This window comes from Pseudomonas sp. URIL14HWK12:I6, assembly GCF_000514195.1.
Taxonomy (GTDB): domain Bacteria; phylum Pseudomonadota; class Gammaproteobacteria; order Pseudomonadales; family Pseudomonadaceae; genus Aquipseudomonas; species Aquipseudomonas putida_A.
In genome coordinates this window covers 1-115,343 of record NZ_AZVL01000006.1, presented here as the reverse complement: position 1 = coordinate 115,343, position 115,343 = coordinate 1, and the positions used below count along the sequence as shown (strand labels likewise).

Genomic DNA, 115,343 nt, shown 5'->3' with positions numbered 1-115,343 from the left:
TGCCGCATTCGGCGATTTCCACGAAGTAGCGCAGTTGACGGGTTGAAAGCATAAGGTATGCCTTTTCGAGATGGGTGAGTGGCTTTGAACATATTAGTCGCAAGGCTTGGTGCTGGCTAAAGTCATCACAGGCTTATAAAGGAAGTAGACCGATGAGCGTGGCGGGGTTGTTGAGCGAGTGGACGTGGGGCGCGGGCGGCTGGGTGGTGATCGGACTGGGAATCGCACTGGCCTATATCGTGTTCGGGATTGCCGGGTTCGGTACCGCACTGGTCGCGGGGCCGATTCTGATTCTGTTCATGCCGCTGTCGAAAATCGTGCCGCTGCTGGTGCTGCTGGATTTTGTCGCGGCGTTCGGCAATCTGCTGCCCTCGCGCCGGGATGTGGCGAAACCCGAATTGTTGCGGCTGCTGCCGTGCATGGCGGTGGGGTGCACGTTGGGGGTGATTTTCCTGCTCAACCTCAAATCCGACCTGTTGCTGCTGTTGATGGGGTTATTCATCAGCACTTATGCGGTTTACAGCCTGTGGGTGAAAACCCGGCCGACGCAGTTGTCTGCCGCATGGGCGCTACCGATGGGCACGGTAGGCGGGCTGTTTGGCGCGCTGTTTGGCAGTGGCGGCTTTCTATATGCGATCTATCTCAACAGCCGCCTGCCCAAGGACGCGGCGCGGGCTACGCAAAGTGCGCTGATCAGTTGTAGCACGGTGGTGCGTTTGAGTCTGTTCGCCATCGCCGGGGTGTATGCCGAGCTACCCTTGTTGATGTTGGCGCTGTGTCTGTTGCCGGCCATGGTGCTGGGCCTGTGGATCGGGCGGCGTTTGACCATGAAGTTGTCGCGCGAGGCGTTTGTGCGATTGGTGACCTGGCTGGTGCTGGCGAGCGGGATTGCGTTGATCGGACGCTACATTATTAGTATGGCGTGAGCACTTGACCGGATTTCGTCAGGGATTAAGCTGCCGGCCTTTAGGGCCCCTTCGCGGGCAAGCCCGCTCCCACATTGGAATGCATATCCCTGTGGGAGCGGGCTTGCTCGCGAAGGCGTCAGAAGCCATACCGCAGGACTTTCCATGAATTCGCAAAGCATCATCGTCCCGAAAATCTCCACCCTGCCGGTCCACGAACCCCGGGCGCGGGCGATCGTGCGCTGGCTGGTGCGCAAGAACATCATCGAAGAACAGCTGACCACTTGCGGCCGCACCGGCAATCGCATGGCCCATGCGATTGCCGACGGCGCGCGTGCGGTGGTGCTGCACCCCGAAGCGCTGCCCTTCGGTGAGCCGATCAACGGCCTGGAGATCATCGTCAAGCGCTGCATCTACACGCCGGCCAAGGGCTTTCTCGAAGAAGCCGGGTGCGCCGAGTGCCGCCGCGAAGTTGGCGAAGCGCTGTTCGAAAGCCTGGAAGACTGGTTTCCAGGCCGCACCGACAACTTCACCTGCCCGGAATGCGGGCATGAAGACGACATCAACGGCTTTCTGTTCTTGCAGGAATGTGCGTTTTCCAACCTCGGCTTCATCTTCAACAACTGGCTGGAAGCCGGGTTCAAGCAGAGCTTTATCGATGAGTTCGCCGATTGGCTCGATCAACCTGTCTCTTGGGTCAAGGTGGAGCTGTAGCGGCGGGGGGCTCCGTATATCAGCAACATTGATATTAAGCTGAGTTTTACATTGAACAGCAGGGGGTGTCTGACTATAATGGCGCGCTTCCATTTTCCCGCTCGGGAGCCCCCGCGATGCTGCGTATCAGCCAAGAAGCTCTGACATTCGACGACATTCTCCTAGTGCCTGGTTATTCCGAGGTGCTTCCTAACGAAGTCAGTCTCAAGACCCGCCTTACCCGTGGCATCGAGCTGAATATTCCTCTGGTTTCTGCCGCCATGGACACCGTTACTGAAGCCCGTCTGGCAATCGCCATGGCTCAGGAAGGTGGTATCGGTATCATCCACAAGAACATGACCATCGAGCAGCAAGCTGCCGAAGTGCGTAAGGTCAAGAAGTTCGAAGCCGGCGTCGTGAAAGATCCGATCACCATCGAGGCTGATGCCACGGTGCGTGACCTGTTCGAACTGACCCGCATGCACAACATTTCCGGCGTTCCGGTGCTGCACGATGGCGACCTGGTCGGCATCGTCACTTCCCGTGACGTCCGCTTCGAAACCCGTCTGGAAGCCACCGTACGTGAAGTGATGACGCCTAAAGAGCGTCTGGTCACCGTGCGTGAAGGCGCTGACAAGAACGAAGTCCGCGAGCTGCTGCACAAGCACCGCCTGGAAAAAGTCCTGATCGTCGACGACAAGTTTGCCCTCAAAGGCATGATGACCGTCAAAGACATCGAAAAAGCCAAAGCCTACCCGCTGGCCAGCAAGGACGATCAAGGTCGTCTGCGCGTTGGCGCTGCCGTCGGTACCGGTAAAGACACCGGTGACCGCGTTGCCGCGCTGGTCAACGCCGGTGTGGACGTGGTGGTGGTCGACACCGCACACGGTCACTCCAAGGGCGTGATCGACCGCGTTCGCTGGGTCAAAGAGAATTTCCCTGAAGTGCAGGTGATCGGCGGCAACATCGCCACCGGCGCAGCCGCCAAGGCGCTGGCCGAAGCGGGTGCCGATGCGGTCAAGGTCGGTATCGGCCCTGGCTCGATCTGCACCACCCGTATCGTCGCCGGTGTCGGCGTGCCGCAAATCAGTGCCATCGCCAACGTCGCCGCTGCCCTTGAAGGCACTGGCGTGCCGTTGATCGCCGACGGCGGCATCCGGTTCTCCGGTGACCTGTCCAAGGCCATCGTCGCTGGGGCGTCCTGCGTGATGATGGGTTCGATGTTCGCCGGTACTGAAGAAGCGCCGGGCGAGATCGAACTGTTCCAGGGCCGTTCGTACAAGGCTTATCGCGGCATGGGTTCGCTGGGCGCCATGTCTCAGGCGCAAGGTTCTTCCGACCGTTACTTCCAGGACTCCTCGGCAGGCGCCGAGAAGCTCGTTCCGGAAGGGATCGAAGGCCGTGTGCCGTACAAAGGCACCCTGACGGCGATCATCCACCAGTTGATGGGCGGTCTGCGTTCCTCGATGGGTTACACCGGCAGCGCCAACATCGAAGAAATGCGCACCAAGCCTGAGTTCGTGCGGATCACCGGTGCCGGTATGGCCGAATCCCACGTTCACGACGTGCAGATCACCAAAGAAGCGCCAAACTACCGCGTAGGTTGATGCTTCAAGCAAATCGTTAAGCAACCGGGGCTGTTTTATTCAGCCCCGAGTTGTTTCTGAATCACGACTGTTTCTGAATTACTTAGACGAGACTGAATCATGGCCCTCGACATTCACGCTCACCGCATCCTGATCCTCGACTTCGGTTCGCAATACACCCAACTGATTGCCCGCCGCGTGCGCGAGATCGGTGTGTATTGCGAGCTGCACCCGTTCGACATGGACGAAGAGGCGATCCGCGAATTCGCACCTAAAGGCGTCATCCTCGCCGGCGGCCCCGAGTCCGTGCACGAAGCCAACAGCCCGCGCTGCCCACAGGCAGTCTTCGATCTGGGCGTGCCGGTCTTCGGTATCTGCTACGGCATGCAGACCATGGCCGAGCAACTGGGCGGCAAGGTTGAAGGTTCCGAGCTGCGTGAGTTCGGTTACGCTCGCGTTGACGTAGTCGGCAAGAGCCGTCTGCTCGACGGCATCGAGGACCACATCGACGCCGACGGCCTGTTCGGTCTCGACGTGTGGATGAGCCACGGTGACAAGGTCACCAAGATGCCGGAAGACTTCCACATCCTCGCCAGCACCCCAAGCTGCCCGATCGCCGGCATGTTCAACGACGAGCGCGCTTACTACGGCGTGCAGTTCCACCCGGAAGTGACCCACACCAAGCAGGGCGGTCGCATCCTCTCGCGCTTCGTGCTCGACATCTGCGGCTGTGAAGCCCTGTGGACTCCGTCGAAGATCGCTGAAGACGCCATCGCCAACATCCGCGCACAGGTCGGCACCGACAACGTGCTGCTGGGTCTGTCCGGCGGCGTTGACTCCTCGGTGGTTGCGGCGCTGCTGCACAAAGCCATCGGCGATCAACTGACCTGCGTCTTCGTCGACAACGGCCTGCTGCGTCTGCACGAAGGCGAGCAAGTGATGGCCATGTTCGCCGAGAACATGGGCGTCAAGGTGATCCGCGCCAACGCGGAAGACCAGTTCCTGAACAACCTGGCCGGCGAAGCCGATCCAGAGAAGAAGCGCAAGATCATCGGCCGTACCTTCATCGACGTGTTCGATGCCGAATCCTGCAAGCTGGACAACATCAAGTACCTGGCACAGGGCACCATCTACCCGGACGTGATCGAGTCGGCTGGCGCGAAAAGCGGCAAGGCGCACGTGATCAAGTCGCACCACAACGTGGGCGGCCTGCCGGAAGAGATGAACCTGAAACTGGTCGAGCCACTGCGCGAACTGTTCAAGGACGAAGTCCGTCGTCTGGGTCTGGAACTGGGCCTGCCGTACGACATGGTCTACCGTCACCCGTTCCCGGGCCCGGGTCTGGGCGTGCGCATCCTCGGTGAAGTGAAGAAGGAATACGCCGACCTGCTGCGTCGCGCCGACCATATCTTCATCGAAGAACTGCGCAAAGCCGACTGGTACCACAAAGTCAGCCAGGCCTTCGTGGTGTTCCAGCCAGTGAAATCGGTTGGCGTGGTCGGCGACGGCCGTCGTTACGCCTGGGTCGTGGCCCTGCGTGCCGTGGAAACCATCGACTTCATGACCGCACGTTGGGCACACCTGCCTTACGAACTGCTGGAAACCGTCTCCGGCCGCATCATCAATGAAATCGAAGGCATTTCGCGCGTCACTTACGACGTGTCGAGCAAGCCGCCGGCGACCATTGAGTGGGAATAATGCCGAGCAAGCCGTAAAGGCTTGATCGCTGTAACCGAAAAGCCGTGTGAAATCCGTTTCACACGGCTTTTCTGTTTTTGCGTTACAGCGGTTTTGACCAGCCACCCAGTTGCATGCCCATGTCATCCAGAGCTTGCAGCAGCGCTTTCATGCTCGGGTAGCGTTTACCGCTCACCGAAGGCCAGCCGGGGCGTTCAATGTAGAAGCGTTTGCCGTCGGTTTCGATGACGGTCCGCACCAGTTCTCGCGAACGACTGCGGTGCACGATGAACGTCAGATTGGGTTGTTGCTTCAGGGAGTACATGCCATGGCGAGGTAACAAGGTTTCGAATTCGGTCATGGTGTGCGCGGTCCAGGGTGTTTCGATTTGCAGGCGCAAGTCGCCTCTGACCAGCGCGGAACGATCGTGCGCCGTACCGCCCAAGGGCAGGATTCTTCCGGGATCGACTTCAATGCCCCGTGAAGTCCCTTCGGCGACATCCTCGACGCGAATGCCGATCGCCTCTTCCAGTTCGCTGACGCCGGCAACCCCATCAAAAGTGTTGGAGTGAGAGTTGCCCATCAGCGCTACCCATTTGTGCGCGCCGCGTGCGGACTGATCGGCACGAATCATCAGACGCGCGAAGTAATTCATCATTTTCTGCCGCGCGGTGTTGTTGCCCGCAGGCAAGTCCATGCCATTGAGTCGGTAACTCGCCATGCAATCGATGGCTTGTACATGGATCCCCTGCTTTCTGGCTTCCTTGACCAGTTCCAGGAACGTGTAGCGCTCCAGCGGATCGGTCATGTTGCCGACGTCGAGTGCCTTGAGATAGGCCTCGAGTTTTTGCGGCATGTTGCCGGTGCGGAAGAATTCATCCAGCGCGGCTTGATGGAAGTCGGTCAGCAGGTGCTCCATGTACAGGCTCTTCACCTGTTTGCTGGCGAGCAATGGCATGTTCTCGATCAGCCATTGCTTGCTGCCGATGGCCGTGTGGCTCTCGCCGAGCACTAGGCCCCGGGCATGCTCGAGGATTTTCTCGATAATTTCTTCGGCGGTCGCGTCTGCCGCCAGGGCGGGCACCGGAGGACGATCGGGCAGACGCAGCGTGCTGAAAAAATCCAGTGCATCGTGATACAGGCGTTTGCGGATGACCTTGAAGTCGCGGTAGGCATCGAACTCGTTCAGGCTGTCGTAGAAATCGCGCAAGGCCTCGTCATTCAGCCCGGCCGCGCCTTCTTCAAGGTGCGCCTTGAGTGGGGCAGGTACGTCGTATTGCGAGGCGGGCAGGGCGGCCACGGTGCTGCGGCTGCTTGAACCGGCCAGACCCGAAGACTTGCCGCCGCCGCTGAGTCCTGCGCGAGGCATGGCTTCCCATTCACCCTCAGGGTTCAGGCGTACCGGGATCGAGCGAGTAAAGCCGTGGGGGTGCTCAGGATCGATGACCGCCCAGTGTCCGCTGCCGTTGATATCGGCTTCGTAGCGGACGTAATAGGCGGTGTCGTCCATCATGATGGCGGTCGACGGGTTCGAATCGAGCAGATAAATGCCCTGGAATTTTCCGGGTTCGCTCACCGGCGTAACGCCGTCGAGCAACTCATTGGCTTGCCAGCTCGGCGGAATGACCGGTCGCGGGGTGTCTTCAATCAGGGGCGTGGCAATCGACGGCTGAGGCCCACCCATCGGCGTCCCGACTTTATCAGTCAGGTCGGCCATCTCCGCTGCCTCGGCGGCATCCACTTCGGGGCCGACCTCGGTCAGCGAACCCGGGCCTTTGAGTACCAGCAGGTTGAACAGCATGTCGATGCCGCTGAGCACCGCACCGACAATCCCGGCCTTGCGCTCGGCGGCGGTTTTGCCATTGACTGCCTGATCGATGTTCAGCCCCATGTTGGCAATGCTGGCGCCGATCACTGGCAATGCGATTGGCCAGCCGACCACGGCCATTGGCCCGAACACCTTGACCCCGGCGCTGAGGTAGCCGATCCACAGCTTCTTGCGCAGGTCACCGTTGGAGGTCAGGGACAGGCTGGCTTCTGCAAACATCGCCGCGCGGGTCGAGTCACTCAGCCAGGTGAAGGCGTCGCCACTGACCGCGCGGTTGTCCTGATTGATCAGCGAATGGTCGTAGCGGCCCCACGTCGCCACCAGGCGATTCATCAGGTCACCGAGGTTGGCGTTGATCTGCTGCCGGTCGGCCAGCGAGAAATGCGCAAGGAATGTCTCGCGCGCCGCAGGTGTGTTCATCCGCTGCAGGATCCAGAAGTGCAGGTCGGTGGCGCTTTCCAGTACATGGAATGCATCGCTGTCGCCGGGCAGGTAGAGGATCTGCCGACCCTGGGGCATGACGAAACGTAGGACGTTGGTAGCGGCGTAACCGGCAATGTCCAGCGTGCGCACACTGTCCGGGCAAGGGTGGCTGGTCTGCAGCAATGGCAGGCTGACTGGCCACGTCAGCGGGCCGATCGCCGCTTGCGTGACGAACTGGAAATCCTCGCCACTCAGCTGACGTTTGTCCCGCGCCTGTAGCGCTTTGATCAGGAAATTGCACTTGGCCAGGGTACGAAAGTCGCTGCCGCTGGTATTCCAGAAAGCGTTCAGTTGAGCGTCGTACAGTGCGCTGAAGTCGATGCTCCAGAAGTCCTTGAGCACATCGTTGCCGTGCAGGCGCACTTCATTACGTTCATCGAAGGTGCGGGCATCGGGACCGGCAGTATAGAAACCGCCATAGACGTCGAGCAGGTCGGCGTTGTCCTGATCGGTGACGCGGAAGCGGTGAATCACCAACTGGGTCAGGGTCATGCTTGAAGTGGGCGTGGCGTGCACATGCTCCCAGCCGGTGAAGGCTTTCGAACTGCTTTGCGAGGCGTCGAAGCGGTGGAAATACACTTGATCCGGATCCAGACCGTGGATCTGGTATTTGATCAACAAGTCGCTGGCGACCTGTCGAGCAGCGTCCTGCAGGCTCGGGCAGGTCTGGATGACGGTGGCGGCAATCGCCTTGAGCGCGGCCTTGTCGGCGGCGTTGGGCATCGGGTTGGGCATGTGTTTGGGCTCTCTTTCCTTGAGAAACGGGTGGCACAGGATGGCCCGGCTGTTCGATGCATGTGCACTACATAGTTATGTCACTTGATCGATCGAAATCGTGTACGCGCGAGGCGCAACTGCGTCCATCCGCCGCGCTGCCCTTACTGTTTCGCAATTGCAGGTGTATCGTATTTGCCTTTTGCGGGCCCGGTGCCCGACGCAGATACGTGAGGTAGTTGAGTTCATGTCCTTTACCCGTCGCCAAATCCTCGGTGGCCTGGCCGGTCTTGTTGTCGTTGGTGTCGGAGCGGGAGGCGCGTCGCGCTACTGGCTGGGCAAGATGGCCGATGCTGACGCGGGCCACGACTACGAGCTGATCGCGGCGCCACTGGACGTTGAGCTGGTGCCGGGGCACAAGACCGAGGCATGGGCGTTCGGCCCATCGGCGCCGGGCACTGAATTGCGTGTGCGTCAGGGCGAGTGGCTGCGGGTGCGCTTCATCAACCACCTGCCGGTGGCGACCACCATTCACTGGCACGGCATCCGTCTGCCGCTGGAGATGGACGGCGTGCCGTACGTCTCGCAATTGCCGGTGCTGCCCGGTGAATATTTCGATTACAAATTCCGCGTGCCGGACGCCGGCAGCTACTGGTATCACCCGCACGTCAGCAGCAGCGAGGAGCTGGGGCGCGGGCTGGTCGGGCCGTTGATTGTCGAAGAGCGCGAGCCCACCGGTTTCAAGTACGAAAAGACCCTGAGCCTGAAGAACTGGCACATCGACGAGCAAGGCAATTTCGTCGAGTTCAGCATTCCCCGTGAAGCGGCGCGTGGCGGTACGGCGGGGCGCTTGTCGACCATCAACGGCGTGCCAACGCCGGTGATCGAGTTGCCGGCCGGGCAGATCACCCGCGTGCGTTTGCTCAATCTCGACAACACCCTGACGTATCGCATCAACATCCCCGGCGTCGAAGCGCAGATCTATGCGCTGGACGGCAACCCGGTCGAGCCGCGCCCCTTGGGCAAGGAATACTGGCTGGGCCCCGGCATGCGCATTTGCCTGGCGATCAAGGCGCCGCCGGCCGGAGAAGAGTTGTCGCTGCGCAACGGCCCGGTGCGACTGGGAACCTTGCGCTCGGTGGCCAATAACGATGCGCCGACCGAGTGGCCGAAAGCCTTGCCTGCCAACCCGGTGGCCGAGCCGGATCTGGCGAATGCCGAGAAACTCAACTTCAATTTCGAATGGGTCGGTTCGGTGTCGGTGAATGTCGACAACGGCAAGCCACCGAGCCTGTGGCAGATCAACGGCAAGGCCTGGGACATCACGGACAAGACCTGCGCCGACCGGCCGATTGCCAGCCTGAAGCTGGGCCAGAGCTACATCTTCGAACTGAAGAACATGACCCAGTACCAGCACCCGATCCACCTGCACGGCATGAGCTTCAAGGTGATTGCGTCGAACCGGCACAAGATCACTCCGTACTTCACCGACACGTATCTGCTGGGCAAGAACGAGCGTGCGCAAGTGGCGCTGGTGGCGGATAACCCGGGGGTATGGATGTTCCATTGCCACGTGATCGACCACATGGAAACCGGCCTGATGGCCGCCATCGAGGTGAAGTGATGCGCCAGATTCGCCCCGCCGCGATCATCGACCGCAGCCGTGACCGCGATTTCATGCGCGAAGCCCTGGACCTCGCCGCCCAAGGCGCAGCCCTCGGCGAAGTGCCGGTGGGCGCGGTGCTGGTGCAGAACGGCGAAATCATCGGGCGTGGCTACAATTGCCCGATCACCACCAGCGACCCGAGTGCCCACGCGGAAATGGTCGCGATCCGCGCTGCTGCCCAGGCCATCAACAACTATCGCCTGCCCGGCAGCACGCTGTACGTGACGCTGGAACCGTGCAGCATGTGCGCCGGGCTGATCGTGCATTCACGCATTGCGCGGGTGGTGTATGGCGCGCTGGAGCCGAAGGCCGGGATTGTGCAGAGTCAGGGCCAGTTCTTTACCCAGGGCTTTTTGAATCACCGGGTGTTGTATGAAGGTGGGGTGCTGGCCGAAGAATGTGGAGCAGTGCTGACCGAATTCTTCAGAGCCCGTCGCGCAAAACCATCTGAATAAACACAACCCCCCAATGTGGGAGCGGGCTTGCTCGCGAAAGCGGTGTATCAGGCAACATTTTAATCGCCTGACACACCGCTTTCGCGAGCAAGCCCGCTCCCACAGGGGGGATCTCCCGTGTAGGGGAGATCGGGTTATTTCTTCGCGACAATCACCGCGCGCATCGGCGCCGGCAGCCCTTCGATGGTCTTGCTGTGATCCTCGGGATCAAGGAAGTCGCTCAACGATTGATACTTCATCCACTCGGTACCGCGTTGTTCTTCAACGGTGGTGGTGCTGACGTCCACGCATTTCACATCGGTGAAACCTGCCCGACGCAGCCACAACTCCAGCGCCGGTACCGATGGCAGGAACCACACGTTGCGCATCTGTGCGTAGCGATCTTCCGGCACCAGCACTTGATGCTTGTCGCCTTCAACCACCAGCGTTTCCAGCACCAGCTCACCGCCCTTGACCAGGCAATCCTTCAGCGCCAGCAAATGCTCGATCGGCGAACGACGGTGGTAGAACACGCCCATCGAGAACACCGTATCGAAGCCTTCGAGGTTCGGCGGCAGGTCTTCGAACGGGAACGGCAGGTGCCAGGCATTCGGCTCGGACAGATAACGCTGCACGGCCTGGAACTGGCAGAAGAACAGCCAGTTCGGATCGACGCCGATCACGCTGTCGGCACCGGCGCCGAGCATGCGCCACATGTAGTAGCCGTTGCCGCAACCGACGTCGAGGATGCGTTTGCCCTTCAGGTCCAGGTGCGGGGCGACCCGCGACCACTTCCAGTCCGAGCGCCATTCGGTGTCGACGTGCACGCCGAACAGGTCGAACGGCCCCTTGCGCCACGGCGAAAGGCCCATCAGCGCGGTGCGCATTTGTGCGCGGGTTTCGTCGTCGCAGTCGGTGTCGAGTTTTAGGCCGTTGAGCAGATCGACTTCAGTCGGCTGGAGTTTCGGCAATGCGTCCAGCGCGCTCTGCCAGCGCTCCAGATCGCCGTGACCTTTCTCCATTTTCTTGTCGAGTTGCCCTTGCAGGGTGTTGGCCCAGTCGGCCAGCGGGGTGCCGGCCAGACGGCGGGCGAGGGGGGACAGATCAATCATGGCAAGGCAATCAACGAGGCAAAGTTAAGACACTGGAACCACGGCACGACTTTCGAGAACCCGGCGGCCAACAGGCGTTCGCGGTGTTCTTCGAGGCTGTCGGGCTTCATGACGTTTTCGATGGCGCTGCGCTTCTGGGCAATTTCCAGTTCGCTGTAGCCGTTGGCGCGTTTGAACGCGACGTGCAGGTCGGTGAGCAGCGCGTGCTCTTGCGCATCGTTGAAGCGCAGTTTCTCCGACAGAATCAGCGCGCCGCCGGGCAGCAGCGACTGACGAATACGCGAGAGCAACGCGGTGCGCTGCTCCGGGGCGATGAATTGCAGGGTGAAGTTCAGCGCCACCACCGAGGCCGGTTTGAATTCGAGCGCGAGAATGTCGCCTTCGATCACCTCGACCGGGAGCAGCTCCTGGAACATCGAATCCTGACCGTTGAGGTATTCACGGCAGCGTTCGACCATCGCCGCCGAGTTATCCACCGCGATCACCCGGCAACCGTCGGTGCGCACGTGACGGCGCAGGGCCTGAGTCACGGCGCCGAGCGAAGCGCCGAGGTCGTAAAGCACGCTGTTCGGTTGAGCGAATTGCGCCGCGAGTACGCCGAGGTTTTCGACGATGGTCGGGTAACCCGGCACCGAGCGCTTGATCATGTCCGGGAACACCCGCACCACGTCCTCGTTGAAGGCGAAGTCAGGCACCTGGGCCATCGGCTGGGCGAAAATGCGATCGGGTTCTTTGCTCACGGCGGTTCCGGCGGTGTTGATGAAAAGGCCGGCATTTTAGCCAAAGTGGCGTCGGGATGCTTGGGTTGTCCGACGTGGCGAGGGGATTTATCCCCGATGGGCTGCGAAGCAGCCCCAAGATCTGTGCCTGCGGTCTGTCTGACATACCTGATTGACCGGTTTCAGGGCCGCTGCGCAGCCCATCGGGGATAAATCCCCTCACTACAAAATTAGCGGTGTTTCACGGAAAACGCCGAAGCGGCAATCCCCCACTGGCCCAGCCAGTAGCTAAGGATGATCACGTAGGGCGCAGCATGAAATGGCGATACGAAGCGATCAATGCCGATCACACTGTCGGAGAACACGAACGCCAGCGCACCCGCCGCCGCCAGCAGCGCCGAACGCTTGGGCACATCGGTGCCGAGGCGGGCGAGGGCGCGCCAGAGCATGGCGCTGATCGCGGTGCCATAGACGAGCACTGGCACTAGCAACGGCCCGAGGCCACTGGAAATCAAAATCCCCAGCAGCACCGCGCCGACGCCGAGCGCGAGCACCAGCGGCAAGAGCGCCAAACGCTTGCAATCGCTGAGGTAAGCCTTGAGATACGCCAGATGCGCCACCAGAAACGCCCCCAGGCCAAACACAAACAAATCCCCCGGCCACGCCAGCAACACGTCACCGAGCACAGAGAAAATCAGCCCCAGACTGATCCAGCGTCGATAGTCGCTGGGTGGCGCATCGTGCAGCCAGCCGAGCAGCGCCAGCACCGGTAACGGTTTGACCAGCAGGCAGAGCAATGCCGCATGCGTGCTCACACCGTAGAGAAACGTCACCGCGCCCATCAGCGCCAGAATCAGCCAGCCCACGATCAGTTCACCGAAATGGCGCAGTCGAAGGTTTCTGCCGGTTCAACTTCCGGTTCCCAGGGCTGCTGCGAGGTCAGGCGCAGGCGGCCGTTGCCGGTGGCAAAGGCCTGGAAGCGCCAGGTGGAAAAACCGCCCGCGCCGACCATGCCGGAATCTTTCGGACTGCTGTAAACCTCAGGGCTGAGTGCATGTAGCACGCCGCCGGCGGAATCCTGAATTGCCCAGCGATAGCCCGTGGTCGGGTTGCTCGGCAGCATCACGATCAGGTTTTGTCCGCTGGTCAACTGCACGGGGCATTCGCTCTGGTTTTCCACGGTCACGTTCTGTTTTGGCTGCGTGGCGCAGGCGGCCAGCAAAGAGAGGGCGAGAGGGACAAACAGACGAGTGGCGGACATAGGCTCAGTGGCTCCGGCGTTGACGACGAACGGCGAGCATAACTGAAGATGAGACAAAGTGTGACGGTCAGGCGGTTCTGTGGTGTTGCCACAGACACCTTCGCGAGCAAGCCCGCTCCCATAGTAGTTGTGTGGTGACCACAAATGCTGTGTTCACTACAGAACCCTGTGGGAGCGGGCTTGCTCGCGAAGGCGGCGTGTCAGGCTCTGGATAACTGTCAGAACAACACTTTCGCCACATCCGCAAAGCGCTTGGCGAAGTGCACGGTAATGCCTTCCTTCAGATAATCCGGCAACGTAGCGTCGGCCGATGCAAAAATGCTGATTTTGATCAGCAGCAGATTATTGATGGATCATTGTAGATGAGCAGATAACATGAAAACTTTCGTTACTGCCCTCTTTTGTGAAACTTATATCCATAGCATAGGAGTAGCAATGGGTGGCAGGGTCAAGGTTGAGAAAAATAACGCCTTCTCCCGGAATGGTCCTAAAAAAATCGGCGTTAAAATTTCCGTCATATCCGACTCTGATATTTTCTGCAGGAAAGTTATGCCAGCCATTGTCCGGATACTTCTGGTCTTTTTTTGTCAGGAAAACCCTGACGTTTCTTGAAAAGTTCGGTTGGTCAGTACGGTGGTAGATTCCTTCCAGGGCTAGGGTTTCTTTATGAGTACTTATGATTAGTTTATCGGTCGAGAAGTTGACGTCCTCTGGAATGTAGGCTGTCAAAATACCGCGAGCAAACGCCCTTGCATCTTTTGAATTATTCATCTTGAAGCTCCTGTGTCTAACCTGGGGGGAGAAACAAGGTAGAGCTTATTCAAGATAGAAAACTTCGGGACTGTCAGAAATGTCAGTTTTTTATATCGCTTGGCAATTAAGAAGTGCTCGGCTATGCGAAGAAGTATTGGTCGTTATCGTTGTTTGATTGATAACGACCAATGTCTGAATCAGAACAGAACTTTCGCTACATCCGCAAAGCGCTTGGCAAAGTGCACGGTAATGCCTTCCTTCAGATAATCCGGCAACTCCTCGAAGTTGCCCCGGTTCGGCTCCGGCAGGATCAGTTCGAAGATCTTCTGCCGCCGCGCCGCGATCACCTTCTCACGCACTCCGCCAATCGGCAGCACATGCCCGGTCAGCGTCAGTTCGCCGGTCATCGCCACGCCTTTTTTCGGCGGCTGATTGCGGGCGAGCGAGAGCAGGGCGCTGGCCATGGTCACGCCGGCGCTCGGGCCGTCTTTCGGTGTGGCACCTTCGGGTACGTGCAGGTGGACGAAGGCTTCATCGAAGAATTTCGCATCGCCGCCAAACTGTTTCAGGTGCGAGCTGACGTAGCTGTAGGCGATCTCCGCCGACTCTTTCATTACATCGCCCAGTTGTCCGGTGAGTTTGAACCCCCGGTTAAGCGTGTGAATCCGCGTGGCTTCGATCGGCAGGGTCGCGCCGCCCATGCTGGTCCAGGCCAGACCGGTGATCACACCGGTGCCCGACAGCACTTGTTCATTGCGGAACACCGGATGGCCCAGCGAGGCTTCGAGGTCTTTCGGGCCAAGCTTGATCACCGCTTTCGGGTCGTCGATCAGCTTCATCACCGCCTTGCGCACCAGTTTGCCCATCTGTTTTTCCAGCTGGCGCACCCCGGCCTCACGGGCGTAACCGTCGATCAAGGCTTTGAGCGCGCTGTCGCTGATGCTCAGGCTGCCCTTGGACACGCCAGCCTTTTCCAGCAGTTTCGGCCACAGGTGGCGCTTGGCGATGGCGACTTTTTCTTCGGTGATGTAGCCCGACAGGCGAATCACTTCCATGCGGTCCAGCAACGGCCCGGGAATCGAATCCAGGGTGTTGGCGGTGCACACGAACAGGACTTTCGACAGGTCCATGCGCAGGTCGAGGTAGTGGTCGAGGAATTCGACGTTCTGTTCCGGATCGAGGGTTTCCAACAGCGCCGAGGCCGGGTCGCCCTGGTAGCTCTGGCCCATCTTGTCGATCTCGTCGAGCATGATCACCGGGTTCATCACTTCGACGTCTTTCAGCGCCTGCACCAGTTTGCCCGGCTGCGCGCCGATGTAGGTGCGGCGGTGGCCCTTGATCTCGGCTTCGTCACGCATGCCGCCGAGGCTGAAGCGGTAGAACGGTCGGCCGAGGGATTCGGCGATGGATTTGCCGACGCTGGTTTTACCCACGCCCGGCGGGCCGACCAGCAGCACGATCGAGCCGCTGATCTCGCCTTTGTAGGCACCGACCGCGAGGAATTCGAGGATGCGATCCTTGATGTCGTCGAGGCCGGCGTGGTGTTTGTCGAGTACCTTGCGCGCGTACTTGAGATCGAGTTTGTCCTCGCCGTACACGCCCCACGGCACCGAGGTCGCCCAGTCAAGGTAGTTGCGGGTGACCGCGTACTCTGGCGAGCCGGTTTCGAGGATCGACAGTTTGTTCATTTCCTCTTCGAGGCGTTTCTGCACCTGTGCCGGCAGCACTTTGCCTTCCAAGCGTTGTTCGAACTGTTCAAGGTCGGCGCTGCGGTCGTCCTTGGTCAGGCCGAGTTCCTGCTGGATCACCTTGAGCTGTTCTTTGAGGAAGAACTCGCGTTGGTGCTCGCCGATCTTGCGGTTCACTTCGGCGGAGATCTCTTTCTGCAGGCGCGCAACTTCGACTTCCTTGCGCAGCATCGGCAGGACTTTTTCCATGCGCTTGAGCATCGGTACGCAGTCGAGCACTTCTTGCAGTTCATTACCTGTCGCCGAAGTGAGGGCGGCGGCGAAGTCGGTCAGCGGCGACGGATCGTTGGGGCTGAAGCGGTTTAGGTAGTTCTTCAGCTCTTCGCTGTACAGCGGATTGAGCGGCAGCAGTTCCTTGATCGCGTTGATCAGCGCCATGCCGTAGGCCTTGACCTCGTCGGTCGGCTCGGTCGGCTGGTGCGGGTATTCGACTTCCACCAGGTACGGCGGGCGGTGGTGTTTGAGCCAGGTCTTGATGCGCACGCGGCTCAGGCCCTGGGCGACGAACTGCAGTTTGCCGTTTTCGCGGCTGGCGTGGTGGACTTTGACCAGGGTGCCGTATTCGGGGAGGGCGCCGGTGTTGAAGTGGCGCGGGTCTTCCTGGGGCGTGTCCATGAAGAACAGGGCCAGGGAGTGGTGGTCGGATTTGCTCACCAGATCGAGGGTTTCGGCCCAGGGTTCTTCGTTGACGATGACCGGCAGCACTTGGGCCGGGAAGAACGGGCGGTTGTGGATCGGGATGACGTAGACCTTGTCCGGCAGGTTCTGGCCGGGCAGGGCCAGGCCTTTGCCGGATGAGGTGTGTTCGATGTGTTCTGCTTCGGTGTAGTCGTCTGGGTTGTCCGGGAATTCTTGCTGGTCGCTCATGGGGCACCTGCGCAATGGGGTATGGGTCTTAGATGGGGCAGGCTTTGGGTGGTTTCAATGGGGGGCGGTGTTTCTGCTTGTGCGTTCAGGGTTTTGACAGGCGTCACGCTTTGGACTTGGCGGCCTTTGGGCCGACCATGTTCATGGGGTTTTGGGTGTTTATCCGTTTTTTTGGGTGTGGCGGCTGGCGGTTTCGCCCTTACGGCGAGTCACCTTTTCCAGACGCCGAAAAGGTAACCGAAAAGGCTTGCTCCTGCGTTCGGCCCGCTCGCTGGGGCTCGGGGTTCCTTCGCTGCGGGACTGATCCGTGGGGCAGCGCCTCCGGTTTGCTTCGCTGCACCTCCTCTCGCTGTGTTTGGCTGCGCCAAACGGTCGCTGCGCTCCCACCCCCGGATCAATCCCTCCACTCAGCCTTCCGACGTCGCCCGTGGATCAAGATCAAGAGCGGTACTCGAGCTTGCGCTCATTGTTTTGAGTGGGGCGGCTGCGCCGCATGGGGCATGCACAAATCAAAGCTGTGGGAGCTGGCTTGCCAGCGATGGCGGCCTACGAGCCGACCAATCTCCACCTGACTCAACCAATTCCACTGTGGGAGCGGGCTTGCTCGCGAAAGCGGTGTGTCAGTCACCGCAAGTGTTGGATGTGCTGACGCTTTCGCGAGCAAGCTCGCTCCCACTATGGCTCAGCTGTGTGCCGCAGATTGGGTGATTTCCACATTATCCAGCACCCGATTCACCGCCAGTTCGGCGAGCATGATGATTTGCTGAATGGCCAGTATCGTCCGGCGCTGCGGGATGTCGATGTACGCAGCGATGTCGCTGGTCATGAGGCTGGCTTGGGCCAGTGATTCGCAGGCGTGAACCAGCAGGCTTTCGTTGTCCATGTCCGGGGCGACCTGGAACATGCTGCTGGGTTTGTGGAATCTCACCGCGGCGGCGGAGGGTTTCAGGTAGTGGTCGAGGGCGCGTTCGGCGGCGTCGTGGAGTTTTCTGGAATCGAGGGATTCGTAGGGCGAGGTTTCTGGGGGATTGGGTGTGGGTTTGATCATGGTGAATTCTCAGTTGGTGAAGTGGAGCTACCTTCAATTGCCGCGACGCAATCTGAGGTGGCAGCTGTACGCGGGTTCGCGGACCGATAACTGAGGAATCGGCATACCCCCAAAGAAGGTATCCCGCGCACAGCCGCCATGACACAACTAACAGGCATCCGAGGTGCTGTCAGGTTGGCGATTATGCATCAGTTATCAGGCCGCGACGCCCGGCCGCTGAATTTCCAGCGACCACCAGAGCCTATCCAGCCAACTTCCGAGGCACAACCGACGCATCCTGTCGGAAATCTCCCGCTCACAACGCGCTTCTGTAGGAGGAACACCTTCCTTTGTAGGAGTGAGCCTGCTCGCGATAGCGGTAAATCAGTCACCGAAAGTATTGACTGAAATACCGCTATCGCGAGCAGGCTCACTCCTACAGTGTTTGGGGTGAATTCAACATCGATGGGCACAAAAAAGGCGATGTCCCTCACGGAACATCGCCTTTCCTTTACCGCCGCTGAAACTTATTCCGGCAGTTTGTACGCAATCACATAGTCACCCATCTTGGTGCCCAGCGAGCCGTGACCGCCAACAACGAGCAGCACGTATTGCTTGCCGTCCTTGCCGGTGTAGGTCATCGGGGTCGCTTGGCCGCCGGCAGGCAGACGCGATTTCCACAGTTCTTTACCGGAGTTCACGTCGTAAGCGCGCAGGTACTGGTCGAGGGTGCCGCTGAGGAAGCCGACGCCGCCTGCAGTGACCATCGAACCGCCCATGCTTGGCACGCCCAGGGTGAAGCCGATCGGGATTGGCGAGCTGTCGCGGCTGGTGCCGTTTTTGCGTTTCCACACGACTTTGCCAGTGGTCAGGTCGATACCGGCAACGTAGCCCCAGGCCGGGGCCTGGCACGGTACGCCCAGTGGCGACATGAACGGGTGCATGATCACCGCGTAAGGCGCGCCGGTGTTTGGCTGCACGCCAGCGGTTTCGCTCTCGCGTTTGCTGCCGGCGGCGACTTTCTCGCGTGGCACCATTTTCGAGACGAAGGCCATGTAGTTCGGGCTGGTGAACAGCATCTGGCGAACCGGGTCGACCGAGACGCCGCCCCAGTTGAACACGCCGACGTTACCCGGATAGATCAGGCTGCCCTGTTCCGACGGAGGCGTGTATTGGCCTTCGTAGCGCAGTTCCTTGAACTGGATGCGGCACAGCATCTGGTCGAACGGGCTGGCGCCCCACATGGCTTTTTCGGTCAGTTCCGGGGCCAGCAGGTTGAGGTCCGAACGGGCCTGAGTCGGTGCGGTGTGGTCGCCTTTCACGGCGCCTTGCGGTACCGGGATTTCCTTGATCGGGATGATCGGCGTGCCGTCACGACGGTCAAGGACGTACAGACTGCCCTGCTTGGTCGGGGCGATCAGCGCCGGTTTCACGCCGTCGGCGGTTTTCATGTCGAGCAGGGTTGGCTGGCTGCCAACGTCCATGTCCCACAGGTCGTGGTGGGTGAACTGGTAGTTCCAGCGCACTTTACCGGTGGCCAGGTCGAGGGCGACGATGCCGGCGCTGAATTTCTCGGCGCCTGGAGTGCGGTCGGCGCCCCACTGGTCTGGAGTCTGGTTGCCCAGTGGCAGGTAAACCATGCCGAGTTTTTCGTCGACGCTGGCCAGCGACCACATGTTGGCCGAGTTGCGGCTGTAGGTTTCGCCTGGGGCCAATGGCTCGGTGGCGTCCGGCTTGTCGCTGTCCCAGTTCCACACCAGGTGACCGTCGCGCACGTCGAAGGCGCGGATTACGCCCGATGGCTCGTTGGTCGACTCGTTGTCGGTGACGTGACCGCCCATGATCACCAGATCACGGGTAATCGCCGCTGGCGAGGTGGAGTAGTAGCCACCGGCGGTGAACGGGCCGATGCCTTGGGTCAGGTCGACCACGCCGTTTTTGCCGAAGCCTTCGCAGATCTTGCCGGTGTCGGCGTTCAGTGCGATCAGGCGTGCATCGGCGGTTGGCAGGTACAGACGACGCGGGCAGGCCTGGGCAACGGCTTTGCCGGCTTCGGAGATAACGGCCGAGGCGGCGTTATCAGCTTTCGCGTAAGCGGCTTCGTCGTAGTACGACACGCCACGGCAGGTCATGTGGGCAAAGCCCTTGAAGCCCACCGGGCTCTTGATCTGCGGGTCGAAGCGCCACAGTTCCTTGCCGGTGTCCGGATCCAGCGCCAGCACTTTGCTGTGCGCGGTGCAGGCATAGAGCATGCCGTTGGCTTTGAGCGGGGTGTTTTCGTTGGTCAACTCGACCGGGTCATCTGCGGTTGGCAGGTCGCCGGTCTGGATGCGCCAGGCTTCTTGCAGCTTGCCGACGTTGGCCGGAGTGATCTGCTTGAGTGGCGAGTAGCGGTCACCGAACTCGGTGCGGCCATAGGCCTGCCAGTCGCCATCAGGCATTTGCGGTGCGGTGCTGGTCATGTCCGCGGTGTCGCGGCCCAATTCGCCAAAGGTTTCGCCCGGGTGGGTGAACAGGCTGGCCAGGGCAGTGACACCGGCAAGCACCACGGCCACGGTCAGGCCACCTGTGCCCATCGGCGCCGGGCCATTGAGCAGCAGCGGACGACGGAACCACGGCAGCAACATCACGATGCCGAGAACGAACCACAGCGCCAGACGCGGCACCAGTTGCCACCAGTCCAGACCGACTTCCCACAACGCCCAGACCGTGCTGGCGAACAGCACGATGGCGTACAGGCCCAGCGCTGCGCGACGACGCAGCAGCAACAGAATGCCGCTCAGCGCAATGCCGATACCGGCCAGCAGGTAGTACAGCGAGCCGCCGAGCATGCTCAGCTTGACTCCCCCGGCCAGCATGGCCAGGCCCATCAGTAGAAGCAGAATGCCGAGCAGGCTCGGTAACAGACGGCCCCGACTCGAAGCACTTTCGGTGCTCATAGTGTGATTCTCCGTGACGTTTATGTAGTCCCGCGCTGTAGTCACTCTAGATGACGATTGGGCGCAGGTATGGTTCAGATAAAACTTGTGTAGCTAACGAATTTCATAAATCCCCCTGTGGGAGCGGGCTTGCTCGCGAAAGCGGTGTATCAGAAGGCTGATGCATCGACTGACACGCCGCCTTCGCGAGCAGGCTCGCTCCCACATTGAGTATTTCGGTGTGCTTTAGAACGACGACTGGATCTTGATCCCCGCGATCAGTGCGTCATCGACCTGGTCCACACCGCCCGGATGGCGGATGTATTGCAGGTTCGGGCGCACGGTCAGCCAGTTGGCGACGTGCACGCCGTAATACAGTTCGGCGCTGTATTCGGTGTCCTGCGGTGGCAGGAAGGACGGGTCGTCGTAGTCGTAAACCGCCTGCGCCTGATTGCTCGCTTCGGCGTTTTTGCGAAAGGCCGGGTTGACGTGCACGCGGGCCAGGGCGAAACCGATGTCGTCTTTGGCGCGGGCATCGAACGGGCCTTTGTAGACGACGCCGGCCTGTACGTAGTTGTCGATCGCGTTGGTTTTCTTGTCGTGCATCGTCGCGTTGGCGAACACGCTCAAGCCGCGCGAGTGGTCGCTGGCGATGCTGGTGACTTGCTGCTGGGCACCGAACCACACGCCGTGTTTGCTCGACGCGCTGCGGTAGGCTTCACCGCTCAGCGCGGCAGGCTGGCCGTTCTGGTCTTTATAGACGTCAGAGGCCTTGGCGCTGCTGTAGTAGTAACCGGCACGGTATTCGCCCGGCAGGCCATTGAGCTTCGGCGTCCACACCAGCTCCACTGGCAGCACGGCGCCCTGGGTACCGCTGCCGCTGAGTTTGAAGCCGTTGCCGCGATCGAGGTTTGACGGGTTCTGCTCGTAGGCGCCGACCTGTGCGTACAACTCTGGGGTCAGGTGATATTTGACCCGCAGCGCCCATTGGCTGACCGGCCAGTTGTACCAGATGCCGCCGACCCAGTTGCCGACCTGCGAGCCGCAGAACGCCAGGTTCTGGAAGTCGCACGGGAAGCTGTTGAAGTCTTCGCCTTCACCGAAGCGGCCGACCTTGATGTCGAGCTTCTGGTCGAAGAATTTCTGCTGGTACCACATTTGCGTCAGGCGCGTGGTCTGGCCACGGCCCCAGACTTCCTGGGCCGAGGTGAAGCCGCCCACGCGTGGATCGTTGATCCGGTCGTTGCTGATGTTGTTGCCGCTGCGCTTGGTGATGGTCAGCTGAAACTCGGCGTCGTCCCAGCCAAGGATTTTTTGCAGGTCCAGGTGCGTGCCCAGACCGAACTGGTCGCTGTAACGCGCGGTGCGATCGTGGTCGTAGCCGCCGTGCAGGTTGCTGCCCATTTCGCCGGTGTAATCGAGTTTGAAGTCGTAGCCTTTTTCCGCGAGTTCGGTACGCGTGCCGTTCCAGTCACCGAGCATCCACGGTGAGTCGCTATCGAAGGCGGGGGCTGCCTGGGCGTAGGTGGCGAAGCCGAGCGCGGTGCAGCCGCCGAGCAGGCGCAGGGCTGAGATAGCGCTGTCTCTGGAGAAGGAAAAATCAGGCATGGGTCAGTCTTTTTTTGGTGTTTTACGGGGGTAAACCGAGCGCTTCAATTTGACGCAGGCAGTGAAGCGATTCAGCTGAAGGGCGGCAGGATAATGATCTGTAACAAAAAGACAAAGGGCTTTTGCAGACATGCAGCATTTCTGATTCGGTAACAGTGCGGCAAACGGGCGCATTGTGGCGATGGCTGCAGGCTGCGATCTTCTCGGGTTGGCCTACATTTGATGCAAGGCCTTCCACCTGACCGGCCCCTCGGCTAAGGTGCGCGGCTTGTGCATTTTCCCTCCGTCCAAAGGCCTGGCATGAACGACCACACTCCCGATCCGCTGCATGGCGTAACCCTCGAACAGATCCTCAATGCGCTGGTGGCGCATTACGAGTGGTCGGGGTTGGCCGAGCGCATCGATATCCGCTGCTTCAAGAGCGATCCGAGCATCAAGTCGAGCCTGACCTTCCTGCGCAAAACGCCGTGGGCGCGGGAGAAGGTCGAGCGCTTGTACGTGAAACTGATGCGCACCAAGCGACCGGTCTGAGATGGACGCCGTTGCGCGGCGACGCCTGATCACGCTCATCGCCACGCTCGGTTGGGCCGGGCTGAGTATCCAGCTGTACCTGATTTTCCTTGCGCGGCTGAGTGTCGACGCCAGCCTGCTGGGCGGGCTGGTGAGTTTCTTCAGTTACTTCACGGTGTTGACCAACACGCTGGTGGCAACGGTGCTGACCTGCGCGGTCACCCGGCGTGAATCCGCTGCGCAGCGCTGGTTTCTGCAACCGTGGGTCAGTAGCGGGGTGGCAGTTAGCATTGCTGTGGTGGGGCTGGCCTACAGCATTTTGCTGCGGCATTTGTGGCACCCGCAGGGCTGGCAGTTTGTCGCTGACGAACTGCTGCACGACGTGATGCCGCTGCTGTTTCTCGGCTATTGGTGGTTTTGCGTACCCAAAGGCACGTTGCGCCTTTGGCACCTGCCGCTGTGGCTGATCTATCCGCTCGTGTACTTCGTTTACGCCTTGCTGCGCGGGCATCTGCTTGGCGCCTACGCGTATCCGTTCATTGATGTGGCAATGCTCGGTTATACACAGGTGTTCATCAATGCCGGGGGGATATTGGTGGGGTTTGTGCTGATTGGTTTGCTGGTGATCGGGATCGACCGCTGGCAGTCAGGACGAAGTTAAAAGGTCAATGTGGGAGCGGGCTTGCTCGCGAAGGCGTCAGGTCAGTCAACATCATGGTTGAATGATCGACCGCATTCGCGAGCAAGCCCGCTCCCACAAGGGTAAATCACTCTTCTGCGGAACCTTCGGCGCGCCAGTAGCCGACGGCTTTGACGAACTGCTCATTGAGTCCATGCTCATCCAGCAGCACCCGACGGATCTGCCGCGAGACCTTGGTCTCGGTCGCTACCCACGCATACAGATTGCCCTTGGGCACCTGCAGCTCTTTGACCGTGGTCAGCAGGTTGTCCTTGCCCCCGTCGCGCAGGACCCAGATCACATTGACCTGCGCCTTACTTTCCAGCACTTGTTGCTCGGCACCGTTCTCCACTTCGATCACCACCAGCGCCTTGCGATTGGCCGCCAGACATTCGAGGCGGCGGGCGATGGCGGGTAGGGCGGTTTCGTCGCCGATCAGCAGATAGCTGTCGAAGATGTCCGGCACGATCATCGAACCGCGTGGCCCGCCGATGTGCAGGAATTGCCCAGGTCTGGCCTGTTCAGCCCAGGTCGAGGCAGGGCCGTCGCCGTGCAGGACGAAGTCGATGTCCAGCTCGAGTTTTTCCAGGTCGTAGCGGCGCGGGGTGTAGTCGCGCATTTCGGGCAGTGGGCCGTTGTCCTTGCCGGCGCCGAGCACCATGGTTTCCAGCGCCGCAGCCTGTTCGGGATTCTGCGGAAACAGCAGCTTGACGTGATCGTCGGTGCCCAGGCTGATGAACCCCGCCAGTTCCGGCCCGCCGAGGGTGATGCGGCGCATGCGCGGGGTCAGGTCGACCACGCGCAGGACTTCAAGTTTGCGGCGTTTGATTTCGTGCATCACGCGGTGAATGGTTTGGGTATCGACTGCAGTCATTCGGCTTTCTCCGGGGCAGATTGAACGGCAGGGCCGTCGACGATGGCTTTGGCGGTGTCGTTGAGCAGAGCGGCAACCCGCTGGATTTCTTCCGCGCTCCAGCGTCCGTGGTGCAATTGCAAGGCGTGGCGCAGGTTGTGCACCGCCTCGTGGATTTCCGGCGGCCGGTCATGGCCGCGCAACGAGCGTTTGCTGACGTCGATGCGCATGCGCACGCCGTCCAGCGCTACCGCTTGTTCGCTTAGGGACAAACGACCGGCGTCGGTCACGCTGTAGCGTTTTTTGCCGGCCTCGGCGTCGCCGCTGATCAAGTCGCTTTCTTCAAGGAAGGTCAGGGTCGGGTAGATCACGCCGGGGCTTGGGCTATAGGCGCCGTCGAACATGCCTTCGATCTGGCGGATCAGGTCATAGCCGTGGCACGGCTGCTCGGCGATCAGCGCCAGCAGCAACAATTTCAGATCACCGGGGGCGAAGACCCGTGGGCCGCGTCCACCGCGTTCGCGGCCGGGGCGTTTTTCGAAGCCGTCACGGCCGTCGCCGTGTTCGCGGTGATGATGGGGGGAATGATGGTCTCTCATTTTCCTGCTCTCTCGTCGTGTTTAGATACAACTTAAGATATATCTTTACGCGCTGACAAGGGTTCCTGACCAACGGCGCTCACCTGACCGATCGAATCTGCGGTCGAAAAAACCGGAAAATGATCAAGAAAACGCAGTATTAAATCCCCCGGCAAAGGCGCAAATTAGTGCAGATTCTCTAATATTCCGTTTCGCCCTTTGTTTCCGGGAAAGTGTGGTACATGTCTTACGGAAGTTGCTAACAAGTTGTGGCGCATGCAGTCATTCGGCTGGCGCGCTGTAGCCTGTTTCTTACAGTTGGACAGGAACTTTCCTGAATTTCGCGGTTTTTTCTTTCTCATCTAATGGCGTCCAGGCTACAAGGTCGCAGGACGTTGCCTGCTTACTTTGAAGATAAATTGGTTGAACATTCTTTGGCGTTGAAAGTTAACGGTGAGCACTGACTGCTCGTGACTGTTCAGTTCGCCTTGACTGCTCGACGACTCAACTAATTTATATAAGACAGGTATTCAATGATGCTCAAGAAACTCGCCTTTGCCGCCCCTCTGACTGTCCTGGCCATGAGCGCCTCGATGGCGTTTGCCGCCACTGAAGCCAAGCACTCCATCAGTCTCGTGGCGCACGTGCCGGCTGACGACTTCTATGCGGTGCCGGTGGATGCCGATCTGGTCAACAAGGATCAGGACATGAGCTACAACCCGGCCACCAATTCGATGCGCGAAGTCAACGGGCACTTCGACGTGCTGCACACGGCCGGCAAGGTTCATGCACGTCTGGAAGGGGTGCCGAAGCTGATTGGCGGCAGCAACACCATCGATCTGAAAGTCGAACTCAACGGCAAGACGCTGACCACCACCTCGCAGGAAGTAGTGGGTGATACCGAGTCCAATACGCGTTATCGCGCGCCCTTCAAGATCAGCGCTACCGGTGCCAAACCGGCCGCTGGCGACTACACCGGTGTGGTCATGCTGGTCGTCGAACCTTCGGTTTGATTCATAACGGCAATACCTGACGTTACTTGTCCAGTAACGTAACCGGCCGGCAACTTTGAAGTTGCCCGGCCGGGCTTTTACTTCCGGTAATCAGAGTATTAATCCATGTATCTGATGACGCCCATCGCGGCTGCGCTTGCGTTGCTTTTGAGCAGCAGCGTACTGGCGGCGCCGCCTCCAGTCGATAATACCCCGCGAAGTTTGCTGGCTCAGGCGAAAGGTCTTCCGGCAGACTTTGAAGAGCATTTCTTTGATGTGCCTTTGGCGGTTCGTGTCGAACTTGATCAACAACCGCTGGGCGAGGCAATGATTATATTGTCGCGCGATGATCGCATTACCTTGCTCGACTTCACCGACACCAGTGACAGTCGTATCAGTGCCGCCGAGCGTGAAACCTGGGCCAGTCTCCTCAAATCCGGCGTAGCGCTTGGCAACTGCAGCGGGCAATGCCCCGAGCAACTGCTGGCGGTGCATTACAACCTGGAAAATTCACTGCTCTCGATCGCCACCGAAAACGCCGAGCGCGATCTGCAGACGCAACGCTTCCACGAGCAGCCCGAGGGTGGCAGCAGCGGTCTGATGCTGCGTAATCAGTTGAACCTCAATGGCGGCCAGAATCAGGATCTGGGCGGACGTTTCGGTCTGGAAGCCAGTGCCAGTCTCGGCAACTGGAGCCAGGCCTTCAATATGCAACTGGCGCGCCTCGGCGGGCCGGACACCAAGACCTATCATGCGGTACACGAGCTCTACACCCAGCGCGAACTGCAGGGCAGTTTTTTCCGCCTGGGCTATTTCACCCCCAATTCCGAAGGCCTGACCCGCCAACCCCGGTCGTTCGGCACCAGCCCGGACACGGCGGTGGGCATGATGTATGGCAGCTCCGACAGCCTGGCGGTCGACAGCCCGCGGCCCAGCGTCTACCCGATTTTCGTCACGGCCAATCGCCAGGCGTCGGTGGAGATCTATCGCGATGGCCTGCTGATCAACACGCAAGCCGTGCCGGCCGGTTTACAGACGCTGGATACCCGGCCCTTGCCCGGTGGCATCTACGAAGTCGAAGTGCGCCTGATCGAGGATGGCCAGACCACCGCGACCACACAGGAGCTGGTCTACAAACCGGTGAACTGGCAAAACCTCGACCAGCGCTGGCGCTATAACGTGTTCGCCGGGCAGGAAAGCAAACTGCTGAGCAATTGGGAGGAACAGCAAAGCGGTGATCTCACCGCCGGCGCCGCCCTCAACTACCTGCTGCACCCGCGGGTGATCCTCGGCCTGTCGGCACGTCAGGTACGCGACACCTTGCAGTACGGCACTTCGATCGACTGGAGCCTGGCCGACAGCATCAGCCTCTTCGCCAATCTCTATCAGACCGAAGACCACGGCACCGGCGCCGATGTGCAAGGCCTGTACAACTACGGCGCCGGCAGCCTGGTGGTCAGCCACAACCGCAGTTGGCTCGACACCCGCAACAGTTACGACACGCTGCCCGACGGCACCCGGGTGCGGCAGCGCAATGTGTTCACCGGCGAAACCAGTAACTCGTCGCTGGCGCTCAACCACCGTATCAGCCGCAAGGATTCGCTGAGTGCGCGGGTCTCGCACAGCACAGGCAACGTCGAAGGCGTGGGCATGGACCTGGGCTGGACGCAGCGCACCGAGCTGTTTGGCAGCGATGCCAACTGGCGGCTGTCGCTGTTCGACCGGCCGGGCAGCTACAGCAGTGGCGAGGCGCGTAATCGCGGGATCGACCTGAGCATCAACATGGCGCTGGGCGGGCCGGGGCAGCAGATTTCCGGCAGCATCGGCAGCCGCACCGCCCGCGATGGCGGGCGCGACAACAATGGCTCGATCGGCTATCGCAAAGATCTGCAGAATCACATTCTGCAAAGCGTTTCGGTCACGGCGCTAACCGACACCTACGGCGTCGGTCTTTCGAGCCTGGCCAACTTCCGTACCGACTGGGTCAATGGCGACGGCTTCGTGCAGCGCTCGTCCTACAACGGCAACTTCACCGGTGGCGTGAACCTCGACAGCAGTGTGATCGTCGGCGGTCAGCAACTGGTCATGACCAGCCAGCATCAGGGCCGTGGCGCCGGAATGATCGTCGATGTCGAGTCGGATATCGCCGACATCACCCTGCGCGCCGACGACCTCAGCGGCGGCAGTTCAGCGCTACGGCCGGGGCGCAATTTCATCCCGCTCACGGCGTACCGCAACAGCTCGGTGGGCTTTGATTTCGAAGGCAATCACGTTCCGGCCGCCAACATCGAACCGTCTCGCGCCCGCTATCACCTGAACAAGGGCGGCGTGGAGTACCGCAAGGTGCGGGTGATGAAAACCGTCACCGTACTCGGACGCCTGCTCGACCCCCAGGGCCAGCCGCTCAAAGGCCATCACGTGATCAATCACGCCAGCCGCGGGGTCAGCGAAGTCGACGGGTTTTTCTCGATGGAAATGCACGCCGGCTCACCGACCCTCGAAGTGCGCTACGCCGATCAACTGCTGTGCCAGTTCCGGCTCGACCCCGACCAACACCGTAGCGAAAACAACGTGCTGATGATCGGCGATTTGCGCTGCTCGCCGGACACGTTGGCCGACGTCACCCAAAAGGCCCACACCGCGGGTTGATGCGGCCTGCTTCAGGAGATTTGCAGACATGAACGTCTCACCCTTGGCTACATACCTGCGTCGCGGGCTGGCCGCTGTTGTGCTGGTTGCCGGCACGGTATCTGCGGCTCACGCCGAACAGGTGTCGATCACCGCCGAGTTCAAGCCGGACTCGTCTTATCCGCACCGCAACAAGTTCCAGAACACCACGCCTTCCAGTGGTTACTGCACCTACGATCCGGCGCAGTGCGAGCAGCACGAAATATTCAGCTTGCAGGTGCCGATTCAGTTCAACGCTCGTGCGCCGATTGCGGCGAATCACCCTTCGCCGCGGCAAGGGGCAACGTTTCAGGTACCCGTGCAGTGGCGTGAACTGACGGTCTATCACGAGACCACCCGCGAGCCAAAAATCGTCAAGGTGCGGATCGTCGGTATCGGTTCGCGCTATGTGACCGAGAATGTGATGAAACTGGTGGAGGGCGCCGAAGACGATCGCAGCGCCCACAACCTGTTGTGGGGCTTGAGTTGGGTCTATGCACCCGAACCCTGTCAGTACAGCGGTGTGGGTTGGTACTCCCCCGATTCATACTCGTTTTTCTGGAAAACGCCAGCGGCCGCTGCCTGCACCAAACAGGCGAAGTTTGATGTGCCGTGGTTGCGTCTTGAGCACCTCGATTTTGCCTATGAACTGGTCACCCCCGACCCGCTGGGCATGTCGTCGGGTGACTACAGCGGTTCGCTGACCTACCGCGTCGGGCCGAATGCGGATTTCGATTTTGGCGATGTGATGTTGCCGTCGAGTTCGTCTCTGACCTTGAATTTCAATCTGAATGTGCAGCACACCCTCAAGGTTGAAATTCCTCCCGGTGGTGAAAAGATCCGCATGGTCCCCGTCGGTGGCTGGCAGAGCTGGCTGCAGGCCGGACGGCGGCCGGTCGGGCTGTTCCGCGACCAGACCTTCAACATCTCGGCGTCATCGCGTTTCAAGATGTCGATAGGCTGCGGCCCAGGATTGAATGGTGAATGCGCGTTGGAGGACCGTGAAGCTAACCGTCGAGTGGAGCTGTTCGTCAGCGTCAGCCTGCCCAACGGGATAACTGACCTTGCCGGCCAGCCTGTGAGGCGCTTGCGACTGAGGCCAGGACCAGGGAATGAGCAGTATTTCAAACCGGGTTTCTACGTGGATCGAACGCCGGGAACCCTGCACTTCGAAGTTCCGCCATATTCGATGGCCGGGATGCTGCAACCCGGTGCGGGAGGCTCGTATTCCGGCATCGTCATTGTGATCTGGGACTCGGATATCTGATGGGCTGCGTATCGATGAGTCGAGTCGGCATTGTGTTCAACGACCAAGGAATCAAGGTGATGAAGCGTCTGGTGTTAGCAATGGTTTTGAGCGGGCTGCCCTTTGCCCTGCAGGCCGGCCCGCAAATCAATGTCGGGACGGTCTACGACTATCTCGACGGCGACAAGAGCACGTACCTCAAGCGGGTGTTCAACAGCGGCGACAGCACTGCATTCGTCAAGGTCAACATCCTCGAAATCCTCTACGACGCCGACGGCACCTCGCGGGAAATCGAGGTCAGGAGCCAGGCCGACATGAGCAGTCGTGACGGCCTGATGGCCAGCCCCGCGCGACTGATCGTGCCGGCCAACGGCATGCAGGGCACGCGTCTGTTGATGATGGGCGAGCGTGACCGGGAGCGCTATTTTCGCGTGCGGTTCATCCCCGTTGTCCCGGAAAAGGAAGACGAATTCGCCGTGTCCGCCGAGGAGCGTGAGCAATACAAAACCACCTTGTCGGCCGGGGTCAACGTCATGACCGGTTTCGGTACGGTGTTCTTTGTGCGCCCGAAAGACAGCCGTTTCGACAGCGTGATCGAAGAGACCCCGGCGACGTATCGAGTGCGCAATAACGGCAACACCGTGGTGCTGATCGACGAGTTTCGCAATTGTGCGCTGAAAGACGAAACCGCCTGCCAGCCAACCACCAAACACCACATCCGCGCAGGCAACAGTTTCGAGTTCGACAAGCAGGCCGGACGTGAATACCGCTTCAATCTGGTGGAAGGCGAGAGCAAGAAGTCCCTGCGCGTAGCCGGCCAATCCTCAGGGGGGGCCTGAAATGATCAAGCCATCGTTGGTGATCCTGTGCGCGGGCGTTCTGACCCTGTTCAGTGCAGAATCGTTTGCGGCACGCGAAGAGCACCGGTTCGAGGTGTCGGTGGATATTCCGACGCTGGGTTTTTATGTGATACCGGCCGAAACGGACTGGATTCATCGTGCGCAGATTCTGCCGTGGAATATCAGCACCAAGAGCCTCGGCGGAGTGCGCAAACACTTCGACCTCAGGCACGACACCAGTGCCATCGAGGCCCGCCTGGAGAACGTAGCGTTTCTGTCCAATGGTCGCGAGGAGCAGAACATTTATCTGCGCGTCAGCTTCGCCGATACCGTGCTGACTCACGAGACGCCGCGTCAGGTGGTTTCTGCGGAGCAGGCCAGGGCCGGCGGGCGTTATGCGCTGGAGATCCAGCCGATCACGCCCGCCGGCGGCTACAAGCCGGGGAATTACTATGGCAACGTGCACCTGATCTTTAATGCGGCGGCGCCCTGAGGTTGCCCGGCCTGCCCGATGTGCAACGGGCAGACCGGCGCGCCGTCATCAAAGCCCGGCGCGGGTCAGGGCTTCACGGGTCAGGCGACGCGCGAGCTCTTTTTCGTCATCCGCCAGATCGACCAGCAGCCGCTCGAACAGCGCGTCGCTGATCGGTTCTTCATTGAACACCACGGTTGCCGGCGCCGGCAGATCGTTCATCAACGTCTTGAGCTGTTCGCGCAAGGCTGCGCGTTCCTCGGCCACGGTCGATTGCACCCACCGGCGCTGGATCTCGCGCAGCGATTCAAGGGCTCCGTAGCGGTGCTGGAACAGACGCTTGTTGCTTTCCAGGCGCACGGGATAGCGCTCGCTCAGGTACTCTTTCCAGAAGTCGAGCTCAAGCATCTTGTTGACCAGGCCATCGCCTTCACCCAGCGCCAGTACCGTGTCGCAGGCCTGATCGATCATCGCGTCAGTGACGCCGGACACCGCCCGGTACAGCATGCCCTCGGACTGCCAGGGCAAGCCGAGACGTTTGGCCAGGCCGGTCTGGTAGGCCAGATAAACCTCCACGTCGTCGGGATTGCCACCACGGCTGGCGACATCGGCCCGGGCGATTTCGTTGACCTGCTCCAGGCGCGCCGCGCCTTTGGCCAGCGTCACCAGCTTCAGTTCCAGTTCCTTCGGCTCGACCGAATAGGCATGCGCCTCGTAGGCCAGTACGTTCACCCCCATGTGGTTGAACAGCTGCGTACCGGCATCGGCGCAGTCCACCGGCGCCACCACCATGGTGAACAGTTTTTCGCGCAAGCGACTGTCGACGTGCACGGCGTCGAGCATGCGCCAGACGCGTTGCATCAACTGCTCGCGCGCCGTTCCGCCAGCACGGAAATCGGCAAACTCACGCACGCTGAGCAACGTCGCCATGAACGGTGCGGCCATGGGATCTTCCACCAGCTCTGTCCACGGTGTTTCGCGATCAATGCCCCAGCCCGGCACGTCGGACCAGTAGTCGGCGCCATAGTTGGAGATGATCGAGGTGCCCGGGATGGCGACCGGCATGATCGGCTCCGGTGGCAGTGCCATCGAACGGCGACTGTCCTGGTAGCGCAACTGGTTGAGATCAGACAGGGCCGCGACGTCCAGACGCGTGCGCGCCACCAGCCATTGCCCATCGGAACCGCTCGGCACGTCGGGGATTACCGTCAGCGGGTTGCCGCGCAGATCGAGCAGCAGACCGCGTGGCCGTGGCTTGGCCAGAATGCCGTCCGGCCAGGTGGTCAGGCCGGTGTTCTTCAGCGCCACCACTTTGAGGCGCGGCATGCGTGACAGATCAGGCGACAGCCCCAGCGGGTTGTCGTCCATTCTCAGCACTTCGAGGTAGGTCAGGCTGCCCAGCCGTTCGACGGCGGCGCGGTCCAGCACAATGTGGTTGTTGTTCAGGCGCAGACGTTCGAGGCGGCGCATCGTGGTTCCGATGCGGTCCGGCAAGCGCGTCAGCTCGCAGTATTTGGCGCTCAGCTCGACCACGTTCGGAAAGTCTTTGAGCAGGCCGTTGGCGTCGGGGGAAAAACGCGCGTTGTCGAGATTGAGCAGCGTGACCTTGTCGAGAAACTTCTTCAGCGGCGGACGTTTCGCCCACCAGGTTTCCAGATTCGTGGAGAGCAGTTCCCGCGACAGATCCAGCGCATAGGCGGACGGATCGGCGCGGTTGCCCAGGTGCGCGTTCTTGCGTTCGAAGCAGTCCAGCAGACTTTCGTAGATATGCAGCCCGCCACCGTCACGGAACCCCTGACTGCCCGGCCCCCAGGTCTGCGGTTGCTGATAGCGCCAGCGATGGACGATGACCCGCAGTTCATCGAGTTCATCTTCATGTGCCTCGATGGCCTTGAGCGGCTCGCCGCGTTCGGTCAGGGCATTGGCAAACGCTTCGACCTCGCTCGGGCTGAAATGCGGATGCAGATCCTGGATGCGTTGCTCCAGCGTGGCGGCATTGCGGCTCAGGCCCGGGCCGCGCACCAGAAACAGGGTGTTGTATTCAGCGATCGGGCGGATCGGCGGACTGGCGAGTAGCGTGCGCCGCTCGCTGGGGGCCTGGGTTCTGGCGATGATCCACTGCTTGAACGGTTCGATGTCGTCGGTTCGATACCCCAGGGCACTGCGGCCATCGTGATTGATCGCCTGCAGGATTGCCTCGTACAGGCCACTGGCAGGGTGGATCGGCAGGTCCGCGCCATCGCGCACTTGATAGCGATCGGCAGCGACCCGCACCAGCACCCGGACGCGCTCGGCGACCGCGGCACCGGCTTCGCAACGCAACTCGCCATCGAACGTGCCTTCACGGATTTCAATCCGCAGCGCCCCGAAGGTATCGCTGTAATGCCGCAGCGCGCCGAGGATCAGCCGTTCGCTGTCGATATTGCTCAGGGCTTCCTGCTGCAGACCCTGGGCGGCGCGCACGGACTGCAATTCAAACTGCACCTCGCGGGCGGTCGTGCGCAAACGCAAGGGCAAACGACGTTGCGCCGTGGCTTGCTGCTGTTCCAGCGGCCGGGCATGAGACACCACCCGTTCGGCGAGAACCGGCGTCAACTGTGGACAATCCACCAGCACCTGGCTGGCCGCCGGCGACAGTGGCGCGTCGGGCTGCACCGGACGCGCCGGGCCGAGTCGATCCAGCGTATCGCTGAGCAATGGCGGCGGCGGGGTGTTGTCGACGTGCATGCGGCGCAGCATGTCCTCGTCGGTGCCGGTCAGCAGGCGCATGTGCTCCAGTTGCGCGTCGCTGAAACCATCGGTGCGATGGCCGATGCGTCGCATCAGTTTTGGTCCGTTCCACAGACGCGGGTTTTCCGTTTCACAGACCCAGGCCCCGTCGGCGTTGTGCGCAAGCGTCGGTGCGTAGGCCCGGGGACGTCGCGGATGGCGCAGGCGGTGTTTCCCGGAAGCCGGATCCTTGGTCACCTCGAACAGGTGTTGATCCAGGCGCAACAGGTGTTTGTCCCCCAGCGTATGAACGCCGTGCGCATCGGGGCGGGCCGGGCTCGGCAGGGTCTGTTCCGGCAGGCGATAGGGCGCCAGATCCGGATTCCACAGGCGGGTCTGGCCATCGGCCAACTGCACCGGTTTCAGGCCTTCGACAAACGACGACAGCTTGACCCGTGCGACACGTCCCAGGCTGGCGCCAGCGGCGAAGGCGCCGAGCTGGACGATGCTTTGCAGCACGCCAATGGCTTGCTCACCCGCTTCGGCCAAATGCCCTTCGGCCATGTCGACGATGCCTTCAAAGACGCCGTCGAGCAGTTGATACGTGGTGTAGGCCAGCATCAATTCGCCGAGCCCCGGCACCAGCGGGGTCACCACCAGCAGCGCCACGTTGAAAATATCCGAGAGGATTTTCCCTAGGTTGTCCCACCAGGCCCAACGGGCCATGCGGTCGGCATACTCGGTGGAAATGGCGATCTCCCGGGCGTCATTGAAAATCTTGTTGAGCTTCTGCTGATGGAAGTAAGCCCAGAGACTGCCGGTGTAACGGGTATCGCGGTCGTCCTGGATTTTCGTCAGGCGAAAGCGCAGGTCGGGATGATCCACAGGTGTTTCGCGCCAACTGGGCAGGTTGGTTCCCGGCGGTACGGCGTGCCATTTCACGGTGCTCAGGCGGGCGTTCAACCCTGCAAAAAAATGCCCGCGCTGCTGATGGTTGACGAACTGGCTGAAAAACCGCTGATAGCTGCCGGCGGAGTCGCGGTCGCGCAGTTGCCGCGTCAGTTCCGCCATGAAGTCCAGCGCCGAGGGGTATTGTTTGAGCGGGTGTTCCGGGTCATGGGGCACATAGGCAATCACCGGAACCGGGGCATTGGCGGTGTCCACGTCAGGGGCGATGAGGGTGATACCGGTCAGCGCCGTATCCATCATGGCGAGGTTGTAGTAGTTGATGGCACGCCCGCGCCAGCGCAGGTTGCGCCGGTCATCGAGCATGCCCTGAATGACCTCGTAGGCGTCGCGGTCAATGTCCTTTTTTGCCAGAGCCAACTGGGCACAGACGCTCAATGTACTTTTTTGACTGAAGATGACCCGGTACTGCAAAACCTGGCGGGCCACACGGTTGCCCGAGCGCAGAAAATCATTGAGATGCTGCTCGTATCGGGCGCCGATATTCAGCTCGCGGCACAGTGACTTGAACTGCTCGATACTCACTTTGTGCTTGAGCGGCCTGACCGTGAAGTGGCCGTTGGCATCGGGGCGGGTAATGAACTCCGAGGCCGGGCTGAACGCTTCATCGCGGGAGAAATTATGCAATGCAGCGTCTAACAGCGAGACGGTCCGGCTGGTGGTTGCACCGGCAAAGTCATGGGCCCACCACGCGCTGTTGACGGGGGCGTACAGGCGCAGCCAGGTGTTCTCGACGTCGTCTTCGACACCGAAGCGCTGTTGCAGCGCCTGCTGTAATAACGGCCTGGCGAAGGCGTAGACGTCTTGCAGACTGCTCAAGGCCTTGTCCACGTCGTTTTGTGCTTTCCAGGCATTTTGCATCTGCTGTTGCAGACGCCGATGTTCGGCGTCCGATACCTCTTGATACCAGGCCGGCAGTTTCAGTCGGTGCAGCTGCAATTCATTGACCCGCTTTGCTGAGCTTGCGCGCAGCCAGGCCGGGATGGCTTTTTCGATCGTCTGATAATGAACACTGACATCCGGTGAGACGAAGTGCGCCGTGCGTGGCGGTTGCCCCTGCGGGGAAAGGGTGGGCATTGCTGGATCGTCCTTGATCAAAAATGGAACGATCAGCCTAGGCAAGGACAGTGGGTGAAAAAAGCGCAAATACCCGGTTGAAAGCGCCGGGGTTACGCGCGGAGGCTTCGAAAAACACGGAGTGAAAAATACACAGTTACCACCACGCCACGCTGCTTTCGTGGCTTAGCGGGCGGCGGTGACCTCCGGCGCCTGGCACATCGTGTGTGTGCCCGGTTGCAGGTACGGCGAAAGGATCGGCGCCATGCCCTTGAGCACTTGCACCGGCAGCGCCGAGGTGAACTTGAAGTTCTCCGCCGAGCGCCCAGGGACGAACGCGGTGAGCGTGCCGAAGTGGTTGTTGCCGATATAGAACACGAAGGTCGCGGTACGATTGATCGACTTCGAACTGAGGATCCGCCCGCCGGAGCCGATGGCTTCGATGCGGTTGTCGCCGGTGCCGGTCTTGCCGCCCATCACCAGCGGGGTGCCGTCGGCGGTTTTGAAACTGCCGGACACCCGTTTCGCCGTACCCGAGTCCACCACTTGCGACAACGCTTCGCGCATCGCTGTGGCGACCTCCGATGGCATCACCCGTTTGCCCACATGCGGGTCGTTGGTCAGACGCGTTTCATACGGGGTGTCTGCAGCAAAGTGCAGGCTGTCGATGCGTAGGGTCGGCATGCGCACGCCGTCGTTGAGGATGGTGCCGATCAGCTCCGCCAGTGCGGCAGGGCGGTCGCCGGAGCTGCCGATGGCGGTGGCCAGCGACGGCACCAGATGGTCGAACGGATAGCCGACTTTCTGCCAGCGCTGGTGAATCTCCAGGAACGCTTCGATCTCGAGCATGGTGCGGATGCGGCTGTCGCGGGCGCCCTTGTGCTTGCTCTTGAACAGCCAGCTATAGACTTCCTGACGCTCGAACTGGCTGGCCTTGACCACCTGGCTGAAGGTGGCGTCCGGGTTGTGCAGCAGATAGCCCATCAACCACAGGTCCAGCGGGTGGACCTTGGCGATGAAGCCCTGATCCGGCAGATCGTAGGTGCCCGGGCCGTAGGCGTCGTACAACCGGATCAGGCGATCGTCGGTGAGTTTCTCGGTGAGCTTGGCGCCTTTGAGGTGGGCGCGCACGAAGCTGTTGAAGTCTTCCTGACTGGCATTGGGCAGCAGATAACGATGCACCGCGGCCATGCGGATCGGGGTCGGGCGCATGCTGTCGAGGAAGGTGTCGAGGCGCGCCTGGGTGTCCTTGTTCTTGTACTTCTTCCAGAACTTGAGCAGGAACGAGGTGCCTTCGCGGTCAGCGAAATTGGCCAGGTATTCCTGACGTCGCGGATCGCGGTCGTCTTTGAGCAGTTCGGCGCTGCTGTTGGGGCCGGAGTAGGTGACGTAGCGCACCACGTCGCGCATCAGGCGAATGAATGGCAGGTTGATCGACTCGCGCAGCGCATCGCGCAGGGTCGGCAGGCGGCCGTTGTCTTCCTTGCGAAAGTTGTGGAACACATGCAGGCCGCCACCGGTGAAAAACGCCTCGCCGGGGCTGGCCGAATATTTGCGGTCGAGCGCGGCGCCGAGCATTTTCGACAGATCGTGATCCTTGTTCTGGATCAGGTAATCGATCACCCACTGGCTGAGGCGGTCCTGATCCGGCACTTCGACTTTCTTCAGTTCCGGCACGCTCATGGCGCCGTACTTGTCGTGCAGTTCGGAGATGATCTGCAGGTAGGTCGTCAGCACGCGCATCTTCGCCGTTGAGCCGAGCTCCAGCTTGCTGCCCTCGTTGATGTCGAACGGCTGGTCGGTGCTGTCGGTCTGCACGCGCACCCGCGAGCCGTCCGGGGTCAGTTCGAACAGGGTGAAGCTGTAGCGCACCTGGGTGGTGCTGGTGGGGGTGAGCAGGCGTTCGCCAATCAGGCCGGCCTGCCCGGCAAACGTGGGGTCGGCGAGTTTTTTCAGGTAATCGGTGGCCTGGGTCTGCAACTCGCCCTGCAAGGTGCTGGTGGCTGAGAGGTCGAGGCGATCAAGGTCGTACAGCGGACGGTTGAGCATACTCGCCAGACGGCTGCGGGCGACGCTGATGCCCTTGTTGGTTTCGATCGGCTGAAGGGTCGGCTGGGTCTGCCAGTCGCGGTATGTGACCTTGCTCGCCAGCGCGGCATCGGCCAGCGCGCTGTCGATCACGCCGCCCTGTTTGAGCAGGCGCAAGTGGCTGTCGGTGAGGTCGGCGAGTTCTTCGCGGCCTTTGGTCAGGTAATGCGAAGGGCGGCGCTGGGCGATCATCAGCGAGAGCATTTCGCGCAGGGCCAGGCCTTTGTCGGCCATGGTTTTCGCATCGGTGGCCGGGCTGTTCAGCTGTGCATTGGCCTGGTTGAAATCGCTGCCGTACCAGACCCGCAAACCTTCGGCCATGCCGTGTACTTCACCGTGCCCCGGCACAGCGGAAAGCGGCACGCTGTTGAGGTAGTCGCGGATAATGTTCTGCCGCGCGCCGAGGGTTTCCGGGCCGGGCTGATAGGCACGCACGCTGGCGGAAATCATCTGACGGATCTTCTCGGCGCCGGACACCGTCAGGCCATCGGGCGAGTGCCGGTACTTCTCCAGTTGCGTCGCCAGGGTGCTGCCGCCCGCCGATTGCCCCGGCAGGTGCAGCAGTTTCGCCACCTGCGACCACGCGGCCATGCCGAAGCGCGGCCAGTCCACCGCCGGGTTGGCCAACGGTTGCTTGGGGTCGAGCAGAAAGCGGTTTTCGATGAACAGCAGACTGCTGACCACCACCGGCGGAATCGCCGCAAAACTCGAATACAGCTGCTGCGGATACTTGTACTGATACAACGGCGCAGCGCGGCAATCGGTGATCGACAGCCCGGCCTGGATCTTTTCCGAATAGGGCACGAACAGGCCCTTGTCGGTGTAGCTCAACAGCGCGGGTGAAAATCGCGTCTGCTCGGTGATCACGTAATTGCGCTTGAGCAGGCGTGGCAGGAATTCATCGAGAGAGCTGTAGCCCAGACGCAGATCGAACGGCCCGTTGCCCGGATAGCGGATCGCTTCGCTGGGGCCGGGCTCCAGCTGATATTTGAGCGAGGCGGCGTACTGGCTCAGCTCCCGGGACTGGAAACGCGAGGTACGCATCTCCTTGCTCGCGGCCAGACCCACCACGATGGCGATAATCAGCAGCAATAACCAGAACGCCTTCCAGCCATGCCGGCTGCGGCGTTTTTTGGGGGGGACAGGCGCTTCATCCACACGTTCAGTCGGAACCACGGCTTTACTCGAATCGGTTTGCCACAAAGCGCCCATAGTCGATTGATCCATTCACGCAGATTGATCGGACTTGACTGAAGCTTAGACGGTGGTTGGTGATGGGGAAAAAAAAGTGCGGGGAAGCCATCTGAACAAAACTGAAGTCGCTGGCTGTGGAGGTTATCTGTGGCGAGGGGATTTATCCCCGATGGGGCGCGAAGCGGCCCTTGAACAAGGGGCTACGCATTTTAATAGCTGGGCCTGCTGCGCAGTCCATCGGGGATAAATCCCCTCGCCACAGATAAATCCCCTCACCACATTCAAATCTCCTGACCACAGATGAATTGACATGATTTAGTTTCAGTAATGGGCCTAGAGCCAGCAGGCGTCCCAAAGCGGGTAGTCGCCAATCCGCTCCACCAATCCCGCCCGTAGCGGATTGGCGATGATGTAACGGGCGAACGGTTTCAAGTCTTCGCCATCACGGATGGCGCGGTCGTGATAGCCGGTTTGCCACAATCGACCGCGACGACCGGTTTTCCTGTTAACGGCTTGGGTGCAGCGCGCCTTTACCGCGCCAACGATTTTGCCAAGATTGTCGCTTTTCAACTGCATCAACCAATGAAAGTGATCAGGCATGACCACCCAGGCGATGGACTCTACTAAGCCTTGTTCATGGGCGTGGCGAAACTCTGCAACCAATAAACGGCCTGTGCGCCAGTCGGAAAATACGGGGTGGCGGTCATACACCACTGAAGTGACGAAATAGGCTCGGTCTGTTTCGGAATGTCGTCCTAAACGAAGACGGTAGGAATTTGGTTTGACTGGCATGTTCGCTCCCTGCGTTCAGTCATCAAGGCCTGAAGGCTAGTGGCGGATTACTTGAGCCGGGTCTGTAAATGCCGTAGGAATTTTCGTTTTTCAGGCGGGGCGGGGAATATTGACGTCACGTGTGGCGAGGGGATTTATCCCCGATGGGGCGCGAAGCGGCCCTGACCAAGGGTGATCACATTTTAAGAGCTTGGGCCTGCTGCGCAGTCCATCGGGGATAAATCCCCTCACCACAGAAAGCTTTCAACGCAATAGGCCATATGAACTGAGGAGTACCGGTTTAGAGCTGTTTAATCTTCAAGACCACCAAAGCAGGGCCATGACGGTGCACCATCATCGTGCAATACTCGCCGGGATTTTTGTGGTGAATATTCCTACGCATATCAGGTAATATCTCTCCGCAAAGCGGCTTTTTGCCGAGACTTCTAGCTGAATGCTGTCACTTATAGAGTGAAAAGCCCTGTGACAAGCTTTCTATACTGCACGCCCCGCTGATCTTGCAGGCAGGGTCCTGCATGACGTGTCTGCCCACGAAGCAGGCGCGGTGTCGGGAAGCTGAGGCCTATCGGTCGAGGCTTCGACACACGGTGGTCATATCCAATAACAAGACGAGGTTGTATCCCTATGCCAGTCGGCAATCACCTGCCCCATGGCGAGACCGCTCACGGCGGCCCGCTTAAACGCGAACTCGGCGAACGGCATATTCGCCTGATGGCACTCGGTGCCTGTATCGGCGTCGGCCTGTTTCTCGGCTCGGCCAAGGCCATTGAAATGGCCGGCCCGGCGATCATGCTGTCGTACATTCTCGGCGGTCTGGCGATCCTGGTGATCATGCGCGCCCTCGGTGAAATGGCCGTACACAACCCGGTGGCCGGCTCGTTCAGCCGCTACGCCCAGGACTACCTCGGCCCGCTGGCGGGCTTTCTCACTGGCTGGAACTACTGGTTCCTGTGGCTGGTGACCTGCGTCGCGGAAATCACCGCCGTCGCCGTGTACATGGGCATCTGGTTCCCCGATGTACCGCGCTGGATCTGGGCCCTCGCAGCGCTGATCAGCATGGGCTCGATCAACCTCATCGCGGTAAAAGCCTTCGGTGAATTCGAGTTCTGGTTCGCCCTGATCAAGATCGTCACCATCATCGCCATGGTCATCGGCGGCGTCGGCATCATTGCTTTCGGTTTCGGCAACGACGGCGTGGCGCTGGGGATTTCCAACCTGTGGGCCCACGGCGGCTTCATGCCCAACGGCGTGACCGGTGTGCTGATGTCCCTGCAAATGGTCATGTTCGCCTACCTCGGTGTTGAGATGATCGGCCTGACCGCCGGTGAAGCGAAGAACCCGCAGAAGACCATTCCCGATGCAATCGGCTCGGTGTTCTGGCGCATTCTGCTGTTCTACGTCGGCGCGCTGTTCGTGATCCTGTCGATCTACCCGTGGAACGAAATCGGCACCCAGGGCAGCCCGTTCGTGATGACCTTCGAGCGTCTGGGCATCAAGACCGCCGCCGGCATTATCAACTTCGTGGTGATTACTGCGGCGCTGTCGTCGTGCAACGGTGGCATCTTCAGCACCGGGCGCATGCTCTACAGTCTGGCGCAGAACGGCCAGGCTCCGGCCGGGTTCGCCAAGACCTCCAATGGCGTGCCACGCCGCGCGCTGCTGTTGTCGATTTTCGCGCTGCTGATCGGCGTGCTGCTCAACTACCTGGTGCCGGAGAAAGTCTTCGTCTGGGTGACGTCGATTGCGACCTTCGGCGCGATCTGGACCTGGGTGATGATCCTGCTGGCGCAACTGAAATTCCGCAAAGGCCTGAGCGCCAGCGAACGTGCCGGCCTGAAATACAAGATGTGGTTGTACCCGGTCAGCTCGTACTTCGCGCTGGCGTTTCTGGTGTTGGTGGTCGGCCTGATGGCGTACTTCCCGGACACCCGCGTGGCGCTATATGTGGGGCCGGTGTTCCTGGTGCTGCTGACCGTGTTGTTCTACGTGTTCAAGCTGCAACCGACCGGTGAAACGCAGGGTGCGGTGCGTTCGGTTTCGTAAGTCGACAGTACGGTGATACACAAGCCCCGGCCCATTGGTCGGGGCTTTTTTCATGGGCGCTTCAGAAGCTGTAACCGCCGGTCTGAAAGCGCGATAAAAACCTCGAAGCAAGGCTCAAAACCTGTATCACTTCGCAATTTCGCGCGGCATTGAAACGGGGCGCGCACATGAGAACGAGCGCATTTCTCCAACGAGAACTCAGTCAGCGTCAGGTCGCGCTGTTCTTCCTGCTGGCTACCGCGTTGTACGTCCTGCCCCTGATCCTCGCCGACTTCCCGTACATCGACGACAACTGGCGCACGCTGGCCGCCGGCAATGCCTGGGCCGGGCAGGGGCGATTGTTTGCCGACTGGTTTTATCAAGCGCTGACGTTCACCGGCGCCGCGCCGAACATCTTTCCGTTGCCGCTGTTGCTCGCCGTCGTAGCGATGAGTCTGGCCCTGACGCGCCTGACCTTTCACTACTTTGCAGAACCGACGCTGGCCTGCTGTCTGGTGCCGTTGCCGCTCTGGTATAACCCGTTCCTGCTGCAGAACTTGTCCTATCAATACGACGGCCCGATCATGGCCCTGAGCATGGTCGCGGCGATCTACGCCATCACGTTCGAAGGTTCATCGCGGGTGCAGCGCTGGCTGGTGCCGGGGGCGTTGCTGGCGCTGGCGATCGGTCTTTATCAGATCAGCTTCAATGTGTTTCTCGGGCTGTGTTGTGTCGAGTTGATCAGGGCTGTTCAGCGGCGAACGCAGTGGCTGGAGATCCTGCGGATGCTGGGCTGGAAACTCGCACAAGCGGGCCTGGGCATCCTGATCTACAGCGCCACGGCGTACCCGTTCATGGAAACGTTGCGAAAAACGGATCTGTTGAACCTGGACGCCGATCCGCTGTTGCAGATCGGCATCAATTTCGCTCGGGTCCTGGAGAAAGTCGCGCTGCTGTTTCACGGTGGCTACCCGTGGGTTTTCGCTGCGCTGGTGTTGTGTGCGATCGCTGGCTGTGTGCGCCTGATTCAGTACCGCCAGAACCGTTGGTCAACCCTGTTGCTGTGCTTGCTGACGCTGCCAGTGCTGGTCTTGCTGGTGCCGGGGATCACGCTGCTGTTCCGTGATTTCAATGAAGGCGCGCGCACCCTGATGGGCTTCGGCGTGTTGTTGCTGGGGTTGTTCTATCTGGCGCACGTTGCGTTGGCATCCGCGCATCGTCGCTTGCCCTTGCTGCTGATCATTGCGCTGCTGGCGACTCTCTCGCTGTCCTTCGCCTACGGCCGGGTACTGAATCTGCAGAAAACCTTCGCCAACAGCGCGCTGTACAGCCTGAGCCATGACATCGCTGCCCATCGCGAGCTGCGTGAAGCCAAGCGGATCTATCTCTCGGTGAGCTACTCAGAGCGCTGGCTGGCCAGTGCGACCGGTTCATTCAAGCGGCTGCCGGTGCTGCACTATCTGCTCAACGTCGACTACTTCATCCTCGCGGAAAATCTGCCGTCAGCAGGCATTACCAACGTGGTCGCCGAACGCGAGCGGCGCAACGCCACCCGCGTCGGTTATCAGGGGTTTCCAGCGCTGGTGGACAGCCTGTATTACCGGATTTACCTGATTGGCGATTACGGTTTCATCGTCATGAAAGAGCCGCCGCCTCACCGCCTGCTCAGTTGGTGACGATGCTCAGGCTGCCGCCACTTCCTGCGGCTCAAAGCTGTCTGCTCGCGCCATCTGCCACATCCGCGAATAGAACTCGCCATTCACCTCACCCGTGAGCAATTCCCCCGGTTTCAGAAACACATGCAACTGCGAGAACAGTTTGATCTCGGTCGCCGACATGCGGCGCACCAGGTGCTTGGCCGACAGTTGCGACGGATGCTCAAGGCCTGCGGCGGCGAGCATTTCTGCCAGCGCCTTGAGCGTGTTGCGGTGGAAGTTGTAGACGCGCTGAGCCTTGTCCGGGACGACGAGGGCGCGTTGGCGCAGAGCGTCCTGGGTGGCGACGCCGGTCGGGCATTTGTTGGTGTGGCAGCTTTGCGACTGGATGCAGCCGATGGCGAACATGAAACCGCGCGCGGAGTTGGCCCAGTCGGCGCCGATGGCCAGCACGCTGGCGATGTCGAACGCGCTGACGATCTTGCCGCTGGCGCCGAGTTTGATCTTGTCGCGCAGGTTCAGGCCGACCAGGGTGTTGTGCACGAACAGCAGGCCTTCGCGCATCGGCACGCCGATGTGGTCGGTGAACTCCACGGGCGCTGCGCCGGTGCCGCCTTCCTTGCCGTCGACCACGATGAAGTCCGGCAGGATGCCGGTTTCCAGCATGGCCTTGGCGATGCCCATGAACTCCCACGGGTGCCCGAGGCAGAACTTGAAACCCACCGGTTTGCCGCCGGACAGTTCACGCAGTTGCTGGATGAAATGCATCATTTCAATCGGCGTGGAGAACGCGCTGTGGCGTGACGGCGAGATGCAGTCTTCGCCCATCATGATGCCGCGGGTGTCGGCGATTTCCTGGGTGACCTTGTGCTTGGGCAGGATCCCGCCGTGGCCGGGTTTGGCGCCCTGGCTCATCTTGATTTCGATCATCCGCACCTGCGGATTCTGTGCCTGAGTGGCGAAGCGCTCCGGGTCGAAACGGCCGTCGCTGGTGCGGCAGCCGAAGTAGCCGCTGCCCAGTTCCCAGGTCAGGTCGCCGCCGTGTTCGCGGTGATACGGGCTGATGCTGCCTTCGCCGGTATCGTGGGCGAAGTTGCCGAGCTTGGCGCCCTGATTCAGCGCGCGGATGGCGTTGGCGCTGAGCGAGCCGAAGCTCATCGCCGAGATGTTGAACACCGAGGCCGAATACGGCTGGGTGCACTGCGGGCCGCCGACGGTGACGCGGAAACCGCTCGGGTCGCTCAACGGCGCCGGGCGCATCGAGTGGCCGATGAATTCGAAGCCCGATTGATACACGTCGATCAGCGTGCCGAAGGGTTTGTCGGCGCTTTCATTTTTCGCCCGCGAGTACACCAGCGAACGCTGGGCGCGGGAGAAGGGCAGGGCGTCGCTGTCGGATTCCAGCAGGTACTGGCGGATCTCCGGGCGGATGCCTTCGACCAGATAGCGGATGTTGCCCAGGATCGGGTAGTTGCGGCGCACCGCGTGCGGGCTCTGCAGCAGGTCGAACAGACCAAGCAGGCTCAGTACGCCGGTGACGGCGGTGATCGGCCACAGCCAGTCGTGTTCGAGAAAGGGCAGGCTGGCGAGGGTGAAAATCACGCAGACGGCAAAGAAGGCGTAGCGGCTCAGGAGTGACAGGCTCATACGGTTTCCTTGGTTCGGACTCAATGGTTTGCAAACCTGTGGCAGCAGGCGGGCCTGTTGATGAGATTTATTGTGGTGAGGGGATTTATCCCCGATGGGTGGCGAAGCCGCCCCAAAACCATTCACTGCGGTTTAACTGAAAGACCGCATGCATAGACTTGGGGCTGCTGCGCAGCCCATCGGGGATGAATCCCCTCACCACAGAGAATCTGTCGACACAGGAAAGCATTTCCACGCGTTATCAGGCGTTCTGCGCCTGGAGAAAAATCGAAAACAGCTCCGACTGGGATTTGATCCCCAGCTTGCTGTACATATGTTTCTTATGGACTTTCACGGTTTCTACGGAGATTTCCAGCTTACGGGCGATTTCTTTACTGGAGCAACCGCTGAGCATCAAACGCCCGACATCCAGCTCCCGGGCGGTCAGTTGCGCGCCCTTGAGTTGTTGCACCGACGCTTCCAGTTGCACCCGCCAGTCAGCGGGTGCAGGTGCGGCAGCGAGGGCCACGGTCTGGTTGATCTCGTACGGCAGACGCTGACGCAACAGGCCCAGCACCCACGGCTGGATCAAAGACAGCAAAGCGATCTGTTCGCCAGTGAAACGTTTTTCACTGCCTAGCGAAAGGCACAACGTGCGCTCGCCTTCGAGTTGGCAATTGAACTGGATTTCGTCGGCGACCACATTCAGACGAAAGTATCGCTGGTAATACTCGGTCAGCTCGAAATGCTCCGGTGCCACCTCGGACAGGCGGTACAGCCCGGTGCGCGACTGCTCGCGGCAGGCGATGTAGAACGGGTCGAGCAGGTACAACCCGCGCAGATAATCCTGAAACAGCGGGTCGGGACTGCCGTCCTCGCCGGGGCATTCGGCGAACACCTGCGGGTGCTGATCGGCACTGAACAGCAGCACCACCCAACTATCGAACGCCACGTACTGGTCGAGCAGACGCACCAGTTGCGCCCAGAAATTCGGCTTGTCCAGCGCGTCGATCAGTTGCCCGACGGCGCGGTGCCAGGTGATGTCATCAAACGAAACGGTCATGGATCTACCCCTATCGGGTTACCCCGGCCGCGTGATTCCCTGGCCGGTTGCTTGCTGCGCATACTGGCCCACAGACAGCCACCGGGCAATCTTTCAGCGCCCGGCCATGACCACAAGGACTCGCGATGAAAGTCGAACTCGCCCAACTGGCAGGCCGTGACAAAGACACGGCGTACAACCTCGAACGTGCCCTCGCGGCGATTGCCGCATGCGCCGCCGACACGCAATTGATCGTGTTCCCGGAAACCCACCTGATGGGCTTCCCGAGCGCCGACACCGTGGCGCAGATCGCCGAGCCGCTGGATGGCCCGACCGTCCGCGCCGTGCTGGCCGCCGCCCGCGAGCGCAATATCGCCGTGGTGATCGGCATGGCCGAAAGCGACAACGGGCGCTTCTACAACACCACGCTGCTGATCACCCCCGAAGGCATCGCCCTCAAGTACCGCAAGACCCACCTCTGGGCTTCGGATCGCGGCGTGTTCGAGGCGGGCGACCGCTATGCCACTTGCGAGTGGAACGGCGTGCGCGTCGGCCTGCTGATCTGCTACGACATCGAGTTCCCCGAATCCGCCCGCGCACTGGCGCAACTGGGTGCCGAATTGCTGATCGTGACCAACGGCAACATGGACCCGTACGCCCCGACCCACCGCACCGCGATCATGGCCCGCGCCCAGGAAAACCAGGCGTTTGCGCTGATGGTCAACCGCGTCGAGGCCGGGGATGACGGTTTGATGTTTGCCGGCGGCAGTGCGCTGGTGGATCCGCTGGGGGAATTGCTGTTCGAAGCGGGGCGGGAAGAGGGGCAGTTCAGCGTCGAGCTGGATTTCGACCGGTTGGAGGTTGCGCGCAAGGATTACCGCTACCTGGATGATCAGCGTTTGAAACTGCCGGGGGAGGTGGTGGAGCACGCTTCTGGATTGCGTGAGTTGCTGATTCCTGCGCGCTGATCCGGGTTCTGTGTCGGTCGGGCTGACGCCTTCGCGAGCAAGCCCGCTCTCACAGGGGAACGCGGTCACTGTGGGAGCGGGCTTGCTCGCGAAGAGGCCAGTCCAGACAACACACCTGCTTGATCCAAAAAACAACAAAGCCACACCCGAAATATTCGCCGAACTCGGCTCTGCCATAAATCCAATAACATTCGGAGTAAGTCGCCCATGGCTCGTTTGCAACGCACCCTTTCATTAGGGTCGGTGGTGCTGTTCGGCATCGCCTACATGACGCCGATCATTGTCCTCGGCACTTTCGGCATCCTCGCGCAATCCACCGCCGGCATGGTCCCGGCCTCGTATCTGGCGGCACTGGTGGCGATGTTCTTCACCGCCATGAGCTACGGGCGCATGGCCGCCGCGTTCCCGGTCGCCGGTTCCGCTTACAGCTACGTGCGCAAGGCGATCAGCCCCAAGCTCGGCTTCATCGCCGGTTGGGCGGTGCTGCTCGATTACCTGTTTTTGCCGATGGCGATCTGGCTGATCGGCGCGGCGTACCTCGCTTCGGCCTTCCCGTCGATCCCGCAGTGGATCTGGGTACTGGCGTTCATCGGCATCACCAGCGCGATCAACATCATCGGCCTGAAACTGGCCAACGGCATCAACGCCTTGCTGATGCTGGTGCAATTTCTGGTGCTGATCGCTTTCGTCGCGCTGTGCGTGCACTACGTTGGCGGCGATGCGCGCACGCCGTTGTGGTCGATCAAACCGTTCTTCAATGGCGACATGCAGATGCCGCTGATCATGAGTGGCGCGGCCATCGCCTGTTATTCGTTCCTCGGTTTCGACGCGGTCAGCACGCTGACCGAAGAGACCCGCGACCCACGCCGCACCATTCCACGGGCGATCATGTTGATCACGCTGATCGGCGGGCTGATCTTCGTCGGGGTGTCGTACTTTGTGCAGATCGCCCACCCGTCATTCCAGTTCGACAGCGTCGACTCGGCGGCCTATGAAATTGCGCGCAACATCGGCGGCGATCTGTTCGTCTCGATCTTCCTCATCGGCCTGATCGTCGGCCAGTTCGCCTCGGGATTGTCGGCCCAGGCCAGCGGTTCGCGCCTGCTGTTTGCGATGGGCCGCGACGGCGTGTTGCCCAAGTCGTTTTTCGGCACCTTGCATGCGCGCTTCGGCACACCGGTCAACAGCATCCTGTTGTGTGCAGTGGTGGCGTTGCTGGCGCTGAAACTCGACGTGACCACGTCCACTTCGTTCATCAACTTCGGCGCGTTCCTGGCGTTCAGTCTGGTCAACCTGTCGGTGATCTTTCATTACTGGATCGGCGGCGAGAAAAAGGGCCCGCGTGAGCTGGTGCTGTTTCTGCTCTTCCCGTTCATCGGGTTGGTGGCGGACTTGTGGCTGATGGTCAGCCTGGATCACCTGGCGGTGTATCTGGGCCTGAGCTGGCTGGCGATTGGCGTGGTGTATCTGGCGGTGCTCACGGGCGGCTTTCGTCGTCAGCCGCCGGAGATGGATTTTCAGGAAGCGACCTGAGACACCTCAGGCTGCGGGTCGGCTCTGGCGCATCGGTAACTCGACGCGAAAGGTTGTGCCCACGCCCGGTTCGCTGCGGACTGAAATGTCGCCACCGTGTTTTTTCACGATGCCGTAGGACAGGGAAAGGCCCAGCCCGGTGCCCTGACCGACCGGTTTGGTGGTGAAAAACGGATCGAAGATTTTCTGCAGGATGTCCGGCGCGATCCCCGCGCCGGTATCCGCGACTTCCACCCAGGCCGTGTCCTGCTGCTGCCCGGTACGCAAAGTAATGGTGCCGCGCTCGGGCCCCATGGCCTGCGCCGCGTTGACCACCAGGTTCATGATCACCTGATTGATTTGCGAGGGCAGGCACTCGATGTCCGGTAACGGTTGATATTCCTTGATCACGTCGGCCTTGTACTTGAGTTCGCTCGCGACAATATTCAGCGTCGAGTCGATGCCTTGTTGCAGATTGGCCCACTGCCATTGCTGATGGGTATCGACCCGGGAGAAATCCTTCAGATCCTTGACGATCTGTCCGACCCGGCCAATGCCTTCCTTGGATTCGCGGATCAACACCGGGATGTCTTCGAGCAGAAAATCCAGATCGGCGTCTTTGCGCAGTTGCTCAAGCCGGGCCACGGATTTGCTGTCCGGCGTGGGGCCCAGCGTCTGCCAGGCATCGAGTACGCTCAACAATTGGTTGAAGTAGCCGTCGAGGGTGCCGAGGTTGGAGGAGATGAAGCCGATCGGGTTATTGATTTCATGGGCCACGCCGGCCGCCATTTGCCCCAGTGACGCAAGCTTTTCCGACTGCACCAACTGACTTTCCAGTTGCTTGCGTTCATCTATTTCGCGCTGCAGTTCTTCGCTGGCCTGCTTGAACTGCGCGGTACGCTGATCGACCAGATGTTCCAGATGATGCATCTGCAACGAGGCGCGTTCGGTCATCTGCCATTTGGTCAGCAGGGTGTTGGCCATCTGCTGCACTTCGATGTTGTCGAACGGCTTTTTCAGGATCAGTAACCGGTCATGCGCCTGCAGACGTTCGAGCAGTTCATCCCAGGAATAATCCGAGTAGGCGGTGCACACCACCACCTGCAACAGCGGGTCTTGCTGCCATAGATGCTCGATGGTCTTCGCGCCGTCCCAGCCGTCGGGCATGCGCATGTCGACGAAGGCCAGCGCGTAAGGGCGTTGTTCCTGCAGGGCCTGCATCAGTTTGCCCAGACCTTCCTCGCCGCCGTAGGCCGAGTCCAGCTCGAACGGCGGACGTTCGGCGCGAATCTGAGCGCCAAACAGTGCTGCTTCCATCTCGTCCAGTTCCACTGACTGTGCTGCCGGTGGCGCGAGAATCTTGCGGAAGTCTTCATGAATCGACGGCATGTCGTCGATCAGCAGAATGCGGCGGTTCGACAGCTCGCTCATGCGTTCTCCGTGACGCTGATCAGGGGGATCTGCAAGGTGAACAGCGCGCCTTTGCCCGGTCCGTCGCTGTGCGCGGTGAGGTGCCCGTTCATCTCGATGGCCGCCAGCGCGCAGCTGTGCAGACCGAAGCCGTGACCTTCCTTGCGGGTGGTGAAACCGTGGGCAAAGATCCGCGTCATGTTTTCCGGCGCGATGCCTTCGCCGTCGTCCCTGACGCTGATTTCGAGGAAGTTGTCATCGACGATTCTTACCGCCAGGGTCATGGTGCGGGGGCGGTTGCTGAGGTCAGACATGGCGTATTTGGCATTGCTGATGAGGTTGATCAGGATCAGCAGCAAACGGTGTTTGTCGCCCATCACCTGCGGCACCTCGGCGTACTCCTTGACCACCGTGACGTGATGCCGGGTCAGGGCCCCGGCGTTCATGCGCAGCGCATCTTCGAGCAGCTCGTTGATAAAGAGCGGCTCGGTCATGCTGTTGGCGCCGGCGTAGGATTGCTGGGTGGCGACGATGTCCTTGATGTGATCGACGCTTTTGTTCATCTGGTTCAATTCGTCGATCATTTCCTGCTGTTCCTGGGCGATGGCTCCGACCAACTGGTTGAGATAACCGGGGAGCAATTTGCCCTTGGCGTCTTCGCTGAGAAAGGCGCCGAGGTCGTGCGGGTGCTCGTTGATCAGCTGCATCGCCTTGCCCAGGCCCTGGGTCTTGCTGCTGCGCAGCTTGCGCGCGATCAGGTCGCTGGAAATGTTCACGCTGTTGAGCACGTTGCCGACGTTGTGCAGCACATTGGTGGCGATTTCCGCCATGCCGGCCTGACGTGCAGCGTCGAGCAGCTCGCTCTGGGCGTTCTTGAGTTCCCGGGTGCGCTCCTCGACGCGTTGCTCCAGCGCATCGTTGGCGGTTTGCAGGGCCGTATTGACCCGATTGATCTCGGCGAAACTGCCGATCAGGCGGATGGCCAGCCACACCAGCGACAACATCAGCAGCACCGAGAACAGCAGCAGATAGAAGTGGTATTGGCGGTCGACCTGATCGACGCGCTGTTGATCGCGATCGAGCATGGTGGTGAGGGTGTCCAGGCGCTCGGCCACGGGAATGTTTTCGATGCTTTCGAGCAACTGATTGACCAGTGGCTGCTCGCGAGCGATCAGGCTGATGTGATTGCTCATGATCTTGATCGGGGCTTCAAACGCCGGCGGAAGGCGTTGGGCGTTGATCTTCAGTTTGTTCAGGCCGACCTCGATGTCGGCGGCCCTGTCGTCGGAGGTGACCTGGGCGAATTCCAAGGCGCTGAGCAGCAGGTCATAGGTGTCGGTGGTGATGTTCTGCAGCTGTAATTTATCCAGGTCCGCCAGGTTGGCGAGCTGCTCTTGGATGTCGTCTTCGGCGGTGGGCAAAAACGCCAGGGAATTGCGCAGCAGCGCGTTGTGCGATTTGAACTGTTCGACCAGACGGGTTTTCTCCTGCATCGCCTGCAGAAAACCCTCGTGAGCTTCGTTCCATTGCGCCGAGTCGCTGCGACCATGACCGGATTCGATTGCGTCGAAGCGCGCCCACAGCCGGTTCATCTCGTTCATCGGTGACACCAGCGGATCGTAGTTGTGGGTCAGTGCCACCCTGGCCTTGAGGATCTCGTTTTCCCACAGTGAGTTCTGCTGTTTGATCTGCCGGATCAGATCCCGCGACTCGGTGTACGTCATGGTCTGGTCGGAGCTGGACTTGAAGTACAGAAACAGCAGGATCGAGGCCAGTGCCAGGGCGACCAGGGTCAGCAACAGCAGGCTGCGTCGCCGCGAGATGTTGATCATGGTTTGTCTTCCCGTTGGCCGGTCAGGGTTGTCAGAAACAGCATGATCAGCCGTTTGTCCTCTTCGCTGGGCATGCGCCCCAACTGATACTGGAACATCACATCCACGGCCCGTTCGAGGGTGGGCGCCGAGCCGTCGTGGAAATACGGTGCGGTGATCGCGACATTGCGCAGGCTCGGCACCTTGAACACCGCCCGGTCGACTTCGTCGCCGGTCACGTTGAAACGACCCTGATCGGCCACGGTCGGGTTGCCGCGATCGGCAATGTAATCACCGAACACGCCGAATTTCTGGAACATGTTGCCGCCGATGTTCACCCCCTGATGGCAGGCGATACAGCCGTACTCCTTGAAGCGCTGATAACCGTATTTTTCGTCCAGCGTGAGGATGTCGGTATTGCCCAGCAGGTACTGATCGAAGCGTGAGTTGGGGGTCAGCAAGGTACGTTCGAAACTGGCCAGCGCCTGCTGGATGTTGGTCTTGGTCACGCCGTCCGGGTAGGTGGCGGCGAAATCGCGGCGGTAATCGGCGTCGTTGGCGATCCGCTCGACGACCGTGCTCCAGTCGCTGCCCATTTCATGGGGGCTGGTGATGACGACATTGCTCTGTTCTTCCTGCGTCTCGACGCGGCCGTCCCAGAACTGGCGGAAATTGAGGCTGGCGTTGAACACGGTCGGTGTGTTGACCGCCACCGGTTTGCCGTCGAACCCCAGCGAGAGCGCCCGGCTGTCGGCACCGTTCTTGTCCAGTTGGTGGCAACTGGCACAGGACAGTGTGTTGTTGATCGACAAGCGTGGCTCGTGGAATAACCGACGACCCAGTTCCACGCGTCGGGCGTCCTGCTGTGGCACGGCGGGCAACGGTTTGAGCGGCTCGTCCAGCGGGTCGGCACTGGCCCCGGCGCAGAGTCCGCACAGCAGCAGCGTCATGGCGGGACGGAACAGGTTCATCGGCAATCGTCTCCTTGACTCAAGGCCGGTATCGAGGCGTTCATCGCGCCGTCCACGGTGGCGGGGCTGCGTTGGCCAGCCAGTGCGCAAAGTCGTCAGCCGGTAATGCCTTGCTGAAAAAGTAGCCCTGACCTTCTTCGCAGTCGTGGGCCTTGAGAAACGCCAGTTGCTCGGCGGTTTCGATGCCTTCGGCGATGACGTTGAGCCCCAGACTCTTGCCCAGGCTGATGATGGCGCTGACCAGTGCCGCATCGTTGCTGTCGTTGCACAGACCGCGAATGAACGACTGGTCGATCTTCAGCACATCAATCGGAAACCGGCGCAGGTAACTCAGGCTGGAATAGCCGGTGCCGAAGTCATCGATGGCCAGGCGGGTGCCCAGCGCCTTCAAACGATTGAGCGCTACCATCGTTGTTTCGACGTTCTGCATCAGCACACCTTCGGTGATCTCGATCTCCAGCCAGTCAGGGGCCAGGCCTGTCTGCTCAAGCACGCGTTCGACGCCCGCAACGAAGTCACGCTGGCGAAAATCGATGGGTGACATGTTCACCGACATGCGGATCGGCGGCAGACCGGCTGTTTGCCAGGCGCGGGTCTGGCGACAGGCTTCGCCCAGTACCCATTTGCTCAAGGGCACGATCAGTCCACTGTCCTCTGCCACCGGAATGAACTCCGCCGGGTAGATCCAGCCGTGTCCCGGTTTCTGCCAGCGTATCAGCGCTTCGGCGCCGACCACGGTGCCGCTGCGCAGGTCGATTTTCGGCTGATAGTGCAGGACAAACTCGTGCTCGTGCAGAGCGCGGCGAATGCCCGACTCGATGCTGTGCTGCTCGCGGGCGTGCTGGTTCATGGCTTCGATGAAGAAGCCAACGCTGTCAGGGCCGTGCTCCTTGACGTTGCGCATCGCCGTCTCGGCTTTTTTGATCAGCTCGATGGCTTCGAGGCCGTCATCGGGGTACACGCTGATGCCGACGCTGGCGGTGACGCTGACGTCATGCCCGGCTATCGTCTGCGGCAGACGAATGGCGGCCAGCAGTTTTTCCGCGACGCCGTGGGTTTGCTGTGGATGGTTGATGTCGCCGAGGATCACCACGAACTCGTCCGAGCCATAGCGAAACACCGAGTCGGAATCACGCACGCATGACAGCAGTTGGCGGGCGGTGCGTTTGAGCATTTCATCGCCCGCCGGATGGCCCAACGCATTGTTGATGCGCTTGAAGCGATCCAGACCGAGAAACATCACCACCAGTTGCTTGTCATGGCGCCGGCAGACAGCCATGGCCTGACTCAGGCGATCACCCAGCAGGGTGCTGTTGGGCAGCTCCGTGAGGCTGTCGTATTGCAACAGATGCGAGACCTTGAGCAATTCGTGAACCCGCGCCTCGATGGTCTGCTCAAGGCTGAGCATCTTCAGCGCCGCGTCCTGCGCCAGTTGCCATTTCCAGGTCAGGGCGTTGGCCATCTGACGGATTTCCAGACTGTCGAACGGCTTTTTCAGTATCAGCAACTGGTCGCCGAATTCCAGCCGTTCGGCCATCGCCTCCCAGCTGTAGTCGCTGTACGCGGTGCACAGGGCAACCTGCAGATTTGGATCGACACGCCATAGCTGTTCGATGGTTTCCAGGCCATCCCAGCCCGGTGGCATGCGCATGTCGATGAACGCCAGAGCATACGGGTTGCCGCTGGCCAGCGCGTGTTTGACCAGGGCCAGGGCTTCCTGGCCCTGATAGGCGGAATCGAGCTGGAAGGTCAGGTGCGGCGATTGACGGGTGCCGAACAGTGTCTGTTCCAACTGATGCAAGTCGACGTCGTCCTGCGCCTGCGGGGCCAGAATCTTGCGAAAGTCCTCATGAATCGCTGGCGTGTCATCGATGATCAGGATGCGCCGGTTGGTCTGGGGGAAGGCCGTTTTCATGCCTCATCCTCCTTGGGGGAGGGCGCCGCGCGGGGCACGTCCCGGAGCAACCGGCCCGCCTGTTCGGCGCTGACCGCTTCGCTGAAATACAACCCCTGTGCGCTGGGCAGCGGTGCTTCGGCACGGGGAACATCAGGTCGATTAAGGGGTGTCTGGCCTTCGGCGATGATGCCGATGTCCAGGTCCCGGGCGAAATTGAGGATCGCTCGCAGGGCGTTGGCTCCGGCCACATCCTGGGACGCGCTGGCGATAAAGCCCTGGGCCAGTTTGAGGTGATTGACCCGGTAGGTTTTCAGGTAATCGAACGAGGAATATTCGGTGCCGAAATCATCGATGGCAATCGCCACGCCCAGCTCACGCAGGCGCGGCAATGCATCGTTGTGGGTCCACTTGGTCTGGGCCAGCGTGGCTTCGGTGACATCGAATCGCAGGTCCCAGGGGGCGAGTTCCCAGCGTGCGGTGGTGCGCAGAACGTCGTAGATCAGTTCGGGGCCACTTTTGAGCTGTGCCAGGGAAATCTTGATCGCCATCACTGGCGGGGCGACCCCGTCATTTCGCCACAGGTGCATCTGGTGGCAGGCGTGATTCAGTACCCAGCGTCCGAGCGGAATGATCGCGCCGGTTTTCTCCGCTATCGGTACGAAAGCGGAGGCGGGTAGCAGACCGAGGCGCGGATGTTGCCAGAGGATTTGCGCCTCCATGCCCAGAATCCTGCCGCTGTGCAGGTCAATCTCCGGTGCGTAATGCAGCAACAGTTGATTGCCCTGAAGGGCGCTGGTCAATTCGTCGACCAGGGTCATGCGTTCGGCCACTTCCCGCGAGATGTCCTCGGAGTGGAAGTGATACTGATTGCGCCCCATTTCCTTGGCGCGGTACAGCGCCATGTCGGCCTGCCCGAGCAGGCTGTCGGCGTCGAGACTGAGCTCGCTGTAACTGCTGATGCCGATGCTCACCGAAATGTGCAACGCATTGCCGGCCAGGTTGTAGGGCGCCAGCAGCGTGTCGCGGATATTGGCCGCCATGGCGGCTGATTGGGTCGGATCGCTGACGTCCAGTTGCAGGATCGCGAATTCATCGCCGCCCAGGCGCGCCACCACGTCGCTTTCGCGCACGCCTGATTTGATGCGGCGGGCGACTTCCTGCAGCAGCAGATCGCCCACCGGGTGGCCCAAGGTGTCGTTGATCCGTTTGAAGTGGTCCAGATCCAGGTAAAACACCGCAAACGGCGCGGCCCCCCGACGCGCGGCGGCGAAGGCCTGATGCAGGCGTTCGATCAGCGTGGCGCGATTGGCCAGGCCTGTCAGGCCGTCGGAGCGCGCCAGTAACGCCAGTTTTTCCTCGGCCACGCGGCGCTCGGTGATGTCGAGGATGATGCCTTCGACTTCCAGCAGACGGCCGTCATCATCGCGCACCGGGATGTAGCGGTTTTCCACCCAGCGCCAGGTGCCCTGGCCGGTGCGCATCCGGAACTCGATCGAAGCGCCTGACGCATGCCGATCCAGCACCCGGGCCATGGCGGCATCGACGCTGGCCTGATCGTCCGGATGAATCAGTTCCTGCGCCCAGTTGGGCGAGCGCAGCAGGTCGGCGGCGACATGGCCGTAGCGGGTGATGTTGTGGGAGATGTACATCAGGGCAAACGACGGATCGCCGCGCAGCCGGTACAGGATGGTCGGGCTGTTCTGCACAATCATGTTGGCGTCGGACAGCTCGCGGGTGCGCTCCTGAACCGCCTGTTCCAGCTGGTTCATTTTCAGCTCGGCGTCTTCGGTCATCTGCCATTTGACCGTGAGCGCGCTGGCCATCTGCCGGATCTCGATCGCGTCGAACGGCTTTTTCAGAATCAGCAAGCGGTCATTCAGTGCCAGACGCTGGTCGATGTCTTCCCAGGAATAGTCGGAATACGCCGTGCACAGCGCGACTTGCAGCTTGGGGTCGACTTGCCACAGCCGTTCGATGGTCTCCAGGCCATCCCAGCCTGGCGGCATGCGCATGTCGATGAACGCCATGGCGTAGGGGCGGTTTTCAGCCAGCGCGGCTTCGAGTTTTTCCAGCGCTTCGCGGCCCTGAAAGGCCGAGTCCAGCTCGAAATGCTGGGACGGTGTCGCGGACGGGGTGCCAAACAACAGATTCTCGGTTTCGCCCAGGCCGTCGTCAGCGGGGACGAGCGGGCAGAGAATCTTGGCGAAATCGCCATGAATCGACGGGCTGTCGTCGACGATAAGCACCCGACGATTGATATGCGCTGCTGGCTGGTTCATGCCGCGCCGCCCATGAGGCCGCTGGCGGGTGTCATCCGGGGCATCCTTTTCCCTCGCAACTTGTCGGTTCAACCGATGGAGTATTGCACCGTGTTCAGCATAGTCGTCCCGGCGCGACGCCGTGGCCTGTGAGCGAAGATTTGCGTGAATGCAGTCAAAAATCATCTAGCCTTGGACTCAGGCGCGGGCCAGTGAGGCGGTCGGTCGATGTGTCGTTAACCCTGTTTCTTGAGGCCAAGCCATGGAAGAGCAATCCACCCCGTTGCCGGTACATCGACCCAAGGTGTTGCTGGTCGATGACGAGGAATCGATCCTCAACAGCCTGCGCCGTCTGCTGCGGGGACAACCCTATGACGTCCTGTTGGCGACCAGCGGTGCCCAGGCGCTGGAGATGCTGGAGCAACAGCCAGTGGACCTGGTGATGAGCGATGCGCGCATGCCGAACATGGATGGCGCCTCGTTACTGGCGCATGTCCGTCAACGCTATCCGGCGACCGTGCGCATCATGCTCACCGGTTATGCCGACCCGTCGGCAATCATCAAGGCGATCAACGACGGGCAGATTCACCGCTACATCAGCAAACCGTGGAATGACGAGGAGTTGCTGCTGATCCTGCGCCAAGCCCTCGAACATCAGCATTCCGAGCAGGAGCGCCTACGTCTGGAGCGCTTGACCCAGGTGCAGAACGACCAGCTCAAGCTGCTCAACAGCACCCTGGAAAAGCACGTCGCGGCGCGCACTGCCGAACTGCAGCAGACCGCCGACATGCTTGACCTGGCCTACGAAGAACTCAAACACAGCTATGTCACCGGCACCGAAGTGTTCTCGCTGCTGGCCAATTTGCGTCTGCCGCCTGCCAAGCAGACCAATCGGCAGATCATCGAACTGGTGCGCAGCTACTGCAAACAACACGGTCTGGACGAGGCCACCAGCCGCGACCTGACCATGGCCGCCGCGCTGTACAACATCGGCAAACTGAGCTGGACCGATGGCATGATGACCACGCCTTCGGATCTGCTGCGTCACACCGATCGCGAGCGTTATCGCAGCTATCCGAAGCAGAGCGAATCGCTGTTGATGACGCTTGACCCGATGAAGGACGCGGCCCGCCTGATTCTGCATCATCAGGAACGCTGGGACGGCAGCGGTTTTCCTGATCGGCTCAAGGGCGAGGCGATTCCGTTGGGTTCGCGCCTGCTGAAACTGGCAGTGGATTTCGTCGAGTTGCAACGCGGCCTGATCCTCGAACGGCATTTGAACAGCGACGAAGCCCTGCTCTACCTGCGCCAGTACGCCGGGCGTTTGTATGATCCCGAGCTGGTCGAAGATTTCATTCAGGTGTGCGCGGCATTTCTGGGCGACGTCACCCTCGCCGACCCGCCGGTCAAGGTGCTGACCACCCGGGACCTGGCGGCAGGGATGATTCTGGCGCGTAATCTCAATGCCGATAACGGCATGCTGCTGCTCAACGCCGGCAAGGTGCTCAGCGCACTGCTGGTGGAAAAGCTGATTGCCTTCGAAGCCATGGAGGGCGGCAAATACAAGATATTCGTCAAGCTGCCCGAGGAGGATGAAACCGCGCTCAAGGCTCAGGGGGAGTGACCTGTGAGGTGACTGAATCAGGCCGGGCATGGGATCCTTGCGGTTTTTCCAGGCCGGTGGCTGACCCATGACCTCTGCATCCGTTGTCGCTCCAAACCTCATCCGTATCGCCGCGGCGCTGTTGCTCAACGCCGAAGGCCAGACTCTGCTGGTGCGCAAGCGCGGCACCACGGCGTTCATGCAACCGGGCGGCAAGATCGAAGCCCATGAGTTGCCGGTGCACGCACTGGCCCGCGAGCTGGAAGAAGAGCTGGGCCTGCAAATCGACCCGGCGCAGGCCTGCTTCCTTGGCCAGTTCTCGGCGCCGGCAGCCAACGAGCCGGGATTCGTCGTGCAAGCGGAGATTTTTCAGTTGACCATCGTCGCCGATGTGACGCCCGCTGCCGAAATCGAGGAAGTGCTCTGGATCGATCCCGCCACTGATCCTGCTGTGGTTCTGGCGCCATTGACACGCGACCTGATCCTGCCGTTTTATCGCAGCTCACTGATGGCGCTCGCCTGATCATTCACGCAAAGGACATTGCCATGATCCCGCTTCAAGACCTGCTGATCTTCGCCGCCGCCGCGCTGTTGATGGTACTGACGCCGGGGCCGAACATGATCTACCTGATCTCGCGTTCGATCTGTCAGGGGCGCAAGGCCGGAGTCACCTCGTTGTTCGGTGTGGTCGCCGGATTTTTCGTGCACATGTTTGCCGCGGCCGCCGGCTTGACCGCGGTGTTTTTGGCGGTGCCGCTGGCTTATGAAGTGCTGAAGTGGGCCGGTGCGCTGTATCTGCTGTGGCTGGCCTGGCAAGCGGTCAGACCCGGTGCGCGCTCGCCGTTCGAAGCGCAGCAACTGCCGGCGGATTCGTCGCGCAAACTGATCACCATGGGCTTTCTTACCAGCGCACTGAACCCGAAAATCGCCGTGTTTTACCTCTCGGTGTTTCCGCAATTCATCAGCCCCGAACACGGTTCTGTGTTCACCCAGAGCATCATTCTTGGCCTGACCCAGATCAGCGTCAGTTTCAGCGTCAATCTGCTGATCGCGCTGTTCGCGGCGGGCATTGCGTCGTGGTTCGTGCGCAATCCGACATGGCTGGCGCTGCAGCGTTACTTCATGGGATTTGTACTCGCCGGTCTGGCGGTGCGTCTGATGCTTGAACAACGCAGGACGGCCTGAACATGTGGATCGAACGCCTCGACGCCAGTCATGCCCTGGCTTACCGCGAGATGATGCTCGAAGCCTACGACCGACATCCGCAGGCCTTCACCTCCAGCGTGCGCGAGCGCGCGGTGATGCCGTTGAGCTGGTGGGAAGCGCGGCTGACCAGCAAGCTCGACGTAGTGCTCGGTGCGTTCGAGGAAGGCACACTGGCCGGCATCGTCGGCCTGGCATTCGAGCCGCGAGAAAAGGCCCGCCATAAGTCGACCCTGTTCGGCATGTACGTCTCAGCCGATTTTCGCCAGCACGGCCTGGGCCATGCATTGGTGCAGGCCGCCATCGCCGAAGCACACACCCATCCTGCACTGAAACTCATCCAACTGACCGTCACCGCCGGCAACGCCGCCGCGTTCTCCCTGTACCAACGCTGCGGCTTCATCCAGTTCGGCCTTGAGCCGCTGGCGGTGCGGGTCGGCGAAGACTACTTCGACAAGATTCACATGTGGCGACAACTCTGATCGTCCCCCTAAGTGAGAGGTTTTTGTGGCGAGGGGATTTATCCCCGATGGGCGGCGAAGCAGCCCCAAATCCTACAAACGCGGGCTATCTGAAACACCGAGTGCACAGGTCTCAGGGCTGCTGCGCAGCCCATCGGGGATAAATCCCCTCACCACAATGAATCTTTTTGTCTCGCAAATGTTCTCGGTTTACCGTCAGTCATGAGGCACCTTGGTGTCAGCGAACCGCGCTGACCCCATCCAGCGTCGAGAATGATGTGTCCTTGGCGGTCAGCAGGAAATCGCGCATGTACGGCGCATCGAGCATGTCGGCGCGGATCGCCGCGTACAGCGTGGCAAACAGACCCTTCTCGCCCAGACGCTTGGCCTTCACGTAACCGCGCGAGCTGTATTCGTGCAGCGCCCAGTGCGGCATGCCGCAGACGCCACGGCCGCTGGCGACCAGTTGCATCATCATCACCGACAGCTCCGAGGTGCGCACTTGCGCCGGTTCGATGTCGGCCGGTTCGAGGAAGCGGGTGAAGATGTCCAGCCGATCGCGTTCTACCGGGTAGGTGATCAGGGTTTCAGTCAGCAGGTCTTCGGGGACGATGTACGGTTTGCTCGCCAGCGGGTGCTGGTTGGCCACCGCGAGCATCGCTTCGTAAGTGAACAGCGGCACGTAAGTGATGCCGGCGATGTCCAGCGGATCGGAGGTCACCACCAGATCCAGATCGCCGCGGGCCAGCGCCGGCAGCGGGGCGAAGGCGAAGCCCGAGGCGAGGTCGAGTTCGACTTCCGGCCAGGCGTCGCGGAACTGGTCGATGGTCGGCATCAGCCACTGGAAACAGCTGTGGCATTCGATCGCCATGTGCAAACGCCCGGCGGTACCCCCGGCCAGACGACTGATGTCGCGTTCGGCAGCGCGCAGCAGCGGCAGGGTCGCGTCGGCCAGTTGCAGTAGGCGCAGGCCGGCGCTGGTGAAACGCACCGGTTTGGTCTTGCGCACGAACAACGGCATGCCCAGGCGCTCCTCCAGTTCCTTGAACTGGTGCGACAGCGCCGATTGGGTCAGGTGCAGACGGTCGGCGGCATCGACCAGGCTGTCGGCCTCGCGCAGGGCGTGCAGGGTTTTCAGATGACGGATTTCAAGCACTGCTGGCCCCATGAGGAAAATTTGTGATCAGGACGAAAGCGGTGAGTTTGTCTCATGTTGACGACCCTGTCGACCGCTCAAGCAGCGGGGCACAGCCAGTACCCCGCTGCTTTTTGCCTTAGAGATCTGCGAAATGCCGAATGCCCAGCGGTTTGCCGATATCGCCACGCCAGATCGCTTCGACCTGCGCACCGCCTGCGGCCTGGGCCTGCTGCCATTGCAGGCCAAGATTGCGTTGTTCCGGTAATTTCAGATGGGCTTTGACGAAGTCGGCGAACGGCACCTTGTCCGAGGTGTAGTGAAAGTGCGCATACCACAGCGTGCGCGGCGGCGTGCTGGTGAGGTCGCGCACTTGGTATTCCTGAAGGAAATCCTTGCGCCCGTCAGCGCGTTTGCCCAGTGCCCGCAATGAACCTTCGCGGCGGATATCCACCACTTGCTGTTGCAGCAAATAGTCCAGATAGCCTTCGGTGGGTGTCTTGCTGCGCAGTGACTGATCAATGCGCAGGGTACGACCGGTACGTCGCAGCTCACCGGCCTTGGCGTGCAATTGCAGCACCAGTGGTTCGGTCGGCGATAACCGTTCGATGGCCTGGGCGCGGATGCTCAGCTCAGTCGCTTCGCTGCTGAACATGTGTTCCAGATCCACCGGCAACATGTCCTGACGGGTGTAGCCCTGCACCTTGGCGCTGTAGGCCGCAACCGCCTCCAGACGTTTTCGCGCTTCCGCGAGCAATGGTTGAACATCGGTTGGCAGCGGTGTTGTGGCAGGTGCGGGGCGGGCTTGCAGATGATATTTGCCGCTGGAGCGCGGCAGCCAGGTTTCGCGGAAACCGTCGATGCCTTCGACGGTAAAGCGTTTTTCCCGGGTGCCGGGGTCAATGCTTTCGGTACCGATCAGCAACTGGTTGTCCTCGGTTTCGAACAGTTGCCTGCCGCCGGGCTCCTTCGGTTTGATCGGCGGGCGCTGTTTGATCGAGTGCCGCGCGTGTTCTTCAACCTTGCTCAGGCCATCGAGGAATGGCCCGACCTGTTCCAGATCCAGATGCTGCGCATAACCCAGCGTCCAGGCGTTGAGCTGACGACGGAAACCGGCATAGATCTGCAGGCAATCCTCGATCACCTGTTTGCGCTCGACCAGGCTGGCGCTGACTTCTGGCAGGTGATGCTGGGTCAGCAGTGCGCGCCCGACCTTGACCCGGGCGTCTTTGAGCTGGGTATGAAAATACACCCAGGACAGGTCGCTGACCGCATCGTAGCGAGTAATGATTTCCAGCAGATGTGCAGTTCTCAGGTAGTGGTGCGTGTTGTCGCCCAGGTTGCGGTTGAGCGCGGTCATGTCTTTCGCCATCTGGGCTTTCTGCGCGCGATTGCTGATGCGGTTGTTCCACAGGTTGGCCTGCTCGGTGATTGTGTGCAGTTGATCGAACTCCTTGAGGAAATCCTTGCGTACCAGCTTGCGCCGGGCCATGAGTTCTATATGGGCCGCTGTATTGCCGAAAGGGGTGGCATCGGATTCGGCGACCAGTGCGTCGATGCGGTTCAGGTGTTCCAGCAAGCGGTCGCGGGCAACAGTGACGCGCTGCACGGCGCGGTCGGCCACGATCCAGGCACAGCGGCTGCGGATGTCTTCGATCTGCAGACGCTTGCGGCCATGGCTCAAGGGCAACAGTTCGGCAAGGTTGTCGTATTGGGCGATCGCGAGGTCGATGTCATTCAGGCATGCTGCGTCGACTGCTGTGTGTAGTGGCTTGCGCTGGGCAACGTCGAGTTTCTGGTAGTTCTCCAGCAGCTGGTTGGAAGAGCGTGTCTGGGTATCAAGGCGCCGGGTATAGGCGTCGGCGGTGTTGGTCAGGGTCAATTGCCTGCGCAGTTGCCGATCGGTCCACCAGCGCGGCAACCACTGGCGAATTGGCGCGGGCCAAAGTGGGTCCATGCCGTCGGCCAGATGTCCGAGCACGGCGCCACCGCCTGCACCGCCACCGTCCATAACGGTGCCGTACACTGCGTAATGGGTGTTCCACTGGCCATTTTCGTCGAGGGCGATCGGTTGTTTGTAGCTGCGCATCCGTGAGCCATAAAGCCTCCAGCCACGCGGCGCATCGCTGAGCTGAACCTGATAGATGCGGCCCTGACGAACAATGAAGTCGCCATCGGCGTGGCGGTAGACGTTGCGATAGACCCCGTGGGTGGCCGGGTGCAGGCCGGCGAGGGAAATTTCGTATTCGTACTCGTAACCCTTGAAACGCTCGAGCGTCTGCCTGGTCCATTGCCAGGACGTCGACATCGCGGCGGATCTGCCCAGTGCCGCGCGTTGCCGCTGGCGGCTGGCCAGACGTGCGGCTGCGGGTGCCGAAACTGTTCCGGGAAGCACATCCATTGCCGCGTCGATCAGCGACAGCAGCACCGCTTCCACCTCCGCCAGACCATGTCCGAGCTCGCCGCGCAAGAACGCCGCGACCGCCAGATTGGCACTGTTCCAGGCGTCATACAGGGCCACGGCCGCGCCCACGAACGGCAACATGCCGATAGCCATTTTCAGATAGTTGAACAACGCCCCGGACTTCAGTGCACAGCGTTCGAGATACAACGCATCGTTGGAGCGTGAACTGCTGCGATGGGCCTCCAGCAACCGGCCCATGTGCACGTTCAATAAATGAATGGCCAACGATGTGGTCGCCGGCCAGGCCATCCCGACGCCGATCAGCGCATCGAAATTGCGCAGTTGGGCCTGGTTGATCCGGCTGACATGGCTGGCAAAATCGCCGCTCACGGCGCGTCCGGCCAGGTAGCTGACCATTTTGCTGTCCACACAACGCCTGAACAGATCCACCCGCGCCTGTTCCAGCGTTTCGTATTGACGCAGGAAGATCGCGTCGGGGCTATCGGGCAGGTACAGCAGGGTCAGGCCACTGGTTTGCTCGACAATCAATGTGACACCCGCGAGCGTGCTCGGTCCCTGATGCGCGGTGTCCTCTCCACCGACGGTCAGGTGCACCGGCAGCAGTGCGATGCGTTGTCCATTCACGGCATACGCCTGAGGTGTATTCGCCTCGATGGCGACTTTCAGCACGGCATGGCCTGCATTGTCGATGTGCCGTTGCAGCAGCGCGAACTCACCTTGCAACCTGAGCATCAGCCGCCACGGTTCGCTCAGGCATTCACGGCGCCAGGCCTGCTGAAAAGCCGGTTCTCCCGGCGCGCCGAAAAATGCCTGGCGAATCAGTTCTTCGTAAAGTCCGGGCAGATCCAGCTCTGTTACCAGATTGCGCAAATAGGCCGGGGTGATCCCGGCTTCGAGGCGCTGTCGATCAGTGGGGTTCTCGGCGCGGATCCTGGCCCGCATGAAGGACAGGCGCCACTCCATGTCCTGATCGATGTTTTCCTGTGCCAGTTGTTCAAGGGTGAGCTCGCCGCGCTGGTCGCTCGCGGTCAGGATATTGCGTTGCGGTGTGCCAGGCGCGGCGCCTTCCATCACGGTCTTTTGCCAGAAGGTCGAGTCGGGCAGGTCGAGGCTCACGCTCACGCTTTGTTTGAGCGCGAAGTCTGCGCGCAAGCGGGCGTCGATGCGTTGTTCGGCGAAGGCCTGACGCGGCGGTAATTCCCGTTCGAGCAACGCATGAGCGCGTTGCATGGCGCCGAGGTACTGGCTGATCAGCGTTTTGATCCGTGCACGTGGCGCTTCGTCCAGCTTTTCAAACCATGCCGGCAGGTTGCCGGCCAGCGCTGCGCTGCGGTCTTGCGCCTGACGTTCGGCAAATGCCCGTTCACGGGCCTGCGCGACCGCTACGGTCAGGCGTGGCAGATATTGTTCGCGCAGCTTTTCCATCTCGGCCCGGCGTTGGTCGGCACGGCCGGGCAGCGGGTTGTCACGCAGGATCTGCGCGGCTTGCTGTTCGCAGTCATAGAGTTGCTGATCAAGCGACCAAACGAGCGAATCGCCAGCCAGTGGCGTCAGGTGCAAGGTCAGCCCGCCGTCGTTGGGCGAGCGTTTGAACAGGTTCTGCTCCAGCGCCGCACGCGAAGTAAAACGTTGCAGTCCGCCGAAGTGGCCGGGCCAGTAAAGCAACAGGCTGTCGCTCGAGTCGGGCGCCAGCGCCGCAGTCGTCGCGATGATCAGCACGCCATGCAGCTCCTCGACGGCGGTAACGCCCTCATTTGTCGTCGCCAACGATACGCGGGCGATAACCCCGTCCGCTGTCGGCAGGTTGCGCCCCGGTGCGTCCAGCATTGCGATGACGCGCCGATGCTCCTCGACGGTCAGCTGATCCAGCGCCCTTTGCAGTTCGACCTCGGCGCGCAGCCCTGCGATACGGGCCTGAAGCAGGGCGTGGTAGTTCTGGTTGCTGGCCTGGCGCAGTTCGAGCATCGTCAGCGGATGGTGGCTGTCGAGCAGGGCGGATGCCGCGTCATGACTGGCTTGCTGCGCCTCGCTCAAAGCGTCGAATCGTTGCGCCAGTTGCTGACGTTGCGGGCTGTTCAGCTCGGCGTCGCCAAACAAGCGGTCGAGCGCACGTTGTTCAAGCGCCAGCGTCTGCCGGCGCGCGTCCAGGGGAATATCGGCAACCAGCAAACCGAAGGGCGCAACTTCATCGACGGTTTGCCCGGCACTCTCCGGCAGGGTGGGCGCGACCGGGAAAAATTTGTCGAGCGCGGCCCAACTGGCACCGCTGCTTGCCGATGTGGACAGCAGTGGTTCAATTGCGCGTGTGAGTGGATCGCTACCGAACTCGATGAAGTCCAGCGAGGTGATGCGTAACGGATCCGGCTGCTGGTCAATCAGCCAGCGTTCCAGCGCGGTCTGCTGTTCGAAACGGATCAACGGTTGCGAGTGCGTGGGCAGATAAAGCAGCAGCGTTTCCTCCAGCTTGATCAGCAACGTGCCGTACACACGCAGGCGGCTGTTATCGACGCGGTTGAGTACCGGTTGCGCGACCCGCAGGTCCGCCGCGACCTTGTTCGAAGGGGGGAGGAGCTGCGACAGCCTCTGTCGTTGTGTGGCGTCGAGCCTGCCTTCGGCCCCCGCCCAATGAAGCGCGGCCTCGAAATGCCGGTGATAGAGGCTCAGGGCATGCTCGCGCCGCGACAGCGCAGTGCCGGGCGCGCGGACATCCCACCAGGCGCTTTCGGGTTGTTGGGGATGGTGGGCCAGGAGATCCAGCCATTGCTGGTGACAGTCGTTCAAACGAGCCGTCGCCAACAGGTAAAGCGTTTGATCGACGTATGGCTGTAATCGTTGATCAAGGCCGAAGTCGGCCGTTGCAGAGGGCAGTGCGTGGGACATGCGACAAGGCTCCAGAGGGCATGCAGACCGGGTAATCCCGGCCTTCGTGCCTATTAGAGGCGCGCTCTCACAGCCCCATGCGGTACATGGTTATCGCTGGGTAGTGGTTTTGTTTCAGAGGATGTACAGACCGCTCCGGCCTGATTCGTTGCCTTCATCGCGTTGGCGTAGAAGATCGTGTCGGACGTCGGAACGCTGTGCAGGATGACCGCTCGGCAATCTTCATCAAACTGTCACGCAACTGTGGCAGCGCGCTTGAACAAACTTCATCAGACTCGCGCTCTACTGGGGTTCTGCGTTTCGGTGTTTCTTCATGCGTTTATTTTTTCTGTTGGCCGCGCTGTTGTTCGGCCTGCCGTCGATGGCGGCTTCGCGTTGCGACGTCAATGTACCGACTGAACGGGTCGATCTGGCACAGGTGAGCCTGGCGTACCAGAGCATCGGCCGTGCCTCGGATCCGGCGCTGTTGCTGGTCATGGGCCTGGGTGGTCAGTTGATCCACTGGCCGGACGAAGTGGTGGTTGCGCTGTGTCAGCAGGGCTTTCGGGTGATCCGCTACGACAACCGCGATGTCGGCCTGTCGACCTGGCGGCAGGCCCCGGTCGAGGCCAACCTGACCTTTGAAGTGCTGCGCTACAAGCTCGGTTTGCCGGTGTCGGCGCCCTATTCGCTGACGGACATGGCCGACGATGCGCTGGGCTTGATGGACGCGCTGCACATCGACCAGTTTCACGTATTGGGCGCGAGCATGGGCGGGATGATCGCCCAGCATCTGGCGGCGATGGCACCACAACGGGTGGAAAGCCTGACGCTGATCATGACCAGTTCCGGCGCCGAAGGTTTGCCGGCACCGAGTGCGGCGCTGGTGCAACTGCTGGCGCGGCGCGGCGCGCCGAATCGCGAGGTGGCGCTGGAACAGCAGGCCGATCTGCTGGCGGCGCTCGGTAGCCCGGCGGTCACCGATGACCGGCAAGCGTTGCTGCATCAGGCGGCGGTAGCCTACGACCGGGCGTTCAACCCTGAAGGTGTGAAACGGCAGATCATGGCGATACTTGCCGAGCCGAGCCGGGTGGCCTTGCTCAATCAACTGCGGGTGCCGACCCTGGTGGTGCACGGCACGGCCGATCCGCTGTTGCCGGTGATGCACGGCGTGCATCTGGCGGCGCACATTCGTGGCAGTCAGTTGAAGCTGATTCCGGGGCTGGCTCATCGCTTTCAGGAGGCGTTCAAGGCGCCCTTGCTGGCGGCGGTGTTGCCGTATTTGCAAGAGCACCGTGAAGACACGTCGCACTGGGCGCAGATCGAACCGGTGGCAAGCGGCAACCTGCTGTAGCTGAGGTTTTGGCGGTGTTGACTCGGGCCTCTTCGCGAGCAAGCCCGCTCCCACATTTGCAATGCGGTTCGCTTGAGGGAGCGGACTGTGATCAGCTGTGCAGGCGCACCCAGACCGTGACCAGCACGGTCGCCGCGATCAGCCACGCGACCACCGCCACCGCCAGTGAAGCCTCCAGGCGCATGCGGTCCACCAGCACGTACAGCGTCGTCAGATAGATAAAGTACGGAATGATCGACCACATGCCGAACACAATCGTCGCCTTCAGATCGTCGATCGAACGACCTTTGCCGACGATGTAGTGGGCGATCAGGGCGAAGGTCGGAAACAGCGGCACCAGTCCGGCGATGTAATAGTTTTTGGTCTTCGACAGCGCGGCGAGGATCAGCACCACCGCCGCGCCGAGTGCCGCTTTGAGTATCAGATCCATCAGTGGCTCAGCCCGTACTTTTTCACTTTGTCGAACAGCGTGGTCTTGGCCATGCCCAGTTCTTGACTGGCCTGGGTCAGGTTGCCGCCACTGCGTTGCAAGGCGTCATTGAGCAGGTTGCGCTCGAAGGCTTCCACCGCTTCGGCGAACGCCAGCCCCTGACCGCCGCTGCTGGCGCCGGACTTCTTGAACGCCGGCAGGCCGAGGGCAAAGCGCTCGGCGACATTACGCAACTCACGCACGTTGCCCGGCCAGTCGTGGCTCATCAGGTTCGACAGGGTCTGGTTGTCCAGCTCGGGCAACACCCGGTCGAAACGCAGCGCCGACTGCTGGGTGAAGTGTTCGAACAGTTGCAGGATATCTTCACGGCGCTCGCGCAGCGGCGGCAGCTCCAGCGTCACCACGTTGAGGCGGTAGTACAAGTCGCTGCGAAACTCGCCGGCCTTGCTCGCTTCGTCGAGGTCGGATTTGGTTGCGGCAATCACCCGGCAATCCACCGCCACGCTCTGGTTCGAGCCGAGGCGTTCGAGGGTGCGTTCCTGCAACACCCGCAGCAGTTTGATCTGCAGGGGCAGGGGCATGCTTTCCACTTCGTCGAGGAACAGCGTGCCGCCGTCGGCGTGTTCGATCTTGCCGATGCGCCGTTTGCCGGCGCCGGTGAAGGCGTTGGCCTCGTGGCCGAAGATCTCGCTTTCGAAGAGGTTTTCCGGCAGGCCGCCGCAGTTCAGCGCGACAAACTGCTTGGCATGCCGGCGACTGAAGTCGTGCAGGCAGCGGGCGACCAGTTCCTTACCGGTGCCGGTCTCGCCCTCGATCAGCACGTTGGCCGAGGTGTCGGCGACGTTGGCGATCAGTTCACGCAGGTTCTGCATGGCTGGCGAGCGACCGATGATCCGACCTTCGAGGGAATCGCGCTCAGCCAGTTGCCGACGTAGCGAAGACACTTCCCGGGCCAGGCTGCGTTGCTCCAGTGCGCGACGAGCGACATCCACCAGACGCTCCGGCGAGAACGGTTTCTCCATGAAATCGTAGGCGCCTTTCTGCATCGCGCCGACCGCCATGGAGATATCGCCATGGCCGGTGATCAGCACCACCGGCAGACTGCGGTCGCGCGCCTTGAGGCGGGTCAGCAGTTCCAGGCCATCGATACCGGGCAGGCGAATGTCGCTGATGACGATGCCGGCAAAGTTGTCGCCGACCCGCTCCAGCGCTTCTTCGGCACTGCCGACGCCGATGCAGGGAATGTCTTCCAGGGTCAGCGCCTGCTGGCAGCCGAGCAGCACATGGGGGTCGTCTTCGACGATCAGCACACTAAGGTCGTGGTTCATATTGGCTCGGCAGGAGTAGGGCTTACCAACGGTAAACTGAGAACGAAGGTGGTACCACCGCTGGCCGGGTGTTCGACACCCAGGTGTCCGCCGGTGGCGGCAGCTAGGCTGGCGGAGAGGGTCAGGCCGAGGCCCAGACCCTGTTCGCCGGGTTTGGTGGTGAAGAACGGCTCGAACAGATGCTTGCGTGCTTCGGCGTCGACCCCGTGGCCGTTGTCCCGCACCCGCAGGCGATATTTGCCGTTGAACTCTTCGCCATCGAGCCACAGCTGCGGCGCGGGTTGTGCCTGCATGGCGTCGAGGGCGTTGCCGATCAGGTTGACCAGAATCTGTTCGAGGCGGGTCTGGTCGATCTGCACCTGCACGTCGCTGAACTGCCGGTGCAGTTGCAGCGCCATGCTCTCGACCCGCGCGCCGAGCAGTTGCAGGGCCGCGTCCACGGCTTTGCCGAGACTGGCCTGGCCTTCGTTGTCGCCGCGCCGGGCGAACGAACGCAGGCTGGCGGTGATCCGGCCCATGCGGTCGATCAGGTCGTTGATGGTCTTGAGGTTGGTGCTGGCGACGTCGAGCTGGCCGCGTTCCAGAAAGCGAATGGTGTTGCCGGACAGGGTGCGCATCGCCGCCAGCGGCTGGTTCAGTTCGTGGGCGATGCTGGTCGACATCTGGCCGATGGCCGCGAGTTTGCCGGCCTGCACCAGTTCGTCCTGAGCGCGACGCAGGGTCTCTTCTGCCTGGCGTCGCTCGCGGATCTGGCTCTTGAGCCGTTCGTTGCTGGCGCGCAGGTCGCCGGTGCGTTCGGTAATCCGACGCTCCAGTTGATTGTTGGCTTCCTGCAAGGCTTCGCGGGCGGCGAGGCGCGTGGCGATGACCTTGCGCCGCTCGTTCCAGGCGATCAGCAGGAACGCCACCAGGGCGAAGGCCACCGCCACCAGGATTCCCTGATTGATCGCTTCACGACGCAAGTCCTGCAACGGCGTGAGCAGGGTGAAATTCCATGGCGTGTCGCTCAGCGGTCGGGTCTGCGCCAGATAGCTGATGCTGTCGTCATCGGCGCTCAGTTCGCTGTTGGCCGGGAAGGTCAGTTTCTCCACACCGTCGGCCAGGGTTTCGCGGGCCAGCGGTTGCAGTTCGTTGAGCGGGAACCAGTAGTACTGCAGGCTGCGGGCGAGCTTCTCTTTGGTTTCATCGCTCAGCGGGACCACCGATTTCAGGCGCCGCGCCGGATCGCTGGAAAGAATGATGATGCCGTTCTCGTCGCTGACGAAGGCTTCCAGGCGGGCGCGTTGCCAGCGCTCTTCCAGCGCTTCGAGGCGCACCTTGACCACGGCGACGCCGATGATCTTGCCGTGTTCTTCCAGACCGTGGGCGAGGTAATAACCGGGTTCGCCGCTGGTGCTGCCGATGCCGTAGAAACGTCCGGGCTCGCCGCGCACGGCGTTCTGGAAATAGGCGCGAAAGGACAGGTCTTCGCCGAGGTAACTGTCGACGTCGCGCCAGTTGCTGGTGGCCATGACGCGGCCGGTGGTGTCCATCACGTAGATGGCCCGACTGCGGCTGCGCCGGTTCAGGCCTTCAAGGTAAGCATTGACCGTTTGCCGGTGTTCCGGGGTCGGGTCGGCCAGCAATTGCGGGACACTGGTTTCCAGTTCCAGCAGGCTGGGCAGGTAGGTGTATTTGCTGATCTCGCTTTCAACGGTGCGCGCGTGCAGTTCGAGCTGACGCTGGCCGTTTTCGCTGAGGCTGCGGATGCCGAAATGTTCACTGGTCCAGTAGCCGATGTAACCCAGTCCGATCATCAGGATGATGATCAGCGGCGGCAGGAACAGATGGCGAATCAGACGGGGCTTCACGGCAAGTGATGGCGGCGCTGCGCGATAGAGATTGGGGTCGCATTTCATCACAGTTGCCTTGGGTCAACCAGCATGGCTAACAGCATCCTGGTTTGTTCGAGCGCGGAACCTGTGGCGAGGGGATTTATCCCCGATCGGCTGCGCAGCAGTCGTCAAACCATTGCATGCGGTCTGACTTTGGAATGCTGGGGCCGCTTCGCAGCCCATCTGGGATAAATCCCCTCGCCACAAAGCTCCCTCGCCACAGAGTTCGGTGTGTTGCTTTTAGTGCTGCAGGATTTTCTCGAGGAAGTGCTGCGCGCGTTCGGAGCGGGCGCTGATGTCGCCGAAGAACTCCTCTTTCGGACAGTCTTCGATGATCTTGCCGGCGTCCATGAAGATCACGCGGTCAGCCACTTTGCGCGCGAAGCCCATTTCGTGGGTCACGCACATCATGGTCATGCCTTCGTGGGCCAGTTGCACCATCACGTCGAGCACTTCGTTGACCATTTCCGGGTCGAGCGCCGAGGTCGGTTCGTCGAACAGCATGACGATCGGGTCCATGGCCAGTGCACGGGCAATCGCCACACGCTGCTGCTGACCGCCGGACAGTTGCCCCGGATGCTTGTGCGCATGTGCCGACAAGCCAACGCGCTCGAGCAGTTGCAGACCTTTCTTGGTCGCCTCTTCCTTGCTGCGGCCCAGCACCTTGATCTGCGCGATGGTCAGGTTTTCGGTGATGGTCAGGTGCGGGAACAGCTCGAAGTGCTGGAACACCATACCGACGCGCGAACGCAGTTTCGGCAGGTTGGTCTTGGAGTCGGCAATCGAAGTGCCGTCGACGACGATGTCGCCTTTCTGGAACGGCTCCAGCGCGTTGACGCACTTGATCAGGGTCGACTTGCCCGAACCCGACGGACCGCAGACCACGATCACTTCGCCTTTCTTGACCTCGGTGCTGCAATCAGTCAGCACCTGGAAGTCGCCATACCACTTGTTGATGTTCTTGATGGAGATCATACGGCAAACCTTTTTTGCAGACGCTTGACCAGCAGCGAGGCGGAAAAGCTGATGATGAAGTAGACGACACCGGCAAAGATCAGGAACTCGTTGGAACGACCGATGATGTCGCCGCTGGAGCGGGCGGAGTTGAGGAAGTCCACCAGGCCCACGGTGTAGACCAGCGAGGTGTCCTGGAACAGGATGATCGACTGTTGCAGCAGCAACGGGGTCATCTTGCGGAACGCCTGGGGCAAGATGATCAGACGCATGGTCTGGCCATAAGTCATGCCCATCGCCTGCGCTGCGGCCATCTGGCCTTTGGGGATCGACTGCACGCCAGCCCGGACGATCTCACAGAAGTACGCGGCTTCGAACATCATGAAAGCCACGACGCAGGAGGTGAACGCGCCGATCGGGGTGTCTTCGCCGGTGATCCAGCGCAGCACGAACGGCACCGCCAGGTAGAACCAGGTGATCACCAGCAGCAGCGGGATCGAGCGGAAGTAGTTCACGTAGGCGCCGGCAACGCGCGACAGCAGTTTGCTGGACGACAGGCGCATCAGTGCGAGGATCGTCCCCAGCACGATGCCGCCGATCACGCCCATGACCATCAGTTGCAAGGTCATGACCATGCCGTTCCACAGGCCCGGGATCGCGGGGATGATGCCGCTGAAATCGAAGTCCATTATTTACCCCCCACGGAGATCAGGCCGGGCACTGCGACTTTCTTCTCGACCATGCGCATCAGCAACATCAGGCTCATGTTCAGGGTGAAGTAGATCAGCGTGGCCAGGGTGAAGGCTTCAAACAGGTTGGCCGAGAACTCGGCGGTCTGTTTGGTTTGCGCCAGCAGTTCCATCAGGCCGATCAAGGACGCCACGGAGGAGTTCTTGAACACGTTGAGGAATTCCGAGGTCAGCGGCGGAATGATGATGCGGTAGGCCTGGGGCAGCAGCACGTTCCAATAGATCTGCGGCAGCTTGAAACCCATGGCGCGGGCGGCGGATTCCTGGCCGCGTGGCAGCGCCTGGATGCCGGTGCGCACTTGCTCGCAGACCCGGGCGGCGGTGAACAGGCCCAGGCACACGACCACGCTCAGGTAGGCCGAGGTGGTCGGGTTCAGATCCTGCTTGTACCAGTCCTGCAGGTTTTGCGGCAGCAGATCGGGCACCAGGAAGTACCAGATGAACAGCTGCACCAGCAGCGGCACGTTGCGAAACAGTTCGACGTAGCAGGTCGCGATGCCCGATACGAGGCGGTTCGGCACCGTGCGCATGACCCCCAGAATGGAGCCCAGCAGCAAGGCGATGATCCATGCCACGATGGCGATGGCAATGGTCCAGCCCAGGCCGGCGATGTACCAGTCGAGATAAGTCTCGCTGCCTACGCCGGTGGACTTGAAGAACACGCCCCAGTCCCAGTTGTAATTCATTAGGGTCTCCCCTCGAAATCGATCGATGTACAAGCACCCGCTTGGGGAAGATCCTTTCCCGTCCGACGTTGAACGCCGGGCACACGCGATCGGCTCGAAAACCGCCAGGTCGAGTGTTCCACTGTAAAACCAGCAGGTAACAGACGCCTGAGGGAGGGTGGCTCCCTCAGGGGATAAGGTTAGTCAGGAATCAGATTTTTACGTCAGGCGCCGGCTTGTCGCTCGGGTTGGCGATCAGTTCCTTGACCTTGTCGCTCATCGGGAAGTTGAGGTTCAGGCCCTTTGGCGGAATCGCGGTTTCGAACCACTTCTTGTAGATCTCGTTGATCTTGCCGGATTTGTACAGGCCGACGATGGCGTCATCCACAGCCTTCTTGAAGGCCGGGTCGTCTTTGCGAACCATGCACGCGTAGGCTTCGAACGATTGCGGAGTACCGGTGATGACCCAGTCGTCCGGCTTCTTGGCCTTGGCTTCTTCGCCGGCCAGCAGGGCGTCGTCCATCATGAAGGCAACGGCACGGCCGCTTTCCAGCATGTTGAAGGATTCGCCGTGGTCCTTGGCGGAGATGATGTTCATGCCCATCTGCTTGTCGGCGTTCATCGCTTTGATGATGCGCTCGGACGTGGTGCCAGCGGTGGTCACGACGTTTTTGCCTTTGAGGTCGGCAAAGTCTTTGTAGGACGGGTTGCCATCCTTGTCTTTCTTGACCAGCAGGCGGGTGCCGATTTCGAAGATGTTGACGGTGAAGTCGACTTGCTGGGCGCGTTCGGCGTTATTGGTGGTGGAACCGCACTCGATATCCGCGGTGCCGTTCTGGATCAGCGGGATACGGGTTTGCGAGGTCACCAGGTTGTATTTGACCTGCAGGTCTGGCTTGTTCAGGTCTTTTTTCAGGGCTTCAACGATGGCCACTTGAATGTCGTGGGAGTAGCCCACTGGCTTGCCGGAAGCATCCGCAATGTAGGAAAACGGGATGGAGCTGTCGCGGTGAGCGAGGGTGATGGTGCCGGAATCGTTGATTTTCTTCAGGGTGCCGGTGAGTTCGGCGGCGAAAACTGGAGTGCTGATCAGAGCGGCCGCAATGGCTGCGCCCAGGATATGGGGAACGATGCGCATCAAATTTTCCTCGAATTGTTTTTTTTATGGAGCCAGTTCGTCGGCCCTTTTGTGCTTCGAATGCCTGACGGCTCCTGAAGTGTTGGCACGGCAGGCATTCGCCGAGAGAGTGTAGAGCATGAGTCGTGCCAGAGCAGTCGATAGTGGCTAATGGCTTGATTTATAAGGTGATTAAAGTTTTGTGTCGGTGTTTTTCGATGAAACTGATCCGGTTATCCGAATCGACCGGGAGGTCGCGTTCGGAAATCCGAACGCTCTTTTAATCGCTGCCCTCATATTGATGATCGTTCGAGCCCACATTCCCTCGCCACAGGGTTAGTGGCAGGCAAAGTAAGTCACGCAGCAAAAAGCCCCTGAATCTCTCAATTCAGGGGCTTTCGTTTAAGCGATGTTCAAATCACGCCGCTTCAGTCTTGCGGTTCTGCTCGACCTTGCCCAGGTAGGCCGCCAGTTTCTCTTGCTCGGCCGGGGTAGTGAACAGGCCCAGTTTGCTGCGACGCCACAGGATGTCGTGCGCCGTGGTGGCCCATTCTTCGCTGCACAGGTAATCGACCTCGCGAGTGTAGAGCCCGCCACCAATGTGTTCGCCCATGTCGGCGAGGGTTTCCACGCCTTCGAGCATGCGCCAGGTGCGGCTGCCGTAGGTGGTGGCCCAGCGGCGGGCGATCTCGGTCGGGACGAAGTCGAACTTGTCGCGGATCTGCGCGCTCAAGGCTTGCGGGGTGGTCATGTCTTCGCCGCCGGGCAGGGTCGCGGTGGCGGTCCAGCTCGGGCGCATCTGGGTGAAGTACGGCATCAACTGGGCCATCGCTGACTCGGCGAGTTTGCGGTAGGTGGTCAGTTTGCCGCCGAACACCGACAGCAGCGGTGCTTCTTCGCCACCGCCAGACAATGCCAGGGTGTAATCGCGGGTCACGGCGGATGGGTTGTCGGATTCGTCGTTGCACAGTGGACGCACGCCCGAGTAGCTGTGCTGGATGTCGTCGCGGCTGATCTGCTGCTTGAAATGGGCGTTGACCACTTTCAGCAGGTAATCGGTTTCGCCGTCGGTGATCGCCACTTTCGCCGGATCGCCGGTGTATTCGCGGTCGGTGGTGCCGATCAGGGTGAAGTGATTCAAATACGGAATGGTGAAGACGATGCGCTGATCTTCGTTTTGCAGAATGTGCGCGTGATCGCCTTCATACAGCTTCGGCACGATGATATGGCTGCCCTGAATCAGGCGGATGCCGTACGGCGATTCCATTTTCAGGTCGTCACGGATGAACTTGGCGACCCACGGGCCGGCGGCGTTCACCAGTGCTTTGGCGGTGATCGAAAACAGGCTGCCGTCAGCGCGTTCCAGATTCAGGTGCCACAGGCCTTTGGCACGGCGGGCGCTGACGCAACGGGTCTGGGTGTGTACGTGGGCACCTTTTTCCCGGGCGGCCATGGCGTTCAGAACGACGAGGCGGGCGTCATCAACCCAGCAATCGGAATATTCGAAGCCCTTGGTGATTTCGCTTTTCAGCGCGCTGTCGGCACCGAACTTCAGGCTTTTCGAACCTGGCAGTTTTTCGCGCTTGCCGAGGTTGTCATAAAGGAACAGGCCGGCGCGGATCATCCACGCCGGACGCAGGTGCGGGCGGTGCGGCAGCACAAAACGCATCGGCTTGACGATGTGCGGCGCCTTGGCCAGCAGCACTTCGCGCTCGGCCAGCGCTTCACGCACCAGACGGAATTCGTAATGTTCGAGATAGCGCAGGCCACCGTGGATCAGCTTGCTGCTGGCCGACGAGGTGTGGCTGGCCAGGTCATCCTTTTCGCAAAGGAACACCGAGAGACCGCGACCGGCGGCATCCGCTGCGATCCCCACGCCATTGATCCCGCCGCCAATCACGGCAACGTCGTAGATCTCGGAGATAGGGGGCGTACGCAAGGTAGATGTGGACATCGGCTGGCCTCGGGCTCTTTTGATTTTCTGTCTTGGAAATCGAACATAAATGTTCATTTGCGAAAATGGTAGCCCATAAAGACGCGCGCAGCCAGTCGCGTTCGATTGAAAAAACTCATCGAAGGGCGGCTAAAAGAAAATTTTCGAACATTATTGAGTCGAGGGATGCTTTTTGTGGCGAGGGGATTCATCCCCGATGGGCCGCATAGCGGCCCCTCAATCAACTACCGTGGGGTATCAGGCACACCGCATTGGATGGTTTTGGGACTGCTTCGCAGCCCATCGGGGATAAATCCCCTCGCCACATGGGAATGTTGAGGGTTTAAACGACTTCCAGACGAATCTTGTGCTGGCTCAGCAGTTGCGCCAGTGCCGGCACTGGCTGCTGATCGGTCACCAGGCAATCGATCAGGCTGATCGGACCCAATCGAATCATCGCATTGCGCCCGAACTTGCTCGAGTCCGCCGCCAGAATCACCTGCCGCGCATTGGCAATGATCGCCTGCGACACGCGCACTTCCTGATAATCGAAGTCGAGCAGGCTGCCGTCTTCGTCGATGCCGCTGATACCCACCAGTGCGAAATCGACCTTGAACTGGTTGATGAAGTCCACGCTCGCCTGACCCACCACACCGCCGTCACGGCGCACGTTGCCGCCGGTCAGCAGCACATCGAAATCATCCTTGGCACTGAGCATCGAGGCGACGTGCAGGTTGTTGGTGATGATCTTCAGATGGTTGTGATTGAGCAGGGCGCGGGCAATCGATTCGGTGGTGGTGCCGATGTTGATGAACAGCGAGGCGTGATCGGGGATCTGCGCGGCGATGGCTTCGCCAATGCGTTGTTTTTCGTCGCGCATCTGGTCGGCGCGCATCGCATAGGCGGTGTTTTCGACGCTGGAATCATAGGCCGCGCCGCCATGGTAGCGACGCAACAGATTGGCTTCCGCGAGCTGATTGATGTCGCGGCGGATGGTTTGCGGGGTAACAACGAACAGCGTGGCCATTTCCTCGATGCTCACATAGCCGCGTTCGCGGACCAGTTCGAGGATTTGCTGCTGACGGGGAGGCAGATTCATGGGGCTTCCTTTGGGCTGCCGTGCAAAATTTGCCCATGATGCCGCAGGAATCCGCTCCCGACCAGTTAGTTGCCTATCAGTCTCTGAAGGTTGGCTTATTCAGCGTCTTCACGCGCCCAGTCACGGGTGCGGCTGACGGCTTTTTTCCAGCCTTTGTACAGTTTCTCTTTCTCGGCTTCGTCCAGGCTCGGTTCGAACTCACGCTCGATCACGGCCTTGCCGCGCAGTTCGTCGAGGCTGCCCCAGAAACCACACGCCAGACCGGCCAGATACGCCGCCCCGAGTGCAGTGGTTTCGCGCATTTGCGGACGCTCTACCTGAGTGCCGAGGATGTCGGCCTGGAACTGCATGAGGAAGTTGTTGGCCACTGCGCCGCCGTCCACACGCAGGGCCTTGAGGCGTTCGCCGGAGTCCTGTTGCATAGCGTCGAGCACGTCGCGGGTCTGGTAGGCGATCGATTCCAGCGCGGCGCGGATGATGTGATCCACGCGCACGCCGCGCGTCAGACCGAACAGTGCACCGCGGGCATACGGGTCCCAGTACGGAGCGCCCAGACCGGTGAAGGCCGGTACCAGGTACACACCGTTGCTGTCCTTCACTTTATTGGCGAAGTATTCGGTGTCGTGAGCGTCGTTGACGATCTTCAGTTCATCGCGCAGCCACTGCACGGTCGAACCGCCGTTGAACACCGCGCCTTCCAGGGCGTAAGCCACTTCGCCACGCGGGCCGCAAGCGATGGTGGTGAGCATGCCGTGTTGCGATTTCACCGCTTTGTCGCCGGTGTTCATCAGCAGGAAGCAGCCGGTGCCGTAGGTGTTTTTCGCCTGGCCCGGCTCGACGCACATCTGGCCGAACAGTGCCGCTTGCTGGTCACCGGCGATACCGCCGATGGCGATGCCGCTCTTGGTGCGACCATAGATTTCCGAAGAGGCTTTGACTTCCGGGAGCATTTCGCGCGGGATGTCGAGGATTTCCAGCATCTTCGAATCCCACTCCAGCGAATGGATGTTGAAGAGCATGGTGCGCGAGGCGTTGGTGTAGTCGGTGACGTGTACCTTGCCGCCGGTGAATTTCCAGATCAGCCAGCTATCGACGGTGCCGAACAGCAGTTCGCCATTGCGCGCACGCTCGCGGCTGCCTTCGACGTTGTCGAGGATCCACTTCAGCTTGGTGCCGGAGAAGTACGGGTCGGTAACCAGACCGGTGTTGTCGCGGATGTACTCTTCGTGGCCATCGCGCTTGAGCTGCTGGCAGATCTCGGTGCTGCGGCGGCACTGCCAGACGATGGCGTTGTACACCGGACGACCGGTGGTTTTGTCCCAGACCACGGTGGTTTCACGCTGGTTGGTGATACCGATGGCGGCGACCTGATCGTGATGCAGACCGGCCTGGGCCAGTGCTTCGACCATCACCGCGCTCTGGGTGGCGAAGATTTCCATTGGATCGTGTTCGACCCAACCGGCTTGCGGGTAGTGCTGGGCGAATTCGCGCTGGGCGGTGCAGACCACGTTCGCATCGCGGTCGAAAATGATCGCGCGGGAGCTGGTCGTACCCTGATCGAGGGCAATGATGTAGTTCTTATTCTGAATGTCGGTCATGTCGATTGCCTTGGACGAAATAAGGGAGAGTGGGCCGTGGCGCGGGCTCTAAAAGGGCAGGAGCCCGCGCCGACTGTTTCAAGAAGTTCTTGGTTTGCCGTCAATGGCCGGTTCTGCATCCTTTGTAGCAGGTGTAGCGCCGGTCAGGTGGCGGGCGATGAGCCCGCGATACCCGGCAGCGCCGAGGCAGGCACCGACAATCGGTGCAAAAATCGGAATCAGGAAGTACGGAATATCGCGGCCGCCAGTGAAGGAAATTTCACCCCAGCCGGCGAAGAAAGTCATCAGTTTCGGACCGAAGTCACGCGCCGGGTTCATCGCAAAACCGGTCAGCGGGCCCATCGAGCTGCCGATTACGGCAATCAGCAAACCGATCAGCAGCGGAGCCATCGGGCCTTTCGGCAGACCGTTGTTGTCATCGGTCAGGGCCATGATCACGCCCATCAGGATCGCGGTGATGATCATCTCGACCAGGAATGCCTGAGCGGTGGACAGTACCGGATTGGGGAAGGTCGAGAACACCGAGGCCAACTCAAGGCTGGCGGCGGTGCCACGCACCATGTGGTGAGTTTGTTCGTAATCGAAGAATAGATTGCTGTACAGCGTGTACACCAACAGCGCACCGCAAAACGCGCCGGCGATCTGCGACAGGATATAGAACGGCAGTTTGCGCTTTTCGAAGTCGGCGAAAATGCTCAGGGCAATGCTCACGGCGGGGTTCAGGTGCGCGCCGGAAACCCCGGCGGTCAAGTAGATCGCCATGCTCACGCCGACGCCCCAGATGATGCTGATTTCCCACAGACCGAAGCTGGCGCCCGCGACTTTGAGCGCGGCGACGCAGCCAGTGCCGAAAAAGATCAGAAGTGCAGTCCCCAGAAACTCGGCCAGGCATTGGCCGGAAAGCGATGGTTGCTGTAAAGCAGTTGTCATTGAAAACCTCGATTTTTGTTGTTGTCTGGCGCGTTTGCCGTCAGGGCAAGGCGCGATTTTCCCCGGGGCAGGATCCCCATCCTGTTCCCGGTTTACTGCTGGGTGCTGCGGTGATGATAATTCTTACATTATTCAGATTCGAAAAAATATAGACAAGAAACAAACCTGTCAAAGGTCGAAAGTGAACCATCGGTCACAATTAAACTATCAGCCTGCTGAATGATCCTGCGGAGGACGGGGGCGATAGCCCGGTGATTCACCTGCAACGCCCGGAAAACGGGGCCTGCGCTAGAGCCTTTTGCGAGGTGATGGCCTAGAATCCGGCGCAGGATTTTTCTGTTGATGCCGAGCCTGGAGCTGCCATGACCCCTGCGTTGGACTTGTTGAAAAAAGTTCGTGCCGAACATCGCGTGCACAGTTACGAACATGACCCCAAGGCCGCGTCCTATGGGCTGGAGGCCGCCGAGAAACTGGCGCTGGAGCCGGCGCAGGTGTTCAAGACGCTGCTCGCTGCCAGCGAAAAAGGTGAATTGCTGGTCGCGGTGGTGCCGGTCGTCGGAAGTCTTGATCTCAAAGGTCTGGCACACGCGGCGGGCGTCAAGAAAGTCGAAATGGCTGACCCGGCTGCGGCGCAGCGTTCCACCGGTTACCTGTTGGGCGGCATCAGTCCGCTGGGGCAGAAGAAGCGTCTGCGCACCTTCATCGATAACTCGGCCCAAGGCTTTGCGACTATTTATGTCAGTGCTGGCCGACGTGGTCTGGAAGTCGAATTGGCGCCGGCGGTTCTGGCTGAACACACCCAGGCCAAATTTGCCGACATCGGTCGTGCATGAACTTGCGTTCTGTATGAAGAAAATTGCCCGGTTCTGTCACTGGCGCTGAGCGCAGCGTGGCTGCATGCTCTGCCGATTCACTCAGGGAGAAGGTTATGCAGCTCGAATTTCATCAGGTTGATGCGTTCAGTGATCGGCCGTTCAGTGGCAACCCGGCGATGGTGTATCGGCTCGATGCATGGCTCGCGGACGATTTGATGCAGAAGATCGCCGCCGAACACAATCTGGCAGAAACCGCGTTCGTGGTGCGCGAAGGCGCGGCGTGGCACATCCGCTGGTTCACCCCGACCACCGAGGTGCCGCTGTGCGGGCATGCCACACTGGCCAGCGCCTATGTGTTGTTCGAGGTCTACAAGGAAAATGCCGAGCGGCTGGACTTCATCTGCAAGTCCGGGCCGCTTAGCGTCAGCCGCGAGGGCGATCGCCTGTGGCTGGACTTCCCGTCGATTGTGCCGTCAGAAATTGGCGTGACGCTGGATGTCGAGCGCGCGCTGGGCGTCGAGGCGGTGGATGTGCTCGGTTCCAATGAATTGTTTGTGGTGCTGGAGTCGGAGCAGGCAGTGCTCGACTGCACGCCGGACATGATTGCACTGGCAAAACTGCCGTGGCTCGGCGCCATCGTGACCGCGCGCGGCAATCAGCACGATTTCGTTTCGCGCTACTTCGCCCCGGCAATCGGCATCAACGAAGATCCGGTGACCGGCTCGACGCATTGCAGCCTGATTCCGTATTGGTCGAAACGTTTGGGCAAATCCAGTTTGACCGCGTGCCAGCGTTCGGCGCGGGGCGGGGAGTTGTTCTGTCGGCTGGAGGGGGAGCGGGTGAAGATCGGCGGGAATGCGACGCTGGTGGCCAGCGGCACGCTGATCCTGGGTTGAACCCAAAACCAAATGTGGGAGCGGGCTTGCTCGCGAATGCGGGGTGTCAGACGACCTCTTCGTTGACTGACACAGCGCATTCGCGAGCAAGCCCGCTCCCACAGTATTGATCCGGGGCGGATCAGAGGGCGGCGCTGTAGCGGCGGACGCCGTTTTCCACCGCCGGGATTTGTGCCGCGGTACTGCCGCTGGCCTGGAACAGGACGAGGTGTTCGGCGGCGACCCGAATCCCCACATCCGCGCCGACCTGATGGTCGGCATGGCTCGGGAAGATCGATTCCAGCTGCGCACCGGTCGGCAGTTGCAGGCGATACAGGGTCGAGGCACCCAGGAACGTCTTGCCGACGATCCGCGCTTTCAACCCGCTGTCCGGCGCATAAACGATGTCATCCGGACGCAGCAATACATCCACCGCACCGCCCACCGGCCAGGTGTAGGCGCGGTTGCCGCGCAGTTCGCCGAGTTCGGTCTGAACCGATTCCGGGCTGCCGAGCTGGCCGCGGATGAAATAACCCTGACCGATGAAGCTGGCGACAAACGGCGTCGCCGGCTCATGGTAAAGGTTGTAGGGCGTATCCCATTGCTCCAGGCGACCTTCCTTGAATACACCAACATGATCGCTGACGGCGAAGGCTTCTTCCTGATCGTGAGTCACCAGAATCGCGCTGGTGCCACGGGCCTTGAGGATGTCACGCACTTCGTGGCTGAGCTTGCGCCGCAGTTCGCCATCGAGGTTGGAGAAGGGCTCGTCGAGCAGCAGCAATTGCGGCTCCGGCGCCAGGGCGCGGGCGAGGGCAACGCGCTGTTGCTGGCCGCCGGAGAGCTCGTGCGGGAAGCGTTTGCCGAGGTTCTTCAGGTTGACCAGTTCCAGCAGCTCCTCGGTGACGCGCTCCTTGTTCGGGTGCTTGCGGATACCGAAGGCGATGTTGTCTGCAACACTCAGGTGCGGGAACAGCGCGTAATCCTGAAACACCATGCCGATCCGGCGTTTCTCCGGCGCCAGGGTGAAACCGGCGCTGGAAATGGTTTCGCCTCCCAGGGTGATTTCACCTTCGTGCACCGGTTCAAAACCGGCAATCGCGCGCAGGGTGGTGGTCTTGCCGCAGCCGGACGAGCCGAGCAGGCAGCCGATGTCACCGGCGTTGAGGTGCAGATTGAGGTTCTGCACCACGCGTTGATCTTGATAGCCGCAAGCGAGGTTGCGCAGATTCAGCAGTAATTCATGGCTCATGCGTGGTGATATGCCGGTTCGACGAGGAACTCGAGCAGGGCCTTCTGTGCGTGGAGACGGTTTTCTGCCTGATCCCAAGCGACAGAGCGCGGGTCATCAAGCAGGTCGAGGCTGATTTCTTCACCGCGGTGCGCTGGCAGGCAGTGCATGAACAGCACATCTTCAGCCGCCAGATCGAGCAGGGCGCGGTTCACCTGGAACGGTGCGAACAGTTTCAGGCGCTTGGCAGTTTCCTCTTCCTGACCCATCGAAGTCCAGACATCGGTGCTCACCAGATGCGCACCGCGCACGGCGTCTTGCGGATCGCGGAGGATGGTCACGCGATCGCCGGCGCGGGCGACGAACTCAGGATTGGGCTCGTAGCCTTGCGGACAGGCAACGCGCAACTGGAAGTCGAACTGGATCGCCGCTTCTATATAGCTGTTGCACATGTTGTTGCCATCGCCGATCCAGGCCACGGTCTTGCCCTGGATCGAGCCACGGTGCTCGAGGAAGGTCTGCATGTCGGCCAGCAACTGGCACGGGTGCAGGTCATCGGACAGGCCGTTGATCACTGGCACGCGCGAGTTGGCGGCGAATTCGGTCAGGGTGCTGTGGGCAAAGGTACGGATCATCACCGCGTCGAGCATGCTTGACATGACGATGGCGCAGTCGCCGATCGGCTCGCCACGGCCCAGTTGGGTGTCACGCGGCGACAGGAAGATCGCCTGGCCACCGAGCTGGATCATGCCGGCCTCGAAGGAGATCCGGGTACGGGTCGAGGATTTCTCGAAGATCATCCCCAGGACGCGGTTTTTCAGCGGCTCGAACAGTACGCCGCGGTTACGCAGGTCCTTGAGCTCAACGCCTCGACGGATCACGCTGACCAGCTCTTCGGGCGTGCAATCCATCAGGGAGAGAAAGTGCCTTGCGCTCATCATTGACTACCTTTTTGCTACAGACCGCAGATGCTCAAAGCCTTGTTTAACGGAACAACGGGCGAGACCTGCGGCGTAAGCCGCACGGGGCGACGAAATTGGGGAAGGCGCGATATTGACACTAAATGTCGCGTTACGCCAATAGGCTACGGTTTTTGCGGGATTCGGAGGGCGCACGGGATGTTGCAGTACGCATTTGAAGCCGGGTTCAGGACAGCAGCGAGCCTCTTTGTACACCGGCCTCGCGGGGCTTGGCAATGCGGCGTGGCGGGGATCACGTCGACCAGGTCGGTTTACGACCGTGGCGCCATGCCATCACTTGGTCGGATGCTCAGACTGAAACATTTGCTAAAGCAAAGTGCTGGGTTATAAATAAGTTTCGAGCGACGCAGGAAGCCTCCGCATGGAATCGAAAGAAAAACTGTTAATGGAACTGCTGGGCCACACAGCTCGCTCACTGACCCATCTCACCGCGTCGGTCACTTCGATGTCTTTCGAGCTGCTGCGCAGCGAGGACGAAGTGGTCAAGACCGCCGGCCGCCACATGATCGATCGCATGGCGACCATCAGTGCCGGGCTCGACGAGCACTGGCGGTTGATCGGCGAACTCACCGGCGTGCACGTCGCCCACGAGCAGATCGAAACCATTCAGGAAATTCAGTTGGCCGCGCCGCCGCAGCTGCCGTCGAACTGAGCATGGCGGTGTATCGGCTCGCCTGATAACCGTCGATTCACAAGACGAACGTCGCTGGCGCAGGATCTGCGCCGGGGCCATAGTTTTGTTCCCGCGGGCCTGATTGCCTGCCCAGAACAAGACAGAGACTGGCCATGACCAAGACTCTCCATCACCGTGCCTGCCACCTGTGCGAAGCCATCTGCGGTCTGACCATCGAGACCACCGAAACCGATGGCAACGTCGCGATCACCTCGATCAAGGGTGACGCGCTTGACACGTTCAGTCGTGGGCACATCTGCCCCAAGGCCGTGGCCCTGCAAGACATCCAGAATGATCCCGATCGCCTGCGCCAGCCGATGCGCCGGGTCGGCAGCGAATGGCTGCCGATCGAGTGGGACGAGGCCTTTGCGCTGGTGGCCGAGCGTCTGGCGGCGATTCAAGAGCGTCACGGGCAGAATGCGGTGGCGGTCTACCAAGGCAACCCGAGCGTGCACAACTATGGGCTGATGACCCACAGCAACTACTTTCTCGGCCTGCTGAAGACGCGCAATCGCTTCTCGGCGACTTCGGTCGATCAGTTGCCGCATCACCTGAGCAGTTACCTGATGTACGGCCATGGCTTGCTGCTGCCGATCCCGGACATCGATCACACCGATTTCATGCTGATCCTCGGCGGCAACCCGCTGGCATCGAACGGCAGCATCATGACCGTGCCGGATGTCGAGAAACGCCTGAAGGCGATTCAGGCGCGTGGCGGCAAAGTGGTGGTGGTCGATCCCCGGCGCAGCGAAACGGCAGCTATCGCCGATCAGCACTTGTTTGTGCGGCCGGGTGGCGACGCGGCGCTGTTGTTTGGCTTACTCAATACGCTTTTCAGCGAAGGGCTGACCCGTGACTGTCACTTGCCGGTTGATGGCCTTGATGAAGTGCGCGCAGCCGTCGCCACGTTCACTGCCGAAGCCATGAGCCCGCTGTGCGCCGTTCCCGCTGAACAGATCCGCCAACTGGCCCGGGACTTCGCCGCTGCACCAAGCGCTGTTTGCTACGGCCGGATGGGCGTTTCCACTCAGGCCTTCGGCACGCTATGCCATTGGGTCGTGCAGTTGATCAATCTGGTGACTGGCAATCTCGATCGCGTCGGCGGTGCCTTGTGCACAGAGCCAGCGGTGGATCTGGTGGCATCGACCTCGGGCGGGCATTTCAACAAATGGCAAAGCCGGGTCTCCGGGCGCCCCGAGTACGGCGGCGAGCTGCCGGTGGCGGCGCTGGCTGAAGAGATGCTCACCGAAGGCGAAGGGCAGATTCGTGCGCTGATCACCGTGGCCGGCAATCCGGTGTTGTCGACACCGAACGGCCGGCAACTGGAGCAGGCGCTCGATGGTCTGGAGTTCATGCTCAGCATCGACCTGTACATTAACGAAACCACGCGCTACGCCGATCTGATTCTGCCGTCGACCTCGGCGCTGGAGAACGATCATTACGACACTACTTTCAATCTGTTCGCGGTACGCAACGTCACCCGCTTCAACCGCGCGATTCTCGCCAAGCCCGAGGGCGCATTACACGACTGGGAGATCTTTGTCGGCCTGGCCAAGGCGTTTGCCGAGAAGACCGGCAAGGAGCTGAAACCGACGATGCCGCCGGCGAAGATGATCGACATGGGCCTGCGCATGGGCCTGTATGGCGATGCGTCCGAGCAAAAGCTGTCATTGGCGACGTTGTTCGATCATCCGCACGGGATTGATCTTGGGGCGTTGAAGCCTAATCTGGCTGCACGCCTCAAGACGCCGAATCAACGGGTGCAGGCTGCGCCGCCGGAAATTCTCGCTGATCTCGCACGCTTTGCGGCCTTGCAGGCGCCGGCCGCTGATGAGCTGTTGATGATCGGCCGGCGCCATGTGCGCAGCAACAATTCGTGGATGCATAACTACCATCGTCTGGTGAAGGGCAAGCCACGACATCAATTGCTGATGCACCCGGATGACCTCGCCAGCCGGGGGCTCAACGATGGTCAGTTAGTTCGCGTCAGCTCGCGGGTAGGGCAGATCGAGGTCGAGGTGCTCGGCAGTCTGGACATGATGAAGGGCGTGGTCAGCCTGCCGCACGGTTGGGGACATGCTCGGCCGGGCGTGCAAATGGCAATCGCCAGTGGGCAGCCGGGATCGAGTGCCAACGACCTGACCGATGAATGCCAGCTCGACGAGTTGTCGGGTAACGCCGCGCTCAATGGCGTGCCGGTGACGGTGGCAGCGGCCTGAACGAGACCGTCGGGGAGACCGAGCATGGCGCTCGGGATTCCGTTACAATGCGTCACCGTGCCGACCCATGAGTCGGAAAGTTCAGCCGAGGTGCTCCATGGATATCATCGAAACGATTAAAGAGCAGATTGCCAACAACACCATTCTGCTTTACATGAAAGGCTCGCCGAATGCCCCGCAGTGTGGCTTCTCCGCGAAAGCTGCGCAGGCTGTAATGGGCTGTGGCGAGAAGTTCGCCTACGTCGACATCCTGCAGAACCCGGAAATCCGCGCCAACCTGCCAAAGTACGCCAACTGGCCGACTTTCCCGCAACTGTGGGTCGGCGGTGAGCTGGTCGGCGGTAGCGACATCATGGCTGAAATGTTCGCCAACGGTGAGCTGCAGACTCTGGTCAAGGAAGCATCGGCCAAGGCTGCTGCGGCCAAGTCCGAAGCCTGATCCGGTTTTTGTGGGAGCGAGCAAGCTCGCTCCCACAGGGATCTGCATCTGATCCGGGATTTGCCAATAAAAAGCCCCGCACCTCGAAAGAGGGCGGGGCTTTTTAGTGTCGCGAATTCAGCGGGCGCTTATTTACTCTTCGCCCATCTGCGATTGCAGATAGTTCTCAAGACCGACTTTATCGATCAGGCCCAGTTGGGTTTCCAGCCAGTCGATATGCTCTTCTTCGGATTCGAGAATGTCTTCGAGCAGTTCACGGCTGCCAAAGTCGCCAACCGATTCGCAATGGGCGATGGCGGCTTTCAGATCGGCGTGGCCGGTCTTCTCGATGCGCAGGTCGCATTCCAGCATTTCCCGGGTATGCTCGCCGATGTGCAGCTTGCCCAGGTCCTGGACGTTCGGCAGGCCTTCGAGGAACAGGATGCGCTTGATCAGCTTGTCCGCGTGTTTCATCTCGTCGATGGATTCGTGGTACTCGTGCTTGCCCAGCTTGTTCAGGCCCCAATCTTCATACATGCGCGCATGCAGGAAGTACTGATTGATCGCGACCAGTTCATTGGCAAGGATCTTGTTGAGATGCTGGATGACTGTAATGTCGCCTTTCATGATGGGAGTCCTGCCCTGTAATAGCTGTATATAAGGCGGAGTTTGAGCTTGGTATTTATAAGTGTCAAACCTAAGTTATTGAATAATAAATGAAATTAAATCTGAATAAGAATGTTTGTGTTCCGCGTCTAGCGTCTAACCGATTGATTTGCGGGCATAAAAAAACCGGACATAAGTCCGGTTCTTCGAAATGGGGGCAATTACGCGGCAGTAAATTCTACCGGATAGGGGATTGCGGCCTGAGCGGTTTGCAACTTGGTCAGGGTTTCGCGAACCACTTCCTTGGCAAGGCACGCACATTTGCCGCATTGGCTGGCGACGCCGGTGGCCTGGCGGACTTCTTTGTAGCTGCAGCAACCTTCATAGATCGCTTCGCGGATTTGTCCGTCGGTGACGCCAGTGCAGAGACAAACATACATAAGTGAGAACCGTCGCTGGTTGTGACTCAATTGCGATGGATCTTAATGTTAACGAGAATGATTGTCAAAGTGCTTTCTGAATGGTTTTCGATCGAAAGGCGGGTCACTGACGAACGGTGATTAATGGCGAATTGCCTGGCCCCAAAAATGCTGGTCCGTTATCCGTCTTGGGCAAAAAACCGTTAAGGACAGGCGAAAAACGCAGTGTATGATGGTCGGCCCTTGCGAAGAGGATTCGTGTCACAGGGCTGTCGCCTCAGGGTGGCAGGCTGGCCCGGACCCTGAACTTCAAGTTATTCACCAGGAGATATCCATGAGCGTACTCGTAGGCAAACAAGCCCCTGACTTCACCGTCCCGGCCGTACTCGGCAATGGTGAGATCGTTGACAGCTTCACCCTGTCCTCGGCCATCAAAGGCAAATACGGCCTGGTGTTCTTCTACCCACTGGACTTCACCTTCGTCTGCCCGTCCGAGCTGATCGCTCTGGACAACCGCATGGCTGACTTCAAAGCGCGTAACGTGGAAGTGGTTGCCGTGTCGATCGATTCGCACTTCACCCACAACGCCTGGCGCAACACCCCGGTCAACAACGGCGGCATCGGCCAGGTGAAATACACCATGGCTGCCGACATGAAGCACGAAATCGCCAAGGCCTACGACGTTGAGTCCGAAGGCGGCGTGGCTTTCCGTGGCGCGTTCCTGATCGACGACAAGGGCGTTGTCCGCTCGCAGATCATCAACGACCTGCCGCTGGGCCGTAACATGGAAGAGCTGATCCGTCTGGTCGACGCGCTGCAATTCCACGAAGAGCACGGCGAAGTCTGCCCTGCCAACTGGAAAAAAGGCGACAAAGGCATGAACGCTTCGCCAGAAGGCGTTGCGGCTTACCTGACCGAGAACGCTGCTGCCCTGTAAGGCGCAACGTCGCGGTACAAAAAAACCGGCCCATGTGGCCGGTTTTTTTATGCGCGGGATTCGCCCGAACGAGGATCAGTCGTCGAAGTCTTCCCAGCCGCCCATCTGTTTCCAGCGGTTGACGATGCCGCAGAACAGCTCGGCGGTCTTCTCGGTGTCGTAACGCGCCGAATGCGCTTCACGGCCGTCGAAGTCGATGTCCGCTGCCTGACAGGCCTTGGCCAGCACGGTTTGACCGTAAGCCAGACCGGCCAGCGTCGCGGTGTCGAAGCTGGAGAACGGGTGGAACGGATTGCGCTTCATGTCCAGACGCGCAACCGCAGCATTCAGGAAGCCAAGGTCGAAGCTGCTGTTATGCCCGACCAGAATCGCGCGCTTGCAGCCATTGGCCTTCAGCGCTTTGCGGATGCCACGGAAGATGTCGGTCAGCGCGGTTTCTTCGCTGACCGCCATGCGCAGCGGGTGATCGAGCTTGATCCCGGTGAATTCCAGCGCTGCCGCTTCGATGTTCGCGCCTTCGAACGGCTCGACACGGAAGAAGTAGGTGTGGTCCGGGTAAACGAAACCCTTTTCGTCCATGGCGATGGTGGTCGCGGCAATCTCCAGCAGAGCGTCGGTGGCCGAGTTGAAGCCACCGGTCTCTACGTCGACGACAACCGGCAGGTAACCGCGAAAACGTGCTGCCATCGGGTGACGGGAACCGCCGCCGCCACCTTGACCGTCCAGTTCGTCGTCGAAATGGTCTTCACTCACGCGTGTTCCTCCAGCAGGCGCCAGCGCAGTTTTTCACCGGCGCGCAGCGGGATAACGTTCAGCTCGCCAAATGGCAGGCTGGTCGGGGCGGTCCATTCTTCGCGAACCAGGGTGATGCGATCGGTGTTGGTCGGCAGACCGTAGAAACGCGGGCCGTTGAGGCTGGCGAACGCTTCGAGCTTGTCCAGCGCGTTGCGCTGTTCGAAGGCTTCGGCATACAGCTCGATGGCGGCGTACGCGGTGTAGCAGCCGGCGCAACCGCAGGCGGCTTCCTTGGCGTGCTGGGCGTGCGGCGCCGAGTCGGTACCGAGGAAGAACTTCGCGCTGCCGCTGGTGGCGGCGTCGAGCAGGGCTTCCTGATGGGTATTACGCTTGAGGATCGGCAGGCAATAGAAGTGCGGCCGAATCCCGCCCACCAGCATGTGGTTGCGGTTGTACAGCAGGTGATGCGCGGTGATGGTGGCGCCGACGTTGGCCGAAGCCTCGTTGACGAACTGCACCGCGTCGTCGGTGGTGATGTGTTCGAACACCACTTTGAGCGTCGGGAAACGCTCGACGACACGGCGCATGTGTTCATCGATGAAAATCTTTTCGCGGTCGAAGACGTCGACATCGCCACGGGTGACCTCGCCGTGGATCAGCAGCGGCATGCCGACTTCGGCCATGGCTTCCAGCGCCGGGAAGATCTTGTCGATGCTGGTCACGCCGGAATCGGAGTTGGTGGTGGCGCCGGCCGGGTACAGTTTGGCGGCGTGCACGAAACCGCTGGCCTTGGCCTCACGAATTTCTTCGGGCTGGGTGCGGTCGGTGAGGTACAGCACCATCAGCGGTTCGAAACGACTGCCGGCCGGGCGGGCAGCGAGAATCCGCTGGCGATAGCCGTCGGCTTCAGCGGCGTTGCGCACCGGTGGTACCAGGTTGGGCATGATGATGGCGCGGCCAAAGGTGCGCGCAACATCGGCAACGGTATTGGTCAACACGGCACCATCGCGAAGATGAATGTGCCAGTCGTCGGGACGCAGCAGGGTCAGGCGGTCGGACATGAGGGGATTCCAGGCGGGTCAAACTGAGGGGAATGCTACCGGAAAAGACTCTTGCAGGCACCCGCTATCAAGTTTTGCAGGAACCTTCCGATATCCCGTAGGTATGCCGTAAACATAGTGTGAATCGGTCTTTGTGTTACAGAAGCCAATGGAGCCTCCCGTGCGCCAGCGATATTTAGCCTTGCTCAGTGTGTTTGCCAGCCTCCCCGCGATGGCGCTGACCTACCAGACGCGTCTGGAGAACATTGAGTGGACGGTCGAGGGCGACAAGTTCGAGTGCCGCCTGACCCAGCCGATCACCGATTTCGGCTCGGGCCAGTTCGTGCGCAAAGCCGGCGAACAAGCGATATTCCGCCTGAATGCCTACAACGCCATGCTCGGCGGCGGTTCGGCGACGTTGCTTGCCGCGGCGGCACCATGGCAGCCGGGGCGCAACGACATCAATCTGGGCAGCGTCAGGATCGGTACCGGCAACGTGCTGTTCAACAGTTCGCAATCCCAGGCCGGCGGGCTGATCAGTGGTTTACTCGACGGTCGCAGCCCGGTGGTGCGGCGTGCCTCCGGCGATGGCCGGGTTTCGGAAGTGCGTCTGCTGCCGGTGAAGTTCAGCAAAGCGTTCAATGATTACCAGACGTGTGTGGCGAAGTTGCTGCCGCAGAATTTCGATCAGGTGAAGCAATCGCAGATCGGCTTCCCCGGCGAAGGCACCGATCTGGATGCCCCCGCCAAAGCCAAGCTGCAGGTGATGCTCGAGTTCATGAAGGCCGATCCGACGGTCAATCACATCGAACTGGATGGCTACTCCGACAACAGCGGCAACCGTCTGACCAACCGTGAGCTGTCGCGTCGTCGCGCGCTGGCGGTGGTCGACTTTTTCAAGGCCAACGGCATCGCCGAATCGCAGATCACCGTGCGTTTCCACGGCGAGCAATACCCGCTGGTGCCGAACAACAATGCGGCCAATCGGGCGAAGAATCGTCGGGTCAGTGTGAAGCTCGCGCGAGTCGCGCCGACTACCGCGCCAGCACCGCAAGCCAGCACACCTGCCAACGCCGCGGCGACTTCCTGACCCGCCGGTCATCGTCGCGCTGTCGACAGATTCTGTCGCTTTGTCGTCTTAAGCTGTCGCGCCTCTGTAAATTATCGGATTTGAGCGGTAGACTCCTCGGCTTTCCGTAGAACCCCGTGGAGTGATGGCATGGCGGACGTAAACAAGGTCGTTCTGGCGTATTCCGGCGGCCTGGACACTTCGGTGATCCTCAAGTGGCTGCAGGATACTTATAACTGTGAAGTGGTGACCTTCACCGCTGACCTGGGTCAGGGCGAAGAGGTCGAGCCGGCTCGCGCCAAGGCTCAGGCCATGGGCGTCAAAGAAATCTACATCGACGACCTGCGCGAAGAATTCGTGCGTGACTTCGTGTTCCCGATGTTCCGCGCCAACACCGTTTACGAAGGCGAGTACCTGCTGGGTACTTCCATCGCACGTCCGCTGATCGCCAAACGCCTGATCGAAATCGCCAACGAAACCGGCGCCGACGCCATTTCCCATGGCGCCACCGGCAAGGGCAACGACCAGGTGCGTTTCGAACTGGGTGCCTACGCACTCAAGCCTGGCGTTAAAGTGATTGCGCCATGGCGTGAGTGGGACCTGCTGTCCCGCGAGAAGCTGATGGACTACGCCGAGAAGCACGCGATCCCGATCGAGCGTCATGGCAAGAAGAAGTCCCCTTACTCGATGGACGCCAACCTGCTGCACATCTCCTATGAAGGCGGCGTGCTGGAAGACACCTGGACCGAGCACGAAGAAGACATGTGGCGCTGGACCGTCTCCCCGGAGAAGGCTCCCGACACCCCGCAATACCTGGAACTGACCTACCGCAACGGCGATATCGTCGCGCTGGACGGCGTCGAAATGACTCCGGCCACCGTACTGGCAACGCTGAACAAGATCGGTGGCGCTCACGGTATCGGTCGTCTGGACATCGTTGAAAACCGTTACGTGGGCATGAAGTCCCGTGGCTGCTACGAAACCCCGGGCGGCACGATCATGCTGCGCGCGCACCGCGCCATTGAATCGATCACCCTGGACCGCGAAGTCGCTCACCTCAAAGACGAGCTGATGCCGAAATACGCCAGCCTGATCTACACCGGTTACTGGTGGAGCCCGGAGCGTCTGATGCTGCAACAGATGATCGATGCTTCGCAGGTCAACGTGAACGGTGTGGTTCGCCTGAAACTGTACAAGGGCAACGTGATCGTTACCGGCCGCAAGTCCGACGATTCGCTGTTCGACGCCAATATCGCGACCTTCGAAGAAGACGGCGGCGCCTACAATCAGGCCGACGCGGCGGGCTTCATCAAGCTCAACGCGCTGCGCATGCGCATTGCTGCCAACAAAGGCCGCAAGCTGTTCTAAGCCTTGCAGGGCTGTAAAAATGGCGGCTTGTCTCAATGACAATGCCGCCATTTCTTTTCTGTGTTTGTCTGACGTTAATCCAGAGCTTTGGTCATTGCCGCCAACTCCAGCATTTACTTGAATGTCCACTTCAGGCATCTACTCTACGCTCATGCTCCTCTCAAAACCGTGGTGGTTTGTGTGCTTACGTTGTAAGCAACGAGAAGTTTGGCGCCTCCGCTTTTTTTCGACTGTTTGATAAGGCTCGGGATAATTTGCTTGAGCAAAACGTCGCACGCAGAGTCGGTCAAAAATACCACTGCCTTGGCTGAGTGTTTGCCAAGATGCGGAAAGTGTTCTGCCAGCGCATGGAACGCCTGTGCGCTACTCAACCGACGTACGTCTATAGCGCACAATGTGCCGATGGATTTAGGCAGCTGAATGTTGTGCTCAATCCACGGTCGCTCCGGGCAGGATTCGTCAGCGCTGCAAGGAGGGAGTTGCCTGAGGTCAACGCTATGAACAGACAACGTCCACTCCAATCCGTTGGCAGCTGATACTTCGCCTACCACTGGAGGCGAACAGGAGTGGAGCTCGGGCTGTTTCAACTCCTCGAAACTTTTTAGAAAACTGTCGTCCTTATCGAAGTCCGAGGGCGCATAGAGCGAACGGTAGTTGAAGTTCAGCGTTAAAAAGAATAGCAATAGCAAGTAAAACGGAAAGCTGATCAGGAACCAGATGTAGACTTCTCTTTCGGCGTTATCAAGAAAGGGTAAGGAAATGGCAGCCGACGATTCGGAAATAAATGCAAATATCGCAATTACAGTCATGGGATTGGTAATTTTTCTTCTGATTTTTATCATGGAAGGTGCTCATTAATTGTGTGTTTCCAATACGTATGTTGAGTTGTTTTGTATGGGGTGTTGCAACTTGCTGGTCGAGATAATTTTTATATTAAATGATAACGTTTGGATAGAAGTATCTTGTTTCAGATGTTGATCTATCAAAGGGTTTTTGATTGTTTTCACGTTGTTTATTTAAACTTATAAGCTGCCGGGGCTGGCGCTGCGTAGCGATGTGCAGTCAATGGATTATCGCGTTTTTTCAGCCGCTCGCTGAGCCGTCTGCCTCGAAAGAACAGTTCGCGTGGTGTTCAGGACGTCATGTTTTTCGCGTCGATGTGAAGGCCAGGAGATGCGTCGTCCCATTTGAAAATCGCCTGTATGGGTTTTTTTGTAGGAATAATCTTTATTTGCTGTAGGGAATGTCTTTTGCTGGGATTGCAATGAAACTCTCTTGTGCCATGTCAGAAGTGACTGGGCTATTGTGCGTGCTCTAAAAATTCGAACAGCGAAACTGGACTTGCCCATGAATAAAGTGCTGATCGTGGATGATCATCCCGTCATTCGTCTTGCTGTGCGTATGCTGATGGAGCGTCATGGCTACGAAGTCATTGCAGAAACGGATAATGGTGTGGATGCTTTGCAACTTGCGCGTGAACAGATGCCGGATATCGTTATTCTGGATATTGGAATACCGAAACTCGATGGTCTTGAAGTTATTGCGCGTCTGAACTCGACACCCATGCCGTTGAAAGTACTGGTGTTGACCTCCCAGGCACCGGGTCATTTTTCAATGCGCTGCATGCAGTCAGGTGCTGCGGGTTATGTATGTAAGCAACAGGATTTGACTGAGTTGCTGAGTGCGATCAAAGCGGTACTGTCCGGCTACAGCTATTTTCCAAACCAGGCCCTGCACACCGTGCGTACCAGTCTTGGTAATGCCAGTGAGGCCGATATGGTGGATCGCCTCTCCGGGCGGGAAATGATGGTGTTGCAGCAATTGGCGCGTGGCAAGACCAACAAGGAAATCGCCGACGGCATGTTTCTCAGCAACAAGACGGTCAGCACTTACAAGACCCGTCTGTTATTGAAGCTCAATGCCCGCTCGCTGGTGGATCTGATTGAATTGGCACAACGCAACGGACTGGTCTGATGATCAGGAATACCGACGGGGCATGGGCCGCTCAGTGTCGGATTCAGCAGAAAGTAAAAAGCCTCCGGTTCGGGAGGCTTTCAAGTGTCAGAGATCAAAATCGTAATCGGCCAACTGCTTTTGCAGTCGGCGCTCCTCAAGCAGGTTATCGATGGTGCGACGTTTACTCAGATTGGTCTTGGCGACCTCGACCACCGGTTCGGCGTCGTCGGTATCCACAACGGTAAAATCTTCATCTACGTCCAGTTGTTCTTTGCTGTCAGTCATAAGGTGAACTCCAGGCTAAGACTGCCTTTGGCGCCCCTTATATCGATATTCCTGCTGCGGGTAAAAAAGATTTTTTCAATCGAAGAATCAATTATTCCAATAGCCAATCAATCGTCCGAGGTTTTGTGTTTGTACTCACACAAATCTTCGATGCGGCAGCTGCCACAGCGTGGCTTGCGCGCCAGGCACACATAGCGACCGTGCAGAATCAGCCAGTGGTGGGAGTCTAGCAGGTAGTCTTTTGGCACAAACTTCATCAGCTTCTTTTCCACTTCAACCACATTTTTACCCGGGGCAATGCCGGTGCGGTTGCTCACGCGAAAAATGTGCGTGTCGACCGCCATGGTCAACTGGCGAAAAGCGGTATTGAGGACCACGTTGGCCGTCTTGCGACCGACGCCGGGCAGCGCTTCCAGTTCTTCACGCGTCTGCGGGACTTCGCCATTGTGCAACTCGACCAGCATGCGACAGGTCTCGATCACGTTTTTCGCTTTGCTGTTATAGAGGCCGATGGTCTTGATGTATTCGGACAGCCCTTCGACGCCCAGCGCGTGGATCGCCGCCGGGGTATTGGCCACCGGGAACAGTTTGGCCGTAGCCTTGTTGACGCCGACGTCGGTTGACTGCGCCGAAAGAATGACCGCGATCAACAACTCGAACGGTGAGGAATAGGCCAGCTCGGTCTTCGGCTCGGGATTGTCTTCATGAAGTCTGCGGAAAATTTCCAGACGTTTGGCGGCATTCATGGGTGATGTGTTTCCTTGGAGAGAGCGGTCGAGCGGGTCCAGGCCTGGCGGGCGGCAAGCAGTAGTCCGAGCACGATGAAGGCGCCGGGAACCAGGGTGAGCAAGTGCAGCCCGTCGCTGAACAGAACCAGGCCTTGCCAGTGTTCCGACAGGCCACGGCCGATGTGGCCCTGACCGAACAGTTCACGCAGTACCGCCAGCGCCAGTAGCAGCCCGCTCGACAGGCCAAAAAACGTCAGGCGCAGGCCAAATGCCTGACGAAAGAATCCATTGTATTCCAGCACTACGCATTGCAAGGCGATCAGCCCGGCATAGATCCCGAGTGACTGTTGCCACTGCAACGCCCAGCGCTGCGCGAGGATATTGGCGCAACTGGTCAGGGTGGCGGCCAGCAGCAGACTGGCCAGCATCAGGTTGTTGCCAGACAACCGCGAGCGCAGCGGGCCGATGCATGCGCCGTAAACCACCACCACAACGCCCGACATCAACAGCATGCCCAGCGCGCCAGCCAAGGTCGCGCTGGTGCCAAGCAGCAGCATCAGCATCAACGTGTTTGTCAGATTCGTTGGCCGGATCATGATCCGCTCCCCAGCAAGGTTGCGCGGTGCTCATCAAAGTAACGCAGGGCGTCATGAATGGCATTGACGGTGGCCCGGGAAGTGACGGTTGCCCCGGCCAGTTGATCGAACTGTCCCTGATCTTTTTTCAGCGCCCAGCCTGCGTCGTCAGGTGCGTTGCGCGACTTGCCGGTAAATGTCGCCAGCCAGTGGTTCGGCCAGTCGCCGATAAGTCCGCCGAGCGCCGGGGTTTCGTTGTGCCGCAGGGTTTTTACCCCCAGCAGTCTGCCGTTGGCATCGATGGCGATCAGCAGTTCGATAGCGCCGGCATAGCCCTCGGTCTGGGTGCGCAACAACACTGCCACCGGCTGACCGGATTTGCTTGCGTGGTAACCAGCCAGCAGCGTGCTGTGGCTCAACGTTGTATCAGTCAGCGCCAGCGGCTGCTCCAGCGGCTGATTGTCGTAGGCATCGGGCGCGATCAGATCCAGCAATTTGCGGCTGTCGAGCAGGCGTTGCTCGCTGGCAATCTGCGGCGCACTGGCGCGCTGCACCACATAAGTCAGGCCGAGACCGGCACCGGCCAGCAGCACAAGCGCCACGAAAGCAGCTGCGCGGCTCATGATTGCACCTGCGTCTGGCGGGCAGCGGCAAAACGTTCCAGAGCCGGTACACACAGATTCATCAGCAACACGGCAAACGCGACACCGTCCGGGTAGCCGCCCCAGGTGCGGATCAGGTAGGTCAGCAAGCCGACACCCACGCCGAACAGCAGTCGGGCCAGCGAACTTTTGGCGCCGGATACTGGTTCGGTAATGATGAAAAACGCACCGAGCATGGTCGCGCCGCTCAGCAGATGAAACAGCGGCGAGCCGTGGGAATCCGAACCCGAACCGTTCCAGCAGAGCAGGCTGACGAAAAACAGGCTGGCCAGCATGCCAACTGGCGCTTGCCAGGCAATCACCCGGCGCTGCAATAAAAACAGTCCACCGGCGAGAAACGCCAGATTGATCCACTCCACGCCGCGTCCACCGAAACGGCCGAATGCCGGATTGGCCGCGAACAATTCATCCATGGTCAGACTTTTGTTGATGCGCAGGCTGTCCAGCGCGGTGGCCTGAACCCAGGCATCCGGAGCCTGGCCCAGATTCAGGACCTGTGCAAAAGCGGCCTGCAGACTCATGCCATGCGCCGGCCAGTGGGTCATTGGCTGCGGGAACAGCAGCATCGCCAGGGCGAAACCGAGCATGGCCGGATTGAACGGATTCTTGCCGATGCCACCGTATAAATGTTTGCCGAACAGCAGGCCCGAAGCCACCGCCGTAACTGTCAGCCACCATGGGCAATAAGGTGGCATGGCGGCGGCCAGCAGTGTCGCGCTGACCAGTGCGCTGCCATCGCTGAACGTTGGTTGCAGTGGTTGTCGGCGCAGGCGGGCGACGCCAGCCTCGATCAGCAGCGCGGTGCTCGCCGCCAGGATCAGGTTGATCAACACGCCCCAGCCGTAAAACCAGAACAACGCCAACAGCCCCGGCAGCGTGGCCAGTAGCACCCGCATCATCGCCTGTTGCAGGCGATCATCCGGTGCTTCACGGGGCGACATGATCTTGCACCTGACGCTCGGCGGCCTGCAGGCGGGCGCGGGCCTTGTCGAGGATGTTGTTCGGCGTGTCGGCGCGGCGTTCGAGTTTGCTCAGGTCGGCGCGGGCGTAGGCCAGTTCGGTTTTCAACTGGCGAAGCTGGTTGTCGAGCGGGCGCTTTTCCACCCGCACCAGGTCAGGCGCAGGCTGCTCGCTCGCCGTCTCGGCGGCGTGAAGGGCTTGCTCGGCATCACGCAGTGCCTGTTCCAGCGTGGCAATTTGCTCGGCTGGCGCTTCGGCGGTCTGGGCCTTTTTCAATTCGGCGCGCCGCATGGCCAGCTGGATTTTCGCCCGTTTCAGGTCGGCGTCTTTCGCCGGAACCGGGGCCGCAGCGGCTGGAGCGGTGGCGGCGCTGCTTTCGAGTTTCGCCAACGCCTGTTCGGCGGCTTCAAACTGCTGTTGCAACACGATCAGTTGCGATTGCTGTTCGAAGGTCGGCGGATGGCCGAAGGCTTTCAGCGATTTGTGCAATTGCGCGCGGCTCATGGCGACATCGATCTTGGCTTTTTTCAATGCCGCGTCGGCGGTTGCGGCTTTCTGCGCGCGCACCCGTTCCAGAGCGGCCTGCACCGGATCGAGAGTAACCACCGCCGGTTGCGCTGCACGCTGCGCCCGGGCTTCGCGCTCAGCCTGTTTCTGCTGTTCCTCGCGTTGCAGGCGGGTGTTGCGGCGTTCAAACCGCTGGCGCGCATGATCGCGTTTGGCTGCGCGCGCGCGCTGCTCTTCAAGGCTCAACGCCAGACCACCGACCACAGGCAAGGTGCCGAGCGGCAGTGGATGCATCTCGATGCAGTCCACCGGGCACGGCGCCACGCACAGGTCGCAACCGGTGCATTCGTCGATCAGTACGGTGTGCATCAGTTTCGCCGCGCCGACGATGGCGTCGATCGGGCAGGCCTGGATGCACTTGGTGCAGCCGATGCACTCGGCCTCGCGGATGTACGCCACTTGTGGCGGTGCCGAGCCACGGCTGACGTCCAGTTCCAGCACCGGCACGTTCAACAGTTCAGCCAAGGCGGCGACGGTTTCGTCACCGCCGGGCGGGCACTTGTTGATCGGTTCGCCATCGACGATGCCTTGCGCATACGGCTTGCACCCGGGGTGGCCGCATTTGCCGCATTGGGTCTGCGGCAGGAGGGCATCGATGAGTTGAATCAGACTCATGTTTTGATCAGTCCACTGAATCCGAGAAAAATCACTGCGATCAGTCCGGCGCCGATCAGGTCGATCGGCAAGCCGCGAAAGGGCAGGGGAATGTCGTTGTCCGCCGTGCGTTCACGCAAGTCGCTGAACAGGCTCAGCACCAGCCAGAAACCCAGCCCGGCGCCGATGCTCAGCGCTGCTGCTTGCAGCAGGCCGCGATCATTTTGCGCGTTGATCAAGGCCAGCCCCAGTACGCCGGAATTACCCAGCAATAGCGGCCACAGTCCGTCGAACGGCCAGTCTGGCAGCGCACGAGCCAACAGCTTCAGCAGCGGCGCGATCAGCAGCACGCTGAGCGGCAAGAACACAAACAGCTGCAGTGCCTGCAATTGCAGCGGCACCAGCAGCCAGTGCCAGAGCACGTACCCGATGAAGCCGACGCTCAGCATCAGGCACGCCGTCGCCAACCCCAGCGCATGCACCTGACGCCGACTGCCGGCCAGCAGCGGATCGACACCCAGCGGCCAGTGCAACACGAAGTTGTTGAGCAGGGCGGCACTGATCAGCGTAAGCGCAAGTTCGGTCATGGTTCTGCCGGCAGCAACGGTCGGGTGTCACTTAAGGTTAGGCATTATCCGGCACCCGCGATGGGTGGGCCAGATATGAAAAATCCCACAGGCCTGCAGAACATGCCTGTGGGATCGTTTCAGCGCTGGGTCTTACTTGATGCGTTGACCCGGCTTGGCGCCGTTGTCCGGGCTCAGCAGGTAGATTTCTTCACCGCCAGGGCCGGCGGCCATCACCATGCCTTCGGAAATACCGAACTTCATTTTCCGCGGCTTGAGGTTGGCGATCATCATGGTCAGGCGACCGTCGAGTTTCGACGGGTCCGGGTAAGCGCTCTTGATCCCGGAGAACACGTTGCGCTGCTCGTCACCGATGTCCAGCGTCAGGCGCAGCAGCTTGTCCGCACCTTCCACGTGTTCAGCCTTGACGATCAAAGCCACGCGCAGGTCGACAGCAGCAAAGGTGTCGAAGTCGATTTCCGGCGACAGCGGATCCTTGGCCAGTTCGCCGTTGCCCGCAGGCGCGGCGGCACCGGTGTCGGTCTGGCTGGCGGTCAGGTCTTCTTTCGAGGCGTCGGTCATGGCTTGCACTTTTACCGGATCGATGCGAGTCATCAACGGCTTGAATTCGTTCAGCTGATGGTTGGCCAGCAGCGTAGTGTGGTCGTTCCAGGTCAACGGGGCGACGTTGAGGAATGCCTCGGCGTCGGCAGCCAGCAGCGGCAGCACCGGTTTGAGGAAGATCACCAGCTGGCGGAACAGGTTGATGCCAGTGGCGCAGATCGCCTGGACTTCATCCTGCTTGCCTTCCTGCTTGTTCAGCGACCATGGGGCCTTGTCGGCGATCCAGGCGTTGGCGCGGTCGGCCAGGGCCATGGTTTCACGCATGGCGCGGGCGAAGTCGCGCGCTTCATAGGCGTCGGCAATGCTTGGCGCCGCGGCGAGGAAGGCTTCGGTCAGCTCTGGCGCGGCATTGTTGTCGACCAGCAGGCCGCCGTTGCCCTTGTGGATGAAACCGGCGCAACGGCTGGCGATGTTGACCACTTTGCCGACCAGGTCGGAGTTGACCTTCTGCACGAAGTCTTCGAGGTTCAGATCGAGGTCATCGACGCCACGGCCCAATTTGGCCGCGTAGTAGTAACGCAGGTATTCCGGCGACAGGTGATCCAGGTAGGTACGCGCTTTGATGAACGTGCCACGGGACTTGGACATCTTCTGGCCGTTGACGGTCAGGTAGCCGTGCACGTTGATCCCGGTCGGCTTGCGGAAACCGGCGCCTTCGAGCATGGCAGGCCAGAACAGGGCGTGGAAGTTGACGATGTCCTTGCCAATGAAGTGGTACAGCTCGGCGGTGGAGTCCTTGCCCCAGAACGCGTCGAAGTCCAGCTCCGGCGTGCGGTTGCAGAGGTTCTTGAAACTGGCCATGTAGCCGATCGGCGCATCCAGCCACACATAGAAATATTTGCCCGGCTCGTCCGGAATCTCGAAACCGAAGTACGGCGCATCGCGGGAAATGTCCCACTGCTGCAGGCCGGCGTCCAGCCACTCGGCGATCTTGTTGGCCACGGCGTCCTGCAGGGTGCCGCTGCGGGTCCAGGTCTGCAGCATCTGCTGGAAGTCTGGCAGTTTGAAGAAGAAATGCTGGGAATCCTTGAGCACCGGAGTGGCGCCGGAGATCGCCGACTTCGGATCCTTCAGATCGGTTGGCGCGTAGGTCGCACCGCATTTTTCGCAGTTGTCGCCGTACTGGTCTTCGGTGCCGCATTTCGGGCAGGTGCCCTTGATGAAGCGGTCGGCCAGGAACATTTTCTTTTCCGGATCGAAATACTGGGTGATCGAGCGCTGGGCAATGTGCCCGGCGTCACGCAGCTTCAGATAGATCTGGCTCGACAGCTCACGGTTTTCTTCGGCGTGAGTGGAGTGGAAGTTGTCGAAGTCGACCAGGAACTCGGCAAAGTCGGCGCTGTGTTCAGCCTGCACGTTGGCGATCAGTTGTTCCGGGGTGATGCCTTCCTTTTCCGCGCGCAGCATGATCGCCGAACCGTGGGCGTCGTCGGCACAGACATAGATGCATTGATTGCCGCGATGCTTCTGGAAGCGCACCCACATATCGGTCTGGATGTATTCCAGCATATGGCCAAGGTGAATCGAACCGTTGGCGTAGGGCAGGGCGCTGGTGACGAGGATCTTGCGTGGTTCGGACATGTGGGGCTTCGCTACTTGATGAAACGGAGGTCGGCCACTATAAAGCGCTGGCGCATATTTTTCACCCTGTGCCGCTGGGTACTTTGAGAGCATTTGTGGCGAGGGGATTTATCCCCGATGGGTGGCGAAGCCGCCCCCAAACCCGATATCAGGGCCTATCAGGTACACCGCGGGTGATGGTTCTGCGACTGCTGCGCAGCCGATCGGGGATAAATCCCCTCGCCACAGGTGCTGACTTGCTCAAGTAATCAGTTCGCCACAAATCTGCGTCCAGCGTACGATACCCGCCATCTTTTCCCAGTCTTGTTATCGGAGTTGCCCATGAGTGCCGTCACTCGCGCAGCGGTGGAAGCCGTCCTCAGCCAATACACCGACCCCTACCTGAACCAGGACCCGGTCAGCGCCGGTTGCGTGAAGCACATCGAGATCGTCGGTGATCGCGTCAACGTGCAGCTGGAAATCGGTTACGCCGCCGGTCTGTTCAAGAGCGGCTGGGCACAGTTGCTGCAGCTGGCCATCGAAAACCTCGATGGCGTGACGATCGCCAAGGTCGAGGTCAACAGCGTGATCGCCGCGCACAAGGCCCAGGCGCAGATCCCGGGGCTGGCCAACGTCAAGAATGTGGTCGCCGTGGCTTCGGGCAAGGGCGGTGTGGGCAAGTCGACCACGGCGGCCAACCTCGCGCTGGCGCTGGCCCGCGAAGGCGCCAAAGTGGGGATTCTCGACGCCGACATCTATGGCCCGAGCCAGGGCATCATGTTCGGCATCCCCGAGCGCACCCGCCCCGAGGTCAAGGATCAGAAGTGGTTTGTGCCGCTCAAGGCCCACGGTGTCGAAGTCATGTCGATGGCGTTCCTGACCGACGACAACACGCCGATGGTCTGGCGCGGGCCGATGGTCTCCGGCGCACTGCTGCAACTGGTCACGCAAACCGCGTGGGGTGACCTGGATTATCTGGTGATCGACATGCCCCCAGGTACCGGCGACATCCAGTTGACCCTGGCGCAGAAAGTCCCGGTGGCCGGTGCGGTGATCGTCACTACCCCGCAGGATCTGGCATTGCTGGACGCGCGCAAAGGCGTGGAAATGTTCCGCAAGGTCAACATTCCGGTGCTGGGCGTGGTGGAAAACATGGCGGTGCACATCTGCTCGAACTGCGGACATGCCGAACATCTGTTCGGTGAGGGCGGTGGCGAAAAGCTGGCGACCCAATACGGCGTCGAACTGCTGGCCTCGCTGCCGCTGTCGATGCTGATCCGCGAGCAGGCCGATGGCGGCAAGCCAACGGTGATCGCCGAACCGGACAGCCAGATTGCGATGGTCTATCAGGAACTGGCCCGCCACGTCGGCGCACGCATTGTGTTGCAGGAAGCGGCAACGCCGGCGATGCCGAATATCAGCATCAGTGACGATTGATAGCCTGAAACACAATCAACTGTGGGAGCGGGCTTGCTCGCGAAGGCGGTGTGTCAGTCGACGAAAATGTTGTCTGACCCACCGCTTTCGCGAGCAGGCTCGCTCCCACATAGGTTTCTGTGTTGGCAGTCAGATCCGCAAGCCGCCATCCATCTCCAGAATCCGCCCGGTGTAGTAGTCGTTCTCGAAGATGTACGCCGCCGAATGGGCGATCTCTTCCGGCTTGCCCATGCGCTTGAGCGGAATCCCCGAAGTCATCTTCTCCAACGCTTCCGGCTTCATGCCCAGGGTCATCTCGGTTTCGATGAAGCCCGGCGCAATGCCTGCCACGCGAATGCCATAACGCGCCAGTTCCTTGGCCCAGGTCACAGTGGCTGCGGCTACGCCAGCCTTGACGGCAGAGTAGTTGGTCTGGCCGACGTTACCGGCACGGGAGATCGAAGAAATATTGATGATCGCGCCGCTGTTCTTCAGCTCGACCATTTTCGCCGCCACTTCACGGGTGCAGAGGAACACGCCGGTCAGGTTGACGTCGATCACCGCCTGCCACTGGGCCAGACTCATCTTGGTCATTTCGCCGTCCTTGACCTTGAGCAGCAGGCCGTCACGCAGGATCCCGGCGTTGTTGATCAGGCCATGGATCGCGCCGAAATCTTCGGCAACCTGCGCGACCATGTGCTCAACCTGTTCTTCATTGGCCACGTTGCACAGATAGCTGCGCGCCTCGACGCCCTTGGCCTTGCAGGCGGCCACCGCGTCGTCGAGTTTTTCCTGATTGAGGTCGACCAACGCGAGCTTCGCGCCTTTGCCGGCGAAATACTCGGCCATGGAACGGCCCAAACCCTGGCAACCGCCGGTGATAATGATTACTTTGTCGTTGAGTTGCATTCGCATGCCCCGATAGCCGGTCTGAGTGGTTTTTGTTATTGGCGACGCTCGATCCGTACCGGTTATGGCCGGATTGCACATGAGCATTGCCCGATGGCGTGACCGGGACTTATCCCCAGGCGCCTGTCCGTTTTTTCGACGGATTCTAATTAAGGAGTCATAAATTGAGCGTTGAAGCGGCCAAGAATGCCCGAGAATTGCTTCTCAAGGAATACCGTGGCGTATTGTCCACCCACTCCAAATCAATGCCCGGTTTCCCGTTTGGCTCGGTGGTGCCGTATTGCCTGGATGAGCAGGGCCGCCCGCTGATCCTGATCAGCCGCATCGCCCAGCACACCCACAACCTGCAGAAAGATCCGAAATGTTCGCTGCTGGTAGGTGAGCGTGAGGCCGACGACGTGCAGGCCGTTGGTCGCCTGACCTACCTGGCCGAAGCGCAGAAGCTCGAAGACCCGGCTGCCATCGAAGCCGCCGCCGAGCGTTATTACCGGTATTTCCCCGACTCGCAGAACTACCACAAGGCCCACGACTTTGATTTCTGGGTGCTCAACCCGGTGCGTCACCGCTACATCGGTGGTTTCGGTGCGATTCACTGGGTCGATCAAGTAACCCTTGCCAACCCATTTGCCGGCAAGGCGGAAATCAGCATGGTCGAGCACATGAACAGCGATCACGCCAAAGCCATTGCCCACTACGTCGAACTCAGCGGGTTGCCGAAAACCGTACCGGCGCAACTGGCCGGGATCGACAGCGAAGGCATGCACCTGCGCATCGGTCAGGCGCTGTACTGGCTGGCGTTTCCAGCGCCTTGTCATACGCCGATACAAGTGCGCGAAGCCTTGGTTTCTCTGGCTCACGCCGAGGTCTGGCCAAAAAATGCGGTGGCTGACGCTTGAATTCACGAAAGGGCGACGTCATCTAAGGCTTACTGCAAGGCATTTCTTGCGTTGAGGAATCTTTGATGCGCCCTTTTTTGTTGCTCTTTCTGCTGTTTCCGGTGCTGGAGCTGTTCGTATTCGTCAAAGTGGCAGGGGCGATCGGGTTTTTCCCGGCCCTGCTGCTGATCATTCTCGGCTCGATGTTCGGCGTGTTCGTGCTGCGCATCGCCGGTCTGGCCACGGCACTGCGTGCCCGTGAAAGCCTGAATCGCGGTGAGTTGCCCGCACAGACCATGCTTGAAGGCTTGATGCTCGCCTTGGCCGGTGGCCTGTTGATCCTGCCGGGCTTCATCAGCGACGTGGTCGGTCTGGTGATGCTGCTGCCGTTCACCCGTCGCCTGCTGGCGAACAAGATGCGCCAGCGCGCCGAAGAACAGGCAATTCGTCAGCGTGCCTTCGCCGACGACCTGCAACCGCGTGGCGGTCCTGCACCGCGCCAGCCTCTGGGCCGCGAGGGTGATGTGATCGAAGGCGAGTTCGAACATCGCGACAGCAAGTAACCCCTGCTTCGACACGGCACCTTCGGGTGCCGTTTGTTTATGCGCGGCATTCAAGGGGCAATTGATGAAAAATTTTCTGCCCCCGCCCTTGTAATAAGCTTATGCGCCCTTATGTATCGGTCACCGAAAGGTTTCCGGCATTCAAGCCGGACAGACTTCCGCGGTTTGCTCGACGAACCGCAACCGGCGCAGGCCGGATTTGTTAAACCCGCCGGGACTACACCGGCCGATGAAAACCACAATTAGGAGAGATCGACAATGAAGCTTCGTCCTCTGCATGACCGCGTCGTCATCCGTCGCAGCGAAGAAGAAAAGAAAACCGCTGGCGGTATCGTCCTGCCAGGTTCGGCTGCTGAAAAAGCCAACCACGGTGTGATTCTCGCTGTAGGCCCGGGCAAGGCTCTGGAAAACGGTGAAGTGCGTGCACTGTCCGTGAAGGAAGGCGACAAGGTTGTGTTCGGTCCTTACTCCGGCAGCAACACTGTGAAAGTCGACGGCGAAGACCTGCTGGTAATGAGCGAGAACGAAATCCTCGCTGTTATCGAAGGCTGATACCCCCCGTTCATTTTCCCGTTACTACAAAGTATTTAAGGAATATCGATCATGGCTGCTAAAGAAGTTAAGTTCGGCGATGCCGCTCGCTCCAAGATGCTCAAAGGCGTCAACGTTCTGGCTGACGCGGTAAAAGCGACCCTGGGCCCGAAAGGCCGTAACGTGATTCTCGAGAAGAGCTTCGGCGCTCCGACCATCACCAAGGACGGCGTTTCCGTCGCCAAGGAAATCGAACTCGAAGATCGCTTCGAAAACATGGGCGCGCAGCTGGTCAAAGACGTTGCCTCCCGTGCCAACGATGACGCAGGTGACGGTACTACCACTGCGACCGTTCTGGCTCAGTCGATCGTCAACGAAGGCCTGAAAGCCGTCGCTGCCGGCATGAACCCGATGGACCTGAAGCGCGGTATCGACAAAGCGACCATCGCGATCGTCAAAGAGCTGAAAGCCCTGTCCAAGCCATGCGCTGACACCAAGGCTATCGCTCAGGTAGGTACCATCTCCGCCAACTCCGACAACTCCATCGGCGACATCATTGCCGAAGCCATGGAAAAAGTCGGTAAAGAAGGCGTGATCACCGTTGAAGAAGGCTCGGGCCTGGAAAACGAACTGTCGGTTGTAGAAGGCATGCAGTTCGACCGTGGCTACCTGTCCCCGTACTTCGTCAACAAGCCGGACACCATGGTTGCCGAGCTCGACGGCCCGCTGATCCTGCTGGTCGACAAAAAGATCTCGAACATCCGCGAAATGCTGCCAGTGCTGGAAGCCGTTGCCAAAGCCGGCCGTCCACTGCTGATCGTTGCCGAAGACGTTGAAGGCGAAGCCCTGGCGACTCTGGTCGTGAACAACATGCGTGGCATCGTCAAGGTTGCAGCCGTCAAGGCTCCAGGCTTCGGCGACCGTCGCAAGGCCATGCTGCAGGACATCGCCGTTCTGACCGGCGGTACCGTGATCTCCGAAGAGATCGGCCTGAGCCTGGAAAGCACCACCCTGGAGCACCTGGGTAACGCCAAGCGCGTGACCCTGTCCAAGGAAAACACCATCATCGTTGACGGTGCTGGCGTACAAGGCGACATCGAAGCCCGTATCGCTCAGATCCGTGCCCAGGTTGCCGAAACTTCCTCGGACTACGACCGTGAAAAACTGCAAGAGCGTCTGGCCAAGCTGTCCGGCGGCGTTGCAGTGATCAAGGTTGGCGCTGGTTCCGAAGTTGAAATGAAAGAGAAGAAGGCCCGCGTTGAAGACGCCCTGCACGCAACCCGTGCAGCCGTTGAAGAAGGCGTGGTACCTGGCGGTGGCGTTGCGCTGATCCGTGCTCTGGAAGCCCTGACCGAACTGACTGGCGACAACGCTGACCAGAACGTCGGTATCGCTGTACTGCGTCGCGCTGTTGAAGCGCCGCTGCGCCAGATCGCTGCCAACTCCGGCGACGAGCCAAGCGTAGTCGTCAACGAAGTGAAGAACGGCAAAGGTAACTTCGGTTACAACGCTGCTTCGGGCGAATACGGCGACATGATCGAAATGGGCATCCTGGACCCAACCAAGGTAACCCGTTCCGCTCTGCAAGCTGCAGCCTCGATCGGCGGTCTGATCCTGACCACCGAAGCAGCTGTTGCTGATGCACCGAAGAAAGAAGGCTCGGCTGGCGGCGGTATGCCAGACATGGGCGGCATGGGTGGCATGGGCGGCATGATGTAAGCCAGCCTTACCCCTGTAACGAAAAACCCCGCCTGCGATGAGCAGGCGGGGTTTTTTATTGCGCGGACTCCAGGCTTCACACCATCCCCTGTGGGAGCGAGCCTGCTCGCGAAAGCAATCACCCCGTCACTACAGCTGTGACGCATGCACAGCATTCGCGAGCAGGCTCGCTCCCACATTGGGATCTGGATTTCCTGTGATAACCGGTTGCGCAAAAAAAAGCCCCGGTGCATCAGCCCGGGGCGTTTCTATTGACGGTTACTGTTCGCTGACCTGGACAGTGCTGTCCTTCGCCGGCTTCCAGCTCAACAACTGCTGTTTGAAGCCATAACTGGCCGCCTGGTAATACGCAATGGCCCGGCTGACCAGCGGATCGTCGCTGCTGACCCGCGACTCGCGGCTTTCGGTCAACGCATCGTCATGCCGGCGCAAGCCCTGGCGCGGGCTGAGGATCGCCAGATCCTTGCCATCAAACAGACCCAGGTGCTGGTAGTTGCCGACCACCACGCGCGGTGGCAACGGGTTGTCCTGCAACAGGTTGCGACCAAAGAACGTCGAGGTGTAATCCAGGTTGAGCAAGCCCAGCAGCGTTGGGGCCAGATCGATCTGGCTGGCCAGTTGCGCGCTCTCGCGAGCTTCGATCATTTTCGGCGCGTAGATGAACAGCGGAATCTGATAGTTGCTGATCGGCAAGTCTTCCTTGCCGGCGCTGCCCGCGGTGTGGTCGGCGACGAAGATGAAGATCGTATTGTCGAACCACGGCTTCTGCCGCGCCTGCTCCAGGAACTGACCAATCGCATAGTCGGTGTACTTCACCGCGCCGTCACGGCCGTTGCCGGACTTGATGTCGATTCGATTGTCCGGGTAGGTGTATGGACGATGGTTGGAGGTGGTCATCAGTTGCAGCAGAAACGGCTGCTGTTTGGCGTAGTCGGCATCCGCCAGTTTCAGGGTCTGACGATACAGATCTTCGTCGGCCATGCCCCAGGCGTTCTTGAAGTGGATCTCGGCTTCATCGACGCTGCTTTGGTCGACGACACGATAGCCGTTGCCGCTGAAGAACGCGTTCATGTTGTCGAAGTAGCCGCGGCCGCCGTAGACGAACACGCTGTCGTAACCCACCGCGCTCAGTTGCTGGCCAAGGCTGGCGAAACCGCTTTCACGGCCGATGCGTTTGACGATCGAGCGGCCCGGCGTCGGCGGGATGGCCAGGGTGATCGCTTCCAGACCGCGATCGGTGCGGGTGCCGGTGGCGTAGAAGTTATTGAAATACAGGCTCTGCTTGCGCAACGCGTCGAGGTTTGGCGTCAGGTTGCGACCGTCGCCATTGCTGCCCAGGTACTTGGCGCTGAGGCTTTCGATGGTCACCAGCACAATGTTTGGCTTGCGCGGGGTGCCCGGGTTGTCGATCACCCGGCGAATGTCCTGTGGATCCTTGCCAATGAAGCGCGCGTCGCTTTCGCTCAGCTCGGCGCGGATCTGGCTGGCGACTTTTTCCGCCGGCAGGCTCTTGTAGAACTGGGTGTAGTCCAGTTCATTGTTACGGAACGCGGCGAAGAACTGATACGGGCCGTTGCTGGCCAGTTCGTTCTGGTAGGCGTTGCCGCCCTGGGCACGCGGGGCGTCCTGGCTGAGCAGTTGCAGGCTGAGGCCCGCAACGATCAACAGGCCCAGGGCACTGAGCAGACGCCCGCGCAACGACGGCAGCGGGGCATTCATGGCAGCATTGAACGGCTTGCCCAAGGCAAAGCTGATCACCACGGCCAGCACGCCGAGGAGGCTCAGCAGTTTGCCGATCGGGTACGACTCGAGGACGTTGTTCAGCACTTCGTCCGAGTACACCAGGTAATCGACGGCGATGAAGTTGAAGCGCACGCCGAACTCGTCCCAGAACAGCCATTCGGCCACTGCCACGAACAGCATGGCGAACAGGCTGACTGTCAGCAGGGCGCGCAGAAACCCGCGATGTCCACGACGCCGCCACAGGCCCGGCGGGCAGAGCAGCAGGTACAAGCCCATCGGCAATGCCGCATAGGCCAGGAAACCCAGGTCGTACAGCGCGCCGATGCCGAACACCGACAGGGCGAAGCCGCCGGCCTCATCCAGGTGAGTCAGCAGCAGTACCGCTCGAGTCAGAAGAAAGATGACCAGCCAGGCGCCGGTGATGAGCAGCAGAAAGCGCACGGGCGCGGTCTTGAGAAGGTCCATTGTCTAGTTTTCCTTATATCAATGGCGCGCGAGTTTCGCGGCGTCACTGTAGTCAGGTTGTGAATCGATAGTGAAAACTTTGTTAAACATTTAATTTGCCTGGGCAAATTGATTTGCACACCTGTCGGCCCTAGCCCTGAAACGGCGTTGGCCTTAAGCTGCGCGGGCCATGACGGCCGTCACTGTGTACGGAGGAGATGCCAATGCGAATTCTATTGGTCGAAGACAACCGCGATATCCTGGCCAACCTGGCCGATTACCTGGGGCTCAAAGGCTATACCGTCGATTGCGCCCAGGACGGCTTGTCGGGCCTGCATCTGGCTGCCACCGAGCATTACGACCTGATCGTGCTCGATATCATGCTGCCGGGGATCGACGGCTACACCCTGTGCAAGCGCCTGCGTGAAGATGCCCGGCGCGATACGCCGGTGATCATGCTCACCGCCCGCGATCAACTGGACGACCGGCTGCAGGGCTTCAAGTCCGGGGCCGACGATTATCTGGTCAAACCGTTTGCCCTGTCCGAGCTGGCGGCGCGGGTCGAGGCGGTGATGCGCCGGACTCAGGGTGGCGGACGCCGTGCGCTGCAGGTGGGTGACCTGACCTACGATCTCGACACGCTGGAAGTGACCCGCGAGGGCAAGCTGCTCAAGCTCAACCCGGTCGGCCTCAAGCTGCTGGCAGTCTTGATGCAGAAGAGTCCGCATGTCCTGCGCCGGGAAATTCTCGAAGAAGCGCTGTGGGGCGATGACTGCCCGGACAGCGACAGCCTGCGCAGCCACGTCCACCAATTGCGTCAGGTGATCGACAAGCCATTTGCCAAGCCGTTGCTGCAAACCGTGCACGGCGTGGGTTACCGCCTGGCCGAGGGGCGTGATGGAGTTTAAGCAAAGCCTTTCCCAGCGGATCATCATCGCCTTTGCGCTGATGAGTGCGCTGGTGGCCGGGGCCTTCGCCATGGGCATCGTGGCGACCGTGCACCTGGTGGAGGAGAAACTGATTTCGGCGGGGCTGGGCGGCGACCTGCAGCGTCTGCTGCTGATGGACAACGTATCGGACTGGAGCCATCGCCCGGAACCGGACCAGTTGTTCTATTTCAGCGGCGGACCGGGTGATTTCGAGCTGCCCAAGGATCTGCGTCACCTCGATGCGGGGTTCCACGAAGTGTTCCGCGAGCAGCTGTCGTATCACGCGATGGTCGAGATCGTCGACGGTCGGCGCTACGTGCTGCTGCAGGATCAAAGCGATTTCGAAGAACGCGAGCGCGTGCTGTTCGCCGTGGTGCTGGTGGGCTTTGTGCTCAGTCTGGCGCTGGCGGTATTCCTCGGATGGGTGCTGGCGCGCAAGGTCATGGCGCCGGTGGTGCGCCTGGCACGGCAAGTACGGCATCGCGATCAGTTGCTCGGTCTGGCGCCGCCACTGGCGCCGGACTATGCGGCTGACGAAGTCGGCGAACTGGCGGTGGCGTTCGATGCCACGCTGGGGCGCCTGCGTCAGGCACTGACTCGGGAGCGGCTGTTCACCAGTGACGTCAGCCACGAGCTGCGCACACCGTTAATGGTGCTGGCGAGTTCCTGTGAACTGCTGCTGGAAAATCCGGGGCTGGATCAACGCGGTCGTGCCCAGGTCGAGCGCATCGCCCGCGCCAGCGAAGAAATGCGTGAACTGGTGCAGACCTTCCTGATGCTCGCCCGCGCCCAGCGTGAAGACGCCGGTTCGGCGCCGCAGCAGAACATCAGTCAGGTGGCCGATGGCTTGTTGAGTATCTGGCGTGAACCGATCGAATCGAAAGGGCTGCAGCTGATGTTCGAGCCGGGCAATCCGCCGGACACTCGCTTCAACGCGACTTTGCTCAGCGCCGTCATGGGTAACTTGCTGCGCAATGCCTGTCACTACACCGAGCAGGGCTTCATCCGCCTGACGCTCAACGACAACGGCTTCGTCGTCGAAGACTCGGGCGTCGGCATTCCCGAGGAAAAACGCGAGGCCATGTTCCAGCCCTTCGTGCGTGGCAATGAGAAGCGCGGCGAAGGCTTGGGCCTGGGCTTGTCGCTGGTGCAGCGGATCTGCGAGAACCAGGGCTGGGAGGTGACGTTGAGCACCATGCAGCCCAATGGCTGCCGCTTTGAGGTGACGCTGGGCCGTGCTGACGGTCGCTGATGGCCCCGCGCTATTGCTTTCTCCCTGTAAAACCCTGTAATAGTTTGCCGGTTTACCTGACGTAATTTTCACAAAGGGACGACCTGACGCTGACATGCCACTACCTATGGTAGGGGCATCAGTTATTCAGGAGTCCTGAAATGAGCAGTCCGATCAAGCTCGATTTTTCCGAAAAGTATGATGACCAGCATGCACAAAAATATTTGCGCAAGCACCAGGACGGTTTAGGTCGTCGGTTGTCACATTGGCGGGACGAGCAGCTGGCCCGCAAGGCACTGACGCTGGCGGGCGAGCCGGGGCTGGTTCTGGATCTGCCGTGTGGTGCAGGGCGTTTCTGGCCGTTGCTGGCGGAAAAACCCAATCGGGTGATCATTGGCGCGGACAATTCCGAGTCTATGATCAAGACCGCGATGCAGGCGCAACCGGCTGATGTGGTGAAACGGGTACAACCTTTGCACACGTCTGCGTTCGACATTGCCTTACCTGATAACGCCGTCGACAGCATTTTCTGCATGCGTTTGCTGCATCACATCGGTGAAGCCGAACATCGGCGGACGATTTTGCGCGAATTCGAGCGTGTCACCCGTGACAGCGTAATCATTTCGTTGTGGGTGGACGGTAATTTCAAGGCCTGGAAACGCAAACGCGCTGAACAGCGCCGTGGGCAGGAAGGTTACCAAAACCGGTTTGTGTTACCGGCTGTGACAGTAGAAAAAGAGTTCGAAGACGCAGGTTTTCGCATTCAGGAACAACTGGACTTCATTCCGCTGTATGCCATGTGGCGGGTTTACGTATTACGCAAGAGGTAACAGGATGGCGGTGCAAATAGCAGCAGAAACGGAAGTCGCTCCCCAGGATCGCTTCGACTACTACTGGAACCAGCGCGGTGAATGGGTGGAAGAACCCAACGTGCGCCGTGGTGGGGAAAGTGGTGTGCAACGAGTCGTGGGCCGTGACGGCCAGTTGCTGTATGCCAAGCGCCAGACCGGACATATCTATCGCAGTTGGCTGCATCCTTTCGGCCGGCCGACAGTCTTGCGAGAGCTGGATGCCCTGACCGGTGTCAGCCGCCTCGGCGTACGCGTCCCGCAAATCGTCTTCTGCGGTGCGCAGCCGGATCCGCAATACAAGTGGCGTGCGTTGCTGGTGACCAAGTCGCTGGACGGTTTCGACGAACTGGAGAAGTGGGAAGCCGCCGGCGGCCGTGCCCAATATGGCGAAGCCGTTTACGAGCGCGTCCTCAAAGACCTGGCCGAAAACCTCGCGCGCATGCACAAGGGCCGTTGGCAGCACAGCTGCATCTACATCAAACACGTTTTTGTACGGGTGACCGGCGAAGGTGATTCGGCTCAGGTCGAAGTGGCATTGATCGATCTGGAGAAATGCCGTCAGCGTCTGACCGCTTATCGCGCGGCCTCCCATGACATGAAGCAATTGCGTCGCCATTCGTCGTTCAGCGACACGGACTGGAAAAAACTCGTCTACTTTTATGAGACGGCGTTTGGCAGCGCTATCAAAGGTTTATAGCGATGAAACTCGAAATTGCACGAGGTTTGTTTTTGGTTGGAGCCTTGGCAGTTGCTTCATTGGCGGTGGCGGCCTGGGAGCAGCCCCGCATGCAGGTGATCGGTGCTACCACAGGCGATGCTCACTGCGCAGTACCACGGGTGGCGAAAGCCTCCGTGGCGACTAAACCTGACCATGATCTGTTGTTGTTCATGTTCGGACTTTCTCAAGGGATGAGGCCACAGAGTTGAACCGATTGAAGCCAAAATGAAAGGCCTCGCAGATGCGAGGCCTTTTTTATTGCGCGTGTTCCAGGGATCACACCATTCCCCTGTGGGATCGGCGAAAGATGGAGATTTGTGGCTGGTTGCGATCAAGGATGGGAGTGGGCTTGCTCACGAAGGGGCCGGCACATTCAGCATTGCTGTTGACTGACCCGACGCTTTCGCGAGCAAGCCCGCTCCC

General features: G+C 60.3%; 94 protein-coding genes and 2 pseudogenes (1 of these 96 running past the window's edge). 42 read left to right on the top strand and 54 right to left on the bottom strand.

Features of this window, described 5'->3' with window-relative positions; translation table 11 throughout:
* On the bottom strand, positions 1-52 hold the start of the coding sequence (locus tag H043_RS0112270) for a LysR family transcriptional regulator (protein WP_027612126.1). The gene continues 878 nt to the left of window position 1, outside the view; the window shows 52 of its 930 coding nt (coding positions 1-52); it begins with the start codon at positions 50-52; its stop codon lies beyond the left edge, outside the window.
* Between the two features lie 100 nt (positions 53-152).
* Between H043_RS0112270 and H043_RS0112265 the strand changes: the two genes are divergently transcribed.
* From H043_RS0112265 to guaA, 4 genes are all read left to right on the top strand, one after another.
* Positions 153-926, top strand: coding sequence for a sulfite exporter TauE/SafE family protein (locus tag H043_RS0112265; RefSeq protein WP_027612125.1), 774 nt, complete (start codon positions 153-155; stop codon positions 924-926).
* Positions 927-1,070: 144 nt separating this feature from the next.
* Positions 1,071-1,619, top strand: a complete 549-nt coding sequence (locus tag H043_RS0112260) for a hypothetical protein (protein WP_027612124.1) — start codon at positions 1,071-1,073, stop codon at positions 1,617-1,619.
* A 116-nt stretch (positions 1,620-1,735) separates the two neighbouring features.
* The gene (gene guaB / locus H043_RS0112255) at positions 1,736-3,205 is read left to right on the top strand and encodes an IMP dehydrogenase (protein ID WP_027612123.1); all 1,470 of its coding nucleotides are present in this window, start codon (positions 1,736-1,738) and stop codon (positions 3,203-3,205) included.
* 99 nt (positions 3,206-3,304) lie between these two features.
* A complete protein-coding gene (gene guaA, locus H043_RS0112250) occupies positions 3,305-4,882 on the top strand; it encodes a glutamine-hydrolyzing GMP synthase (RefSeq protein ID WP_027612122.1) in 1,578 nt (525 codons plus the stop codon).
* 82 nt (positions 4,883-4,964) lie between these two features.
* Here the strand turns inward: guaA and H043_RS0112245 are convergent, their stop codons facing one another.
* Positions 4,965-7,907: a membrane-targeted effector domain-containing toxin gene (locus tag H043_RS0112245; protein ID WP_027612121.1), complete on the bottom strand. Its 2,943-nt coding sequence runs from the start codon at positions 7,905-7,907 to the stop codon at positions 4,965-4,967.
* Positions 7,908-8,133: 226 nt separating this feature from the next.
* Here H043_RS0112245 and H043_RS0112240 point away from each other — a divergent pair, with 226 nt between their 5' ends.
* Both H043_RS0112240 and tadA read left to right on the top strand, forming a co-directional pair.
* Positions 8,134-9,510: a multicopper oxidase family protein gene (locus H043_RS0112240; protein ID WP_027612120.1), complete on the top strand. Its 1,377-nt coding sequence runs from the start codon at positions 8,134-8,136 to the stop codon at positions 9,508-9,510.
* Positions 9,510-10,007 (top strand): tRNA adenosine(34) deaminase TadA, encoded by a 498-nt coding sequence (gene tadA, locus H043_RS0112235; RefSeq protein WP_027612119.1) that lies wholly within the window; start codon positions 9,510-9,512, stop codon positions 10,005-10,007. Before H043_RS0112240 ends, tadA begins: the two co-directional genes overlap by 1 nt.
* Positions 10,008-10,141: 134 nt before the next feature.
* Here tadA and cmoB read toward each other — a convergent pair whose 3' ends face one another.
* The 9 genes from cmoB to H043_RS0112190 all read right to left on the bottom strand — a co-directional run bounded on the left by cmoB (position 10,142) and on the right by H043_RS0112190 (position 21,999).
* Complete coding sequence (gene cmoB / locus H043_RS0112230; protein ID WP_027612118.1) at positions 10,142-11,098, bottom strand: tRNA 5-methoxyuridine(34)/uridine 5-oxyacetic acid(34) synthase CmoB; 957 nt, start codon at positions 11,096-11,098, stop codon at positions 10,142-10,144.
* Positions 11,095-11,802: a carboxy-S-adenosyl-L-methionine synthase CmoA gene (cmoA, locus tag H043_RS0112225; RefSeq protein WP_208101786.1), complete on the bottom strand. Its 708-nt coding sequence runs from the start codon at positions 11,800-11,802 to the stop codon at positions 11,095-11,097. Before cmoA ends, cmoB begins: the two co-directional genes overlap by 4 nt.
* 245 nt (positions 11,803-12,047) lie before the next feature.
* Entirely contained in the window at positions 12,048-12,683 is a 636-nt protein-coding gene (locus tag H043_RS0112220; protein ID WP_027612116.1) for a lysoplasmalogenase, read from the bottom strand.
* A 2-nt stretch (positions 12,684-12,685) separates the two neighbouring features.
* Positions 12,686-13,078 carry a protease inhibitor I42 family protein gene (locus H043_RS0112215; RefSeq protein WP_027612115.1) on the bottom strand — a complete coding sequence of 131 codons (393 nt, stop codon included), beginning with the start codon at positions 13,076-13,078 and terminating at the stop codon, positions 12,686-12,688.
* Between the two features lie 342 nt (positions 13,079-13,420).
* A complete protein-coding gene (locus H043_RS0112210) occupies positions 13,421-13,849 on the bottom strand; it encodes a hypothetical protein (protein WP_027612114.1) in 429 nt (142 codons plus the stop codon).
* A 179-nt stretch (positions 13,850-14,028) separates the two neighbouring features.
* Positions 14,029-16,446, bottom strand: a complete 2,418-nt coding sequence (gene lon, locus H043_RS0112205) for an endopeptidase La (protein ID WP_027612113.1) — start codon at positions 16,444-16,446, stop codon at positions 14,029-14,031.
* Positions 16,447-17,128: 682 nt separating this feature from the next.
* Positions 17,129-17,494: a DUF6124 family protein gene (locus tag H043_RS0112200; protein WP_027612112.1), complete on the bottom strand. Its 366-nt coding sequence runs from the start codon at positions 17,492-17,494 to the stop codon at positions 17,129-17,131.
* A 506-nt stretch (positions 17,495-18,000) separates the two neighbouring features.
* Positions 18,001-20,412: a glucose/quinate/shikimate family membrane-bound PQQ-dependent dehydrogenase gene (locus tag H043_RS0112195; RefSeq protein WP_027612111.1), complete on the bottom strand. Its 2,412-nt coding sequence runs from the start codon at positions 20,410-20,412 to the stop codon at positions 18,001-18,003.
* 225 nt (positions 20,413-20,637) lie between these two features.
* Positions 20,638-21,999: a carbohydrate porin gene (locus H043_RS0112190; RefSeq protein WP_027612110.1), complete on the bottom strand. Its 1,362-nt coding sequence runs from the start codon at positions 21,997-21,999 to the stop codon at positions 20,638-20,640.
* 300 nt (positions 22,000-22,299) lie between these two features.
* Here H043_RS0112190 and H043_RS0112185 point away from each other — a divergent pair, with 300 nt between their 5' ends.
* The 3 genes and pseudogenes from H043_RS0112185 to H043_RS30690 all read left to right on the top strand — a co-directional run.
* On the top strand, positions 22,300-22,530 hold the full coding sequence (locus H043_RS0112185) for a VF530 family DNA-binding protein (protein WP_027612109.1): 231 nt from the start codon (positions 22,300-22,302) through the stop codon (positions 22,528-22,530).
* Position 22,531: 1 nt separating this feature from the next.
* Positions 22,532-23,170, top strand: a complete 639-nt coding sequence (locus H043_RS0112180) for a Pr6Pr family membrane protein (RefSeq protein WP_027612108.1) — start codon at positions 22,532-22,534, stop codon at positions 23,168-23,170.
* Between the two features lie 9 nt (positions 23,171-23,179).
* Positions 23,180-23,269: pseudogene (locus H043_RS30690) on the top strand (metal ABC transporter ATP-binding protein); the annotation flags it as partial.
* Between the two features lie 7 nt (positions 23,270-23,276).
* On the opposite strand, the gene H043_RS0112175 reads toward H043_RS30690, so the two are convergent.
* Both H043_RS0112175 and H043_RS0112170 read right to left on the bottom strand, forming a co-directional pair.
* The gene (locus tag H043_RS0112175; protein ID WP_027612107.1) at positions 23,277-24,062 is read right to left on the bottom strand and encodes a siderophore-interacting protein; all 786 of its coding nucleotides are present in this window, start codon (positions 24,060-24,062) and stop codon (positions 23,277-23,279) included.
* On the bottom strand, positions 24,059-24,640 hold the full coding sequence (locus tag H043_RS0112170; RefSeq protein WP_027612106.1) for a PadR family transcriptional regulator: 582 nt from the start codon (positions 24,638-24,640) through the stop codon (positions 24,059-24,061). The genes H043_RS0112175 and H043_RS0112170 overlap by 4 nt, the downstream gene beginning before the upstream one ends.
* Before the next feature lie 515 nt (positions 24,641-25,155).
* On the opposite strand from H043_RS0112170, the gene H043_RS0112165 reads away from it, so the two are divergent.
* From H043_RS0112165 to H043_RS0112145, 5 genes are all read left to right on the top strand, one after another.
* Positions 25,156-25,632, top strand: coding sequence for a CS1 type fimbrial major subunit (locus H043_RS0112165; RefSeq protein ID WP_027612105.1), 477 nt, complete (start codon positions 25,156-25,158; stop codon positions 25,630-25,632).
* Positions 25,633-25,737: 105 nt separating this feature from the next.
* Positions 25,738-28,260 carry a CS1-pili formation C-terminal domain-containing protein gene (locus tag H043_RS0112160; RefSeq protein ID WP_027612104.1) on the top strand — a complete coding sequence of 841 codons (2,523 nt, stop codon included), beginning with the start codon at positions 25,738-25,740 and terminating at the stop codon, positions 28,258-28,260.
* Positions 28,261-28,288: 28 nt separating this feature from the next.
* Positions 28,289-29,545 carry a hypothetical protein gene (locus H043_RS0112155; protein WP_049827874.1) on the top strand — a complete coding sequence of 419 codons (1,257 nt, stop codon included), beginning with the start codon at positions 28,289-28,291 and terminating at the stop codon, positions 29,543-29,545.
* 59 nt (positions 29,546-29,604) lie between these two features.
* Positions 29,605-30,363 carry a pilus assembly protein gene (locus tag H043_RS0112150; RefSeq protein ID WP_027612102.1) on the top strand — a complete coding sequence of 253 codons (759 nt, stop codon included), beginning with the start codon at positions 29,605-29,607 and terminating at the stop codon, positions 30,361-30,363.
* Between the two features lies 1 nt (position 30,364).
* Positions 30,365-30,856, top strand: a complete 492-nt coding sequence (locus H043_RS0112145; protein ID WP_027612101.1) for a CS1 type fimbrial major subunit — start codon at positions 30,365-30,367, stop codon at positions 30,854-30,856.
* A gap of 48 nt (positions 30,857-30,904) precedes the next feature.
* Here H043_RS0112145 and H043_RS0112140 read toward each other — a convergent pair whose 3' ends face one another.
* From H043_RS0112140 to H043_RS0112130, 3 genes are all read right to left on the bottom strand, one after another.
* The gene (locus H043_RS0112140) at positions 30,905-35,587 is read right to left on the bottom strand and encodes a DUF6543 domain-containing protein (protein WP_027612100.1); all 4,683 of its coding nucleotides are present in this window, start codon (positions 35,585-35,587) and stop codon (positions 30,905-30,907) included.
* A gap of 165 nt (positions 35,588-35,752) precedes the next feature.
* A complete protein-coding gene (locus H043_RS0112135; RefSeq protein WP_027612099.1) occupies positions 35,753-38,866 on the bottom strand; it encodes a transglycosylase domain-containing protein in 3,114 nt (1,037 codons plus the stop codon).
* 315 nt (positions 38,867-39,181) lie between these two features.
* The gene (locus H043_RS0112130) at positions 39,182-39,640 is read right to left on the bottom strand and encodes a transposase (RefSeq protein ID WP_027612098.1); all 459 of its coding nucleotides are present in this window, start codon (positions 39,638-39,640) and stop codon (positions 39,182-39,184) included.
* Between the two features lie 624 nt (positions 39,641-40,264).
* On the opposite strand from H043_RS0112130, the gene H043_RS0112125 reads away from it, so the two are divergent.
* Positions 40,265-41,683 carry an amino acid permease gene (locus tag H043_RS0112125; protein ID WP_027612097.1) on the top strand — a complete coding sequence of 473 codons (1,419 nt, stop codon included), beginning with the start codon at positions 40,265-40,267 and terminating at the stop codon, positions 41,681-41,683.
* 167 nt (positions 41,684-41,850) lie between these two features.
* On the top strand, positions 41,851-43,338 hold the full coding sequence (locus H043_RS0112120; protein ID WP_027612096.1) for a glucosyltransferase domain-containing protein: 1,488 nt from the start codon (positions 41,851-41,853) through the stop codon (positions 43,336-43,338).
* Between the two features lie 6 nt (positions 43,339-43,344).
* Here the strand turns inward: H043_RS0112120 and H043_RS0112115 are convergent, their stop codons facing one another.
* Both H043_RS0112115 and H043_RS0112110 read right to left on the bottom strand, forming a co-directional pair.
* On the bottom strand, positions 43,345-44,964 hold the full coding sequence (locus tag H043_RS0112115; RefSeq protein WP_027612095.1) for an FMN-binding glutamate synthase family protein: 1,620 nt from the start codon (positions 44,962-44,964) through the stop codon (positions 43,345-43,347).
* A gap of 241 nt (positions 44,965-45,205) precedes the next feature.
* Complete coding sequence (locus tag H043_RS0112110) at positions 45,206-46,006, bottom strand: LuxR C-terminal-related transcriptional regulator (RefSeq protein ID WP_027612094.1); 801 nt, start codon at positions 46,004-46,006, stop codon at positions 45,206-45,208.
* 125 nt (positions 46,007-46,131) lie between these two features.
* On the opposite strand from H043_RS0112110, the gene H043_RS0112105 reads away from it, so the two are divergent.
* Together H043_RS0112105 and H043_RS0112100 are read left to right on the top strand one after the other, a co-directional pair.
* Positions 46,132-46,953 (top strand): carbon-nitrogen hydrolase family protein, encoded by an 822-nt coding sequence (locus H043_RS0112105; RefSeq protein WP_027612093.1) that lies wholly within the window; start codon positions 46,132-46,134, stop codon positions 46,951-46,953.
* Positions 46,954-47,160: 207 nt separating this feature from the next.
* On the top strand, positions 47,161-48,486 hold the full coding sequence (locus H043_RS0112100; RefSeq protein ID WP_027612092.1) for an APC family permease: 1,326 nt from the start codon (positions 47,161-47,163) through the stop codon (positions 48,484-48,486).
* A 6-nt stretch (positions 48,487-48,492) separates the two neighbouring features.
* Here H043_RS0112100 and H043_RS0112095 read toward each other — a convergent pair whose 3' ends face one another.
* The 5 genes from H043_RS0112095 to H043_RS0112075 are packed head-to-tail and all read right to left on the bottom strand — an operon-like array spanning position 48,493 to position 56,833.
* Positions 48,493-49,896, bottom strand: a complete 1,404-nt coding sequence (locus H043_RS0112095) for an ATP-binding protein (protein WP_027612091.1) — start codon at positions 49,894-49,896, stop codon at positions 48,493-48,495.
* A complete protein-coding gene (locus tag H043_RS0112090; protein ID WP_049827873.1) occupies positions 49,893-51,707 on the bottom strand; it encodes a DAHL domain-containing protein in 1,815 nt (604 codons plus the stop codon). The genes H043_RS0112095 and H043_RS0112090 overlap by 4 nt, the downstream gene beginning before the upstream one ends.
* Complete coding sequence (locus H043_RS0112085; protein WP_027612089.1) at positions 51,704-52,657, bottom strand: cytochrome-c peroxidase; 954 nt, start codon at positions 52,655-52,657, stop codon at positions 51,704-51,706. The genes H043_RS0112090 and H043_RS0112085 overlap by 4 nt, the downstream gene beginning before the upstream one ends.
* 40 nt (positions 52,658-52,697) lie before the next feature.
* Entirely contained in the window at positions 52,698-54,572 is a 1,875-nt protein-coding gene (locus H043_RS0112080) for a bifunctional diguanylate cyclase/phosphodiesterase (protein WP_027612088.1), read from the bottom strand.
* Entirely contained in the window at positions 54,569-56,833 is a 2,265-nt protein-coding gene (locus H043_RS0112075; protein WP_049827872.1) for an EAL domain-containing protein, read from the bottom strand. Before H043_RS0112075 ends, H043_RS0112080 begins: the two co-directional genes overlap by 4 nt.
* A 241-nt stretch (positions 56,834-57,074) precedes the next feature.
* On the opposite strand from H043_RS0112075, the gene H043_RS0112070 reads away from it, so the two are divergent.
* The 4 genes from H043_RS0112070 (at position 57,075) to H043_RS0112055 (ending at position 60,100) form a co-directional block, all read left to right on the top strand.
* Positions 57,075-58,436 carry an HD domain-containing phosphohydrolase gene (locus tag H043_RS0112070; protein WP_027612086.1) on the top strand — a complete coding sequence of 454 codons (1,362 nt, stop codon included), beginning with the start codon at positions 57,075-57,077 and terminating at the stop codon, positions 58,434-58,436.
* A 67-nt stretch (positions 58,437-58,503) separates the two neighbouring features.
* A complete protein-coding gene (locus tag H043_RS0112065; protein WP_027612085.1) occupies positions 58,504-58,938 on the top strand; it encodes an NUDIX domain-containing protein in 435 nt (144 codons plus the stop codon).
* A gap of 23 nt (positions 58,939-58,961) precedes the next feature.
* Positions 58,962-59,600: a LysE family translocator gene (locus H043_RS0112060; RefSeq protein WP_027612084.1), complete on the top strand. Its 639-nt coding sequence runs from the start codon at positions 58,962-58,964 to the stop codon at positions 59,598-59,600.
* Between the two features lie 2 nt (positions 59,601-59,602).
* The gene (locus H043_RS0112055; protein ID WP_027612083.1) at positions 59,603-60,100 is read left to right on the top strand and encodes a GNAT family N-acetyltransferase; all 498 of its coding nucleotides are present in this window, start codon (positions 59,603-59,605) and stop codon (positions 60,098-60,100) included.
* Positions 60,101-60,317: 217 nt separating this feature from the next.
* Here the strand turns inward: H043_RS0112055 and metR are convergent, their stop codons facing one another.
* Together metR and H043_RS0112045 are read right to left on the bottom strand one after the other, a co-directional pair.
* Positions 60,318-61,235: a transcriptional regulator MetR gene (gene metR, locus H043_RS0112050; protein WP_007968856.1), complete on the bottom strand. Its 918-nt coding sequence runs from the start codon at positions 61,233-61,235 to the stop codon at positions 60,318-60,320.
* 118 nt (positions 61,236-61,353) lie between these two features.
* Positions 61,354-66,519 (bottom strand): DUF6543 domain-containing protein, encoded by a 5,166-nt coding sequence (locus tag H043_RS0112045; RefSeq protein ID WP_027612082.1) that lies wholly within the window; start codon positions 66,517-66,519, stop codon positions 61,354-61,356.
* Between the two features lie 313 nt (positions 66,520-66,832).
* On the opposite strand from H043_RS0112045, the gene H043_RS0112040 reads away from it, so the two are divergent.
* Positions 66,833-67,852, top strand: a complete 1,020-nt coding sequence (locus tag H043_RS0112040) for an alpha/beta fold hydrolase (RefSeq protein WP_027612081.1) — start codon at positions 66,833-66,835, stop codon at positions 67,850-67,852.
* A 91-nt stretch (positions 67,853-67,943) separates the two neighbouring features.
* On the opposite strand, the gene H043_RS0112035 is transcribed toward H043_RS0112040, so the two are convergent.
* The 11 genes from H043_RS0112035 to H043_RS0111985 form a co-directional block, all read right to left on the bottom strand.
* Positions 67,944-68,273, bottom strand: a complete 330-nt coding sequence (locus H043_RS0112035; RefSeq protein WP_177325624.1) for a GlpM family protein — start codon at positions 68,271-68,273, stop codon at positions 67,944-67,946.
* Positions 68,274-68,281: 8 nt separating this feature from the next.
* Entirely contained in the window at positions 68,282-69,610 is a 1,329-nt protein-coding gene (locus tag H043_RS0112030) for a sigma-54 dependent transcriptional regulator (RefSeq protein ID WP_027612079.1), read from the bottom strand.
* Positions 69,607-71,508 (bottom strand): sensor histidine kinase, encoded by a 1,902-nt coding sequence (locus tag H043_RS0112025; protein ID WP_027612078.1) that lies wholly within the window; start codon positions 71,506-71,508, stop codon positions 69,607-69,609. The genes H043_RS0112030 and H043_RS0112025 overlap by 4 nt, the downstream gene beginning before the upstream one ends.
* A 216-nt stretch (positions 71,509-71,724) precedes the next feature.
* A complete protein-coding gene (locus H043_RS0112020) occupies positions 71,725-72,459 on the bottom strand; it encodes an amino acid ABC transporter ATP-binding protein (protein WP_007963947.1) in 735 nt (244 codons plus the stop codon).
* Complete coding sequence (locus H043_RS0112015) at positions 72,456-73,127, bottom strand: amino acid ABC transporter permease (protein ID WP_007963949.1); 672 nt, start codon at positions 73,125-73,127, stop codon at positions 72,456-72,458. Before H043_RS0112015 ends, H043_RS0112020 begins: the two co-directional genes overlap by 4 nt.
* On the bottom strand, positions 73,127-73,873 hold the full coding sequence (locus H043_RS0112010) for an amino acid ABC transporter permease (protein ID WP_027612077.1): 747 nt from the start codon (positions 73,871-73,873) through the stop codon (positions 73,127-73,129). Before H043_RS0112010 ends, H043_RS0112015 begins: the two co-directional genes overlap by 1 nt.
* Before the next feature lie 190 nt (positions 73,874-74,063).
* A complete protein-coding gene (locus tag H043_RS0112005; RefSeq protein WP_027612076.1) occupies positions 74,064-74,990 on the bottom strand; it encodes a glutamate/aspartate ABC transporter substrate-binding protein in 927 nt (308 codons plus the stop codon).
* Between the two features lie 397 nt (positions 74,991-75,387).
* Positions 75,388-76,923, bottom strand: coding sequence for a glycerol-3-phosphate dehydrogenase (gene glpD, locus H043_RS0112000; protein WP_027612075.1), 1,536 nt, complete (start codon positions 76,921-76,923; stop codon positions 75,388-75,390).
* Positions 76,924-77,245: 322 nt separating this feature from the next.
* Positions 77,246-78,001 (bottom strand): DeoR/GlpR family transcriptional regulator, encoded by a 756-nt coding sequence (locus H043_RS0111995; protein WP_007916700.1) that lies wholly within the window; start codon positions 77,999-78,001, stop codon positions 77,246-77,248.
* 95 nt (positions 78,002-78,096) lie between these two features.
* Positions 78,097-79,599, bottom strand: a complete 1,503-nt coding sequence (gene glpK, locus H043_RS0111990) for a glycerol kinase GlpK (RefSeq protein ID WP_027612074.1) — start codon at positions 79,597-79,599, stop codon at positions 78,097-78,099.
* 78 nt (positions 79,600-79,677) lie between these two features.
* Entirely contained in the window at positions 79,678-80,529 is an 852-nt protein-coding gene (locus H043_RS0111985) for an MIP/aquaporin family protein (protein WP_027612073.1), read from the bottom strand.
* A 362-nt stretch (positions 80,530-80,891) separates the two neighbouring features.
* Between H043_RS0111985 and ybaK the strand changes: the two genes are divergently transcribed.
* Both ybaK and H043_RS0111975 read left to right on the top strand, forming a co-directional pair.
* On the top strand, positions 80,892-81,362 hold the full coding sequence (gene ybaK / locus H043_RS0111980; RefSeq protein ID WP_003227741.1) for a Cys-tRNA(Pro) deacylase: 471 nt from the start codon (positions 80,892-80,894) through the stop codon (positions 81,360-81,362).
* A 95-nt stretch (positions 81,363-81,457) separates the two neighbouring features.
* Positions 81,458-82,240, top strand: coding sequence for a PhzF family phenazine biosynthesis protein (locus tag H043_RS0111975; RefSeq protein ID WP_027612072.1), 783 nt, complete (start codon positions 81,458-81,460; stop codon positions 82,238-82,240).
* Positions 82,241-82,361: 121 nt separating this feature from the next.
* Here H043_RS0111975 and H043_RS0111970 read toward each other — a convergent pair whose 3' ends face one another.
* Both H043_RS0111970 and argF read right to left on the bottom strand, forming a co-directional pair.
* The gene (locus H043_RS0111970) at positions 82,362-83,471 is read right to left on the bottom strand and encodes an ABC transporter ATP-binding protein (RefSeq protein WP_027612071.1); all 1,110 of its coding nucleotides are present in this window, start codon (positions 83,469-83,471) and stop codon (positions 82,362-82,364) included.
* Positions 83,468-84,388, bottom strand: coding sequence for an ornithine carbamoyltransferase (gene argF, locus H043_RS0111965; RefSeq protein ID WP_027612070.1), 921 nt, complete (start codon positions 84,386-84,388; stop codon positions 83,468-83,470). The genes H043_RS0111970 and argF overlap by 4 nt, the downstream gene beginning before the upstream one ends.
* Positions 84,389-84,791: 403 nt before the next feature.
* On the opposite strand from argF, the gene H043_RS0111960 reads away from it, so the two are divergent.
* From H043_RS0111960 to grxD, 3 genes are all read left to right on the top strand, one after another.
* Positions 84,792-85,082, top strand: a complete 291-nt coding sequence (locus tag H043_RS0111960; protein ID WP_027612069.1) for a hypothetical protein — start codon at positions 84,792-84,794, stop codon at positions 85,080-85,082.
* Positions 85,083-85,216: 134 nt separating this feature from the next.
* The gene (locus H043_RS0111955; RefSeq protein ID WP_027612068.1) at positions 85,217-87,322 is read left to right on the top strand and encodes a molybdopterin oxidoreductase family protein; all 2,106 of its coding nucleotides are present in this window, start codon (positions 85,217-85,219) and stop codon (positions 87,320-87,322) included.
* A 97-nt stretch (positions 87,323-87,419) separates the two neighbouring features.
* Entirely contained in the window at positions 87,420-87,761 is a 342-nt protein-coding gene (gene grxD / locus H043_RS0111950) for a Grx4 family monothiol glutaredoxin (protein WP_003227729.1), read from the top strand.
* A 132-nt stretch (positions 87,762-87,893) separates the two neighbouring features.
* On the opposite strand, the gene bfr is transcribed toward grxD, so the two are convergent.
* Positions 87,894-88,367, bottom strand: coding sequence for a bacterioferritin (gene bfr, locus H043_RS0111945; protein WP_007963971.1), 474 nt, complete (start codon positions 88,365-88,367; stop codon positions 87,894-87,896).
* A 200-nt stretch (positions 88,368-88,567) separates the two neighbouring features.
* On the bottom strand, positions 88,568-88,786 hold the full coding sequence (locus H043_RS0111940; RefSeq protein ID WP_003227725.1) for a bacterioferritin-associated ferredoxin: 219 nt from the start codon (positions 88,784-88,786) through the stop codon (positions 88,568-88,570).
* A 313-nt stretch (positions 88,787-89,099) separates the two neighbouring features.
* Between H043_RS0111940 and H043_RS0111935 the strand changes: the two genes are divergently transcribed.
* A complete protein-coding gene (locus H043_RS0111935) occupies positions 89,100-89,702 on the top strand; it encodes a peroxiredoxin (protein WP_007963972.1) in 603 nt (200 codons plus the stop codon).
* A gap of 75 nt (positions 89,703-89,777) precedes the next feature.
* On the opposite strand, the gene rnt is transcribed toward H043_RS0111935, so the two are convergent.
* On the bottom strand, positions 89,778-90,455 hold the full coding sequence (gene rnt / locus H043_RS0111930) for a ribonuclease T (RefSeq protein ID WP_007963973.1): 678 nt from the start codon (positions 90,453-90,455) through the stop codon (positions 89,778-89,780).
* A complete protein-coding gene (pyrC, locus tag H043_RS0111925; RefSeq protein ID WP_027612067.1) occupies positions 90,452-91,498 on the bottom strand; it encodes a dihydroorotase in 1,047 nt (348 codons plus the stop codon). The genes rnt and pyrC overlap by 4 nt, the downstream gene beginning before the upstream one ends.
* 160 nt (positions 91,499-91,658) lie before the next feature.
* On the opposite strand from pyrC, the gene H043_RS0111920 reads away from it, so the two are divergent.
* Positions 91,659-92,567, top strand: coding sequence for an OmpA family protein (locus H043_RS0111920; RefSeq protein ID WP_027612066.1), 909 nt, complete (start codon positions 91,659-91,661; stop codon positions 92,565-92,567).
* Between the two features lie 129 nt (positions 92,568-92,696).
* Positions 92,697-93,914 (top strand): argininosuccinate synthase, encoded by a 1,218-nt coding sequence (locus H043_RS0111915; RefSeq protein WP_027612065.1) that lies wholly within the window; start codon positions 92,697-92,699, stop codon positions 93,912-93,914.
* A 149-nt stretch (positions 93,915-94,063) separates the two neighbouring features.
* Here the strand turns inward: H043_RS0111915 and H043_RS0111910 are convergent, their stop codons facing one another.
* Positions 94,064-94,756 carry a hypothetical protein gene (locus H043_RS0111910; protein ID WP_027612064.1) on the bottom strand — a complete coding sequence of 231 codons (693 nt, stop codon included), beginning with the start codon at positions 94,754-94,756 and terminating at the stop codon, positions 94,064-94,066.
* A 505-nt stretch (positions 94,757-95,261) separates the two neighbouring features.
* Between H043_RS0111910 and H043_RS0111905 the strand changes: the two genes are divergently transcribed.
* Positions 95,262-95,888, top strand: a complete 627-nt coding sequence (locus tag H043_RS0111905) for a response regulator transcription factor (protein ID WP_003227711.1) — start codon at positions 95,262-95,264, stop codon at positions 95,886-95,888.
* An 87-nt stretch (positions 95,889-95,975) separates the two neighbouring features.
* Here the strand turns inward: H043_RS0111905 and H043_RS0111900 are convergent, their stop codons facing one another.
* From H043_RS0111900 to metG, 8 genes are all read right to left on the bottom strand, one after another.
* On the bottom strand, positions 95,976-96,155 hold the full coding sequence (locus H043_RS0111900; protein WP_027612063.1) for a PA3496 family putative envelope integrity protein: 180 nt from the start codon (positions 96,153-96,155) through the stop codon (positions 95,976-95,978).
* 107 nt (positions 96,156-96,262) lie between these two features.
* Positions 96,263-96,901: an endonuclease III gene (gene nth / locus H043_RS0111895; RefSeq protein ID WP_003227707.1), complete on the bottom strand. Its 639-nt coding sequence runs from the start codon at positions 96,899-96,901 to the stop codon at positions 96,263-96,265.
* A complete protein-coding gene (locus tag H043_RS0111890) occupies positions 96,898-97,479 on the bottom strand; it encodes an Rnf-Nqr domain containing protein (RefSeq protein ID WP_027612062.1) in 582 nt (193 codons plus the stop codon). Before H043_RS0111890 ends, nth begins: the two co-directional genes overlap by 4 nt.
* Positions 97,476-98,081, bottom strand: coding sequence for an RnfABCDGE type electron transport complex subunit G (locus tag H043_RS0111885; protein WP_027612061.1), 606 nt, complete (start codon positions 98,079-98,081; stop codon positions 97,476-97,478). Before H043_RS0111885 ends, H043_RS0111890 begins: the two co-directional genes overlap by 4 nt.
* On the bottom strand, positions 98,078-99,061 hold the full coding sequence (locus H043_RS0111880; protein WP_027612060.1) for an RnfABCDGE type electron transport complex subunit D: 984 nt from the start codon (positions 99,059-99,061) through the stop codon (positions 98,078-98,080). Before H043_RS0111880 ends, H043_RS0111885 begins: the two co-directional genes overlap by 4 nt.
* Positions 99,048-100,262: an electron transport complex subunit RsxB gene (gene rsxB / locus H043_RS0111875; protein WP_027612059.1), complete on the bottom strand. Its 1,215-nt coding sequence runs from the start codon at positions 100,260-100,262 to the stop codon at positions 99,048-99,050. Before rsxB ends, H043_RS0111880 begins: the two co-directional genes overlap by 14 nt.
* Positions 100,259-100,828 carry an electron transport complex protein RnfA gene (locus H043_RS0111870; RefSeq protein WP_027612058.1) on the bottom strand — a complete coding sequence of 190 codons (570 nt, stop codon included), beginning with the start codon at positions 100,826-100,828 and terminating at the stop codon, positions 100,259-100,261. Before H043_RS0111870 ends, rsxB begins: the two co-directional genes overlap by 4 nt.
* Before the next feature lie 132 nt (positions 100,829-100,960).
* Entirely contained in the window at positions 100,961-103,012 is a 2,052-nt protein-coding gene (gene metG, locus H043_RS0111865; protein ID WP_027612057.1) for a methionine--tRNA ligase, read from the bottom strand.
* Between the two features lie 321 nt (positions 103,013-103,333).
* Between metG and apbC the strand changes: the two genes are divergently transcribed.
* Positions 103,334-104,428 carry an iron-sulfur cluster carrier protein ApbC gene (gene apbC, locus H043_RS0111860; RefSeq protein WP_027612056.1) on the top strand — a complete coding sequence of 365 codons (1,095 nt, stop codon included), beginning with the start codon at positions 103,334-103,336 and terminating at the stop codon, positions 104,426-104,428.
* Between the two features lie 16 nt (positions 104,429-104,444).
* Here the strand turns inward: apbC and H043_RS30685 are convergent.
* Positions 104,445-104,561 (bottom strand): annotated as a pseudogene (locus H043_RS30685) (metal ABC transporter ATP-binding protein); the annotation flags it as partial.
* On the bottom strand, positions 104,558-105,316 hold the full coding sequence (locus H043_RS0111855) for an SDR family oxidoreductase (protein ID WP_027612055.1): 759 nt from the start codon (positions 105,314-105,316) through the stop codon (positions 104,558-104,560). The pseudogene H043_RS30685 and the gene H043_RS0111855, both read right to left, overlap by 4 nt.
* Positions 105,317-105,480: 164 nt before the next feature.
* Between H043_RS0111855 and H043_RS0111850 the strand changes: the two genes are divergently transcribed.
* The 4 genes from H043_RS0111850 to groL all read left to right on the top strand — a co-directional run bounded on the left by H043_RS0111850 (position 105,481) and on the right by groL (position 109,004).
* Entirely contained in the window at positions 105,481-106,212 is a 732-nt protein-coding gene (locus H043_RS0111850) for a HugZ family protein (protein WP_027612054.1), read from the top strand.
* 65 nt (positions 106,213-106,277) lie between these two features.
* Positions 106,278-106,754, top strand: a complete 477-nt coding sequence (locus H043_RS0111845) for an FxsA family protein (RefSeq protein WP_027612053.1) — start codon at positions 106,278-106,280, stop codon at positions 106,752-106,754.
* 258 nt (positions 106,755-107,012) lie between these two features.
* The gene (locus H043_RS0111840; protein ID WP_007916610.1) at positions 107,013-107,306 is read left to right on the top strand and encodes a co-chaperone GroES; all 294 of its coding nucleotides are present in this window, start codon (positions 107,013-107,015) and stop codon (positions 107,304-107,306) included.
* Between the two features lie 51 nt (positions 107,307-107,357).
* Entirely contained in the window at positions 107,358-109,004 is a 1,647-nt protein-coding gene (gene groL / locus H043_RS0111835; RefSeq protein WP_007964008.1) for a chaperonin GroEL, read from the top strand.
* A 258-nt stretch (positions 109,005-109,262) separates the two neighbouring features.
* On the opposite strand, the gene H043_RS0111830 is transcribed toward groL, so the two are convergent.
* Positions 109,263-111,212, bottom strand: a complete 1,950-nt coding sequence (locus tag H043_RS0111830; protein WP_027612052.1) for an LTA synthase family protein — start codon at positions 111,210-111,212, stop codon at positions 109,263-109,265.
* 203 nt (positions 111,213-111,415) lie between these two features.
* Here H043_RS0111830 and H043_RS0111825 point away from each other — a divergent pair, with 203 nt between their 5' ends.
* The 5 genes from H043_RS0111825 to H043_RS0111805 all read left to right on the top strand — a co-directional run bounded on the left by H043_RS0111825 (position 111,416) and on the right by H043_RS0111805 (position 115,129).
* Positions 111,416-112,099, top strand: a complete 684-nt coding sequence (locus tag H043_RS0111825) for a response regulator transcription factor (protein WP_025111688.1) — start codon at positions 111,416-111,418, stop codon at positions 112,097-112,099.
* Complete coding sequence (locus H043_RS0111820) at positions 112,089-113,372, top strand: HAMP domain-containing sensor histidine kinase (protein ID WP_027612051.1); 1,284 nt, start codon at positions 112,089-112,091, stop codon at positions 113,370-113,372. The genes H043_RS0111825 and H043_RS0111820 overlap by 11 nt, the downstream gene beginning before the upstream one ends.
* 140 nt (positions 113,373-113,512) lie before the next feature.
* Positions 113,513-114,181, top strand: a complete 669-nt coding sequence (locus H043_RS0111815; RefSeq protein ID WP_027612050.1) for a class I SAM-dependent methyltransferase — start codon at positions 113,513-113,515, stop codon at positions 114,179-114,181.
* A 4-nt stretch (positions 114,182-114,185) separates the two neighbouring features.
* Positions 114,186-114,899: a lipopolysaccharide kinase InaA family protein gene (locus H043_RS0111810; protein WP_027612049.1), complete on the top strand. Its 714-nt coding sequence runs from the start codon at positions 114,186-114,188 to the stop codon at positions 114,897-114,899.
* A gap of 2 nt (positions 114,900-114,901) precedes the next feature.
* A complete protein-coding gene (locus tag H043_RS0111805) occupies positions 114,902-115,129 on the top strand; it encodes a hypothetical protein (protein ID WP_025111684.1) in 228 nt (75 codons plus the stop codon).
* Positions 115,130-115,343 lie beyond the last annotated feature (214 nt).

Coding starts and splice junctions, on each gene's coding strand:
- guaA (WP_027612122.1), top strand. CDS start 3,305: ATGGCCCTCGACATTCACGCTCACCGCATCCTGATCCTCGACTTCGGT.
- H043_RS0112145 (WP_027612101.1), top strand. CDS start 30,365: ATGATCAAGCCATCGTTGGTGATCCTGTGCGCGGGCGTTCTGACCCTG.
- H043_RS0111870 (WP_027612058.1), bottom strand. CDS start 100,828: ATGACCGAACTTGCGCTTACGCTGATCAGTGCCGCCCTGCTCAACAAC.
- H043_RS0111845 (WP_027612053.1), top strand. CDS start 106,278: ATGCGCCCTTTTTTGTTGCTCTTTCTGCTGTTTCCGGTGCTGGAGCTG.
- glpK (WP_027612074.1), bottom strand. CDS start 79,599: ATGACCGACATTCAGAATAAGAACTACATCATTGCCCTCGATCAGGGT.
- H043_RS0111940 (WP_003227725.1), bottom strand. CDS start 88,786: ATGTATGTTTGTCTCTGCACTGGCGTCACCGACGGACAAATCCGCGAA.
- H043_RS0112265 (WP_027612125.1), top strand. CDS start 153: ATGAGCGTGGCGGGGTTGTTGAGCGAGTGGACGTGGGGCGCGGGCGGC.
- H043_RS0112170 (WP_027612106.1), bottom strand. CDS start 24,640: ATGAGAGACCATCATTCCCCCCATCATCACCGCGAACACGGCGACGGC.
- H043_RS0112055 (WP_027612083.1), top strand. CDS start 59,603: ATGTGGATCGAACGCCTCGACGCCAGTCATGCCCTGGCTTACCGCGAG.
- H043_RS0112180 (WP_027612108.1), top strand. CDS start 22,532: ATGGACGCCGTTGCGCGGCGACGCCTGATCACGCTCATCGCCACGCTC.
- H043_RS0112100 (WP_027612092.1), top strand. CDS start 47,161: ATGGCTCGTTTGCAACGCACCCTTTCATTAGGGTCGGTGGTGCTGTTC.
- H043_RS0111805 (WP_025111684.1), top strand. CDS start 114,902: ATGAAACTCGAAATTGCACGAGGTTTGTTTTTGGTTGGAGCCTTGGCA.
- glpD (WP_027612075.1), bottom strand. CDS start 76,923: ATGTCCACATCTACCTTGCGTACGCCCCCTATCTCCGAGATCTACGAC.
- H043_RS0112260 (WP_027612124.1), top strand. CDS start 1,071: ATGAATTCGCAAAGCATCATCGTCCCGAAAATCTCCACCCTGCCGGTC.
- H043_RS0112090 (WP_049827873.1), bottom strand. CDS start 51,707: ATGATCAACATCTCGCGGCGACGCAGCCTGCTGTTGCTGACCCTGGTC.
- H043_RS0112070 (WP_027612086.1), top strand. CDS start 57,075: ATGGAAGAGCAATCCACCCCGTTGCCGGTACATCGACCCAAGGTGTTG.
- H043_RS0111890 (WP_027612062.1), bottom strand. CDS start 97,479: ATGATCCGGCCAACGAATCTGACAAACACGTTGATGCTGATGCTGCTG.
- tadA (WP_027612119.1), top strand. CDS start 9,510: ATGCGCCAGATTCGCCCCGCCGCGATCATCGACCGCAGCCGTGACCGC.
- H043_RS0112065 (WP_027612085.1), top strand. CDS start 58,504: ATGACCTCTGCATCCGTTGTCGCTCCAAACCTCATCCGTATCGCCGCG.
- H043_RS0112190 (WP_027612110.1), bottom strand. CDS start 21,999: ATGCCTGATTTTTCCTTCTCCAGAGACAGCGCTATCTCAGCCCTGCGC.
- H043_RS0111825 (WP_025111688.1), top strand. CDS start 111,416: ATGCGAATTCTATTGGTCGAAGACAACCGCGATATCCTGGCCAACCTG.
- H043_RS0112025 (WP_027612078.1), bottom strand. CDS start 71,508: ATGAAATGCGACCCCAATCTCTATCGCGCAGCGCCGCCATCACTTGCC.
- H043_RS0112020 (WP_007963947.1), bottom strand. CDS start 72,459: ATGATCTCCATCAAGAACATCAACAAGTGGTATGGCGACTTCCAGGTG.
- H043_RS0111935 (WP_007963972.1), top strand. CDS start 89,100: ATGAGCGTACTCGTAGGCAAACAAGCCCCTGACTTCACCGTCCCGGCC.
- H043_RS0111985 (WP_027612073.1), bottom strand. CDS start 80,529: ATGACAACTGCTTTACAGCAACCATCGCTTTCCGGCCAATGCCTGGCC.
- H043_RS0112125 (WP_027612097.1), top strand. CDS start 40,265: ATGCCAGTCGGCAATCACCTGCCCCATGGCGAGACCGCTCACGGCGGC.
- H043_RS0112045 (WP_027612082.1), bottom strand. CDS start 66,519: ATGTCCCACGCACTGCCCTCTGCAACGGCCGACTTCGGCCTTGATCAA.
- H043_RS0111970 (WP_027612071.1), bottom strand. CDS start 83,471: ATGAGCCATGAATTACTGCTGAATCTGCGCAACCTCGCTTGCGGCTAT.
- H043_RS0111900 (WP_027612063.1), bottom strand. CDS start 96,155: ATGACTGACAGCAAAGAACAACTGGACGTAGATGAAGATTTTACCGTT.
- H043_RS0112185 (WP_027612109.1), top strand. CDS start 22,300: ATGAACGACCACACTCCCGATCCGCTGCATGGCGTAACCCTCGAACAG.
- pyrC (WP_027612067.1), bottom strand. CDS start 91,498: ATGTCCGACCGCCTGACCCTGCTGCGTCCCGACGACTGGCACATTCAT.
- H043_RS0112135 (WP_027612099.1), bottom strand. CDS start 38,866: ATGGGCGCTTTGTGGCAAACCGATTCGAGTAAAGCCGTGGTTCCGACT.
- grxD (WP_003227729.1), top strand. CDS start 87,420: ATGGATATCATCGAAACGATTAAAGAGCAGATTGCCAACAACACCATT.
- H043_RS0112150 (WP_027612102.1), top strand. CDS start 29,605: ATGAAGCGTCTGGTGTTAGCAATGGTTTTGAGCGGGCTGCCCTTTGCC.
- H043_RS0112120 (WP_027612096.1), top strand. CDS start 41,851: ATGAGAACGAGCGCATTTCTCCAACGAGAACTCAGTCAGCGTCAGGTC.
- H043_RS0111830 (WP_027612052.1), bottom strand. CDS start 111,212: ATGGACCTTCTCAAGACCGCGCCCGTGCGCTTTCTGCTGCTCATCACC.
- H043_RS0112010 (WP_027612077.1), bottom strand. CDS start 73,873: ATGAATTACAACTGGGACTGGGGCGTGTTCTTCAAGTCCACCGGCGTA.
- cmoA (WP_208101786.1), bottom strand. CDS start 11,802: ATGGCCCAGGTGCCTGACTTCGCCTTCAACGAGGACGTGGTGCGGGTG.
- ybaK (WP_003227741.1), top strand. CDS start 80,892: ATGACCCCTGCGTTGGACTTGTTGAAAAAAGTTCGTGCCGAACATCGC.
- H043_RS0111975 (WP_027612072.1), top strand. CDS start 81,458: ATGCAGCTCGAATTTCATCAGGTTGATGCGTTCAGTGATCGGCCGTTC.
- rsxB (WP_027612059.1), bottom strand. CDS start 100,262: ATGAGTCTGATTCAACTCATCGATGCCCTCCTGCCGCAGACCCAATGC.
- H043_RS0112195 (WP_027612111.1), bottom strand. CDS start 20,412: ATGAGCACCGAAAGTGCTTCGAGTCGGGGCCGTCTGTTACCGAGCCTG.
- cmoB (WP_027612118.1), bottom strand. CDS start 11,098: ATGATTGATCTGTCCCCCCTCGCCCGCCGTCTGGCCGGCACCCCGCTG.
- H043_RS0112130 (WP_027612098.1), bottom strand. CDS start 39,640: ATGCCAGTCAAACCAAATTCCTACCGTCTTCGTTTAGGACGACATTCC.
- bfr (WP_007963971.1), bottom strand. CDS start 88,367: ATGAAAGGCGACATTACAGTCATCCAGCATCTCAACAAGATCCTTGCC.
- H043_RS0112155 (WP_049827874.1), top strand. CDS start 28,289: ATGAACGTCTCACCCTTGGCTACATACCTGCGTCGCGGGCTGGCCGCT.
- groL (WP_007964008.1), top strand. CDS start 107,358: ATGGCTGCTAAAGAAGTTAAGTTCGGCGATGCCGCTCGCTCCAAGATG.
- H043_RS0112200 (WP_027612112.1), bottom strand. CDS start 17,494: ATGATCAAACCCACACCCAATCCCCCAGAAACCTCGCCCTACGAATCC.
- H043_RS0112240 (WP_027612120.1), top strand. CDS start 8,134: ATGTCCTTTACCCGTCGCCAAATCCTCGGTGGCCTGGCCGGTCTTGTT.
- H043_RS0112080 (WP_027612088.1), bottom strand. CDS start 54,572: ATGAAAACGGCCTTCCCCCAGACCAACCGGCGCATCCTGATCATCGAT.
- H043_RS0112015 (WP_007963949.1), bottom strand. CDS start 73,127: ATGGACTTCGATTTCAGCGGCATCATCCCCGCGATCCCGGGCCTGTGG.
- H043_RS0111815 (WP_027612050.1), top strand. CDS start 113,513: ATGAGCAGTCCGATCAAGCTCGATTTTTCCGAAAAGTATGATGACCAG.
- H043_RS0112005 (WP_027612076.1), bottom strand. CDS start 74,990: ATGCGCATCGTTCCCCATATCCTGGGCGCAGCCATTGCGGCCGCTCTG.
- H043_RS0112215 (WP_027612115.1), bottom strand. CDS start 13,078: ATGTCCGCCACTCGTCTGTTTGTCCCTCTCGCCCTCTCTTTGCTGGCC.
- H043_RS0111955 (WP_027612068.1), top strand. CDS start 85,217: ATGACCAAGACTCTCCATCACCGTGCCTGCCACCTGTGCGAAGCCATC.
- guaB (WP_027612123.1), top strand. CDS start 1,736: ATGCTGCGTATCAGCCAAGAAGCTCTGACATTCGACGACATTCTCCTA.
- H043_RS0112165 (WP_027612105.1), top strand. CDS start 25,156: ATGCTCAAGAAACTCGCCTTTGCCGCCCCTCTGACTGTCCTGGCCATG.
- H043_RS0112060 (WP_027612084.1), top strand. CDS start 58,962: ATGATCCCGCTTCAAGACCTGCTGATCTTCGCCGCCGCCGCGCTGTTG.
- argF (WP_027612070.1), bottom strand. CDS start 84,388: ATGAGCGCAAGGCACTTTCTCTCCCTGATGGATTGCACGCCCGAAGAG.
- H043_RS0111810 (WP_027612049.1), top strand. CDS start 114,186: ATGGCGGTGCAAATAGCAGCAGAAACGGAAGTCGCTCCCCAGGATCGC.
- H043_RS0111905 (WP_003227711.1), top strand. CDS start 95,262: ATGAATAAAGTGCTGATCGTGGATGATCATCCCGTCATTCGTCTTGCT.
- H043_RS0112095 (WP_027612091.1), bottom strand. CDS start 49,896: ATGAGCGAGCTGTCGAACCGCCGCATTCTGCTGATCGACGACATGCCG.
- metG (WP_027612057.1), bottom strand. CDS start 103,012: ATGTCCGAACCACGCAAGATCCTCGTCACCAGCGCCCTGCCCTACGCC.
- H043_RS0112105 (WP_027612093.1), top strand. CDS start 46,132: ATGAAAGTCGAACTCGCCCAACTGGCAGGCCGTGACAAAGACACGGCG.
- H043_RS0111840 (WP_007916610.1), top strand. CDS start 107,013: ATGAAGCTTCGTCCTCTGCATGACCGCGTCGTCATCCGTCGCAGCGAA.
- H043_RS0111880 (WP_027612060.1), bottom strand. CDS start 99,061: ATGTCGCCCCGTGAAGCACCGGATGATCGCCTGCAACAGGCGATGATG.
- H043_RS0112030 (WP_027612079.1), bottom strand. CDS start 69,610: ATGAACCACGACCTTAGTGTGCTGATCGTCGAAGACGACCCCCATGTG.
- H043_RS0111995 (WP_007916700.1), bottom strand. CDS start 78,001: ATGAATCTGCCTCCCCGTCAGCAGCAAATCCTCGAACTGGTCCGCGAA.
- nth (WP_003227707.1), bottom strand. CDS start 96,901: ATGAATGCCGCCAAACGTCTGGAAATTTTCCGCAGACTTCATGAAGAC.
- H043_RS0111960 (WP_027612069.1), top strand. CDS start 84,792: ATGGAATCGAAAGAAAAACTGTTAATGGAACTGCTGGGCCACACAGCT.
- H043_RS0112040 (WP_027612081.1), top strand. CDS start 66,833: ATGCGTTTATTTTTTCTGTTGGCCGCGCTGTTGTTCGGCCTGCCGTCG.
- H043_RS0111820 (WP_027612051.1), top strand. CDS start 112,089: ATGGAGTTTAAGCAAAGCCTTTCCCAGCGGATCATCATCGCCTTTGCG.
- H043_RS0112175 (WP_027612107.1), bottom strand. CDS start 24,062: ATGACTGCAGTCGATACCCAAACCATTCACCGCGTGATGCACGAAATC.
- H043_RS0111915 (WP_027612065.1), top strand. CDS start 92,697: ATGGCGGACGTAAACAAGGTCGTTCTGGCGTATTCCGGCGGCCTGGAC.
- H043_RS0112140 (WP_027612100.1), bottom strand. CDS start 35,587: ATGCCCACCCTTTCCCCGCAGGGGCAACCGCCACGCACGGCGCACTTC.
- H043_RS0111910 (WP_027612064.1), bottom strand. CDS start 94,756: ATGATAAAAATCAGAAGAAAAATTACCAATCCCATGACTGTAATTGCG.
- H043_RS0112115 (WP_027612095.1), bottom strand. CDS start 44,964: ATGAGCCTGTCACTCCTGAGCCGCTACGCCTTCTTTGCCGTCTGCGTG.
- apbC (WP_027612056.1), top strand. CDS start 103,334: ATGAGTGCCGTCACTCGCGCAGCGGTGGAAGCCGTCCTCAGCCAATAC.
- lon (WP_027612113.1), bottom strand. CDS start 16,446: ATGAGCGACCAGCAAGAATTCCCGGACAACCCAGACGACTACACCGAA.
- H043_RS0112085 (WP_027612089.1), bottom strand. CDS start 52,657: ATGAACCTGTTCCGTCCCGCCATGACGCTGCTGCTGTGCGGACTCTGC.
- H043_RS0112210 (WP_027612114.1), bottom strand. CDS start 13,849: ATGAATAATTCAAAAGATGCAAGGGCGTTTGCTCGCGGTATTTTGACA.
- H043_RS0111855 (WP_027612055.1), bottom strand. CDS start 105,316: ATGCAACTCAACGACAAAGTAATCATTATCACCGGCGGTTGCCAGGGT.
- H043_RS0112110 (WP_027612094.1), bottom strand. CDS start 46,006: ATGACCGTTTCGTTTGATGACATCACCTGGCACCGCGCCGTCGGGCAA.
- H043_RS0112245 (WP_027612121.1), bottom strand. CDS start 7,907: ATGCCCAACCCGATGCCCAACGCCGCCGACAAGGCCGCGCTCAAGGCG.
- H043_RS0112075 (WP_049827872.1), bottom strand. CDS start 56,833: ATGAACCAGCCAGCAGCGCATATCAATCGTCGGGTGCTTATCGTCGAC.
- H043_RS0111885 (WP_027612061.1), bottom strand. CDS start 98,081: ATGAGCCGCGCAGCTGCTTTCGTGGCGCTTGTGCTGCTGGCCGGTGCC.
- H043_RS0112160 (WP_027612104.1), top strand. CDS start 25,738: ATGTATCTGATGACGCCCATCGCGGCTGCGCTTGCGTTGCTTTTGAGC.